The sequence below is a fragment of the Mesorhizobium sp. M0778 genome, from assembly GCF_040320105.1.
In the GTDB taxonomy this organism is placed as follows: Bacteria; Pseudomonadota; Alphaproteobacteria; order Rhizobiales; family Rhizobiaceae; genus Mesorhizobium.
In genome coordinates, this window is sequence record NZ_JAMYPA010000001.1 from 334,753 (window position 1) to 445,270 (window position 110,518).

At 63.0% G+C, this 110,518-nt stretch carries 112 protein-coding genes, 1 tRNA gene, 1 other RNA gene, 4 pseudogenes and 1 riboswitch (1 of these 119 cut by a window edge); of the genes and pseudogenes, 74 read left to right on the forward strand and 44 right to left on the reverse strand.

Translation table 11 applies throughout. The features are described 5' to 3' along the window. Nucleotides 1-198 precede the first annotated feature (198 nt). Entirely contained in the window at nt 199-2,034 is a 1,836-nt protein-coding gene (recQ, locus tag NKI22_RS01675; RefSeq protein WP_352787946.1) for a DNA helicase RecQ, read from the forward strand. Nucleotides 2,035-2,415: 381 nt separating this feature from the next. Here recQ and NKI22_RS01680 read toward each other — a convergent pair whose 3' ends face one another. Continuing rightward, nucleotides 2,416-3,309 carry an alpha/beta fold hydrolase gene (locus tag NKI22_RS01680; protein ID WP_352937327.1) on the reverse strand — a complete coding sequence of 298 codons (894 nt, stop codon included), beginning with the start codon at nt 3,307-3,309 and terminating at the stop codon, nt 2,416-2,418. 746 nt (nt 3,310-4,055) lie between these two features. Here NKI22_RS01680 and NKI22_RS01685 point away from each other — a divergent pair. Next, nucleotides 4,056-4,655 carry a TetR/AcrR family transcriptional regulator gene (locus NKI22_RS01685; RefSeq protein ID WP_352815004.1) on the forward strand — a complete coding sequence of 200 codons (600 nt, stop codon included), beginning with the start codon at nt 4,056-4,058 and terminating at the stop codon, nt 4,653-4,655. Between the two features lie 76 nt (nt 4,656-4,731). After that, nucleotides 4,732-5,307 carry a DUF308 domain-containing protein gene (locus NKI22_RS01690; protein ID WP_352815006.1) on the forward strand — a complete coding sequence of 192 codons (576 nt, stop codon included), beginning with the start codon at nt 4,732-4,734 and terminating at the stop codon, nt 5,305-5,307. A gap of 129 nt (nt 5,308-5,436) precedes the next feature. Here the strand turns inward: NKI22_RS01690 and NKI22_RS01695 are convergent, their stop codons facing one another. The 3 genes from NKI22_RS01695 to NKI22_RS01705 form a co-directional block, all read right to left on the reverse strand. Next, nucleotides 5,437-6,285, reverse strand: a complete 849-nt coding sequence (locus NKI22_RS01695; RefSeq protein ID WP_352547127.1) for a DUF2182 domain-containing protein — start codon at nt 6,283-6,285, stop codon at nt 5,437-5,439. A 9-nt stretch (nt 6,286-6,294) separates the two neighbouring features. Next, nucleotides 6,295-6,933 (reverse strand): DUF1326 domain-containing protein, encoded by a 639-nt coding sequence (locus tag NKI22_RS01700; protein ID WP_352588206.1) that lies wholly within the window; start codon nt 6,931-6,933, stop codon nt 6,295-6,297. A gap of 431 nt (nt 6,934-7,364) precedes the next feature. Continuing rightward, nucleotides 7,365-7,454: transfer RNA gene (locus NKI22_RS01705), tRNA-Ser, on the reverse strand. Between the two features lie 338 nt (nt 7,455-7,792). Here NKI22_RS01705 and NKI22_RS01710 point away from each other — a divergent pair. The 3 genes from NKI22_RS01710 (at nt 7,793) to NKI22_RS01720 (ending at nt 9,571) form a co-directional block, all read left to right on the forward strand. Next, entirely contained in the window at nt 7,793-8,500 is a 708-nt protein-coding gene (locus NKI22_RS01710) for a 50S ribosomal protein L21 (RefSeq protein ID WP_352588209.1), read from the forward strand. 98 nt (nt 8,501-8,598) lie between these two features. Continuing rightward, entirely contained in the window at nt 8,599-8,868 is a 270-nt protein-coding gene (gene rpmA / locus NKI22_RS01715; RefSeq protein ID WP_023678077.1) for a 50S ribosomal protein L27, read from the forward strand. 115 nt (nt 8,869-8,983) lie between these two features. Beyond that, nucleotides 8,984-9,571 (forward strand): GNAT family N-acetyltransferase, encoded by a 588-nt coding sequence (locus NKI22_RS01720; RefSeq protein ID WP_023719683.1) that lies wholly within the window; start codon nt 8,984-8,986, stop codon nt 9,569-9,571. 172 nt (nt 9,572-9,743) lie between these two features. Here the strand turns inward: NKI22_RS01720 and NKI22_RS01725 are convergent, their stop codons facing one another. After that, nucleotides 9,744-10,613, reverse strand: coding sequence for an endonuclease/exonuclease/phosphatase family protein (locus NKI22_RS01725; protein WP_352588214.1), 870 nt, complete (start codon nt 10,611-10,613; stop codon nt 9,744-9,746). Between the two features lie 170 nt (nt 10,614-10,783). On the opposite strand from NKI22_RS01725, the gene obgE reads away from it, so the two are divergent. The 5 genes from obgE (at nt 10,784) to NKI22_RS01750 (ending at nt 16,471) form a co-directional block, all read left to right on the forward strand. Beyond that, complete coding sequence (gene obgE, locus NKI22_RS01730) at nt 10,784-11,815, forward strand: GTPase ObgE (protein ID WP_023719681.1); 1,032 nt, start codon at nt 10,784-10,786, stop codon at nt 11,813-11,815. Between the two features lie 2 nt (nt 11,816-11,817). Then, nucleotides 11,818-12,972 (forward strand): glutamate 5-kinase, encoded by a 1,155-nt coding sequence (gene proB, locus NKI22_RS01735; protein ID WP_023719680.1) that lies wholly within the window; start codon nt 11,818-11,820, stop codon nt 12,970-12,972. A gap of 13 nt (nt 12,973-12,985) precedes the next feature. Continuing rightward, nucleotides 12,986-14,272 carry a glutamate-5-semialdehyde dehydrogenase gene (locus tag NKI22_RS01740; RefSeq protein ID WP_352815009.1) on the forward strand — a complete coding sequence of 429 codons (1,287 nt, stop codon included), beginning with the start codon at nt 12,986-12,988 and terminating at the stop codon, nt 14,270-14,272. A gap of 249 nt (nt 14,273-14,521) precedes the next feature. Next, nucleotides 14,522-15,109: a nicotinate-nucleotide adenylyltransferase gene (locus tag NKI22_RS01745; RefSeq protein ID WP_031194203.1), complete on the forward strand. Its 588-nt coding sequence runs from the start codon at nt 14,522-14,524 to the stop codon at nt 15,107-15,109. A 72-nt stretch (nt 15,110-15,181) separates the two neighbouring features. Beyond that, a complete protein-coding gene (locus NKI22_RS01750) occupies nt 15,182-16,471 on the forward strand; it encodes an MFS transporter (RefSeq protein ID WP_023719677.1) in 1,290 nt (429 codons plus the stop codon). Nucleotides 16,472-16,500: 29 nt separating this feature from the next. On the opposite strand, the gene NKI22_RS01755 is transcribed toward NKI22_RS01750, so the two are convergent. Then, nucleotides 16,501-17,358: a mechanosensitive ion channel family protein gene (locus NKI22_RS01755; protein WP_023719676.1), complete on the reverse strand. Its 858-nt coding sequence runs from the start codon at nt 17,356-17,358 to the stop codon at nt 16,501-16,503. 240 nt (nt 17,359-17,598) lie between these two features. Between NKI22_RS01755 and rsfS the strand changes: the two genes are divergently transcribed. The 8 genes from rsfS to NKI22_RS01795 all read left to right on the forward strand — a co-directional run bounded on the left by rsfS (nt 17,599) and on the right by NKI22_RS01795 (nt 25,868). Next, a complete protein-coding gene (rsfS, locus tag NKI22_RS01760) occupies nt 17,599-17,976 on the forward strand; it encodes a ribosome silencing factor (protein ID WP_023678068.1) in 378 nt (125 codons plus the stop codon). 61 nt (nt 17,977-18,037) lie between these two features. Continuing rightward, nucleotides 18,038-18,520 carry a 23S rRNA (pseudouridine(1915)-N(3))-methyltransferase RlmH gene (rlmH, locus tag NKI22_RS01765; protein ID WP_023719675.1) on the forward strand — a complete coding sequence of 161 codons (483 nt, stop codon included), beginning with the start codon at nt 18,038-18,040 and terminating at the stop codon, nt 18,518-18,520. A 151-nt stretch (nt 18,521-18,671) separates the two neighbouring features. Continuing rightward, nucleotides 18,672-20,015, forward strand: coding sequence for a murein hydrolase activator EnvC family protein (locus NKI22_RS01770; RefSeq protein ID WP_352494137.1), 1,344 nt, complete (start codon nt 18,672-18,674; stop codon nt 20,013-20,015). Continuing rightward, nucleotides 20,016-21,341 carry a S41 family peptidase gene (locus NKI22_RS01775; protein WP_023719673.1) on the forward strand — a complete coding sequence of 442 codons (1,326 nt, stop codon included), beginning with the start codon at nt 20,016-20,018 and terminating at the stop codon, nt 21,339-21,341. Between the two features lie 198 nt (nt 21,342-21,539). Further along, nucleotides 21,540-22,751, forward strand: a complete 1,212-nt coding sequence (locus NKI22_RS01780; RefSeq protein ID WP_352494139.1) for a divergent polysaccharide deacetylase family protein — start codon at nt 21,540-21,542, stop codon at nt 22,749-22,751. Between the two features lies 1 nt (nt 22,752). Beyond that, nucleotides 22,753-23,274, forward strand: a complete 522-nt coding sequence (locus NKI22_RS01785) for an RNA pyrophosphohydrolase (protein ID WP_352480951.1) — start codon at nt 22,753-22,755, stop codon at nt 23,272-23,274. A gap of 29 nt (nt 23,275-23,303) precedes the next feature. Further along, a complete protein-coding gene (gene alr / locus NKI22_RS01790; RefSeq protein WP_352937330.1) occupies nt 23,304-24,473 on the forward strand; it encodes an alanine racemase in 1,170 nt (389 codons plus the stop codon). A 138-nt stretch (nt 24,474-24,611) separates the two neighbouring features. Next, nucleotides 24,612-25,868, forward strand: coding sequence for a D-amino acid dehydrogenase (locus NKI22_RS01795; RefSeq protein WP_352494141.1), 1,257 nt, complete (start codon nt 24,612-24,614; stop codon nt 25,866-25,868). Between the two features lie 38 nt (nt 25,869-25,906). Here the strand turns inward: NKI22_RS01795 and NKI22_RS01800 are convergent, their stop codons facing one another. Beyond that, the gene (locus tag NKI22_RS01800; protein ID WP_352480948.1) at nt 25,907-26,788 is read right to left on the reverse strand and encodes a LysR family transcriptional regulator; all 882 of its coding nucleotides are present in this window, start codon (nt 26,786-26,788) and stop codon (nt 25,907-25,909) included. A gap of 375 nt (nt 26,789-27,163) precedes the next feature. Here NKI22_RS01800 and NKI22_RS01805 point away from each other — a divergent pair, with 375 nt between their 5' ends. The 3 genes from NKI22_RS01805 to NKI22_RS01815 all read left to right on the forward strand — a co-directional run bounded on the left by NKI22_RS01805 (nt 27,164) and on the right by NKI22_RS01815 (nt 29,886). After that, nucleotides 27,164-28,660 (forward strand): CoA-acylating methylmalonate-semialdehyde dehydrogenase, encoded by a 1,497-nt coding sequence (locus NKI22_RS01805; protein ID WP_023719667.1) that lies wholly within the window; start codon nt 27,164-27,166, stop codon nt 28,658-28,660. A gap of 307 nt (nt 28,661-28,967) precedes the next feature. Then, nucleotides 28,968-29,267 carry a hypothetical protein gene (locus NKI22_RS01810; protein ID WP_023719666.1) on the forward strand — a complete coding sequence of 100 codons (300 nt, stop codon included), beginning with the start codon at nt 28,968-28,970 and terminating at the stop codon, nt 29,265-29,267. Nucleotides 29,268-29,571: 304 nt separating this feature from the next. Continuing rightward, on the forward strand, nt 29,572-29,886 hold the full coding sequence (locus NKI22_RS01815) for a hypothetical protein (protein ID WP_023719665.1): 315 nt from the start codon (nt 29,572-29,574) through the stop codon (nt 29,884-29,886). 14 nt (nt 29,887-29,900) lie between these two features. Here NKI22_RS01815 and NKI22_RS01820 read toward each other — a convergent pair whose 3' ends face one another. Continuing rightward, nucleotides 29,901-30,554, reverse strand: coding sequence for a GntR family transcriptional regulator (locus NKI22_RS01820; RefSeq protein ID WP_023719664.1), 654 nt, complete (start codon nt 30,552-30,554; stop codon nt 29,901-29,903). A 103-nt stretch (nt 30,555-30,657) separates the two neighbouring features. On the opposite strand from NKI22_RS01820, the gene NKI22_RS01825 reads away from it, so the two are divergent. The 13 genes from NKI22_RS01825 to NKI22_RS01885 all read left to right on the forward strand — a co-directional run bounded on the left by NKI22_RS01825 (nt 30,658) and on the right by NKI22_RS01885 (nt 45,511). Continuing rightward, on the forward strand, nt 30,658-31,551 hold the full coding sequence (locus NKI22_RS01825; RefSeq protein WP_352958166.1) for a dihydrodipicolinate synthase family protein: 894 nt from the start codon (nt 30,658-30,660) through the stop codon (nt 31,549-31,551). Nucleotides 31,552-31,599: 48 nt separating this feature from the next. Continuing rightward, entirely contained in the window at nt 31,600-32,850 is a 1,251-nt protein-coding gene (locus NKI22_RS01830) for an NAD(P)/FAD-dependent oxidoreductase (protein WP_352815015.1), read from the forward strand. A gap of 28 nt (nt 32,851-32,878) precedes the next feature. Further along, nucleotides 32,879-33,880: a 4-hydroxyproline epimerase gene (locus NKI22_RS01835; RefSeq protein WP_023719661.1), complete on the forward strand. Its 1,002-nt coding sequence runs from the start codon at nt 32,879-32,881 to the stop codon at nt 33,878-33,880. A gap of 334 nt (nt 33,881-34,214) precedes the next feature. After that, nucleotides 34,215-35,117, forward strand: a complete 903-nt coding sequence (locus NKI22_RS01840; protein WP_023719660.1) for a branched-chain amino acid ABC transporter permease — start codon at nt 34,215-34,217, stop codon at nt 35,115-35,117. Between the two features lie 4 nt (nt 35,118-35,121). Continuing rightward, a complete protein-coding gene (gene livM, locus NKI22_RS01845) occupies nt 35,122-36,717 on the forward strand; it encodes a high-affinity branched-chain amino acid ABC transporter permease LivM (protein WP_352480943.1) in 1,596 nt (531 codons plus the stop codon). Beyond that, nucleotides 36,717-38,228, forward strand: a complete 1,512-nt coding sequence (locus tag NKI22_RS01850) for an ATP-binding cassette domain-containing protein (protein WP_023719658.1) — start codon at nt 36,717-36,719, stop codon at nt 38,226-38,228. Before livM ends, NKI22_RS01850 begins: the two co-directional genes overlap by 1 nt. Next, a complete protein-coding gene (locus tag NKI22_RS01855) occupies nt 38,228-38,956 on the forward strand; it encodes an ABC transporter ATP-binding protein (protein ID WP_023719657.1) in 729 nt (242 codons plus the stop codon). Before NKI22_RS01850 ends, NKI22_RS01855 begins: the two co-directional genes overlap by 1 nt. A 17-nt stretch (nt 38,957-38,973) precedes the next feature. Next, the gene (locus NKI22_RS01860) at nt 38,974-39,321 is read left to right on the forward strand and encodes a DUF6867 family protein (RefSeq protein ID WP_023719656.1); all 348 of its coding nucleotides are present in this window, start codon (nt 38,974-38,976) and stop codon (nt 39,319-39,321) included. A 140-nt stretch (nt 39,322-39,461) separates the two neighbouring features. After that, a complete protein-coding gene (locus NKI22_RS01865; RefSeq protein ID WP_023719655.1) occupies nt 39,462-40,580 on the forward strand; it encodes a branched-chain amino acid ABC transporter substrate-binding protein in 1,119 nt (372 codons plus the stop codon). A gap of 174 nt (nt 40,581-40,754) precedes the next feature. Then, nucleotides 40,755-44,213, forward strand: a complete 3,459-nt coding sequence (pyc, locus tag NKI22_RS01870; protein ID WP_352815016.1) for a pyruvate carboxylase — start codon at nt 40,755-40,757, stop codon at nt 44,211-44,213. 161 nt (nt 44,214-44,374) lie between these two features. After that, nucleotides 44,375-44,635: a DUF2312 domain-containing protein gene (locus NKI22_RS01875; RefSeq protein ID WP_023719653.1), complete on the forward strand. Its 261-nt coding sequence runs from the start codon at nt 44,375-44,377 to the stop codon at nt 44,633-44,635. 50 nt (nt 44,636-44,685) lie between these two features. Beyond that, entirely contained in the window at nt 44,686-45,126 is a 441-nt protein-coding gene (locus tag NKI22_RS01880; RefSeq protein ID WP_023719652.1) for a hypothetical protein, read from the forward strand. A 70-nt stretch (nt 45,127-45,196) separates the two neighbouring features. Then, nucleotides 45,197-45,511 carry a hypothetical protein gene (locus NKI22_RS01885; protein WP_352480941.1) on the forward strand — a complete coding sequence of 105 codons (315 nt, stop codon included), beginning with the start codon at nt 45,197-45,199 and terminating at the stop codon, nt 45,509-45,511. A gap of 3 nt (nt 45,512-45,514) precedes the next feature. Here NKI22_RS01885 and msrB read toward each other — a convergent pair whose 3' ends face one another. The 5 genes from msrB to NKI22_RS01910 form a co-directional block, all read right to left on the reverse strand. Next, on the reverse strand, nt 45,515-45,919 hold the full coding sequence (msrB, locus tag NKI22_RS01890) for a peptide-methionine (R)-S-oxide reductase MsrB (protein ID WP_023719650.1): 405 nt from the start codon (nt 45,917-45,919) through the stop codon (nt 45,515-45,517). A 108-nt stretch (nt 45,920-46,027) separates the two neighbouring features. Then, on the reverse strand, nt 46,028-46,849 hold the full coding sequence (locus NKI22_RS01895) for an MBL fold metallo-hydrolase (RefSeq protein WP_352480939.1): 822 nt from the start codon (nt 46,847-46,849) through the stop codon (nt 46,028-46,030). Continuing rightward, nucleotides 46,850-48,040: a vWA domain-containing protein gene (locus NKI22_RS01900; protein WP_352815017.1), complete on the reverse strand. Its 1,191-nt coding sequence runs from the start codon at nt 48,038-48,040 to the stop codon at nt 46,850-46,852. An 8-nt stretch (nt 48,041-48,048) separates the two neighbouring features. Further along, on the reverse strand, nt 48,049-48,495 hold the full coding sequence (locus tag NKI22_RS01905; protein WP_352815018.1) for a GNAT family N-acetyltransferase: 447 nt from the start codon (nt 48,493-48,495) through the stop codon (nt 48,049-48,051). A gap of 118 nt (nt 48,496-48,613) precedes the next feature. Continuing rightward, on the reverse strand, nt 48,614-49,453 hold the full coding sequence (locus tag NKI22_RS01910) for an AAA family ATPase (protein WP_352815020.1): 840 nt from the start codon (nt 49,451-49,453) through the stop codon (nt 48,614-48,616). Nucleotides 49,454-49,629: 176 nt separating this feature from the next. Between NKI22_RS01910 and ssrS the strand changes: the two genes are divergently transcribed. The 4 genes from ssrS (at nt 49,630) to NKI22_RS01930 (ending at nt 52,193) form a co-directional block, all read left to right on the forward strand. Continuing rightward, nucleotides 49,630-49,784, forward strand: a non-coding RNA gene (gene ssrS / locus NKI22_RS01915) — 6S RNA. An 80-nt stretch (nt 49,785-49,864) separates the two neighbouring features. Beyond that, a complete protein-coding gene (locus NKI22_RS01920) occupies nt 49,865-50,452 on the forward strand; it encodes a 5-formyltetrahydrofolate cyclo-ligase (protein WP_352815022.1) in 588 nt (195 codons plus the stop codon). Nucleotides 50,453-50,533: 81 nt separating this feature from the next. After that, on the forward strand, nt 50,534-51,358 hold the full coding sequence (locus tag NKI22_RS01925) for a TIGR00282 family metallophosphoesterase (protein ID WP_023678036.1): 825 nt from the start codon (nt 50,534-50,536) through the stop codon (nt 51,356-51,358). 70 nt (nt 51,359-51,428) lie between these two features. Beyond that, a complete protein-coding gene (locus NKI22_RS01930; protein ID WP_352494148.1) occupies nt 51,429-52,193 on the forward strand; it encodes a TerC family protein in 765 nt (254 codons plus the stop codon). A gap of 22 nt (nt 52,194-52,215) precedes the next feature. Here NKI22_RS01930 and NKI22_RS01935 read toward each other — a convergent pair whose 3' ends face one another. The 4 genes and pseudogenes from NKI22_RS01935 to NKI22_RS01955 form a co-directional block, all read right to left on the reverse strand. Next, nucleotides 52,216-52,683 carry an SRPBCC family protein gene (locus tag NKI22_RS01935; protein ID WP_352850067.1) on the reverse strand — a complete coding sequence of 156 codons (468 nt, stop codon included), beginning with the start codon at nt 52,681-52,683 and terminating at the stop codon, nt 52,216-52,218. A gap of 31 nt (nt 52,684-52,714) precedes the next feature. After that, a complete protein-coding gene (locus NKI22_RS01940; protein WP_352640128.1) occupies nt 52,715-53,077 on the reverse strand; it encodes a hypothetical protein in 363 nt (120 codons plus the stop codon). Continuing rightward, a complete protein-coding gene (locus NKI22_RS31405) occupies nt 53,074-53,526 on the reverse strand; it encodes a VOC family protein (RefSeq protein ID WP_502897678.1) in 453 nt (150 codons plus the stop codon). The genes NKI22_RS01940 and NKI22_RS31405 overlap by 4 nt, the downstream gene beginning before the upstream one ends. 28 nt (nt 53,527-53,554) lie before the next feature. Continuing rightward, nucleotides 53,555-54,037 (reverse strand): annotated as a pseudogene (locus NKI22_RS01955) (SRPBCC domain-containing protein). Between the two features lie 51 nt (nt 54,038-54,088). Between NKI22_RS01955 and NKI22_RS01960 the strand changes: the two are divergent. The 3 genes from NKI22_RS01960 to NKI22_RS01970 all read left to right on the forward strand — a co-directional run bounded on the left by NKI22_RS01960 (nt 54,089) and on the right by NKI22_RS01970 (nt 55,702). Beyond that, on the forward strand, nt 54,089-54,412 hold the full coding sequence (locus NKI22_RS01960; protein WP_352815026.1) for an ArsR/SmtB family transcription factor: 324 nt from the start codon (nt 54,089-54,091) through the stop codon (nt 54,410-54,412). 232 nt (nt 54,413-54,644) lie between these two features. Next, complete coding sequence (locus NKI22_RS01965; protein ID WP_352480936.1) at nt 54,645-55,394, forward strand: YebC/PmpR family DNA-binding transcriptional regulator; 750 nt, start codon at nt 54,645-54,647, stop codon at nt 55,392-55,394. Next, complete coding sequence (locus NKI22_RS01970; RefSeq protein ID WP_023719638.1) at nt 55,391-55,702, forward strand: Rdx family protein; 312 nt, start codon at nt 55,391-55,393, stop codon at nt 55,700-55,702. Before NKI22_RS01965 ends, NKI22_RS01970 begins: the two co-directional genes overlap by 4 nt. A 20-nt stretch (nt 55,703-55,722) precedes the next feature. Here NKI22_RS01970 and NKI22_RS01975 read toward each other — a convergent pair whose 3' ends face one another. Both NKI22_RS01975 and NKI22_RS01980 read right to left on the reverse strand, forming a co-directional pair. Next, on the reverse strand, nt 55,723-56,202 hold the full coding sequence (locus NKI22_RS01975) for an anthrone oxygenase family protein (protein WP_352480934.1): 480 nt from the start codon (nt 56,200-56,202) through the stop codon (nt 55,723-55,725). Between the two features lies 1 nt (nt 56,203). Next, nucleotides 56,204-57,037, reverse strand: a complete 834-nt coding sequence (locus NKI22_RS01980; RefSeq protein WP_352640132.1) for a Rossmann-fold NAD(P)-binding domain-containing protein — start codon at nt 57,035-57,037, stop codon at nt 56,204-56,206. A gap of 112 nt (nt 57,038-57,149) precedes the next feature. On the opposite strand from NKI22_RS01980, the gene NKI22_RS01985 reads away from it, so the two are divergent. After that, nucleotides 57,150-57,791 carry a TetR/AcrR family transcriptional regulator gene (locus NKI22_RS01985; RefSeq protein ID WP_352937335.1) on the forward strand — a complete coding sequence of 214 codons (642 nt, stop codon included), beginning with the start codon at nt 57,150-57,152 and terminating at the stop codon, nt 57,789-57,791. Nucleotides 57,792-57,807: 16 nt separating this feature from the next. On the opposite strand, the gene NKI22_RS01990 is transcribed toward NKI22_RS01985, so the two are convergent. Further along, nucleotides 57,808-58,881 carry an AraC family transcriptional regulator gene (locus tag NKI22_RS01990; protein ID WP_352937336.1) on the reverse strand — a complete coding sequence of 358 codons (1,074 nt, stop codon included), beginning with the start codon at nt 58,879-58,881 and terminating at the stop codon, nt 57,808-57,810. A 160-nt stretch (nt 58,882-59,041) separates the two neighbouring features. Between NKI22_RS01990 and NKI22_RS01995 the strand changes: the two genes are divergently transcribed. Then, entirely contained in the window at nt 59,042-59,749 is a 708-nt protein-coding gene (locus NKI22_RS01995) for a hypothetical protein (RefSeq protein ID WP_352958169.1), read from the forward strand. A gap of 70 nt (nt 59,750-59,819) precedes the next feature. Here NKI22_RS01995 and rpmE read toward each other — a convergent pair whose 3' ends face one another. Further along, a complete protein-coding gene (gene rpmE, locus NKI22_RS02000) occupies nt 59,820-60,041 on the reverse strand; it encodes a 50S ribosomal protein L31 (RefSeq protein WP_006327661.1) in 222 nt (73 codons plus the stop codon). Nucleotides 60,042-60,245: 204 nt separating this feature from the next. On the opposite strand from rpmE, the gene NKI22_RS02005 reads away from it, so the two are divergent. Then, nucleotides 60,246-62,048: an ABC transporter transmembrane domain-containing protein gene (locus NKI22_RS02005; protein ID WP_352480929.1), complete on the forward strand. Its 1,803-nt coding sequence runs from the start codon at nt 60,246-60,248 to the stop codon at nt 62,046-62,048. 25 nt (nt 62,049-62,073) lie between these two features. On the opposite strand, the gene NKI22_RS02010 is transcribed toward NKI22_RS02005, so the two are convergent. Both NKI22_RS02010 and NKI22_RS02015 read right to left on the reverse strand, forming a co-directional pair. Next, a complete protein-coding gene (locus NKI22_RS02010; RefSeq protein WP_352536420.1) occupies nt 62,074-64,056 on the reverse strand; it encodes a DUF3857 domain-containing protein in 1,983 nt (660 codons plus the stop codon). 251 nt (nt 64,057-64,307) lie between these two features. Next, a complete protein-coding gene (locus NKI22_RS02015; protein WP_352884009.1) occupies nt 64,308-65,792 on the reverse strand; it encodes a carboxypeptidase M32 in 1,485 nt (494 codons plus the stop codon). A 184-nt stretch (nt 65,793-65,976) separates the two neighbouring features. On the opposite strand from NKI22_RS02015, the gene NKI22_RS02020 reads away from it, so the two are divergent. Beyond that, complete coding sequence (locus NKI22_RS02020; RefSeq protein WP_352480926.1) at nt 65,977-66,327, forward strand: DUF1304 domain-containing protein; 351 nt, start codon at nt 65,977-65,979, stop codon at nt 66,325-66,327. Nucleotides 66,328-66,405: 78 nt separating this feature from the next. On the opposite strand, the gene NKI22_RS02025 is transcribed toward NKI22_RS02020, so the two are convergent. From NKI22_RS02025 to NKI22_RS02055, 7 genes are all read right to left on the reverse strand, one after another. Next, the gene (locus tag NKI22_RS02025) at nt 66,406-66,804 is read right to left on the reverse strand and encodes a hypothetical protein (RefSeq protein WP_352937340.1); all 399 of its coding nucleotides are present in this window, start codon (nt 66,802-66,804) and stop codon (nt 66,406-66,408) included. A gap of 263 nt (nt 66,805-67,067) precedes the next feature. After that, complete coding sequence (locus tag NKI22_RS02030; RefSeq protein WP_352480924.1) at nt 67,068-68,099, reverse strand: peptidoglycan -binding protein; 1,032 nt, start codon at nt 68,097-68,099, stop codon at nt 67,068-67,070. Between the two features lies 1 nt (nt 68,100). After that, nucleotides 68,101-69,126 (reverse strand): MotA/TolQ/ExbB proton channel family protein, encoded by a 1,026-nt coding sequence (locus tag NKI22_RS02035; protein WP_352849185.1) that lies wholly within the window; start codon nt 69,124-69,126, stop codon nt 68,101-68,103. Nucleotides 69,127-69,241: 115 nt separating this feature from the next. Next, nucleotides 69,242-69,949 (reverse strand): PAQR family membrane homeostasis protein TrhA, encoded by a 708-nt coding sequence (gene trhA, locus NKI22_RS02040; RefSeq protein ID WP_023719627.1) that lies wholly within the window; start codon nt 69,947-69,949, stop codon nt 69,242-69,244. A gap of 99 nt (nt 69,950-70,048) precedes the next feature. Then, nucleotides 70,049-70,849, reverse strand: coding sequence for an inositol monophosphatase family protein (locus tag NKI22_RS02045; RefSeq protein WP_023719626.1), 801 nt, complete (start codon nt 70,847-70,849; stop codon nt 70,049-70,051). Nucleotides 70,850-70,930: 81 nt separating this feature from the next. After that, on the reverse strand, nt 70,931-71,497 hold the full coding sequence (efp, locus tag NKI22_RS02050) for an elongation factor P (protein ID WP_023678016.1): 567 nt from the start codon (nt 71,495-71,497) through the stop codon (nt 70,931-70,933). Between the two features lie 138 nt (nt 71,498-71,635). Further along, nucleotides 71,636-72,508, reverse strand: a complete 873-nt coding sequence (locus tag NKI22_RS02055) for a LysR family transcriptional regulator (RefSeq protein ID WP_352480922.1) — start codon at nt 72,506-72,508, stop codon at nt 71,636-71,638. Nucleotides 72,509-72,603: 95 nt separating this feature from the next. Here NKI22_RS02055 and NKI22_RS02060 point away from each other — a divergent pair, with 95 nt between their 5' ends. Continuing rightward, a complete protein-coding gene (locus NKI22_RS02060; protein ID WP_352815036.1) occupies nt 72,604-73,620 on the forward strand; it encodes a zinc-dependent alcohol dehydrogenase family protein in 1,017 nt (338 codons plus the stop codon). A gap of 45 nt (nt 73,621-73,665) precedes the next feature. Here the strand turns inward: NKI22_RS02060 and NKI22_RS02065 are convergent, their stop codons facing one another. The 3 genes from NKI22_RS02065 to NKI22_RS02075 form a co-directional block, all read right to left on the reverse strand. Beyond that, nucleotides 73,666-74,697, reverse strand: a complete 1,032-nt coding sequence (locus NKI22_RS02065; protein WP_352850079.1) for a tetratricopeptide repeat protein — start codon at nt 74,695-74,697, stop codon at nt 73,666-73,668. A 1-nt stretch (nt 74,698) separates the two neighbouring features. Next, nucleotides 74,699-75,346 (reverse strand): thiamine phosphate synthase, encoded by a 648-nt coding sequence (locus NKI22_RS02070; protein ID WP_023719622.1) that lies wholly within the window; start codon nt 75,344-75,346, stop codon nt 74,699-74,701. 176 nt (nt 75,347-75,522) lie between these two features. Further along, nucleotides 75,523-76,407: a DMT family transporter gene (locus tag NKI22_RS02075; RefSeq protein WP_352850081.1), complete on the reverse strand. Its 885-nt coding sequence runs from the start codon at nt 76,405-76,407 to the stop codon at nt 75,523-75,525. Nucleotides 76,408-76,540: 133 nt separating this feature from the next. Here NKI22_RS02075 and NKI22_RS02080 point away from each other — a divergent pair, with 133 nt between their 5' ends. Together NKI22_RS02080 and NKI22_RS02085 are read left to right on the forward strand one after the other, a co-directional pair. Then, on the forward strand, nt 76,541-76,990 hold the full coding sequence (locus tag NKI22_RS02080) for an Lrp/AsnC family transcriptional regulator (RefSeq protein WP_023719620.1): 450 nt from the start codon (nt 76,541-76,543) through the stop codon (nt 76,988-76,990). Nucleotides 76,991-77,085: 95 nt separating this feature from the next. Continuing rightward, nucleotides 77,086-77,856 (forward strand): sulfite exporter TauE/SafE family protein, encoded by a 771-nt coding sequence (locus tag NKI22_RS02085; RefSeq protein ID WP_023719619.1) that lies wholly within the window; start codon nt 77,086-77,088, stop codon nt 77,854-77,856. Nucleotides 77,857-77,896: 40 nt separating this feature from the next. Here NKI22_RS02085 and NKI22_RS02090 read toward each other — a convergent pair whose 3' ends face one another. Next, on the reverse strand, nt 77,897-78,448 hold the full coding sequence (locus NKI22_RS02090) for a DUF2269 family protein (protein WP_352494153.1): 552 nt from the start codon (nt 78,446-78,448) through the stop codon (nt 77,897-77,899). Nucleotides 78,449-79,026: 578 nt separating this feature from the next. On the opposite strand from NKI22_RS02090, the gene rcdA reads away from it, so the two are divergent. The 6 genes and pseudogenes from rcdA to NKI22_RS31410 all read left to right on the forward strand — a co-directional run. Beyond that, a complete protein-coding gene (rcdA, locus tag NKI22_RS02095) occupies nt 79,027-79,554 on the forward strand; it encodes a protease adaptor protein RcdA (protein WP_023719617.1) in 528 nt (175 codons plus the stop codon). Between the two features lie 307 nt (nt 79,555-79,861). Continuing rightward, nucleotides 79,862-80,374 carry a crossover junction endodeoxyribonuclease RuvC gene (ruvC, locus tag NKI22_RS02100; protein ID WP_352480921.1) on the forward strand — a complete coding sequence of 171 codons (513 nt, stop codon included), beginning with the start codon at nt 79,862-79,864 and terminating at the stop codon, nt 80,372-80,374. Nucleotides 80,375-80,430: 56 nt separating this feature from the next. Next, nucleotides 80,431-80,700, forward strand: a complete 270-nt coding sequence (locus tag NKI22_RS02105) for an AbrB/MazE/SpoVT family DNA-binding domain-containing protein (protein WP_023719615.1) — start codon at nt 80,431-80,433, stop codon at nt 80,698-80,700. Continuing rightward, nucleotides 80,678-81,100: a type II toxin-antitoxin system VapC family toxin gene (locus NKI22_RS02110; RefSeq protein WP_023719614.1), complete on the forward strand. Its 423-nt coding sequence runs from the start codon at nt 80,678-80,680 to the stop codon at nt 81,098-81,100. Before NKI22_RS02105 ends, NKI22_RS02110 begins: the two co-directional genes overlap by 23 nt. 13 nt (nt 81,101-81,113) lie before the next feature. Beyond that, complete coding sequence (gene ruvA, locus NKI22_RS02115) at nt 81,114-81,734, forward strand: Holliday junction branch migration protein RuvA (RefSeq protein ID WP_023719613.1); 621 nt, start codon at nt 81,114-81,116, stop codon at nt 81,732-81,734. Nucleotides 81,735-81,774: 40 nt separating this feature from the next. Then, a pseudogene (locus NKI22_RS31410) lies at nt 81,775-81,849 on the forward strand (AbrB/MazE/SpoVT family DNA-binding domain-containing protein); the annotation flags it as partial. Nucleotides 81,850-81,852: 3 nt separating this feature from the next. On the opposite strand, the gene NKI22_RS31415 reads toward NKI22_RS31410, so the two are convergent. After that, the gene (locus NKI22_RS31415) at nt 81,853-82,107 is read right to left on the reverse strand and encodes a hypothetical protein (RefSeq protein ID WP_348633225.1); all 255 of its coding nucleotides are present in this window, start codon (nt 82,105-82,107) and stop codon (nt 81,853-81,855) included. On the opposite strand from NKI22_RS31415, the gene ruvB reads away from it, so the two are divergent. The 8 genes and pseudogenes from ruvB to NKI22_RS02160 all read left to right on the forward strand — a co-directional run. Further along, entirely contained in the window at nt 82,106-83,146 is a 1,041-nt protein-coding gene (gene ruvB, locus NKI22_RS02125; RefSeq protein ID WP_023719611.1) for a Holliday junction branch migration DNA helicase RuvB, read from the forward strand. The two genes, NKI22_RS31415 and ruvB, sit on opposite strands and share 2 nt — an antisense overlap. Before the next feature lie 125 nt (nt 83,147-83,271). Continuing rightward, nucleotides 83,272-83,742, forward strand: coding sequence for a tol-pal system-associated acyl-CoA thioesterase (gene ybgC / locus NKI22_RS02130; RefSeq protein WP_023719610.1), 471 nt, complete (start codon nt 83,272-83,274; stop codon nt 83,740-83,742). A 296-nt stretch (nt 83,743-84,038) separates the two neighbouring features. Beyond that, on the forward strand, nt 84,039-84,749 hold the full coding sequence (gene tolQ / locus NKI22_RS02135; RefSeq protein WP_023719609.1) for a protein TolQ: 711 nt from the start codon (nt 84,039-84,041) through the stop codon (nt 84,747-84,749). 9 nt (nt 84,750-84,758) lie between these two features. Then, nucleotides 84,759-85,217 (forward strand): ExbD/TolR family protein, encoded by a 459-nt coding sequence (locus NKI22_RS02140; protein ID WP_352494160.1) that lies wholly within the window; start codon nt 84,759-84,761, stop codon nt 85,215-85,217. A gap of 8 nt (nt 85,218-85,225) precedes the next feature. After that, nucleotides 85,226-86,383 (forward strand): cell envelope integrity protein TolA, encoded by a 1,158-nt coding sequence (gene tolA / locus NKI22_RS02145; RefSeq protein WP_352494161.1) that lies wholly within the window; start codon nt 85,226-85,228, stop codon nt 86,381-86,383. Between the two features lie 80 nt (nt 86,384-86,463). Beyond that, nucleotides 86,464-87,735 carry a Tol-Pal system beta propeller repeat protein TolB gene (gene tolB / locus NKI22_RS02150; RefSeq protein WP_502897679.1) on the forward strand — a complete coding sequence of 424 codons (1,272 nt, stop codon included), beginning with the start codon at nt 86,464-86,466 and terminating at the stop codon, nt 87,733-87,735. Nucleotides 87,736-87,779: 44 nt separating this feature from the next. Then, on the forward strand, nt 87,780-88,028 hold the full coding sequence (locus NKI22_RS02155) for a four helix bundle protein (RefSeq protein ID WP_352815040.1): 249 nt from the start codon (nt 87,780-87,782) through the stop codon (nt 88,026-88,028). Next, nucleotides 87,989-88,537 (forward strand): annotated as a pseudogene (locus NKI22_RS02160) (citrate synthase); the annotation flags it as partial. The gene NKI22_RS02155 and the pseudogene NKI22_RS02160, both read left to right, overlap by 40 nt. A gap of 41 nt (nt 88,538-88,578) precedes the next feature. Here the strand turns inward: NKI22_RS02160 and NKI22_RS02165 are convergent. Next, a complete protein-coding gene (locus NKI22_RS02165; RefSeq protein ID WP_352494173.1) occupies nt 88,579-89,232 on the reverse strand; it encodes a TetR/AcrR family transcriptional regulator in 654 nt (217 codons plus the stop codon). A gap of 101 nt (nt 89,233-89,333) precedes the next feature. Between NKI22_RS02165 and NKI22_RS02170 the strand changes: the two genes are divergently transcribed. Further along, a complete protein-coding gene (locus tag NKI22_RS02170) occupies nt 89,334-89,780 on the forward strand; it encodes a hypothetical protein (protein ID WP_023721012.1) in 447 nt (148 codons plus the stop codon). Nucleotides 89,781-89,907: 127 nt separating this feature from the next. Here NKI22_RS02170 and phaR read toward each other — a convergent pair whose 3' ends face one another. Continuing rightward, complete coding sequence (phaR, locus tag NKI22_RS02175; RefSeq protein WP_023721013.1) at nt 89,908-90,516, reverse strand: polyhydroxyalkanoate synthesis repressor PhaR; 609 nt, start codon at nt 90,514-90,516, stop codon at nt 89,908-89,910. 278 nt (nt 90,517-90,794) lie between these two features. On the opposite strand from phaR, the gene NKI22_RS02180 reads away from it, so the two are divergent. The 7 genes from NKI22_RS02180 to NKI22_RS02210 all read left to right on the forward strand — a co-directional run bounded on the left by NKI22_RS02180 (nt 90,795) and on the right by NKI22_RS02210 (nt 98,791). Continuing rightward, a complete protein-coding gene (locus NKI22_RS02180) occupies nt 90,795-91,979 on the forward strand; it encodes an acetyl-CoA C-acetyltransferase (protein ID WP_352480897.1) in 1,185 nt (394 codons plus the stop codon). Nucleotides 91,980-92,083: 104 nt separating this feature from the next. Further along, on the forward strand, nt 92,084-92,809 hold the full coding sequence (gene phbB / locus NKI22_RS02185) for an acetoacetyl-CoA reductase (RefSeq protein ID WP_023721015.1): 726 nt from the start codon (nt 92,084-92,086) through the stop codon (nt 92,807-92,809). A 32-nt stretch (nt 92,810-92,841) separates the two neighbouring features. After that, complete coding sequence (locus NKI22_RS02190) at nt 92,842-93,141, forward strand: hypothetical protein (protein WP_352815042.1); 300 nt, start codon at nt 92,842-92,844, stop codon at nt 93,139-93,141. Between the two features lie 398 nt (nt 93,142-93,539). Then, nucleotides 93,540-96,956: a helicase-related protein gene (locus NKI22_RS02195; protein ID WP_352815043.1), complete on the forward strand. Its 3,417-nt coding sequence runs from the start codon at nt 93,540-93,542 to the stop codon at nt 96,954-96,956. 12 nt (nt 96,957-96,968) lie between these two features. After that, nucleotides 96,969-97,355, forward strand: a complete 387-nt coding sequence (locus NKI22_RS02200; protein WP_023721017.1) for an RNA-binding S4 domain-containing protein — start codon at nt 96,969-96,971, stop codon at nt 97,353-97,355. Between the two features lie 148 nt (nt 97,356-97,503). Then, nucleotides 97,504-97,842: a ferredoxin FdxA gene (fdxA, locus tag NKI22_RS02205; protein ID WP_023721018.1), complete on the forward strand. Its 339-nt coding sequence runs from the start codon at nt 97,504-97,506 to the stop codon at nt 97,840-97,842. A gap of 367 nt (nt 97,843-98,209) precedes the next feature. Further along, the gene (locus NKI22_RS02210; RefSeq protein ID WP_006327799.1) at nt 98,210-98,791 is read left to right on the forward strand and encodes a CarD family transcriptional regulator; all 582 of its coding nucleotides are present in this window, start codon (nt 98,210-98,212) and stop codon (nt 98,789-98,791) included. Nucleotides 98,792-98,865: 74 nt separating this feature from the next. Here NKI22_RS02210 and NKI22_RS02215 read toward each other — a convergent pair whose 3' ends face one another. The 3 genes and pseudogenes from NKI22_RS02215 to NKI22_RS02225 form a co-directional block, all read right to left on the reverse strand. Continuing rightward, a complete protein-coding gene (locus NKI22_RS02215; protein WP_352588268.1) occupies nt 98,866-99,639 on the reverse strand; it encodes an amino acid ABC transporter ATP-binding protein in 774 nt (257 codons plus the stop codon). Continuing rightward, nucleotides 99,636-100,316 (reverse strand): ABC transporter permease subunit, encoded by a 681-nt coding sequence (locus NKI22_RS02220; protein ID WP_023721020.1) that lies wholly within the window; start codon nt 100,314-100,316, stop codon nt 99,636-99,638. Before NKI22_RS02220 ends, NKI22_RS02215 begins: the two co-directional genes overlap by 4 nt. Before the next feature lie 121 nt (nt 100,317-100,437). Next, nucleotides 100,438-101,210: pseudogene (locus NKI22_RS02225) on the reverse strand (amino acid ABC transporter substrate-binding protein). 328 nt (nt 101,211-101,538) lie between these two features. Between NKI22_RS02225 and NKI22_RS02230 the strand changes: the two are divergent. Next, entirely contained in the window at nt 101,539-102,396 is an 858-nt protein-coding gene (locus NKI22_RS02230; protein ID WP_352958173.1) for an RNA polymerase factor sigma-32, read from the forward strand. A 254-nt stretch (nt 102,397-102,650) separates the two neighbouring features. Here the strand turns inward: NKI22_RS02230 and NKI22_RS02235 are convergent, their stop codons facing one another. The 4 genes from NKI22_RS02235 to thiB all read right to left on the reverse strand — a co-directional run bounded on the left by NKI22_RS02235 (nt 102,651) and on the right by thiB (nt 108,029). After that, entirely contained in the window at nt 102,651-104,057 is a 1,407-nt protein-coding gene (locus NKI22_RS02235; RefSeq protein ID WP_502897680.1) for a M48 family metalloprotease, read from the reverse strand. Between the two features lie 317 nt (nt 104,058-104,374). Further along, on the reverse strand, nt 104,375-105,166 hold the full coding sequence (thiQ, locus tag NKI22_RS02240; RefSeq protein ID WP_023721024.1) for a thiamine ABC transporter ATP-binding protein: 792 nt from the start codon (nt 105,164-105,166) through the stop codon (nt 104,375-104,377). Further along, on the reverse strand, nt 105,163-106,782 hold the full coding sequence (gene thiP / locus NKI22_RS02245) for a thiamine/thiamine pyrophosphate ABC transporter permease (protein WP_352480902.1): 1,620 nt from the start codon (nt 106,780-106,782) through the stop codon (nt 105,163-105,165). The genes thiQ and thiP overlap by 4 nt, the downstream gene beginning before the upstream one ends. A gap of 233 nt (nt 106,783-107,015) precedes the next feature. Further along, nucleotides 107,016-108,029 (reverse strand): thiamine ABC transporter substrate binding subunit, encoded by a 1,014-nt coding sequence (thiB, locus tag NKI22_RS02250; protein ID WP_352815049.1) that lies wholly within the window; start codon nt 108,027-108,029, stop codon nt 107,016-107,018. Nucleotides 108,030-108,072: 43 nt separating this feature from the next. Next, nucleotides 108,073-108,187: riboswitch (TPP riboswitch) on the reverse strand. A gap of 127 nt (nt 108,188-108,314) precedes the next feature. Between thiB and NKI22_RS02255 the strand changes: the two genes are divergently transcribed. Together NKI22_RS02255 and NKI22_RS02260 are read left to right on the forward strand one after the other, a co-directional pair. Continuing rightward, nucleotides 108,315-108,959, forward strand: a complete 645-nt coding sequence (locus tag NKI22_RS02255; protein WP_352815051.1) for a thiamine diphosphokinase — start codon at nt 108,315-108,317, stop codon at nt 108,957-108,959. A gap of 1 nt (nt 108,960) precedes the next feature. After that, nucleotides 108,961-110,518 carry the 5' portion of an ABC-F family ATP-binding cassette domain-containing protein gene (locus tag NKI22_RS02260; protein WP_352815053.1) on the forward strand. It continues 263 nt past the right edge of the window, so 1,558 of the gene's 1,821 nt are visible here — the first part of the coding sequence; it begins with the start codon at nt 108,961-108,963; its stop codon lies beyond the right edge, outside the window.

Sequence of the window (110,518 nt, forward strand, 5' to 3'; positions counted from 1 at the left end):
AGGCGGCGCGATATTCACAGCCAAGGCGAATAGGGGCTGGAACGACGGTCTGATATCGGCCAATGAGAGAGAAGTTCGCTTCAGGCGGTGCCGAGGACAGGACCAGAGGGGTCGATAAATGTTCGAATCTGCTGTCCAGGCAATCACCCGGCGATTCGCCGGGGAATTTCGGCAGGTCGTATCCCCGAAAGTTCTGTAATGCAGATTGCGGCGAGCATCCCGGCAGAGGATTCCAAGCGGCGCGTCCTGAAGGATGTCTTCGGCTTCGATGATTTTCGTCTCGGCCAGGCGGCCGTGATGGAGGCGCTGCTGGCCGGGCATCATGTACTGGCCGTCATGCCGACGGGTGCGGGCAAATCGCTCTGCTACCAGGTCCCGGCGCTGGTGCTGGGCGGGCTCACCATTGTCGTTTCGCCGCTGGTAGCGCTGATGCAGGACCAGGTCGCCGCATTGCGCCTTGCCGGTGTGGCGGCCGATACGATCAATTCCTCGCTCGACCGCGATGCCAATGTCGCTGCATGGCGCCGCGTCGCGGCAGGGCAGACACGGCTGCTCTATCTTGCGCCGGAGCGGCTGATGACCCCGCGGATGCTCGAGGCGTTGACCAAGCTCGATGTCCGGCTGATCGCCATCGACGAGGCACATTGCATCTCGCAATGGGGACCGGCGTTCCGGCGCGAATACGAAGAATTGTCGCGGCTGCGCGGCATCTTCCCCGATGTGCCGATCATTGCGCTGACGGCGACTGCGGACGAGACGACGCGCACCGACATTGCCGCGCAACTGTTCGACGGGCGCATCGATACCGTGGTGCTCGGCTTCGACCGACCGAACATCAAGCTAAGCATCGAGCCCAAGCAGGACAGCAAGCGCCAATTGCTGAATTTCGTGCAGCGCCATGCCGGCCGAAGCGGGATCGTCTATTGCCTGTCGCGCAAAAAGACCGACGAGATGGCGGCGTTCCTCGAGCGGAACGGCGTACGCGCGCTCGCCTATCATGCCGGCATGAGCAAGGACGCGCGTGAAGCGAATCAAAACGCTTTCATGACCTTGTCCGGGGTGGTGATGGTGGCGACCATCGCCTTCGGCATGGGGATCGACAAGCCGGATGTCGCCTATGTCTTCCACACCGACCTGCCGGGCAGCTTGGAAGCCTACTATCAGGAAATCGGGCGGGCGGGCCGCGACGGGCGGGCGGCCGAGGCGCATATGCTCTTCGGTCTCGGCGACATCCGTATGCGCCGGCTTTTCATCGACGACGAGGGCGCACCGGCGGAGCACAAGAGGCGCGCGCATGGCCGGCTCGATACGTTGATCGGCTATTGCGAGACGGCGCAGTGCCGCCGCCAGATCCTGCTTGGCTATTTCGGCGAAAGTGCTTCGCCTTGCGGCAATTGCGACAACTGCCTCGACCAGGCGCCGCATGCGGATGGCGACGCCGAGGCGCGGATCATCCTGGCAGCGATCACACAGACCGGCGAGCGCTTTGGCGCTGCCCACGTTGTCGATGTCCTGCTCGGCCATGAGACCGAGAAGGTCCTGGCCAGGAACCACCACAGGCTTGCCAGCTTCGGCACCGGTGTGGCGCATAAGAAGAGTCTCTTGCTGTCGCTGCTTCGCCAACTCGTCGCGGGAGGGTTCCTGACATTGGACTCAGCCGGCCATGGCGGCCTCGCCGTCGCCGAGAAAGGCCGTGAACTCGCCCGGGGCGAGGCTTCATTCCGGTATCGCGTGGACGCGCGCCAGTCATCGCGAGGCAAGATACGTCCTGTGGATACCGCAGCAGGCACGGAAGGTCTGGATTCGGCGCTGCTGGCCGCGCTCAAGGCGGTACGGCTGCGTCTTGCCCGGGAACGCCAAGTGCCGGCCTTCGTGATCTTTTCGGATCGTACGCTGATCGATATGGCCGAACGCTGCCCGCGTGATCTGGACGCCTTCGCCGCGGTCAACGGCGTCGGCGCCGCCAAGCTCAAGGATTTCGGCGAGATATTCCTCGGCGCGATCGCTGCGCATCAGTCCGGTGTGGCGGGCTGAAGAGGGCAGCGACGGTCGAGGCGACACGCTGCCCTCCCCACAGCCAATCCGGAATGTTGGTGTGGACGACTTTGCCGCGAGCGATGGCTGTTGCCGACATCTCGTCAGCGACCGTGCCGATCGCCACGTTGAGCTCGACGCAACTCATCTTGTCGTATTTCGCAGCATCAAAGGATGCAGGCAAAGGCGATGCACAACTTCCGACAAACATCAGGCTGCATATCACAGGCGTGGCCGTGGAGATCGGCTTCATTCTCTTATCAAGCACGTTGATGCCGGACAGACGAATATCGGAGGATGCTCGACCTGGGGCCGCGAAGCACTCCCGAGGTTCCGCGTAACTGAAGCATGTGACCTCTACAACCCTCTGTCCTGACCGTCCTATTTGTCCTCGAAGAATTCCGAGAGAACCGCTGCTATCGTGTCGGGGTGCTCTTCTGGGAAAAAGTGCCCGCCTTGGACAGCGCGTCCTTCCACTCTGTCAGCCCATTTCCTCCAGATAGCCAGCGGCCCGCCTTCTTGCGCATACCAGTTCTCCAGGGCGCCTTCGCCACTCCATAGCGCCATTAGCGGGCACTCGATGCGACGACCGTTTGCCTGGTTCAGCGCGTCATGTTCACGATCGATCGTCGCAGCGGCGCGATACTCTTCGCAGATCGCATGAATATGCGCGGGATCGCGAAGCGCATCAACATAGGCGTCCCTGACCTCTTTGGAGACCATTTTCGTCGACGATCCCCATTGCGTTATTGCATCGTCGACGACTGCTTCGGGAGCCGCGCCGATCAGACGTTCCGGCAGGGGCTCCGGCTGGGCAAGCAGGCTCCAGGGCCAGAAGCCGAGCGCCAGTCTGGCATCCGCCCGATCCCATGTTGCGGCGGTGGGGACGATGTCGAGGACGGCGATTTTGAGCACTTTGTCGGGATGGTCGAGCGCCAGGCGATAGGCAACCCGCCCGCCGCGATCATGCCCGGCAACCATGAACCGCTCAAACCCCAGCTGCTTCATGGCTTGAACCATGTCGCCGGCCATGGCGCGCTTGGCGTATTGGCTATGATCGGCAGAGGAAACCGGGCATCCGCTTTGGCCATAGCCTCGAAGGTCGGCGGCGACCACCGTGAAGCGGGGCGCCAAGGCTGCGGCGATATCCCTCCACATCAGATGCGTCTCTGGAAAACCGTGAAGAAGCAGCAGCGGCGGACCGGTGCCACCGACCCTTGCGAAAATGGTCGTATAGTCCAGTCGCAAGCTGGTGGCTCTGAAACCTGCAAACACCGTCAGCCTCCTCCGGCGCGCCGTCAGACAAACTCTCTAAGGGCGCTAACGGTCGCCTGAGGCGAAAACCCCGGCCGCGATGGCCAGGGTTCAAGCCGGCCAGTTGCTAGAATCGAAACCAGACCCAGACGCGCCTGCGGAAGCACCGTCTGCGCCGATAGCCGTTTCGCCAGTAAACGCGACATACCCTTCTCCAAGCGCGCCGGCGGCGCCGACGCGGCCGGTGCCACCGGCGATGATAGACTGGTTGCAACTCTGCTTGAGTTTCGTCGTCGTCGAAGGTCTCGACATCCGGCGCCTCGAGTTCATCGAGAATGCCGCTTCTGGCAGTTGGAACGCCGGCCACTGCGTTGATTGGCCGAACTGTGCTTGCAAGGGCCGCGGCCCCGGCAATGCCAAACATTCCTGTCAAAAATAGTCGCCGATCCATGGAAACCTCCCGATCTCAACCAGCGATAGAGCAAGGGCTAACGATGGGGAGATAGCGCGGTCGGTGCAAACGCCCAGATCCGCGCGGCGATTAGCCGTGGTCCGGTCGGCCGGAGGGTGTTGCCTTCTCGTCGAAGTGGGACGGCTACTTCGATCGACAAACACCGGACGCTTTTTTGAATTGATCGCGGCCGAGACACAAGGAACATCGACTAACGTCTACGCCATAGCCACCCAATTCCACGCTACTGCTCTCTCTTTGGTCGTTGCGTTGCAAGAGGGCTTGACTGCCATCCTACCAGAAGGTAGGTAAGGGCATGGGCAACGCGTCTACTACCTCCGACGACATCCTGGCTTGTGCGCGTTCTCTGATCGTCGCTGGCGGCTACAACGGTTTCAGTTATGCCGACATCGCTGATGTGGTCGGGATTCGTAAGGCGAGCATCCATCACCATTTCCCAAGCAAGGTCGATCTGGTCCGAACGCTGGTTGCGCGGTATCGGGAAGAAGCTGAAGCGGGGATGGCGAATCTCGAACTTCAGGTCTCCGATCCGCTCGAACAGCTTCAGGACTACGCTGGCTATTGGGAAGTCTGCATCGCGGATGCCAGCGCTCCGTTTTGTATCTGCGCGCTGTTGGCAAGCGAACTCCCCGTGCTGCCCGAGGAAGTTGGCCTTGAGGTCCGGGCGCATTTCCGCTCCCTGTCGGCTTGGCTGACATCCGTGCTGGAGCGCGGTGCGCGGCTCGGCCGATTCCAACTGATGAGTACCCCTCGTGCCGAGGCTGAAGCGTTCATGGCGACTGTCCACGGCGCGATGCTTTCGGCACGGGCCTATGGCGATCCGAAGATATTCGCCGTCGTGACACGCCCGCTCCTGGAGCGGCTCGCTCCGCGTTCCCTCCAGATACAATCCTAAGACCTCAAATAACCATCGCCGTAACGGCTCTGCGACGTTCGTCGAGAGACCTACCTACTAGTCGAAAGGACATCCAATGACGGTTCACAGTAGCGATCTTTCCCGCGCCAGCCAGGAACAATGGCTCAAGCTCTATTACTTCGCACGGACGGCGGTCTCGGCTGTCTGGGTGGCGGCTGCCTTTACAGTGGGACAGAATTCCGGGGTGGTGGCGGCGGTTTTGCTCGTGGCTTATCCTGCATGGGATGCCCTCGCCAATTTTGTCGACGCATCGCGCAGCGGAGGATTGGGACAGAATCGCACCCAGACCATCAACGTCGTGGTCAGTGTGGCGACAACGCTCGCGGTCGTTGTTGCGCTGAAGATGAGCATGAATTGGGTGCTCGGGGTGTTCGGCCTATGGGCGATCCTGTCTGGCCTGCTTCAACTCGGCACCGCGGTCCGCCGTTGGAAGAGCTCTGGCGCGCAGTGGGCGATGATCCTGAGCGGAGGGCAATCAGCACTGGCAGGCACGTTTTTCATCGCGCAGGCGCGGATGCCGATGCCGCCATCCATCACCAACGTGGCCGGCTATGCCGCAGTAGGCGCCCTCTACTTCCTGGTTTCGGCGGTGTGGCTGAGTGTGAGCCAATTGCGGCGGAAGGCTGCATAGTCTGCCATCTTGAGCCATCACCGACCCGATCAGAGGGCTGCCAGCTGCTAGTATCGGTTCGCCAAACACAACGACCCGCCCTTATCCTTAAGGACCGATATGTTTGGAATTTCACCACCCGGCTGGGGGCTAGCCGCTCATCCAAGGCATCTCGATCGCGCCGAACGATACAGCGATCCCGAGGGCCATCAGCGCAATGCCCAAAGCAACTTCGAAGCGGCGGCCGCGCTGCAGCAGCTTCTCGACGAAGACGACCAGCGTCAACAGCAGCATCCAGGCGACGCTCATGATGCCCACCGCGACCAGCACGGCAAACAGCGCCCAGCAGCAACCAAAGCAATAGAGCCCGTGCCGCAGCCCCATCTCGAGTGCGCCAACCCGCCCGTCGCGCCAATGCTGCGCAACGAAAGCGAGCGGCGAACGGCAATGGCTGAGGCAAATGTGCTTGAGGGTCGTGAATTGGTAGAGTCCGGCGACGCCAAGCGTGATACCGAGCGCGAGCGGCGCCCATTTCGAACGCTGAGGCGGATCGAGGCTGGTCGCAAACTCGCTTCCGAACTGGACCAGGACATACACGAGAAGGCCCGCCGCCGCCCAGACGAGCATGTAACCCGCGACGAATATCCACGTCGGGATGGCAACGTGCTGTTCGCGCCTGGCCTGCGCCGCCGCGAACATAAAGATCATGGGCGCGGCCGCCGGCAGCATCATGGCAGCCATCATCACCGTCCATACAGCAAGAAAGGCGGCGGCGCCGGCAAGTGACCAGCCGTCGGCGGCAATTCCTGCCATCGCCATGCCGGCCATGCCTTCCATACCCTCCATCCCGCCGCGCACCGCAATGCCCATAGGCATATCCATGCTGAGGGTCAGCGCCCACGCCGCCGCTGTTAGCACGACGAGCGATGCGAGAACACCGAGCGGCATGCCACGCAAATTCCGGAGCCGCGACGATTTCCCGGGGAACGCGTCAGGCATCGGCACGTCCTAGTTCGGGCCGGTCCAGTCGAACGGAATGTGTTTGCTCGAGCGCGCCGTGCCCGTCCAGTCGAGCCCGAAGCCTTTGGTGCTCACCTCGACCGAACGCCCCCAGGTGGCAACCTGGCCCGGGCCGACCTCCGAGCCCGGCGGGTTGATCGTCTGCACCCGCTTGCCGGGTGGTGTTGTGGGACCTGAAAGCGCTTCCGCATGCCCGACGACGAGGCCAGGAATCTCGACCCGCCAGGTGGCAAGGTCGCCCGCCACCTCGAAAGTGATCGGCACGAACTCCATGCCACGCATCTCGCCGATGTTGGCGGCAAAACCCGCCGGCCAGCCGCCAGCCTGCCCGCCGAAGATCGCCTGCAGGGCTTCACGTTGCCGCTCGTTCGCCTTCTCGTCGAGGTACATGCCCATCACAGCCTTTGCCTCGCCGGCCCATAGATTGCCTTCGAACTCGCCGAGCGCCACCAGCGACAGGCCGTCGAGCTTCACGTCGCCATACTGACCCTCGCGTACATGCCAGGCGAGCACACCCTGGCAGTGATTGCCGGTCGGCCGCTGGGCGAACTCGCAAGGGCAAGGGATATCGCAGCTGCAGATGTCGAACCAGTCGCCTGCAAGCCACCATTGAGGCACTGCATTCATGGCTCTTCCTCCCGGAATGTAGCGCCATTTATACGTCGAAGGCGGGGCGCACTCCAGCAGTTAGTGCATCGCTCGGTGATTTTTGGTGAACTTGCCGACCCAGACACAAGTCACCGCGTTGATCAGCAACTGCTCGCGACGGAACCCAGCCACCATCCAATGCGACCACGAAAGTGGTTTCTTGCTCCGTTCCATGTGCTCGATGAGGTCGTGGGTAGGTTCGCGACGGGTCGATCACCAAATACACGATCCAGCTGACGCTCGCTTGACCCACATTGCGAACCGACAACCTTCCGCAACACCGCTCGGTTGCTTGGTCAACGACCTAGCGGGCCAAGGGTTAACGCCGGGCTGCAATTGAGCTCCGCGGCTTCACGAGCATTTATGGCTGAGTTCGGCAGGCAAAAATCAAAAAATGAAATTAGGATCACTGGCGGAGAGGGAGGGATTCGAACCCCCGATGGGCTTGCACCCATGCCGCATTTCGAGTGCGGTGCATTCGACCACTCTGCCACCTCTCCGCGGTCATGGTCCGCCGTTGCCGGCGCGGCGCACTAGATAACGGCTGGACAGGCAGGTTACAAGGGCCAATCTGCCCCGGCGCCGCAGGTTCCCGTCCGTGCTGCGTTCAAAGCTGCGGTGCCCGATGTTCCATGTTTGCCGGACTGGGCTCAGCCCATTCGCAGCTTGCCCGCGGCGCTTGCCTTGACTCAAGCCGAACCTTCGGTTAGGGACAGCGCGCAATCGGCGTGGAGGGATATTCCGCGCCGCTTGTTTTTTGAACCCGCAGACTGACAAAAAGACGGCCGAACCGCCTGAGGCGGTTCATCAAGGCCGACCGAACAGCGAAAGGCAAAAAATGTTCGCAGTCATCAAAACGGGCGGCAAGCAGTATCGCGTTGCCGCCAACGATCTCCTGAAGATCGAAAAACTCGAAGCCAATGTCGGCGATATCGTCGAAATCGGCAATGTGCTCGCGCATGGCGAAGGCGAGAACGTCACGTTCGGCGCGCCGTTCGTCGATGGTGCGATGGTCACCGCCGAAGTCGTCGAGCAAGGCAAGAACCGCACCGTCATCGCCTTCAAGAAGCGTCGTCGGCAGAATTCGCGCCGCAAGATCGGCCATCGCCAGCTTTTGACCACCGTCAGGATCGCCGAGATCCTGCTGGGTGGCGCCAAGCCGGCGAAGAAGGCCGCCGCCAAGACCGAAGCGAAGGCAGAGGTTGCCGCCAAGACCGAGGCGAAGGCTGAAGCTGAGCCGAAGGCCGCAGCCAAGGCAGAGGCTCCGCCGAAGAAGGAAGCCAAGGCCGAGACGACCGAGGACAAGGCTGCCGAAGCCGCCGCGCCGTTGTTCAAGGCGCCGAAGGGCGAGCCGGACGATCTGACGGTGATCAAGGGCATCGGCCCGGTTGCCGCCGGCCAGCTCAACGAACAGGGCATCACCACCTTCGCCCAGATCGCCAAGCTGTCCGACAAGGATGTCGCCAAGATCGACGAGCACATGCCGTTCAGCGCCGACCAGATCAAGGACTGGCGCGAGCAGGCAAAGGAATTGGCGAAGAAGTAGAACGAACCGGCGCAATCGTCGCCGGATCGGACTTGAAACGGAACGCGAACGCGTTCATAAGACCTTTTAGGCGCCTCGCGGCGCATCGGAGTAGTTAGATGGCACACAAGAAAGCTGGCGGATCATCGCGCAATGGTCGCGACTCCCATTCCAAGCGGCTCGGCGTGAAGAAGTTCGGCGGCGAAGCCGTGATTCCGGGCAACATCATCATTCGTCAGCGTGGCACGACGTGGCATCCCGGCACCAATGTCGGCATTGGCACGGACCACACGCTGTTTGCGCTCGAAGCTGGCGCAGTCACCTTCAACAAAAAAGCCAATGGCCGAACCTACGTATCGGTGAACCCGATGACGAAGGCAGCGGAGTAGCCGGTTCCGCAAGAGAACACCGGCACCCATCTCGGGACCGGTGTCTGGCCAAGCCAGGAAATGGATCAGGGGAGATGGGTTTCCATCTCCCCTTTTTCTTGCCTGGAGGACTGACATGGTTGCCGAAGCGGAAGAGTCAGACGACGAAAGTTACGCGATAGATTGCCCGGTGCTCGCGACCGAGCGGCTGATCATGCGTGCCCCGCGTGAAAGCGACATCGAGCAATTGGTGGCGCTCGCCGACAACCGCCATGTCGCGGAAATGCTGGCCCGCATGCCGCATCCCTATGGCGAGGCCGAGGCACGCGCTTTCCTGGCCATGACGGCATCGCGCCGGGCCGGAATCGCCTATGCGTTGACGCTGGCCGGCACCGAGACCTTCGTCGGCTGTGCCGGGCTCAACACCACGGATCGCGGGCTGGAGCTCGGCTACTGGATCGGCGAGCCGTACTGGAAACGCGGCTACGCGACGGAGGCAGCGCACGCACTGGTCGACCTTGCCTTCCAGAGAACCACGATCCAGGTGCTGCACGCCTCGACGCGGGTGATCAATCCGGCCTCGCGCCGGGTCATCCACAAATGCGGCTTCCAGTATGCCGGCCAGGGCATGCTGAATTCGATCGTTGCCGGCCAGGTGCCGGTCGAGCGCTACCGCCTCGATCGCAAGACCTGGACCAGCCTCAGGAACTGGGTGCATTTTTGAGGCATGTCGATATTCAGGTGATGCCGGCCTGCGAATGGCGGCTTCCTGCGCTTCCGGTGCTCGCGTACTTTAAGTACGCTCCGCTCCGGTTCTCGGAAGCCACCACTCTCGGCACGGCCTGACCTGAATCTCGACACACCTCGGCGCCAAAGATTGCGGGCCAACGTTGACGTCACGCCATCTCGACCCAGACCGGCAAGTGATCCGAACCGGCCGCTTGCCGGTCGACCCACAGGCGCCTCAGCGATTTGGTAAGCGAGGCGCTGGTGAAGATATAGTCGATGCGCTTGTGGCGGCTGGCATCGCCCGGCCGCTTGGGGTCGACCCAGGTGACGAGATCGGCGCCGGCCGCGCCGAGGCGCGCGGCGGCATCGACGGCGAGGTCGGCGGTCACCGGCATGCCGAATTCATGGTCAGGCTGGCCGGCGAGTTCGACGTGTTCCGGCGATCCGGCGAGCATGTTGAAGTCGCCCATGACGACGAAGGCTTCGGGACAAGGCAAGTCCGGTAAGCCGATCTCGGCGACGCCGGAGAGCCCACCGCCCTCGAGCGGGTAGTTCAACAGGCGTTCGCGCAGAAAGCGGATCTGGCTCAGGCGTTCGACCGGGCTGCGATGGTCGAGATGAGTGGAATAGAAGCGGACGAAGCCAAGCGGCGTTTCGATCAGCGCCTCCAGCGCGCCGCGCTGGAAGTTCATCGCCTCGAAACTGCGGCTGCGCGGCAAAAGGAGATTGCGCGACAGATGGATCGGCGTTCTCGACAGCACCATGTTGCCGAGCTGGAAGGTGGTCGTGATGGCGCGGCCGTTCTCCAGGCGCGATCCGGCGTCGGCTTCGAAATTGCTGCCGTAGACGGCAAAATAGTCGGGCAGCGCCTCGCCGAGCTCGGCCACCATGTCGCGGCCGCCATTCTTCGGGTTGGCGCGGGTGACCTCCTGCAGCGCGATCACGTCGGCGCCGCGCACCGCATCGGCGATGCGACCGACATCATAGCGGCCGTCGAGGCCGATGCCGTAGTGGATATTGTAAGTTACCAGCTTCATTCCGACATCTCGCGCTTGGAAAGCCGAAGATCGATTTTCGGCAAGGGTCAACCAAATGCTACGCGTCCAGAGATACGCGCGACGTTACAGTAGCAAAAACGGCCCTCGCCCTTCGACCCGCCTTGCTTTAGAGCAACCCGCAAAGCCAATAGCAGAAACCATACAATCCGATGAAATTTCTCGATCAAGCCAAGGTCTACATCCGCTCCGGCGACGGCGGCGCCGGTTCGGTGTCGTTCCGGCGCGAAAAGTTCATCGAGTTCGGCGGCCCGGACGGCGGCGACGGCGGCCGCGGCGGCGATGTCTGGGTGGAGGCGGTCGACGGACTAAACACGCTGATCGACTATCGCTACCAGCAGCATTTCAAGGCCAAGACCGGGACGCACGGCATGGGCCGCAACATGACCGGCGCCAAGGGTGCCGACGTGACGCTGAAAGTGCCGGCCGGAACACAGGTCTTTGCCGAGGACAATGAGACGCTGATCTGCGATCTGACGGTCGTCGGCCAGCGCTTCCTGTTGGCCAAGGGCGGCAATGGCGGCTTCGGCAACCAGCATTTCAAGACCTCGACCAACCAGGCGCCGCGCCGCGCCAACCCCGGACTGCCGGGCGAAGAGCTCAATATCTGGCTCAGGCTGAAGCTGATCGCCGATGCCGGCCTGGTCGGGCTGCCCAATGCCGGCAAGTCGACCTTCCTGGCGGCCGTCACCGCGGCCAAGCCGAAGATCGCCGACTATCCCTTCACCACGCTGCATCCAGGCCTTGGCGTGGCCCGCATCGACGGGCGCGAATTCGTCATTGCCGACATTCCCGGCCTGATCGAAGGCGCGCATGAAGGCGTCGGCATCGGTGACCGCTTTCTCGGCCATGTCGAACGCACGCGCGTCCTTCTGCACCTCGTCTCGGCGCAGGAAGAAAATCCGGGCAAGGCCTACAAGACCGTGCGCGCCGAACTCGACGCCTATGGCAACGGGCTGACCGACAAGGTCGAGATCGTCGCTCTCTCGCAGGTCGACATACTCGATGCCGACGCACGCAAAAAGAAGGCCGCCTCGCTGAAACGCGCCGCCGGCCGCGCGCCGATGCTGCTTTCGGCGGTCACCGGCGAGGGCGTCGAGGCGGTGTTGCGCGCGCTGATGGCTGTGGTGGCGGAGGCGCGCGAAGCTGTCGCTGCGCCGGTCGAGACGCGCTGGAACGCATAGCCATGGCCGCGCAATCGCTGAAAAATTATCGGCGCATTGCCGTCAAGATCGGCTCGGCGCTGCTTGTCGACCGCACGACGGGCCTGAAGCGCGACTGGCTGGCCTCGCTTGCCGACGACATCGCCGTGCTGGCCAATGGCGGCGCCGAAATTCTCGTTGTGTCTTCCGGTGCGATTGCACTTGGCCGCACCATCCTCGGTCTCGGCAAGCGGGCGCTGAAGCTCGAGGAGAGCCAGGCGGCGGCCGCCGTCGGGCAGATCGCCTTGGCCGGCGCCTGGTCGGATGCGCTCGGCAAGAATGGTTTGAAATCGGGACAGATCCTGTTGACGCTCGGCGACACGGAAGAGCGCCGCCGTTATCTCAACGCGCGGGCGACGATCTCGACGCTGCTCAAGATGAAGGCGGTGCCGGTCATCAACGAGAACGATACGGTGGCCACCTCCGAAATCCGTTATGGCGATAACGACCGGCTGGCGGCGCGCGTCGCCACCATGATGGGCGCCGACCTTTTGGTGCTGCTCTCCGACATTGACGGGCTCTACACGGCACCGCCTGCGCGTGACCCGCACGCTCGGTTCATTCCGATCGTCGACCGCATCACCCCCGACATCGAGGCGATGGCGGGTGCCGCCGCTTCGGAATTGTCGCGCGGCGGCATGCGCACCAAGCTCGATGCCGGCAAGATTGCAACCGCCGCCGGCACCGCCATGATCATCACATCAGGCACGCGGCTGTCGCCGCTGCTGGCAATCGAGCGCGGCGAGCGCGCCACCTTCTTCCGGCCGAGCAGCAGCCCGGTCAAAGGTTACAAGACCTGGATCGCCGGGCAGCTCGAACCGGCTGGCCGGCTGACCGTCGATGCCGGCGCCATCGGCGCGCTGCTCTCCGGCAAGTCGCTGCTGCCGGCCGGCGTCAAATTGGTCAGCGGCAATTTTGCGCGTGGCGACACGGTGGCGATCCTGTCGCCCGAGGGCCGCGAGATAGCGCGCGGGCTGGTTGCCTATGATGCCGCCGATGCCGTAAGGATCGCTGGGCTGAAGACGACCGAGATCGAAACCGTGCTCGGCTACGAGGCGCGTTCGGCGATGATCCACCGCGACGACCTTGTGGTGAGCCATGCCGGTGGTGAGCAAGTAGTCGGTGACCAGGTTACATAGCGGAGGATGAGCCATGCTGACGCTGCATGAAAAATCCCGGGATGACACCGTCGCGCTGATGGCCGATATCGGCCGCCGCGCGCATGCCGCGGCCCGACCGCTGGCCATCGCAGCGGCCGAGCGCAAGCACAAGGCGCTGGTCGGCATGGCTCAGGCGATCCTTCGGCATGAGCAGGATATCCTCGACGCCAACGCAATCGACATCAGAAATGGCGAGGAGGCTGGCCTATCGGCAGCGTCGATGGATCGGCTGAAGCTCGATCCCGTCCGCATCCGCGCCATGGCAGACGGCATCAGCGAGATCGCCGAGTTGCGCGACCCAATCGGCGAAATCATTGCTGGATGGGACCGGCCGAACGGGTTGCACATCGAACGGGTGCGCACGCCGCTAGGCGTCATCGGCGTCATCTATGAGAGCCGGCCGAACGTGACCGCCGATGCCGGTGCGCTCTGCCTCAAGGCGGGCAATCCGGTGATCCTGCGCGGCGGCTCGGATTCAGCGAATTCTTCCGCCGCGATCCATGCCTGCCTGGTCGAGGGGCTGAAGGCAGCCGGGCTGCCGGAGGATGCCATACAATTGGTGCCGACCACCGATCGCGCCGCCGTCGGCGAAATGCTGAAAGGGCTTTCCGGCAATCTCGAGGTCATCATTCCGCGCGGCGGCCGCAGCCTGGTCGAGCGTGTGCAGAAGGAGGCGCGGGTGCCGGTCTTCGCCCATCTCGAGGGCATCTGCCATCTCTATATCGACCGATCGGCTGATCTCGACATGGCGGTCAAGATCGCGGTCAATGCCAAGATGCGGCGCACCGGGGTGTGCGGCGCTGCCGAGACGCTGCTGGTCGACAGTGCCGTCGCCGTCACGCACCTGGTGCCGATCCTCGAGGCCCTACGGGCGGCAGGATGCGAAATCCATGCCGATGCCGAGGTGCTGAGGCTTTATGCCGATGCCCAGCCCGCGACCGATGCAGACTGGGTGACCGAATATCTCGACGCGATCATCGCTGTGAAGCTGGTCGACGGCATTGGCGGCGCGATCGAGCATATCGAGACGTTCTCCTCGCATCACACCGAGGCGATCGTCGCCGAGGACGCCACAGCGGTCGACCGGTTCTTCAACGAGGTCGATTCGGCGATCCTTCTGCACAACGCCTCGACCCAGTTTGCCGATGGCGGCGAATTCGGCATGGGCGCCGAAATCGGCATCGCCACCGGCAAGATGCATGCCCGCGGACCGGTCGGCGTCGAGCAACTGACGTCGTTCAAATATCGTGTACGCGGGTCGGGACAGGTGAGGCCTTGAAGCTTTGTGTTCAAAGAACCTGAAGCCTTGCGCCCAGCCACCCCCCTCTGTCCTGCCGGACATCTCCCCCTCAAGGGGGGAGATCAGCTCTCGTTCGCGATTTCGCCAATTGCCGGGCGGGCAGAATTCAAGCTGTCATTGAAGCTGACAATCTCCCCCCTTGAGGGGGAGATGCCCGGCAGGGCAGAGGGGGGTGCCTGACGCATGCTTGCCTTGTCCGAACATGCCATATCCTCCCGTTACCTCAAGATGCCGCATGCCGGGAAAGGCGTGGCGGTCGGGCTGTTTGGCGGTTCGTTCAATCCGCCGCACGCCGGGCATGCGCTGGTCGCCGAGATCGCGCTCAGACGCCTTGCTCTCGACCAGCTGTGGTGGATGGTGACGCCCGGCAATCCGCTCAAGAACGCTGGTGAACTTGCGCCGCTGGCCGAGCGGCTGCAGCTGTCTGAAAAGATCGCCAAGAACCCGAAGATCAAGGTCACCGCCTTCGAGGCGGCCCACCACGTCCGCTTCACCGCCGACACGCTGGCGTTGGTCAAGGCGCGTAACCCCGGCGTCGATTTCGTCTGGATCATGGGGGCCGATTCGCTTCGCGACTTCCACCGCTGGCAGCGCTGGCGCCGTATCGTGATGACGTTCCCGATCGCGGTGGTCGACCGGCCAGGTGCGACGCTGTCGTTCCTGTCGTCCGTGGTCGCCAAGACTTTCGACTATGCCCGCGTCGACGAAGGCGACGCACCGCGGCTCGCCCGCATGAACGCGCCGGCCTGGACCTTCATCCACGGCCCGCGTTCGTCGCTGTCGTCGAGCGCGATCCGCAATGTGGCAAAGGGCTGAGCGGGCGGAAGGCAAGTCCAGCCATGTCGCATTTGCCGCTGCCTTGACCTGCTTGATGGGCGATCCTCGGTCATGACGATTCTCGAGCGCGACCAGGACAAGAACGGTCTAGGGCAGCCGGCGCCCTCGATCGCTATTGCCAGCATCCTCTTGTCGATGGCGCTGATCGCCGTCGGCAATGGGCTCATGTTCGCCTATATCCCAGTCCGGCTCGGCGCCGAGGGCTTCGATCCGACTTGGGCGGGGCTGATCGTCACCGGCCTTTCGGCTGGCGGCCTCGCTGGCTGCATCCTGACCGGGCCGCTGGTGCGGCGTGTCGGCCATGCCCGCGTGTTCATGGTACTGTCGGCGCTGATCGTGCTGTCCAACGCCGCGGTCGGCGCCGGGCCGCACCCATTGCCATGGATCGCTGCACGGGCGCTCTACGGCTTTGCCATATGCGGCCTGTTCATTGTCGCGCAGAGCTGGCTGAACGATGTCGTCGCAAACGCCATCCGCGGCCGGGTCATGGCTATCTTCTACGTTGCCTATGTCGCCGGACTCGGCGTCGGCTATTCGACGCTGGCGTTGATCGATATCCGCGCGGCCGATGCGCCGCTGATCGGCATTGCCTTCACCGCGCTGTCGATCCTTCCCGTCGGGCTGACGCGGCTCGCGCAGCCACCGGCGCCGCAAGCGGCGTCGGTGGCGCTCGGCCGCGCCTGGCGAATCTCGCCGGTCGGCGTTGCCGGCATGCTTGCCGTCGGCGGCCTGTCGATGACGATTTCGGGTTTTGCGCCAATCCATGCCACCGCCAGAGGCTACAGCCAGGCCGACGTCGCCTTGCTGCTTTCGGCAATGCCGGTCGGCACGCTGATCCTGCAGATTCCCCTCGGCTGGATTTCCGACCGCACCGACCGGCGCTTTGTGCTGATCGCGGCGTCGGCGCTTGCCGCCGCGGCGGGCCTGTTTGCACTGGGTTTCGACGGTGGCGCTCTGGCGACGCTGCTCGTCATCTACGTGGTCTGGGACGGCGCCTCGGAATCGATCTATTCGCTGGCCAGCGCCCATGCTGGCGACCGCGCCGGCAAGGACGACATGGTGGCGCTGTCGAGCTCGCTCTTGTTTGCCTGGTCGCTGTCCGGCTTCGTCGTGCCCGGCATTGTGACCGGGCTTTCCGCCATCTATGGCACGCAGGCCTTCATCTATGTGGCAATCGTCATTGCCGCCGCCTACTGCTTGTTCGTTCTCTGGCGCGTCGGCATGGTGCGGCCCGTGCCCGCCACCGAGACTGGCAGTTTCGCGCCGATGACGGCGCAGGCGCCGTTGCCTGTCGATCTCGCCTTCGCGCCCGAAGATCAGCGCGGGCGCGGAGAGCTTTGAGGGCCATCTGCGGGCTGGCTTCAAATGCTCTATTGCTGCGTGGCTGAGGCCTCCGGCTGCGGCGCTTGCGGCGCCGGCGCCGGAATTGAAAGGCCTTCGGCATCGAACGCCTGCTTGACACTCTTGGTGAGGTCGATCTGGGCGGCGAAGAAATCGGCAGCCGCCGTCCAGTAGCGCAAGGTGATGGCGACGGTGCTGTCCCCGACAGTCGCGACAAAGGCGATCGGCGCCGGCTGCCGCCTGACGCGCCGGTCGGCGGCGGCGACACCGAGCATGGTCTTTTGCGCGAAATCGATGTCGTTCCACGAGCCGATGCTGAGCGTGATGTCGCCGCGGCGCACACCATTGCGGGTGAAATTGCGGACCGGCTGGTTCCACAGGGTCGAGTTAGGTGCAAGCACGTAGACACCTTCGACCGTCCTCAGCGTTGTTGCAAACAGCCCGATCTCCTCGACGGTACCGGATATGGCGCCGACCTCGACATATTCGCCGATGCGGAACGGCCGCAGCGCCAGCAGCATGATGCCAGCGGCAATGTTCTGCAGCGTGCCTTGCAGCGCCAGACCGATGGCCAGGCCGGCGGCACCGATGGCGGCAATGATCGAAGCCGTCTGCACGCCGAACTGGCCGAGAACCATGATCACGACAAGCCCGAGGATGGCGTAGCGGACGACCTGCGAGAAGAAATGGCGGAGCGTTTCGTCGAAGCCGTGAACGTGGCCGAGGCCGGCATAGATCGAACGCTCGGCGAGGCCGGCGACGATGTAGCCGATGACCAGCAGGATGACGGCGCCGACCGCCGAAAGCGAGTAGGAGACGATCAGCGTGCTGAGTTGCGCCAGGCCGGATTGCACGGTGAGGAGGGCGTTCTGAGGATCGATCGGCATGTCGGGATTCCGGTTCGTGGATGAGCCGATAACCGCTGCGGGGCGAGGCGGTTCCGAATTTCTGGCCCGGAAAAGCCGCATATTCGGCCGTTACCGGGCGTCTGCTTGCGAGCGGTGTCTTGAAACTGCAACCTAACTCTGCCTATCTAAGCAGTGTCACCTGATTTGAAAGGTGATTTGGTTGTTCTTGCTGCGAAAGGAAATACACTGAGAACAGCACTGCGGAAGAAGGCCGACATCGTGCCTTCGCCGGCCGGGATCAGCGTAAACGACGCCGTGTCCCGCGCCATCAAGACAGTCCTTGCCAGTCTGGAAGACTCCAAGGCCGAAAACATCGTCTCAATCGACATTCAGGGGAAATCGAGCCTCGGCGACTACATGGTCGTCGCGTCGGGCCGATCGCACCGTCATGTCTCGGCTGTCGCCGATCATCTCCTCAAGGCGCTCAAGGATGCCGGGCTCGGCACGGCGCGCGTCGAGGGGCTGGCTGGCGCCGACTGGGTCCTGATCGATTCGGGCGACATCATCGTCCATGTCTTCCGTCCCGAGGTCCGCGACTTCTACAATCTCGAAAAGATGTGGCAGGCGCCGGATCTTGAGGAAGAGACCCTCCACTGAGCCGTATTCGTCTTGATGCATGTCGTTGTGCGACACGCATCAGCGGCTCTCCGAGGCAGGGATGAAGATTACCGTTCATGCCGTGGGCCGAATGAAAGCCGGCCCCGAGAAGCAGTTGGCCGACCGCTATTTCGAGCGTTTCGCCAAGAGCGGCCCTGCCGTAGGCCTCGAATTCGCCGGGATCGCCGAGATTGCCGAAGGCCGCGCGCAGACGGCCAATGAGCGCCGGCGCGAGGAAGGCCAGAAGCTGCAGACCCACTTGCAACCGGGCACGGCGCTGATGCTGCTGGATGAGCGCGGCAAGAACCTTTCCTCCGAGGATTTCGCCGGCCGCATAAGCTTGCTGCGCGATGGCGGGCGCAAGGCGCTGGTGATCGCCATTGGCGGCGCCGACGGCCATGACCAGTCGCTGCGTGACTTGGCTGATCTGACGGTGTCGCTCGGCGCGCTGACCTGGCCGCATCAGCTGGTCCGCGTCATGCTGGGCGAGCAGCTTTACAGGGCGGCCACGATCCTTTCCGGCCACCCCTACCATCGTTCATGAAGCCGGTTCGATCAGCGAATTGACGCCAGTCGCCCGGATTTCTGCCCCAATGCTCATCGACAGTTTGGGCTCATAGGGGTTTGCGGATGGCGGCCGGGCTCGAACATGGTTGATGGTTCGTTAACGAAGCCGCGCATAGAGTTGGGCTTCAATGTCTGAAGACTGGAAATCACGAACGGGCTCCTGGCGCGTGCGCTACGGCATCGCAGCGGCGGTGATCGTGGTTTCGCTCGGGATCGCGCGGGCTGAGAACACGCTCGACCTGGCGCCGGACCCGGACCAGAGCCGCGCCGAATACGAAAAGGTATCGAAAGAGATCACGCTGTCGTCCGAGCGGCTGGCCAAGCTCGCCGCCGACATAGCGGCGGTCAAGAAGGACCATGCCTCGATCACCGCGGCACTGATCCAGTCGGCGATGACCGAGCAGAAGCTCGGCCAGGACATCGAGGACATTGGCGGCAAGCTGGAAGGGCTGAAGGCGCAGGAGCAGAAGATACGCGCCTCACTGGCCGCCAGACGTGACGTTCTGGCCGAAGTGCTCGGCGCGCTGCAGCGCATGGGGCTCAATCCGCCGCCGGCGATCCTGGTCAAGCCGGAGGACGCATTGTCGTCGGTGCGCAGCGCCATCCTGCTCGGTGCCGTGGTGCCGGAACTGCGCCAGCAGACCGACATGTTGCTGGCCGATCTCAAAGAGCAGTCGCGGGTGACGGCCTCGATCGAGGCCGAGCGGGCGCGGCTGACGGCAGCGGTCGGCGAGCAGGCGGCGGAAAAAAAGCGGCTCGGCATGCTGCTCGAAGCCAAGCAGAAGCTCGCCGCCGATACGCAAACCGCGCTGGCCGCCGAAAAGCAACGGTCCGCGACGCTGGCGGCCAAGGCCGGCAGCCTGAAAGAGCTGATCGCATCGCTCGAGGCCGACAGGGCCCGCAAGGCGGCGGATGCGGCCAAGGCAGCCGAGCAAAAGACGGTGGACGCCGACAAGGGCCCGGCATCGGCCCCGGCGCCAACGGAACTGGCCTCGCTGCCGGTGCCGGAGAGCAACAGGCTCACCGCTGCTGCGCCGTTTTCCGCGCTTCAAGGGCAGATCGCGCTGCCGGTCACCGGCAGGATCAAGCGGCGCTTCGGGGCCAACGACGGTAACGGCGCGGTGATGCTCGGTGACATGGTTGCGACACAATCGGGAGCCATCGTCACAGCGCCGGCGGATGGAAACGTGCTTTATGCGGGGCCTTTCCGCTCTTACGGTCAACTCTTGATCCTGAATGCGGGTGACGGCTATCATGTCGTCCTGGCGGGGATGAGCAGAATCAGCGTCGCGTCTGGCCAGTCGGTGCTCGCAGGTGAGCCGGTCGGCGCGATGGGAGAGGCCCGGGTGGCGAGCACCTCGGCATCGAAGAATGGAAATGCCACGCCGGAGCTCTATGTCGAGTTCCGCAAGGATGGAAAACCCGTCGATCCGGCCCCATGGTGGGCGGACCGTTTTTCTGGAAGGACGTGAATGATGCGGAAACTGTCGCTTCTGTTTGCCGGTGCGCTGATGGGTGCATCGGCGATGAGCCTGGTCTATGGCGCGCCCGGCTCGACGGCGAAGGCTGCGGGCTCCGAGACCTATAAGCAACTGGCGATCTTCGGCGATATCTTCGAGCGGGTGCGGGCGAATTATGTGACGCCGCCCGACGACAAATCGCTGGTCGAAAATGCCATTAACGGCATGCTGTCCTCGCTCGACCCGCACTCCTCCTACATGAATGCCGAAGAAGCGCAGGACATGCGCGTGCAGACCAAGGGCGAGTTCGGCGGCCTCGGCATCGAGGTCACCATGGAGAACGACCTGGTCAAGGTGATCACGCCGATCGACGATACGCCGGCCGCCAAGGCTGGTGTGCTCGCCGGCGACTATATCGCCAAGATCGACGGCGAGGAGGTCCGCGGCCTGACGCTCAACGACGCCGTCGAGAAGATGCGCGGGCTTGTCAACACGCCGATCAAGCTCACCATCCTGCGCCAGGGCGCCGACAAGCCGATCGAATTGACGGTCGTGCGCGACATCATCAAGGTCAAGGCGGTGAAGTTCCGGGTCGAAAACGACATCGGCTACATGAAGATCACCTCCTTTACCGAAAAGACCTATGACGACCTCGAGAATGCCATCGACACCATCAAGAAGCAGGTGCCGAACGACAAGCTCAAGGGTTACGTGCTCGACCTGCGCCTCAATCCGGGCGGTTTGCTCGACCAGGCGGTGAGTGTGTCGGATGCCTTCCTCGACCGTGGCGAGATCGTCTCGACGCGCGGCCGCGATCCGAAGGACGTCACCCGCTTCGACGCGCGGGCCGGCGACGACATCGGCGGCAAGCCGCTGATCGTGCTCGTCAATGGCGGCTCGGCCAGTGCCTCGGAAATCGTTGCCGGCGCGCTGCAGGATCTGCGCCGCGCCACGGTGGTCGGCACGCAGTCCTTCGGCAAGGGTTCGGTGCAGACCATCATTCCGCTTGGCGAGAACGGGGCGCTGCGGTTGACGACGGCGCTCTATTACACACCGTCCGGCAAGTCGATCCAGGGCAAGGGCATCACGCCCGATATCAAGGTTGACCAGCCGCTGCCGGCGGAACTGCAGGGCAGGGACCTGACGCGCGGCGAATCCGACCTCAAGGGCCATATCAAGGGCGCCGACGAAGGCACGACCGGTTCGGGCTCGGCAGCCTATGTGCCGCCGGAACCGAAGGACGATTTGCAGCTCATCTATGCCGAGCAGCTGCTGCGCGGCCAGAAGACCGATCCGGCGTTCCCACCGAATCCGCAGAAGGCCGTGTTGAACCAATAAGGGCAGGCAAGCCGGGCCAAACAGGTCTGGCTGCCTGAGCGAAGCGATGCGATGCTGCCGGGGCCGCGAGGCTCCGGCAGTTTGATTCGGGGCCGCGGCCGGCATGCTGCGCGTCCAGTGAAGCGAGGGGACGCGCCGACATTTTGGATTTGCGCCTCCGGAGGTTTCACTTCGGAGATGCGCGCCGGGGGTGCGGGCTTGGCTGATATCGGCAAGGACATAGAACGACCTCTCGGACAGGCGATCCGGGCGCCGCGCCCAGGCAGCAGGATCAGCGCCGGTGCAGTCGCGGCCGCGCTCGTCGTGCTGGCCGTGGTCGGCGTTTCCGGCGCGATCGCCTTGCGCGACAAGCCGTTCCGCAAGCCGCAAGAAGTCGCCGTTTCGACGCCGAAGATGCCGGCAGCGGCGGATCCCGCCGCGGCGCCGGCCAAGGCGACGCCCGCAACGGAAGCGCCAAGCAACGCAAGCGAACAGAAGACGGGCGAACAAACGACAAGCGGGAAGATGGGCGGTCCGCAGATCATCCATGTCCAGACCGAAGAGGGCGACGGTCCGCCCAAGGCGGCCATTGTCATCCGCGACCCTTCGACGATCGGCCAGAACCTCAGGATCGCGCACATTCCCGACAAGGCGCTGATCGAGGCCAGCGAGACCGGTCCGCTGCCGATCCGCGCCGCCGACGGCCGGCGCCCGTTCGATGTCTATGCGCGGCCGTGGTCCGGCGCACGCGGTGCACGCGTGGCGCTCGTCATCGGCGGGCTTGCCGTGTCGCAGACCGGCACGCAGGCAGCCATCGCCAAGCTGCCGGCGGAAGTGACGCTGGCCTTCGCGCCGCAAGGCAACAGCATCGGCCGCTGGATGCAGGTGGCGCGGCAAGGCGGCCATGAGGTCATCATGCAGGTGCCGCTCGAGCCGTTCGACTATCCGAACGTCAACCCCGGCCGTAACACGCTGACCGTGGCAGCGGCGCCGGACGAGAATTTGAAGAATTTACGCTGGGCGCTGTCGCGAACGACCAACTACACCGGCGTCATGAACTATATGGGCGCCCGCTTTTCGGCCGACGCGACGGCGATGGGGCCGTTGATGGCCGAGCTTGGCAAGCGTGGTCTGGCCTATGTCGACGACGGTTCGTCGGCGCGCAGCCTGGCATCCGAATTGGCGCTGAAGGACGGCGTGCCGTTCGTCGGCGGCGATACGGCGATCGACGCGGTGCAGGACCGCGGCGCCATATTGAAGAAACTGGATGGGCTGGAAGCGACGGCACGGGCGAAAGGCTTTGCCGTCGGCATCGGCTCGGCCTTCGACCTGACAGTCGATACCGTGTCGTCCTGGGTGACCGAGGCCAAGAAGCGCGGCATCGAGATCGTGCCGATTTCGGCGGTGGCCATAGATCCGGAAAAAGGCTGACATGGCAAAGAACAAGCTCGTTGACGCCGAGACACTGCCCTACCGGCCCTGCGTAGGGGTGATGGTCCTCAATGGCGATGGCATGGTCTGGGTCGGCCATCGCATTGCCGAGCCGGACAGCGAATTCGCTGGAACCACGCAGCTCTGGCAGATGCCACAGGGCGGCATAGACGATGGCGAGGAGCCGCTGCCCGCGGCGGAGCGCGAGCTTTACGAAGAGACCGGCATGCGCTCGGTGTCGCTGCTGGCCGAGGCGCCGCACTGGATCAAATACGACCTGCCGGCCCATCTGGTCGGCGTCGCCTTCAAGGGACGATATCGCGGCCAAACGCAGAAATGGTTTGCCTTCCGCTTCCACGGTGACGAAAGCGAGATCGAAATCAATCCGCCGCCGGGTGGCCACAAGGCCGAGTTCGACCGGTGGGCGTGGCGGCCGATGCTGGAACTGCCCGGTCTGATCGTGCCGTTCAAGCGCAAGGTCTACGAAGACGTGGTGGCAGCGTTCCGGCACCTGGTGGCGTAGCCGCCGGCCTTCCGCTAAAACAGGTCGGCATGACCGACATCTCCAGCAAATCCCTTCCGCAGACCGTCTCTCTACCGCAGGCCGGCGCCCCGAGTGAGCCGATCAGCGAAGCGGCGGCGGGGGCGATCCTGACCATCGACCTTGGCGCCGTCCGTGAGAATTACCGGCGGCTGAAGGCGCGTCTGGGCGGCGTCAGCTGTGCCGGAGTGGTCAAGGCCGACGGTTACGGGATTGGCGCGGCGCCGGTGGCGGCGGCGCTGATGGCTGAAGGCTGTGATATTTTCTTCGTCGCGCATTTGGCCGGCGGCGTCTTGCTGCGCAAGGCGCTCGGCTCAGACCCGGCCATCTACGTGCTGAACGGCATTCCGCCAGGTGCGGAACGGGAAGCGGTTGCGGCGGGGCTTTGCACTGTCGTCAACAGCGCCAGCCAACTTGCGGCATGGCGCGAGATGGCCGGGCGGGTGGGCCATAAATTGCCTGCCGCCGTCCAGGTCGACAGCGGCATGTCGCGGCTCGGCATGGCGCCCGAGGAGGTGAAAGCCATCGCGCAGGATCCGCAGGCTTTCGATGGTGTCGAACTGACCTTCGTGATGAGCCATCTCGCCTGCGCCGACGAACCCGAGCAACCGGCCAACGAGCAGCAACGGCTGGAATTCGAACGGCTGCGCCGGATGCTGCCGGGAGCGCCGGCGTCGCTTGCCAATTCATCAGGCATTTTTCTCGGGCAGCGCTATCACTACGACCTCGTTCGTCCGGGTGCCGCTCTCTATGGCATCAATCCGACGCCGGCGAAGGACAACCCGATGCTGCCGGTGGTGCGATTGCAAGCCAAGGTCATCCAGACGCGGATGCTGGAGGCCGGCGCCGGTGTCGGCTACGGCCACACTTTCCACACCAAGGCCCCGCTTGCCGCGGCGACGATTTCGCTCGGCTACGGCGATGGCTGGCATCGACGCGCCGCTTCCGCTGCCTGGTTCGAAAATGTGCGGCTGCCCTTCATCGGCCGGGTTTCGATGGATTCGATCATCCTTGACATTTCCGCATTGCCGCCCGGCAAGCTGAAGGCCGGCGACCTCGTCGAACTGATCGAGCCGTCGTCGCAGACCGTGGACCAGGTAGCCGGCCAGGCCGGCACCATCGGCTATGAGGTCTTGACCAGCCTCGGCCACCGCTTCCACCGGCGCTATGTGAATGGCTAGGACGCAAGCTTGTTGTCCTCACGCATGTCGTTTCCCTCAGCATCGGCACTTGGCGGACGCCGCAGAATCCGGCAGACAGAAGGCGGCGATGATCCCGGACCCGAACCCTGACGAGACGCCGTTGCGGAGAACTAAGCGATGAAGATCTTCGTGCTGGGCGGCGGTGTGATCGGGGTCACCACCGCCTATTTTCTTGCCGAGGCCGGCCATCAGGTGACGGTGATCGACCGCCAGAAAGGCCCGGCGCTGGAAACCAGCTTTGCCAATGCCGGCGAGATCTCGCCCGGCTATGCCTCGCCCTGGGCCGGGCCCGGCGTTCCGCTGAAGGCCGTCAAATGGCTGTTGATGAAGCATGGTCCGCTGGTGGTGCGGCCGGCGCTCGATCCGCATATGTGGATATGGCTGGTCAAGATGCTGCGCAATTGCACGGCTGAACGCTACGCGCTGAACAAGGCGCGCATGGTGCCGCTGGCCGAATACAGCCGCGACACGCTGAAGGCGCTGCGCGAGGCGACCGGCATCGCCTATGACGAGCGCGCCAAGGGTACGCTGCAGCTTTTCCGAACGCAAAAGCAGCTCGATGGCGTCGGCGGCGATGTCGAGGTGCTGAAGACCTATGGCGTCCCTTATGAGGTCCTCGACCCCGACGGCTGCATTGCTGCCGAGCCCGCGCTGGCTGGCGTGCGCGAGAAATTCGTCGGTGGCCTGCGGTTGCCCGGCGACGAAACCGGCGACTGCAAGATGTTCACCGACAGGCTTGCGGAGCTTTGCGCGGCACGCGGCGTCACCTTCGAATACGACACGGAGATACGGCGCGTCGTCAAGAAGCGCGATCGCATCACCAACATCAGCACCAGCAAGGGCTGGATGGTCGCTGACGCCTATGTGATGGCGATGGGCAGCTATTCGGCGCGGTTCATGCGCATGCTGAAGCGGCCCATCCCGGTCTACCCGGTCAAGGGCTATTCGATCACCCTGCCGATCAAGGACGCCGCCGCCGCGCCGGTGTCGACGGTGATGGACGAGAGCTACAAGGTGGCGATCACCCGCCTCGGCGACCGTATCCGGGTCGGCGGCACGGCGGAAATCTCCGGCTTCGACATGCGGCTGCACGAATCGCGGCGCCGCACGCTCGAACATTCGGTCGGCGACCTTTTCGCGGGCGGCGGCGACATGCGGTCGGCCACCTTCTGGTGCGGGCTGCGGCCGATGACGCCGGACGGGCCGCCGCTGATCGGGCGCACCGATTTCTCCAATCTCTATCTCAATACCGGCCACGGCACGCTCGGCTGGACCATGGCCTGCGGCTCGGCCAAGGTTCTGGCCGACATCATCTCCAGCCGGGTGCCAGACATCGACGTCGGCGATCTCGGGCCGGGACGATACGCCAAGTAAGACCCCCAGCAGCTAAGACAGCCAGCGGCCGATAGATCTCACGCGAACAATCCCCGATCCCGTTCGACGGCCTTGGTGATGAAGCTCGCGACGATCTGAACGCGGCGCAGCGGCCTGACCGATTCATGATAGACCAGCCAGTAGGCGCGGCGGATGGGTGCGACGATATCGAGAGGCACCAACTCCGGCATCGAGTGGGCAACGAAGGTGTGCAGTATGCCGATGCCGGCGCCGGAACGCACCGCTTCGGCCTGGCCGAGCGCTGAGGAAATGGCGAAGCTGGTGCGCCAGTCGGCGCTGAATTCGGCCGCGTAGTCGAGCGAGGGACTGACGATCAGGTCCGGCACGTAGCCGATCAGCGTGTGCTGGCCCAGCTCGGCGGCGCTTCCGGGCAGGCCATGCGTGTCGGCGTAGGCCCGCGACGCGAACAGGCCGAGCGTGTAGTCGACCAGCTTTCCCGCCACCAGCCGGCCTTCCGTCGGCCGTTCGACGGTGATGGCAATGTCGGCCTCGCGCCGGGATAACGAGAAGGAGCGCGGTACCGGCACCAGCTGGATGGTGAGTTCACGGTGCAGAGCGGTCAGCGCGCCGAGGCGCCTGGCCAGGAAGGCGACGCCAAAACCGTCCGGCGCGCCGATGCGCACGGTGCCCGAAACGTCGTCGCCTTCGCCTGAAACGGTCGAGCGCGCGGCGATCATGTCGCCCTCCATGCGTTCGGCGATTTCGAGGAAACGTTCGCCTGCCGGCGTCAGCTCGCTGCCGGTGGTAAGCCGGCGAAACAGTTTTGTCCTGAATGCATCCTCGAGGGCGGCAATGCGGCGCGAGACGGTCGCGTGATTGAGCTCCAACCGCCTGGCGGCGCCGAGGATCTGGCCGGCGCGCGCCACGGCAAGGAAGATGCGAACGTCATCCCAGTTCATGGGGATGGTCCGTTTCGATAAAGAGCGCCGTGTTCCCGCCCACCCCCCTCTGGCCTGCCGGCCATCTCCCCCGCAAGGGGGGAGATCGGATGTCCGGTCGGCTTTCGCCAATCTCCAACGTCGCAAAAAGGGCGGTAAGGCCGAAGTCGCCAATCTCCCCCCTTGCGGGGGAGATGTCCGGCAGGACACAGGGGGGTGTGAAGAAACTCAACTCAGCAATCCAAGCGATAGGAGTACACTCCCTACCATTTGCGCCATTTGATGCACAATCGCGCGCCGCTATCTATTTTCTGCACAACGGTTGCGTTTTCACTCGCGTTGCCATCGCTCCCGCAAAGGCGGACAATGCCTCATCACGAACCAGGGAGAGAGACCATGATCGAATACGGTCATTTCATCGGCGGCAAGCGTGTCGCCGGAACCAGCGGCCGCAAGCAGGACGTCATGCAGCCGATGGACGGCACGGTGCGTGGCACGGTGGCGTTGGCTTCGCAGGCGGAATTGCGCGCAGCGGTCGAAAACGCCAAGGCGGCACAGCCCGGCTGGGCGGCAACCAACCCGCAGCGGCGCGTGCGCGTCTTGATGCGGTTCCTCGAGCTGGTCGCCAAGGAGTATGATGCGCTGGCCGAGATATTGGCGCGCGAACACGGCAAGACCGTCGCCGACGCCAAGGGCGACATCCAGCGTGGCCTCGAAGTGGTCGAGGTCTGCATCGGTGCGCCGCATATGATGAAGGGCGAGTTCACCGATGGCGCCGGCCCCGGCATCGACGTCTATTCGATGCGCCAGCCGCTCGGCGTCGTCGCCGGCATCACGCCGTTCAATTTTCCAGCGATGATCCCGTTATGGAAGATCGCGCCGGCCATCGCCTGCGGCAATGCCTACATCCTCAAGCCGTCGGAGCGCGATCCGGGCGTGCCGATGCGGATTGCCGAACTGTTCATCGAGGCCGGCCTGCCGGCGGGCATCCTCAATGTCGTCAACGGCGACAAGGAAGTGGTCGACGCCATCCTCGACGATCCCGACATCAAGGCTATCGGTTTCGTCGGCTCGACACCGATCGCCCAGTACATCTATTCGCGCGGCTGCGCGGCCGGCAAGCGCGTGCAGTGCTTCGGCGGCGCCAAGAACCACATGATCATCATGCCCGATGCCGACATGGACCAGACCGTCGACGCGCTGATCGGCGCCGGCTACGGCTCGGCCGGCGAGCGCTGCATGGCGATCTCGGTGGCCGTCCCGGTCGGCAACGACACCGCCAACCGCCTAATGGAAAAACTGGTGCCGCGCGTCGAGAGCCTGAAGGTCGGTCCGTCGACGGATTCTTCCGCCGATTTCGGCCCTCTGGTCACGGCGCAGGCGCTGGAGCGGGTCAAATCCTATGTCGACACCGGCGTCAAGGAAGGCGCCAAGCTGGTGGTCGATGGCCGCGGCTTTTCCATGCAGGGCTACGAGAACGGCTACTATATGGGCGGCTGCCTGTTCGACAACGTGACTGCCGACATGCGCATTTACAAGGAAGAGATCTTTGGGCCGGTGCTGTCGGTGGTGCGCGCGCCGACTTACGAAAACGCCATCAAGCTCGCCAACGAGCACGAGATGGGCAATGGCGTCGCCATCTTCACCCGCGACGGCGATGCGGCGCGGGATTTCGCCTCGCGAGTCCAGGTCGGCATGGTCGGCATCAACGTGCCGATCCCGGTGCCGATCGCCTACTATACGTTTGGCGGCTGGAAGGCGTCCTCGTTCGGCGACCTCAACCAGCACGGGCCGGACGCGTTCCGCTTCTACACCAAGACCAAAACGGTGACGTCGCGCTGGCCGTCCGGCGTGAAGGACGGCGCCGAGTTCGTCATCCCGACGATGAATTAGCCGGACGGTTTCCTGTCTGCGCGTCCTCGCTTCGGCTGCGGGCGCGCGGGCCGGCGTGAAGGACGGCGCCGAGTTCGTCATCCCGACGATGAACTGATCCAAATCGCAGAAAGCAAGAAAAGGCCCGGGCTTGGAGCCCGGGCCTTTTTTGTCGCCGTCTTCATCGGCATGAACACGAATGTGATGGAACCAAGAAGGCAGCAATCCTCTTAGGTTGCAGTCCTGCCGCGAAGGAGGAGTTGGCAGATCAACCAACGGCGCTGGTGACGGCTCCGGGGGATATCGTCCGGCGCAAAGGAGATGTCAGATGACACGTCTCATGGCGATCATAGCTTGCGCGGCAACGGCGGCGCTTTCCGCCATCCCGGCAATGGCTGCCGAGCAATGCGCGGCACGCGCCGATATGGTCAAGGCGCTCGGCGAGAAGTTTCATGAAAACCCGAGCGCGGTTGGCGTCGTCAATCCGAATGTGGTGCTTGAAGTCTTCGTTTCCGACAAGGGCACCTGGACCATCCTCGCCAGCGATACAAAAGGTCAAAGCTGCGTGATTTCAGTCGGCGAAGGCTGGGAGAGCGCGATGACGATAGCGGCGCTGCCCGGTACCTGAAGTAGGCCTTCCTATTCACCTGGCCGCAGCCTCGGCACGACAGCCGGGCTGCGGCCCTGTTCTCGGCGACCTTGAAACGGATCTCCCCGCGCCCACTTGAGGCGCGCACGGCTTGCTATTTTTCGTTAGCGATACCATATATGGAACATAGCGAGAACATCCAGAATCGTTCCCGCTGGCGGCAGACCGGAACACGGAAAGGAGCGACGCGATGATGACGTCGGAACCGGCCTGGATCGCTCCGGCAAAATGAGGCCGTCAATCACCTCCCTTTGCCGGATCGTGATGGCAAAGGAGGTGCCCTATGGCACGCAAATCGCTGTTAGGATGGGTGAAGACCGTAGCTTTTGCTGGCTTATTCGCGGTGGGTACGAATGCCGCAAGCGCCCAATATCAATACTGCGTTGAACATGGCGACCTCGTCGCCCACCTGGCCGAGAATTTCCAGGAAAGACAGTTTGCTCTCGGACTGATCGGTCAGGAGGCGGTCATGGAAGTTTTTGTCGCCGATAGCGGAAGCTGGACGGTCATCGTGACCGACGTCGCCGGCAGAAGCTGCATTGTCGCAGCCGGCGAAAATTGGGAAAGCGTGGACGCCCTGCCCGGCCAAAACTCATGAGGGAGCGGGCGGCGTCAGCGCGTAGCAGCTGCCTCAGCGTGGCCGCGCAGCAACGCCATCAGCCGCTTGGCGTCCTTGGCCGCGGCCTCTTCGTCGCCGGCGAGGATCGAGCGGATCAATGCGACATGGTGCTCGGCGGATTCGGCCAAGCCGGTATCGGCCTTGTAGCGGAACCAGAAGCGGCGGCTGTGGGTTTGCAAGGGCGCCGCCAGGCGCGCCGCGAACGGGTTGTCTGCAGCCAGCGCCAGCGCCTCATCAAGCGCCTTGTCGGCTTGGATGAAGCAAAGAACATTTTCCGAAATCACGGCCTTTTGCATGGCCAGCGCTGCGTCATGAAACAGGTCGGCGGCCTCGCGGGTGACGAAGCGGGCGGCCGAGCGGGCAAGCACGACCTCGACGCCGCGGCGGGCGTCGAGGACGCGCAGCCAGTCGCCAGGGTGAAGCGGGGCAATGGCAATGCCGGCACGCGGCCGGACCTCGAGCAGCCCCTCCCAGGCCAGCCGCTGGATCGCTTCGCGCACCGGGGTGCGGCCAAGGCCGAGCCTGTCGATCAGCGCCCCCTCGGTGATGAAGCTCGCGGGCGCCAGTTCGAGCGTTACGATCATATGCTCGAGCCTGCGGTAGGCCTTCGCAGTCGCCGGCTCGGAGCCTGGGTTGTCATATACCAATGCGGCGTCTCCTGATATATTTTTGATATATCATATCAGATTCAACGTTGACAGGCGGCTTCTTAAGAAATATACGACTGATATATCAGATGGAGCAACCGACATGTGGGCCGGAGTTTTCCCCGCCGTTACGACCAAATTCACCGAGGATGATCGCCTCGACCATGCCGAGATGGAGCGCTGCTTTGCGCTGCAGATGGAGGCCGGCTGCGACGGCATCATCGTCTGTGGCTCGCTTGGCGAAGGACCGATGCTGGCGCATGACGAAAAGATCGAGGTGCTGAAGACCGCGCAGAAGATCGCCGGCAACAAACCGGTGCTGTTGACGGTCAACGAAGCCGGCACACGCGAGGCGGCGACGATCGCGCGCCGCGCCGCAAAAGAAGGCGCCAACGGTTTGATGGTGGTGCCGAGCCCGATCTACCATACCAATGCCGAGGAGACAGTCGCGGCACTCAGCGCAGTCGCCGCGGCCGGCGACCTGCCGGTGATGATCTACTCCAACCGGCTTGCCTACCGCGTCGACGTCACCGTCGACCAGATGGAGGAACTGGCGAAGGACCAGCGCTTCGTCGCCATCAAGGAGTCCTCCGACGATATCCGCCGCTCGACCGAGATCATCAACCGCCTCGGCGACCGCTACGATCTGTTCACCGGCGTCGACAATCTCGCCTTCGAGGCGCTGTCGGTCGGCGCTATCGGCTGGGTGGCGGGCCTGGTCACCGCGTTCCCGCGCGAGACGGTCGCTATCTACCAGCTGATGAGACAGGGCCGCCGTGAGGAGGCGCTGAAGATCTACCGCTGGTTCCGGCCGCTGCTCGACCTCGACGTCTCGACCTATCTGGTGCAGAACATCAAGCTCGCGGAGGTCTTCGCCATCGATACCAATGACCGGGTGCGCATGCCGCGCCAGCCATTGTCGGGCGAGCGCCGCAAGGCTGTCGAAAAGATCGTCAGGGATGCGCTGGCGGTGCGGCCAGAGCTGCCGACATTCTGATCCAGTCACTTTGAGGCTATTTGCAGATGTGCAGCGCGGCGCATGGCAATGAATGATGATGCTACGCTCGATGTTGCCATCATTGGTGGCGGCATCATCGGCATCTGCGCCGCCGCCTTTCTGGCCGAGGCGGGGCGAAACGTCACGATCTTCGATCGGACGGGGATCTGCGAGGAAACCAGCTCCGGCAATGCCGCTGCCTTTGCCTTCTCCGATGTGCTGCCGCTCGCCCACAAGGGCATGATCAGGCAGCTGCCGAAATGGCTCGCCGACCCGCTCGGCCCGCTCAGCATTCCGCCCGCCTATTTGCCGAAGCTGTTGCCTTGGCTGGTCCGCTTCTGGCGGGCCGGCCGAAGCGACCGCTATGAAGCCGGCCTTGCCGCGCAGGCCGGGATGATGAAGCTCGCCGAGGCGGAATGGATGGGCTTGCTCGACCGTTCCGGCACACGGCCGATGCTGCACGAGGACGGCTCGCTCGAACTCTACGAAAGCGAGGCCGAGTTCAAGGCGTCGCTGCCCGGCTGGGCGGCAAGGCAGCGCTTCGGCATCGGCTTCAACCATGTCGAAGGCAGCGCTCTCGCCGCCTTGCAGCCCGGCCTGTCGCCGCGCTTCGCCAGGGGCACGTTCGTGCCGGGGTGGAAGACCGTCGCCGACCCCAAGCTGCTTGGAAAGGCCTTATGGGCCTATGCCGAGAGGTTGGGCGCGGGGTTCGAAAAGGCCCGGATCGAGCGTATCGAGGCGGGACAGGGCGACGCGATCCTGACCATGGCCGACGGTACGACGCGTCGGGCAAAGCATGTCGTCATCGCTGCCGGGGCCTGGTCGCATCTGCTGGCGAGACATCTCGGCGACGGCATCCCGCTGGAGACCGAGCGTGGCTACAACACGACGCTGCCGAAGACTGCGTTCGACGTAAAGCGGCAATTGATCTTCTCCGGGCATGGCTTTGTCATCACGCCGCTCGAGACCGGCCTGCGCGTCGGTGGCGCGGTCGAGCTCGGCGGCCTCGAAAGGCCGCCCAATTATGCGCGCTCGAAAGCACTGCTCGAAAAGGCGCAAAAATTCCTGCCAGGGCTGGATCCGGCCAATGGCCGCGAATGGATGGGGTTCCGGCCGTCGCTGCCGGATTCGTTGTCGGTGATCGGGCGGTCGCAAAAAACGCCGTCGGTGGTGTATGGCTTCGGCCATGGTCATCTCGGCCTGACCCAGGCCGCGGCGACCGGACGCTTGATCCGTGAGCTCGTTCTCGGGCAGAGTCCATCGCTCGATCTCGGTCCGTTCAGTCCGCAACGGTTTTGAGATCGAAGACATTCAGTTGGGAGCCGGCATGGCCAAGAATTCCTTCTTCTGCATAGACGGCCACACCTGCGGCAATCCGGTGCGGCTGGTCGCCGGCGGCGGACCGCTGCTCAACGGCTCGACGATGATGGAGCGGCGAGCGCATTTCCTGGCCGAATATGACTGGATCCGCACCGGGCTGATGTTCGAGCCGCGCGGCCATGACGTGATGTCCGGCTCGATCCTCTATCCGCCGACGCGCGAGGATTGCGACATCGCCATCCTGTTCATCGAAACCTCCGGCTGTCTGCCGATGTGCGGCCACGGCACAATCGGCACTGTGACCTTTGCCGTCGAACATGGGCTGATCAAGCCGAAGACGCCGGGCGTGCTCAGGCTGGATACGCCGGCGGGCCTGGTCGTCGCCGAGTACAAGCAGGTCGGCGACTATGTCGAGGAGGTGCGCATCACCAATGTGCCGTCCTTCCTCTATGCCGAGGGACTGACGGTCGAATGCCCCGGGCTCGGCGAGATCAGCGTCGATGTCGCCTATGGCGGCAATTTCTACGCCATCGTCGAACCGCAAACGAACTATCGCGACATGGCCGACCATTCGGCGGGCGAGCTGATCGCCTGGAGCCCGGTGGTGCGGCAGCGGCTCAACGAGAAATATTCCTTCGTCCACCCGGAGAATCCCGGCATCGACAAGCTGTCGCACATATTGTGGACCGGTGCGCCGACCAACCCGCAAGCCGATGCCCGCAACGCCGTCTTCTACGGCGACAAGGCGATCGACCGCTCGCCCTGCGGCACCGGCACCTCGGCGCGGATGGCGCAGCTTCACGCCAAGGGCAAGCTTGGGGTTGGCGACGACTTCGTCCATGAATCGATCATCGGCTCGCTGTTCAAGGGCAGGGTGGAAAAAGAGGTCACCGTCGCCGGCAAGCCGGCGATCATTCCGTCGATCGGCGGCTGGGCACGGATGACCGGATTGAACACGATCTTCATCGACGACCGCGACCCGTTCGCGCACGGCTTCGTCGTCAAATAGAAAAAACGCTGACGCAGGGGAAGAAAGAGAGCGTAAACGGATTGCGATCAACGACGCAACGATCCCGCTCATCAACTTATTTTGACGGCGATTTCTTCGAAACGAGGCGCATGGTGCGGTTGAATCGTCAAAGACATTGCGTTAGGCCAATGGTAGGGTCCGCGATGGTCCAGGGGCCGGACGGGAATAAAACGGGCAATCGGACGGCGTGCGGCGAAAACACGCATAGCCATCGAAAAATCACGTTGCAATCCGGGCTCGAAACTTTACGACTAGGGGAAATACGAAAAGGAATGCGTCTGCATGGGCGACATTCCAGGGGAGCCACGACAGCATGCAGTATTTTGTCCAGCAGCTTATCAATGGGCTGACGCTGGGATCGATCTATGGGCTGATAGCGATCGGCTATACGATGGTCTACGGCATCATCGGCATGATCAATTTTGCCCATGGCGACATCTTCATGGTCGGGGCATTCACCGCCCTCATCGTTTTCCTCATTCTCGGCGCATTGTTCTATTCCTTGCCGGTGGTGATCGCGCTGCTGATCATGATGATCGTCGCGATGCTGCTGACCAGCCTGTATAATTGGACGATCGAGAAGGTGGCCTACCGGCCTTTGCGCGGTTCGTTCCGGCTGGCGCCGCTGATCACCGCGATCGGCATGTCGATCGCCCTGTCGAACTTCGTCCAGGTGACGCAAGGGCCGCGCAACAAGCCGATCCCGCCGATGGTGTCCACGGTCTACAACATCGAGGGCATCAGCGTATCGCTGAAGCAGATCATCATCGTCATCGTCACCGCGCTGCTGCTGGCGCTGTTCTGGTATTTGGTCAACAAGACCTCACTGGGCCGGGCGCAAAGGGCATGCGAGCAGGACCGCAAGATGGCGGCGTTGCTTGGCATCGACGTCGACCGCACCATCTCGATCACCTTCGTCATGGGTGCGGCCCTTGCTGCCGTCGCCGGCACGCTGTTCCTGATGTATTACGGCGTCATCGCCTTCTCCGACGGTTTCACGCCCGGCGTGAAGGCGTTCACCGCGGCGGTGCTCGGCGGCATCGGCTCGCTGCCCGGCGCCGTGCTCGGCGGGCTGATGATCGGCTTCATCGAAAGCATGTGGTCGGCTTATTTCTCGATCGACTACAAGGACGTCGCCGCCTTCTCCATCCTGGCGATCGTCCTGATCTTCCTGCCTTCCGGCATATTGGGCCGGCCAGAAGTCGAAAAGGTCTGAGGTCATGGCGGTCACTGTATCTCCGGAGCGCGGCGTCGTCGCCACCCCAGTGCAACGCGCCACGCGCGAGGCGCTTTATGCTGGTGCCATCGCGCTCGGCCTGTTCGTGCTGTTCATCGGCCTGCGGACCGATCAGAACATCTCCAACGAGCTGATCCTCGTACAGCGCTGGGGCCTGCTCGCCGCCGTGGTGATCGCCACCATGCTCGGCCGCTTTCTCTACGTTGCCTACGGCCAGCCCTTCCTGGCCAACCAGAAGATTGCCGACATCGCCACGGGGCTGTTGCCGGAAAGCGTGGCGACGCGGTTCTTCCGGTTGCCGTATTTCATTGCTGCCGTCGTCGTAGTGGCTGTGCTGGCGCTGCTGGCCGGCTCGCTCGATGGTTTGCTGGGGCCGGGTCTCGCCGGTTATGCGCGCTTCGCGCGGGCGCTGGCGATCATCTATGCGCTGGCCTCGGTGCTGTTCTATTTCCGCACCTTCATCCTCGCCCATTTCTCGGCGTTGGGCATAACCGCACTGGCGCTCTACCCGATCATCGTCGTGGCGGTGCTTGCCGTGTACGCAGGGTCGATGGCCGGCGGGTTCCAGGGTTCACTGAAATGGGTCGACAATTTCGGCATCCAGATCCTGATCTATGTGATGCTGGCCTGGGGGCTGAACATCGTCGTCGGCCTCGCCGGCCTGCTCGATCTCGGCTACGTCGCCTTCTACGCGGTCGGCGCCTATGCCTATGCGCTGCTCGGCACGCATTTTGGCCTGTCGTTCTGGATCCTGCTGCCCGCCGCCGGCGCCATGGCCGCCTTCTGGGGGGTATTGCTCGGGTTTCCGGTGCTGCGTCTGCGCGGCGATTATCTGGCGATCGTGACGCTTGCCTTCGGCGAGATCATTCGTCTCGTGCTGATCAATTGGCGCGAGGTTACGAACGGCTCGGCCGGCATCTCCGGCATCCCCAAGGTCACCTTTTTCGGCCTGATGACGTTCAACGTTTCGGATCCGAATTATATCGCCAAGGTGTTGGATATCGCCACATCGAGCGCCTACTACAAGATATTCCTCTACTATCTGATCCTGGGGCTCTGCCTGCTCACCGCCTTCGTCACGATAAGGCTAAGGCGCATGCCTGTCGGCCGCGCCTGGGAAGCGCTGCGCGAGGATGAGATCGCCTGCCGCTCGCTCGGCATCAACACCACCACCACCAAGCTCACTGCCTTTGCCACCGGCGCCATGTTCGGCGGCTTCGCCGGCTCGTTCTTCGCGGCACGGCAAGGTTTCGTCAGCCCCGAATCCTTCATCTTCCTGGAGTCGGCCATCATTCTGGCTATGGTCGTGCTTGGCGGCATGGGTTCGCTGGTTGGCATCGCCGTCGCCGCCATGGTGATGATCGGCGGCACGGAGGTGCTGCGCGAACTCGATTTCCTGAAGCAGGTCTTCGGCCCCGACTTCACCCCGGAACTCTACCGCATGCTTTTATTCGGCATGGCCATGGTCATCGTCATGCTGTGGAAGCCGCGCGGCTTCGTCGGCAGCCGTGAACCGACAGCCTTCCTCAAGAAGAGCAAGGCCGTATCCGGCTCCTTCACTAAGGAAGGCCACGGCTGATGAGTGATACGAACCCATCTCCCATGAACGATGCCATCCTGCAGGTCGACCATCTGTCGATGAAATTCGGCGGTCTGGTCGCCATCGGCGATCTCTCCTTCCAGGCCAAGCGCGGCGAGATCACCGCGCTGATCGGACCGAACGGCGCCGGCAAGACCACGGTGTTCAATTGCATCACCGGTTTCTACAAACCGTCGGAAGGCATGCTCACGCTCAATAGGCGCGACGGCTCGAGCTATCTGCTCGAACGCCTGCCGAACCATGAAATCCCGGCACGCGCCAAGGTGGCGCGCACCTTTCAGAACATCCGCCTGTTCTCGGGCATGACGCTGCTCGAGAACCTGCTGGTAGCCCAGCACAACAAGCTGATGAAGGCGTCCGGCTACACCGTGCTCGGCCTGTTCGGCTTCAGCGGCTACCGGAAGGCATCGGCCGAGTCGGTCGAACTGGCCAGGCACTGGCTGGAGAAGGCCGATCTCGTCGACCGTGCCGACGACCCGGCCGGCGACCTGCCCTATGGCGCGCAACGACGCCTCGAGATCGCGCGGGCGATGTGCACGGGTCCGGAGTTGCTCTGCCTCGACGAGCCGGCTGCCGGCCTCAATCCGAAAGAATCAATGGCGCTCAACGCGCTGCTGATGGACATCAAAGACAACACCGGCACCTCGATCCTGCTGATCGAGCACGACATGGCGGTGGTCATGCAGATTTCCGACCACGTCGTGGTGCTCGAATACGGGCGCAAGATATCGGACGGCAGCCCGCATTCGGTACGCACGGACCCGCGCGTCATCGCTGCCTATCTCGGCGTCGAAGACGAGGAAGTCGAGACGGTACTGACCGAAGTCGGCGACGAGGACGTCATCGAGCAATTGGACACCGGTCCCGATTCCGCGCACGGCCCAGGCACATCGTCTTCGTATCTCGCCGGACCGGTGACCGATACGATCGGCCACAGCGAGGGCGAGCGCGTGACCGTGTCGAAAGGCGCCTCGAAAGCCGGGCAGTTCGATGCAAAGTCGAGTGCCGCGGCAAGCAAGGCAGCAGCGCAAGCCGCCGCTCCCCCGGCCAAGGCGGAACCCGCTGCAGCTAAGCCGACCGCGAAACCCTCCACGGCTAAGGCGCCGGCCAAGTCGAAGGTCGCGGGCGTTTCGAACCGGCTCACAGCGCCACGTGGCGGCGAGGCCGACAATCTGACCCGCATCAAGGGCATCGGCACGGTCAACGAGAAGAAGCTTAACCAGCACGGCATCTTCCATTTCGACCAGATCGCGGCATGGAAGAAAGCCGACGTCGCGGCCGTCGAGGCCTATCTCGCCTTCGACGGACGCATCGCCCGTGAGGACTGGGTTGGTCAGGCCAAGCTTCTCGCCGCCGGCAAGGAGACGGAATTTTCGCGCCGCGTCGACGCCGGGAAAGTGGAAACGAGCCACGCTTCCGGGAAAACTGCGAAAACAGTTGCCGGCAAGACTGCTGCCGCACCTGCGGGCAAGCGCGGAGGGCGCAAGTGATGGCCGGCACAACGCTGCTCGATATCAAAGGCGTCCAGACCTACTACGGCAACATCAGGGCGCTGAACGGTGTCGACGTCACCGTCAGGCAGGGCGAGATCGTGGCGCTGATCGGCGCCAACGGCGCCGGCAAGTCGACGCTGATGATGACCATTTTTGGTGCTCCGCGGGCCCGGGCGGGCACGATCACCTTCGCCGGCACCGATATTACCCAGATGCCAACGCATGAGATCGCGCGGATGCGGATCGCCCAGTCGCCGGAGGGCCGGCGCATCTTCCCGCGCATGACGGTGATGGAAAACCTGCAGATGGGCGCCAGCCTCGACGGCCTCAAGCATTACGACGAGGACGTCGAGAAGGTGTTCACGCTGTTTCCGCGCCTGAAGGAACGCATCGCCCAGCGCGGCGGCACCCTGTCGGGCGGCGAACAGCAGATGCTGTCGATCGGGCGTGCGCTGATGGCACGGCCGAAGCTGCTCCTGCTCGACGAGCCGTCGCTCGGCCTGGCGCCGCTGATCGTGAAGCAGATCTTCGACGCCATCCGCGAGTTGAACCGGACCCAAGGGCTGACAGTGTTCCTGGTCGAGCAGAACGCCTTCGGCGCGCTGAAGCTCGCGACGCGCGGCTATGTCATGGTCAACGGCAATGTGACGATGAGCGGCACCGGCAAGGAGCTGCTCGCCAATCCGGAAGTGCGCGCCGCCTATCTCGAAGGCGGCCACCACTGAGTTCAGGAGACTTCATCATGCAGGGCATTCTCTACGAGGAACCCTCGATCTGGCAGTTCTTCTTCGTCACCTGCCTGCTCGGCGGCTGGGCGGCATGGATGACCGGCAAGGCCAGCGCCCAGACATGGCGCAGCTTCCTCCAATTGTTCGCCTACATGCTCGGCCTTGGCATTGGCGTAAGGTTCATTCATCACGCGCTGTTCGGCGGCACGATGTTCTCGCTGCATTACTATATCGTGGATACGATCGTACTGATGATATTGGGCTTCATCGGCTATCAATACACGCGCACAAACCAGATGGTGACACAGTATAATTGGCTCTATGAAAGAGCATCGGTTTTGAGCTGGAAGCCGAAAGGTTGACGTTCATGATTAACGCCGTTTCGGGGATGAATCGGCGTGACAAGTGCCTGAAAATCGGCAAAGTACGTTTTCTGCGAGTAAAAGTGGGCATCGCATGAAAGCATCATCCAACGCCCACTCCGTAAATGGGAGCGTTTTACATGAAAAAATCACTTTTGTCCGCCGTCGCCCTGACCGCGCTGATCGCGTTCAGCGGCAGCGCGTGGGCTGACGTCCTGGTTGGCGTCGCCGGTCCGATCACCGGTCCGAATGCCGCCTTCGGCGCGCAGCTGCAGAAGGGTGCCGAACAGGCCGTCGCCGACATCAATGCGGCCGGTGGCATCAATGGCGAGCAGATCAAGCTCTCGGTCGGCGACGACGTCTCCGATCCGAAGCAGGGCATCTCGGTCGCCAACAAGTTCGTCGGCGACGGCGTCAAGTTCGTGGTTGGCCACTTCAACTCGGGCGTCTCGATCCCGGCGTCGGAAGTCTACGCGGAAAACGGCATCCTCGAGATCACGCCGGCCGCGACCAATCCGAAGTTCACCGAACGCGGCATGTGGAACACGTTCCGCACCTGCGGACGTGACGACCAGCAGGGCAGCATCGCCGGCGCCTATCTCGCGGCGAACTTCAAGGATGCCAAGATCGCGGTCATCCACGACAAGACGACCTACGGCCAGGGCCTTGCCGATGAGACCAAGAAGGCGATGAACGCAGCCGGCCTGACGGAAGTCATGTACGAAGGCGTCAATGTCGGCGACAAGGACTTCTCGGCGCTGATCGCCAAGATGAAGGAAGCCGGCGTTTCCATCATCTATTGGGGTGGCCTGCACACCGAAGCCGGCCTGATCATCCGCCAGGCGGCTGACCAGGGCCTCAAGGCGACGCTGGTTTCCGGCGACGGCATCGTGTCGAACGAGCTGGCCTCGATCGCTGGCGACGCAGTTGCGGGCACGCTGAACACGTTCGGCCCGGATCCGCGTCTGATCCCGACGAACAAGGAACTCGTCGAGAAGTTCCGCGCGCAGGGCTTCGAACCGGAGGCCTACACGCTTTACTCCTACGCCGCCATGCAGGCGATCGCCGAAGCAGCCACCGTTGCCAAGTCGAACGACCCGCAGGAAGTTGCCAAGGCGCTGCATGAGAAGGGTCCGTTCAAGACCGTTCTGGGCGACCTCTCCTATGACGCGAAGGGCGATCCGACGTTGCCCGGCTACGTCATGTACGAGTGGAAGAAGGGCGACGACGGCAAGTACACCTACATCCAGAAGATGTAAGCCTGTCGACGACGATAATTTTGGAGATGCCCGGCGCTTGCGCCGGGCATTTCCGTTTTGACGGCATCGAGTTGATTTAAATCGGTTTAGCCGCTGCCCGATTTTGTTTGCACTGCAGCATTTTCGCGCTAATCATGTCCGGCAGTTCCCTTCCCCGTGTCCGGAGCCCTGTCCTTGGCAATCTCGAAGATCCTTGTCGCCAACCGCTCCGAAATTGCCATCCGCGTCTTCCGCGCGGCTAATGAACTCGGCCTCAAAACCGTGGCGATCTGGGCGGAGGAAGACAAATACTCCCTGCATCGCTTCAAGGCCGACGAAAGCTACCAGGTCGGGCGCGGGCCGCACCTGACCAGGGATATGGGGCCGATCGAAAGCTATCTGTCGATCGAGGAGGTTATCCGCGTCGCCAGGCTTTCGGGCGCCGATGCCATCCATCCAGGCTACGGCCTGCTGTCGGAGAGCCCGGAATTCGCCGAGGCCTGCGCCACGGCCGGCATCATCTTCATCGGGCCAAAGCCGGATACGATGCGCAGGCTGGGCAACAAGGTCGCCGCCCGCAATCTCGCAATCGAAGTCGGTGTGCCGGTAATTCCCGCCACCGATCCCTTGCCGGACGACATGGCGGCGGTCAAGGAACTCGCCAGGACGATCGGCTACCCGGTGATGCTCAAGGCGTCCTGGGGCGGCGGCGGCCGCGGCATGCGCGCCATCCGCTCCGAGGCCGATCTCGCCCGCGAGGTGATGGAAGGCAAGCGTGAGGCGAAGGCGGCTTTCGGCAAGGACGAGGTCTATCTCGAGAAGCTGATCGAGCGCGCCCGCCATGTCGAGGTGCAGGTGCTGGGCGACACGCATGGCAATGCGGTGCATCTGTTCGAGCGCGATTGTTCGATCCAGCGCCGCAACCAGAAAGTGGTCGAGCGGGCGCCGGCTCCCTATCTCGAAATGTCGCAGCGCGAGGAGCTTTGCGCCTATGCGCTGAGGATCGCGCGCGAAACCAGCTATATCGGCGCCGGCACGGTCGAGTTCCTGCAGGATGCCGATACCGGAAAATTCTATTTCATCGAGGTCAATCCGCGCATCCAGGTCGAGCACACCGTCACCGAACAAGTGACCGGCATCGACATCGTCAAAGCACAGATCCACATACTCGACGGCTTTGCCATCGGCACGGCGGAATCGGGCGTGCCGACGCAGAAGGACATCAGGCTCAACGGGCACGCGCTGCAGTGCCGCATCACCACTGAAGACCCCGAGCATAATTTCATCCCCGACTATGGCCGCATCACCGCCTATCGCGGCGCCACCGGCTTCGGCATCCGCCTTGATGGGGGCACCGCCTATTCGGGCGCGGTCATCACCCGCTTCTACGATCCATTGCTGGAAAAGGTGACGGCGTGGGCGCCGACGCCGGCCGAGACCATCGCCCGCATGAACCGGGCGTTGCGCGAATTCCGAATCCGGGGCGTGGCGACCAATCTCACCTTTCTCGAGGCGATCATCAATCACCGGAGCTTCGCCGACAATTCCTACACCACCAAGTTCATCGACACGACGCCGGAACTGTTCGCCAGCGTGAAGCGGCAGGACCGCGCGACCAAGCTGCTCAACTATCTTGCCGACGTTTCGGTCAATGGCCATCCCGAGACGCGCGGCCGGCCGCAGCCAAAAGCAGATGCGGCGCCACCGGTGGTGCCATATCTCAACGGCAATGTGCCTGACGGCAGCAAGCAGAAGCTCGACGTGCTCGGGCCGGAGAAATTCGCGGCGTGGATGCGCGAGCAAAAAGAGGTGCTGGTCACCGACACGACAATGCGCGACGGGCATCAATCCTTGCTCGCGACGCGTGTGCGCACCTATGACATCGCCGGCATCGCCGGCACCTATGCGCGCGCTCTGCCGCAGCTTTTGTCACTCGAATGCTGGGGCGGCGCAACATTCGACGTCGCCATGCGCTTCCTCACCGAAGATCCATGGGAGCGGCTGTCGCTGGTGCGCGAGGCAGCACCCAATCTTCTGCTGCAGATGCTTCTGCGTGGCGCCAACGGCGTTGGCTATACTAACTATCCCGACAATGTCGTCCAGCATTTCGTCCACCAGGCCGCTGCTGGCGGCATCGACCTGTTCCGCGTCTTCGACTGCCTGAACTGGGTCGAGAACATGCGTGTGGCCATGGATGCGGTCGGCGCCGAGGGCAAGCTGATCGAAGCGGCGATCTGCTATACCGGCGACATACTCGATCCGGCGCGGGCGAAATACGATCTGAAATACTATGTCGGCCTGGCCAGCGAATTGCAGGCGGCGGGCGTCCATATCATTGCCGTCAAGGACATGGCGGGGCTTCTAAAGCCGAGTGCTGCCCGCGTGCTGTTCAAGGCACTGCGCGAGGCGACAGACCTGCCGATCCACTTCCACACGCACGACACATCCGGCCTGTCGGCGGCCACCGTGCTGGCAGCGGTGGAGAGCGGTGTCGACGGCATCGACGCGGCGATGGATTCGCTATCTGGCAACACCTCGCAGCCATGCCTGGGTTCGATCGTCGAGGCGCTGAAGGGCACCGAGCGCGATCCGGGCCTCGACCCGCAATGGATCAGGAATATCTCGTTCTACTGGGAGGCGGTGCGCAACCAGTACGCCGCCTTCGAAAGCGACCTGAAGGGGCCAGCATCGGAGGTCTATCTGCACGAAATGCCTGGCGGGCAGTTCACCAACCTCAAGGAACAGGCGCGCTCGCTTGGGCTGGAGACGCGCTGGCACGAAGTGGCGCAGACCTATCACGACGTCAATCTGATGTTCGGCGATATCGTCAAGGTGACGCCGTCGTCCAAGGTCGTCGGCGACATGGCGCTGATGATGGTCAGCCAGGACCTGACCGTCGCCGACGTCGAGAATCCGGCGCGGGACATCGCCTTCCCGGATTCTGTGGTGTCGATGTTGCGCGGCGACCTCGGCCAGTCGCCGGGCGGCTGGCCAAAGCCATTGCAGAAGAAGGTGCTGAAGGGCGAAAAGCCGATCACGGTGCGGCCGGGTTCGCTGCTCAAGGCGGCGGACCTCACGGCCAGCCGCAGGGAGGTCGAGGAAAAGCTCGAGCGCAAGCTCAGTGAGTTCGAGTTCGCGTCGTGGCTGATGTATCCGAAGGTGTTTTCGGATTTCGCCGCCGCGCAGGAGACCTACGGCCCGGTCAGCGTGCTGCCGACACCGACCTATTTCTACGGCATGAAGCCGGAAGACGAGATTTTCGTCGACATCGAGAAAGGCAAGACGCTGGTGGTGCGCTGCCTTGCCATGGGCGATGTCGACGAAAAGGGCATGGTCACCGTGTTCTTCGAGCTCAACGGCCAGCCGCGCCGCGTGAAGGTACCGGACCGGGCGCATGGCGCGTCCGCTGCCAAGGCACGGCGCAAGGCGGAGCCGGGCAATGAGGCGCATGTCGGCGCGCCGATGCCCGGCGTCGTCTCGGCGCTTGCGGTCGCTGCCGGCCAGGCGGTGAAGGCCGGCGACGTGCTGCTGTCGATCGAAGCGATGAAGATGGAAACGGCGCTGCATGCCGAGCGCGACGGCACCATCGCCGAGGTGCTCGTCAAGGCCGGCGACCAGATTGATGCCAAGGATCTGCTGATCGCATTCGGGTGAAATAGGCCGGCATCAGACAGCCTTGTCGGCGCCTGGCAGCAGCCCTTCATGCCGCATCGATAGCACCTTGACCCGCCGCGCCCGGTCGGGCATCGAACCGCTGCAATTCGCCGCTCGGGTCACCCCGAGTCGCGGTGAGAAAACGACGCGGAGAGAAGAATATGGCCGACGACATCACCGAGACCAGCCAGACTGTTGCCGCCGGCCAGTTGCGCGCCTTCATCGAGCGTATCGAGCGGCTCGAGGAAGAGAAGAAGACGATTGCCGACGACATCAAGGAAGTGTTCGCCGAGGCCAAGGGCACCGGCTTCGACACTAAGGCGATGCGGTCGATCATCCGGCTGCGCAAGAAGGACCAGGCCGAGCGGCAGGAAGAGGAGTCCATCCTCGATCTGTACAAGGCCGCGCTTGGAATGGTGTAGGCCGGTAATAGCCTTGGGCGCCGGTTGCGGCGCCCCTCAACGGTTCGAACATGAGCGAATTCGATTTTGGCGCCCGCCGCGCCTCTGAATTCCGCCAACGCAGCTTCTGGACGCTGTTCGCGGAACGGCATCCGGATGAAAGGGCTCTGCTGGCGAGGCGTGGACCGTGGTTCTGGCAGCGTGGGCTGCCCGACTTCGCATTGGTCCTTTCCATGTACGTCGCGCCTGCGCAGAATCATGTCGGCGTCTTCTTCGGCCGCAACGAGAAGTTCGGTGCCACGCAAGCCTGGTCGCGGCTGAAGCCGTTCCAGCCGGCCATCGAAGACAGGCTGAAGCTCAGGCCAGAACAAAGTTGCGACGGCCTCGGCATCAATTCGATGTGGCGGGTGAATTGTTTTGCCGAAGACAATTGGCCGGCGATGACCGACTGGCTGGTGACGGAAGCCTCGCGTTTCGAGCGCGCGATTGCCGAAGTTCTGGGTCAGGAATAAAGCAGGGTTTCCAGACGCAATCCTTGTGGAAGGGTTGCGCTGGTGAGCAGAGCGAGGAGCCGGTCGATCGATGACGATCATGTCGCGCGTTGCCGCCTTCTTCCGCTCACGCTGGCTCGGCGGCGTGCCGCTCGATCGGCTGTTCTGGCGCGACCTGGTCGTTGTCGGCACAGCGATCAACGTCGCGTCATCGGTGGCGGCGCTCATTCTGCTCGGGCTGAAGTTGCCGCTTGCGCTGGTTCTGGCGGTGCATTTCGCGCCGGTGCCCTACAACATCTTCCTGACTTTTGCCGTTTGGCGAACTGCCGGAAAATCAAGTGGCGCCAAGGCCTCGCTGATGACGCTTGGCGCCACGTTGTGGCTGATCCTGGTGGTCGTGGCCTGACGATCAGGCGGCCGGCTCGAATTTGAGCGCCACGCCGTTGATGCAATAGCGCAGGCCGGTCGGCGGCGGGCCGTCCTCGAAGACGTGGCCGAGATGGCTGCCGCAGCGGGCGCAATGGCATTCGGTGCGGACCATGCCGTAGCTGCGGTCGACAGTAGTCTCGAGCGAACCCGGCACCGGGTCGTTGAAGCTCGGCCAGCCGGTGCCGCTCTCGAATTTCAGCTTGGATTCAAACAAGGGTTGGTCGCAGCCGACGCAGGAGAAGGTGCCGGCGCGCTTCTCGTGCAGCAGGGCGCAGCTTCCCGGCCGCTCGGTGCCGTGGTTGCGCATCACCGCATATTGCTCAGGCGTCAGCCGGGCGCGCCATTCGGCGTCGGTGCGGGTAACGGGGTAGGTGTGGCTGTCCATTTTTTCCTCTTAGCTTAGGTCGCTATTTGGGTTGCCTTCCCAACTTCGCCTGAAATAGGGATTTGTTACCGCGTTTGCCCGTATTTCTATCCTGTCGCGAAGAATTCCTCAGGCGATGGCGGCGAGATAGCGCGCAACCGATGCTGAAAATGCCGCCTTTGCATCTCCGATGACGTTCTGGTTCCACCACGCGCCATAGATATGGTCGAACGCGAAAGGCTCCAGCGCGGCCTTGATGCCGAGCACTTTCGAAGCGTTGAGCGGGATGTAGTTCGGGTAGCTGTACATGAAGCTGAGATGGCGGCGAGTCGGCGTCACCTGCACGATGTCGCCGGCCAGGATGGCATTGCCGCCGTCGCGCTTCCAGTGCAGCACCTGGCCACCGGCAAAGTGGCCGCCGCAGCGGATGAGCGTCAGCGACGGGTTTATGGCGCGCGTCTCGCCTTGCCAGCTGATGATCGCCGGATGCGGCCGCATGATCCACTGACAATCATCGGCGTGCAGATAAATCGGCACGCCGCCAAACGCCTCGCTCCACTCGACCATTGCCGAATAATAATGGCAGTGCGAAATGGCGATCGCGGCGAGGCCGCCCCGGCGGTTGATCTCGGCCACCGCCTCGTCGCTGACCATCGAAATGCAGTCCCACAGCACATTGCCGTGCGGCGTTTGCGCCAGCAATGCCCGCTGGCCGATGGCGAAGCGCGGCTCGATGCCGAAGGCGAGCACGCCGGCGTCGTCTCTCATCGCGAGCCGATGGCCGGCGGCGAGCTCTTCCGGCGTGGTCCAGGCCTGGCCCTCCCAGCGCACATATTGCCGCTCGTCCTCGCAGATCGGGCAATGTCGCGGCGGCGTCGCTGTCGCCGCGAACTGGACACCGCATTGCAGGCAAAGGAAACAGGTCGACCTTCCTGTTTTGCGTGGATCCATTCAGTGCTTCCTTGAAAGTTGCTTCGTCGCGGCTTCGAGGCCGGCGAGCGTCAGTGGAAACATGCGGCCGTCAAAAATATCGCGGATCATGGCAATCGAATGGGTAAAACCCCAGTTCTTCTCGGCTTCCGGGTTGAGCCATATGGCATTTGGCCATTGCTGCAGCAACCGGCCAAGCCAGACGGCGCCGGCCTCCTTGTTCCAGTGCTCGACCGAGCCGCCGGGATGGGCGACCTCGTAGGGGCTCATCGAGGCGTCGCCGACGACGATCACCTTGTAGTCGGGGCCATATTTATGCAGGAGATCGAAGGTCGGAATCACCTCGGCATGGCGGCGGCGATTGTCCTTCCACACGCCCTCGTAGAGGCAGTTGTGGAAATAGAAATATTCGAGCTGGCGGAATTCGGCGCGGGCAGCCGAAAATAGCTCCTCGACGCTCCTGATGTGGTCGTCCATCGAGCCGCCGACATCGAAGAACATCAGCAGCTTGACCGCATTGCGACGTTCGGGTTGTGTCTTAACGTCGAGATATCCGTGCTCGGCGGTGGCGTGGATGGTCCCTGGCAGGTCGAATTCCTCTTCGGCACCTTCGCGCACCCAGCGGCGCAGGCGTTTCAGCGCGACCTTGATATTGCGGGTGCCGAGCTCGACGGCATCATCGAAATTCCTGAACTCGCGTTTGTCCCAGACTTTTACCGCGCGGCGGTTGCGGCTTTCGTGCTGGCCGATGCGCACGCCTTCGGGGTTGTAGCCATAGGCGCCGAAGGGCGAGGTGCCGCCGGTGCCGATCCATTTCGAACCGCCCTGATGCCGGCCCTTTTGCTCCTCCAGCCGCTTCTTCAGCGTCGCCATCAGCTTTTCGAAGCCGCCCAGCGCCTCGACCAGCTTCTTCTCCTCATCGGTCAGGTGCTTTTCGGCGAGCCTCCGCAGCCATTCCTCCGGGATGTTTGCGACATCGACCGGGTTTTCGCCAGCCCGCGCCTCGACACCTTTGAAGATGTGCGAAAAGACCTGGTCGAAGCGGTCGATGTGGCGCTCGTCCTTCACCAGAGCGGCGCGGGCGAGATAGTAAAAGCCCTCGACATCATAGTCGACCAGCCCGGCCTCCAGCCCCTCCAGCAGCGACAGATATTCGCGGAGCGAGACCGGAACCCGCGCTGCCTTCAGTTCGAGGAAGAAGGGGATGAACATCTCACGGTCTACAGCAGATCATACTCGATGAAGCCGGTCCTGCGCGCCACATGGTCGTAGAGCTTGCGTGCGGTGGTGTTGGTCTCGTGCGTCATCCAGTAGACGTTCTTGACGCCGATCTTGCCGGCTTCCTGCCTGACCGCTTCGATCAGGGCGGCGCCGACGCCCTTGCCGCGCACATCGGGGTCGGCAAACAGGTCCTGCAGATAGCAGTTGTTTATCTCCGACCAGCAGGAGCGATGGTAGAGATAGTGCGTCAGGCCGACGGCCTTGCCGTCGAGGGTGGCGATAAAGCCTTTCGGCTCGAACTCGCCCGCCGTGAACAGCCGCTTCCAGGTGACGGCGTAAACCGCTTCCGGCAACGTGGTTTCGTAGAAGGTGAGGTAGGCGGTCCACAGACGCCGCCAATCGGCATGGTCGGATTGCGCCAATGGGCGGACGGTGATCTCGGTCATTTCATCTCCCTCTGAAGTCGGCAACCCGAAGCTGCCTCCGTGCCTGGCCAAGGGCAACGGTCCAGCGACGGGAAACCGCTGTCCGAGGGCTTTCGTCGGCTTCCGACTGACCGGCTCCTCACCCCTGCCGTCTCGCCATGAAGGCCAGGCGCTCGAACAGATGCACGTCCTGTTCGTTCTTCAGCAACGCGCCATGCAGTTTCGGCAAAGCATTCTTCGGGTCGGCGCGCAGGTCCTCGGGCGCGATGTCGTCGGCGACCAGCAGGCGGATCCAGTCGAGTGCCTCGGAGGTCGACGGCTTCTTCTTCAGGCCCGGCACGTCGCGGATCTCGTAGAACTGGGTCAGTGCTGCTCGCACGAGGTTCTGCTTGATGCCGGGATAATGCACGTCGACGATTTTGTGCAAAGTGTCGACGTCGGGGAAGCGGATGTAGTGGAAGAAGCAGCGGCGCAGGAAGGCGTCCGGCAATTCCTTCTCGTTGTTGGAGGTGATGATGACGATCGGCCGGACGGTGGCGCGGATGGTCTCGCCGGTCTCGTAGACGAAGAACTCCATCCTATCCAATTCCTGCAACAGATCGTTGGGGAACTCGATATCGGCCTTGTCGATCTCGTCGATCAGAAGCACGATTTTCTTGCCGGCCGCAAAGGCGTCCCATAATTTGCCGCGCTTGATGTAATTGCGGATGTCGTTGAAGCGCTCGTCGCCGAGCTGGCTGTCGCGCAGCCGCGAGACGGCATCATATTCATAAAGGCCCTGCTGGGCTCTCGTCGTCGATTTGACGTGCCATTCGATCAGGTCCAAGTCGAGCGCCGCCGCCACCTGGCGGGCAAGTTCGGTCTTGCCGGTGCCGGGCTCGCCCTTGACCAGCAACGGCCGCTCCAGCGCGATCGCCGCGTTGACCGCCACCATCAGATCCTTGTCGGCAACATAGGCTGCCGTGCCTTCGAAACGCATTTTTGCTCCCGGGTTCATCGCGCGACCCTAAGGACGCGGCCTTCGCTGTGCAAGGCGCTGCTGGCGAAGCGGGGATCTTGCCGCCGCTGACCTCGTTGAGGGATTTTGCGTCGATTTAAGACTCGAAGCATGTCGTCTCTCTGGCGCTTGGCCTGTCGTCTGCCTATATTGGCGGGGACGGTCTGCGCTTCCCGGCAGGAGAACATTTCCCCGGGGCCTTAATGATCCCTAGGGAGCTGTCCCTGGGAAGACCCGTGGGTTTTCTCATACGGCGCCCACCTACTTTGTAGGTTCCCGGGATCGCTCTCTCCACCGGTTGTGTGGATCGTCACTCACATTTCAGTGGGCCATGCGGTAGGAAACGTCGCTCCCAAAACCCTGTCCAGATCCGACTTTTTCTATCCTGGCTCCATGACATCCCCAAAAGATCTGAAAAAAAATCTCCGCAACCAAGCCCTCGGGCGCCGCGATGCGCTCGACCCTTTCTGGCGTGTGGAGGCAGCACTCGAAATGGCCGAGACGGCGCGCGACCGGATCACCGTCGAGCCGGGCCAGATCGTCTCAGGCTTCTGGCCGATGCGCTCGGAAGTCGACGTCCGGCCGCTGATGTTTGCCTTGCGCGAAAAGGGGGCGAGGCTCTGCCTGCCGGCCATTCTCGACAAGACCACCATCGTTTTTCGCGAACTGGTGCGCGGCGCGCCGATGATCGACATGGGCTTCGGCACCGTCGGGCCGCATGAGGAAGCCGAGGTGCTCGATCCCCAAATGATGCTGGTGCCGCTTGCCGCCTTCGATGCGCGCGGCCACCGCATCGGTTACGGCGCCGGCTATTACGACCGGGCGATCGCGCGGCTGGCCGACAACGGACAGCAGCCGCGGCTGATCGGCATTGCCTTCGACTGCCAGGAGGTGGCCCTGGTGCCGGACGAGCCGCATGACGTGATCATTCCGGAAATACTCACCGAGAGCGGGTTGCGCCTGTTCGCGCCGAAATTGTAGATAAGTTCCTGGACGCATGGTCTTTTCCGAAAGTCATGCAGCTTTTTGCTTCGCTGACCTTCAGTTCAGGATCACGCTTATATGAGACTTCTCTTTCTCGGCGACATGGTCGGCAAGACAGGACGTACGGCGGTGTGGGAACAACTGCCCGGCCTGATCTCGGATTTCAAACTCGACTTCGTCATCGTCAATGGCGAGAACGCCGCCGGCGGCTTCGGCATCACCGAGGAGATTTTTCGCGAGACGATCTCGGCCGGCGCCGATGTCGTCACCACCGGCAACCATGTCTGGGACCAACGCGATGCGCTGATTTTCGCGCCGCGCGAGGAACGCTTCCTGCGTCCGTCCAACTTCCCGAAAGGCACGCCGGGGCGCGGCTCAGGCGTCTACATCGCCAGGAACGGCGCGCGCGTGCTGGTCGCCAACATCATGGGCCGGGTGTTCATGCATCCCGAGCTCGACGATCCGTTCCAGGCCGGCGAGCGCGAACTTGCCGCTTGTCCGCTTGGCGAGCAGGCCGATGCGATCGTCATCGATTTCCATGCCGAGGCGACCTCGGAAAAAATGTGCTTCGCCCATTTCGTCGACGGCCGTGCCAGCCTTGTTGTCGGCACCCACACGCATCAGCCGACCGGCGATCACCAGATCCTCAATGGCGGCACCGGTTATATTTCCGATGCCGGCATGTGCGGCGATTACGATTCCTCGCTCGGCATGGACAAGGAGGAGCCGCTCAACCGGTTTTTGTCCAAGGTGCCGAAAGGCCGTTTCGAGGCGTCGACCGGACCGGCGACATTGTGCGGCGTCGGCGTCGACATTTCCGACCGTAGCGGCCTGACTGAACGGATCGCGCCGTTTCGCCGCGGCCCGCGGCTGGAGGAAACGGCTCCTTCCTTCTGGTCGTGACATTGATATGGACGCTTGCAATACCCAATTGCCGGCGAAACTGCTCTAGATCGTAGAGGGGACGACCTCCATGCAGCTAGTCGAATTCCTGGCGCCGCATTTCGCCTTTGTCTCCGACCCGACGGCATGGGTCGCGCTGCTGACGCTGATCGTGCTGGAGGTCGTGCTCGGCATCGACAATCTGATCTTCATCTCGATTTTGACCAACAAATTGCCGGTAGCGCAGCGAGCCCGCGCCCGGCGGCTCGGCATCTCCGCCGCGCTGGTGATGCGGCTGATCCTGCTGGCCACCATCTCGATCATCGTCCAGTTGACGATGCCGATATTCACCGCCTTCGGCCACGGCTTTTCATGGCGCGACCTGATCCTGATTGCCGGCGGCCTGTTCCTCGTCTGGAAGGCGACCAAGGAGATCCACCACACGGTCGATCTCGATGATCACCAGGACACGATGATGGGCGAAACACTGCAGCTGTCGCTGGCCGGCGCCATTTTCCAGATATTGCTGCTCGACCTCGTCTTCTCGATCGACTCGATCATCACCGCCGTCGGCATGACCGACGAAATCGCGATCATGTACATCGCGGTGATCGTGGCGGTGAGCGTGATGATGCTGGCGGCCGGGCCGCTGGCCGATTTCATCGCCAGGAACCCCAGCATCGTCATGCTGGCGCTAGGGTTCCTGCTGATGATCGGCATGACGCTGATCGCCGACGGCATGGGTTACCACGTGCCGAAAGGCTACATCTACGCTGCTATGGGGTTTTCGGCACTGGTCGAAGGGCTCAACATGCTGGCGCGGCGGCGGAAGAAGGCAAAGGGCGGCGGGCACTGAGGATGGCCCACCGCGGCTGACCTTATTGCGCCGGCAAACCCTTCGGATGGCGGTCGCCGGTCAGGCCAAGCGTCAGGCCTTGCTCGAGCCACGCCTTGGCGCCGGCGAGCACCAGCGCAAAGCCGCCCGTCGAGTCGATCGCCTGCTTGATCTGCTCGTCGCCGCTGCCGGCAAAGCCAAAATTGCGGACCTCGACAAAGGTCGTGCCGCCCGGCATCTCGGTGAAGGTCCACACCACCGTGGTCGGTGGATCGCTCCATTGCATGACGATCTTCTTGTTTTCGACGATCTCACTGACGCTGACCGTCGTTGAGACGCCATACATGTACCATTCCCAACGGATTTCCTTGCCGCTGTCCAACCTGTCGCTGCCATGGGTGAACCAGAATTTTGTCGTGATCGCCGGATCGACGAAGGCTTCGAATACGTCGGCGACCGGCCGCCTTATCAGCATGCCGGCTTCGGCGGTCGGTGTTTCACGGATTTCCATAGCGTCCTCCTTTCCACGGCGCCGCCCCGGTTCACCAAGCATCGGGTTCGCGCACGAGGTGAATGATGTTGGCCGGGTTGGTGATCCAGCCGCCGCGAAAGCCTTCACCCAGTGCCTCGATGGCGTCGCAGCGCACGACGCCGGCCTTGGCGAGATGGTCCGCCGCGCCTGGAAAATCATCGGTGAACAGTTCCAGCCAGACCTCGGCCTGACTAAGCATCGGCGCCTCGTCGATCCACAGGCGATTGGGACCGAGTTCAAAGCCGATAGCGGGCGCCTTGGCCGTGAATGGCTTCAGGCCGATGACGTCGCGATAGAAGGCGATCGTTGCCTGGTATTGATGTGGCGGCACTTTCATGGCGATGTTGATGCCGCCGCTGATCTTCGCGGTCATTTGCTGGCTCCATTCCCGTGTTCAGGTTCGATTGGCCGGTTCGGTCCAGAACCCGCTATGCCAAATTGATTTGCCAGGAGACTCCGAACCTGTCGTTGAGCCATGCAAACCGGCGGCTGAAACCATAATTGTCCAGCGGCATCAGAAATTTGCCGTCCTTGGCCAGGGCCTCGACAATGCCGTTCAGCTCTGCCTCCGTGGAGCAATCCACATACAGCGAGACCGACGGCGTTGAATGTGAAGGCATGGTGCACGGGGCTGTTGTAGACCATCACTTCCAGACCGCTTATGGACACGCGCGCCAGCTTGACCGTCCCTTCCGGGCCGTCTTCGCCGGAGCCGTAACGTGTGACGTCAAGGACGCTGCTGTCGGGGATCGTCTCGCAATAGAAGGTCATTGCCTCTTCGGCCTTGCCCTCGAACATCAGAAATGGCGTCACTTGCTTCATCGCAGGCCTCCGTCATCTTGGTGGTTTTTCAGATGTTGTTCTCGTTGGCCGGCTCGCCCTTCATCTCGCTGCGGTAATAGCCGTCGCGCAGATTGATGCCGTATTCGACATAGGCCTTCATGCAGGCCAGCATCTGCGACCAGCCCTCGCAATTGAGATAGGACTTCTTCAGGCCGACCGCGTCCTCGCGCCAGCCGGTCTCGGCGATGGTGACAAAGGTGCCGCCATCATCGAGCGGTTCGAAATTCATCTCGATGCGGGTCTTGTAGGCTGGCTTGCCGTCGGCATCGGAGGCGTCCTAGTGCAGCACGATGCGGCTGTCCTTGATCACTTCGTCGACCTCGACGGGGACGTTGCCCCACCAGACAACACCGGCACCAGCCACCAGCGGCGCGCTGGCGCCGCCGATCGTAGTGAAATAGCCGCTAAGCTTCTTCGGATTGACGACCGCGTCGAAGACTTCGGCGACAGGTTTGCCGATGCGGCCCGAAACCCTGAATCCAAGAGACATATCCACAGCTCCTTCCTTGAATGGCTCAACGATATGTTATAGAAACCTAACATGTCAAGCCATTCGCAGGACGACAATGTTTTCAAGGCGCTGGCGCATCCGCGCCGGCGTGAGTTGCTGGACCGGCTGAAGGATGCGCCGCAGACCACCGGCATGTTGTGCGATGCCTTCCCCGACATGGACCGCTGCACGATCATGCTGCATCTGAAAGTGCTGGAGGAGGCCGACATGGTCGTGGCGCGGCGCGAGGGCCGCGAGCGTTGGAACCATCTCAACGCGCTGCCGATCAAGCACATCCACGACCGCTGGATCAGCCAATATGCCACGCACGCGATCAGCATTCTCGACCGGCTGAAGTCCGATCTGGAGGGGTGAACGGCCGCCGAAGCCTGCCTTTTCGGGTCTCAAGCCCTTGCGTGTCGTCTGCCACGGCGCGGCTGGACGAATTGAGCCGATTTATCTATAAGCCGGCCATTCCGACATAGAGCGCCGTACGTCCGTCCGGACGCAGCAGGACGTTCTGAGATTTTGAATTCGAGCACTTTGCAAGGCGCCGGGTGGTTCACCAGGCCGCGGATGCTCTAGCCGAGAAGACGACAGGGGTGCCATGGCTGGCCATTCACAGTTCAAGAACATCATGCACCGCAAGGGCCGTCAGGATGCGGTGCGATCGAAGATGTTTTCCAAGCTGGCGCGCGAAATCACCGTCGCCGCCAAGAGCGGCACGCCCGATCCATCGATGAACCCTCGCCTGCGCCTTGCGGTGCAGAACGCCAAGGCGGTGTCGATGCCGAAGGACAACATCCAGCGCGCCATCAACAAGGCGTCGATGGGCGATGCCGAGACCTACGAGGCCGTGCGCTACGAGGGTTATGGGCCGGGCGGCGTCGCGCTGATCGTCGAGGCGCTGACCGATAACCGCAACCGCTCGGCGTCGAATGTGCGCGCTGCCTTCACCAAGGCCGGCGGGGCGATGGGCGAGACCGGCTCGGTGTCGTTCATGTGGGACCGCATCGGTGAGATCTACTATCCGGCATCGGCCGGCAGCGCCGAAAAGGTGATGGACGCGGCGATCGAGGCCGGCGCCGACGACGTCCAGTCGGACGAGGAAGGCCACACGATCTACTGCGCCTTCGAGAATCTCGGCGAGGTGTCGAAGGCGCTGGAAGGCGCGCTCGGCGAGGCTGAATCGGTGAAGCCGATCTGGAAGCCGCAGACCAATATCGCGGTCGACGAGGAGCGGGCACAATCGCTGATGAAGCTGGTCGCGACGCTTGAAGATGACGACGACGTGCAGAGCGTCTACGCCAATTTCGAGGTCGACGAGGAGACCTTGGCGAAGCTCAGCGCGGCATGACCCAACACGCGCTGCCTACAGTCCGCATCACCTATTGCACGCAGTGCCTGTGGCTGCTCAGGGCCGGCTGGATGGCGCAGGAGCTGCTGTCCACCTTCGGCACCGATCTCGGCGAAGTGACGCTGGTACCCGGTACCGGCGGCATCTTCACCATTTCCTGCAATGACACGCTGGTCTGGGACCGCAAACGTGACGGCGGTTTTCCCGACGCCGCAAAGCTCAAGCAACTGGTTCGCGACGTCATCGATCCGGATCGCGATCTCGGCCATGCCGATCGCAAGGGTCATAAGTCGAAGGACCCTGCCTGAGGGTCTTCTTGCCCCGGCATTCACCGCCACGCGAAGATAAAGCAGCCCAGCGCCACGATGGCGGTGATGGTGCGGACATGGTTCCACATCACCCAGTCCTTGAGATAAGTGGCCCATACCGCGGCGCCGTTGGCGCTTGCCGGATCGACGGCGGCCAGGGCGTTGTTGAGCGGCACGTTGAACATCATCGTCACGATCGGGTTGCCGACGAGATAGATCAGGGCGCCGGCGAGAAGCCAGAACGCGCCCGGCTGGCTCCAGCCGATAAGAGCGCCGGCGGCAAGCACAAGACAGACCAGCCCGGTGCCGAATAGCGCGGTCATGAATGCCGGCGTAATCACGGTGATGTTGATCGAATTCATGGCGGCGATGCCGCCTCCGGCAGGCAAGCGGGCGAGCGCCGGCATGATAAAGTTGGAGAAGGCGAAGAAAACGCCGCCGACAACGCCTGAGCCAATGGCAGCGACGAAGGTGAGGGTGGGAAGCAGTTTCATGATCATGTCAGTTCCTCCAGATGCCCGTGGCGGCGGTTTCGGTTGCGTAGGTGGAAAAGTCTTTTGGGGCGCGGCCGAGCACGCGCTGGACGCCGTCGGTCAGCGTTTCGTTGCGGCCGTCGAGCACTTCGGTGAACAGCTCGTTGAGCAGCCAGGCGAACTCGGCCGGCAACTCGTGCTCGGCGATGGCGGCGGTGAACTCGGCATGGGAAACCCGCTTGAAACGGATGTCGCGGCCTGCGGCCCTGCCGATCTCGGCGACCGCGTCGGCAAAGCTCAGCAGCCGCGGCCCGGTCAGCTCATAGAGCTCTCCGACATGTCCTTGCCGGGTTAGCACGGTAAAGGCGGCCTCCGCGATATCGTCGGCATCCACAAATGGTTCGCCCACACTGCCGACCGGCAACGCCACCTCGCCCTCCTGCAAAGATTCGACGAGGAAGCCTTCGCTGAAGTTCTGGGAAAACCAGGCGCAGCGCAGGATCGTCCAATCGGCGCCTGAAGCTTTGAGCATCTCTTCGGCGCGCTGTGCTTCCGTTTCGCCGCGCCCCGACAGCAGTACCAGCCGGCGCACACCACACTCCACGGCAAGACGAGAGAAGGCGCCGACGGTGTCGGCCGCGCCGGGCACCGCAAGATCAGGATAGTAGCTGATGTAGACGGCGCCGACACCATCAAGCGCGGGCTCCCAGGTCGTGCTATTTTCCCAGTCGAAGGGCGGCGTACCCGAGCGCGAGCCGATCTGCACCGGCAGACCCCGCGCCGTCAGCCGCTCAGCGAGGCGGCGGCCGGTCTTGCCGGTGCCGCCGAGGATCAAAGTTGGTTTCGTTACAGTAGGGTTCATGTCGATTTTCCTCAGTTTGCAAATGTGAGTAATCCTCACATTTGCCAAACGTGATAAACCCTCGTATTTTGCGAGTCAAGCCAATTTGTTGATTGTTCGCCTGGAGACAGTGATGGAAGGCTCTGCCGTATCGGATTCACAGGATGGCCAGATCGCATCGCCGCGCCGGGCGCCGAGCCAGCAGCGTAGCCGCGAGCGGGTCGAGCGCATGCTGGCCGCAGCGTCGGCGCTGATCGCCGAGCAAGGCAGCGATGCGATGCGCATGGGCGAGGTGGCCGAGAGGGCCGGCGTGTCGATCGGCTCGCTCTACCAGTTCTTCCCGGACAAGCGGGCAATCATTTGGGCGCTGGCCGAACGCTACACCGCCGAAAGCCAGGCCTGCATTGCGGCAGCACTGGCCGAGGTCAATGACGCCGACGGCCTGCGCCAGGCGTTTTCGGAGCTGGTGGATATCTACTACCGGTTATTCCTGGCCGAGCCGGTGATGCGCGACATCTGGTCGGGGACACAGGCCGACAAAGCATTGCGCGAGCTTGAGCTTGCCGACAGCCGGGCCAACGCCGAATTCCTCACGGCGGTGCTGAAGCGGTTGCGGCCGTCCGCCGATCCGGAAGCGCTGGAAACGACGGCATTTCTCATCTGGCAGATGGGCGAGGCAGCAATGCGGCTGGCGATTTCGGTCGACCGGCAAGAGGGTGACAGGCTGGTTGCGGCCTACAAGCGGATGGCTCTGCGGGAGTTGCTCGGCGCTTGACCGGCGCCGCGCGCATTCATTTTCCCTTGCCTGGCAAGGAGATGGCCGGCATCGTGCCCTTCGGCGGCCGATACTTCCGCCGCCATGCCTTCGGGCTCAGGCCGGTGATGCGCCGGAACTCACGGTTGAAGTTCGATTTGCTGAGGAAACCGGCGTCGAGCATGATGCGGGTGATCGGTTCGTCGGTCGCCGCGAGCAAGCGGCGGGCCTCATCGATCCTCCTGCCGTTGACGTATTGGGATACGCTCGATCCGTGGACGCGATTGACCGCCGATGACACTTGCCGCGCGGGGAGGCCGAGCCGCCTGGCGATGCGCCCGAGGTTGAGATCGACATCCTTGTAGAGATCTTTCGATGTCATCAGCGCGTCGACCGCCGCCGCGATCGCGGAATCTTCGCTGGTTGCCCGTGGCGTGGTTTGGGCGTGCGACACATCCTCTTCCTCTTCGTCGGAAGCAGCGGTTTCGCTGGCAACAGCGGCCGCGCTGCCGAGCAGCATCAGCGCTAGGACGTTGGCGGCGGCAATCACCGCGCCGGAATGAGTGCCACCTGTCCATTCGAGGTCGAAGCTGATGATGATGTCGGTGACCGGCGATGCAAGGATCGCCAGCGCCGTCACCAACAGCGATCGGTAGGACCGCAAGACGCCGTCGAGACGCGATTCGACAAGAACATCCGGACCGGCCAGCGCTAGCCAAAGAAGGGCGGCGCCATAGGACAGGAAAACGAGGATGATCACCGGCCCGACCGGCTCGCGCCAGAAGATCAGGAGCAGGACAACCAGGCAGGCCGGCAGCAAATGCGGCCAGAGTGATGCCAGGCGATGCGCGGACGGTTCCTTTGTCAAACCGCTGAAGGCTATCCAGGCAAGGGGTGCGATCAGTGTCGCCAGGACCGACTGGAACGGCATGATTGCCCTGACATCATAACCCCAGCGAATGCCGATCAGCACCGACTGCAAGGCATAGGCGGCGATCAGCAGCATGAAGGCGATGTTTTCACGCAGATCGGCCTCGTTTCGGCGGACCATCTGCACGAGCAGGATGACCAGCAACAGGGCAACGACGAATGGCAGGGGAATGAAGATCATGATCGCAAGCGTGGTTCCAAAGCGGGCAGCGGCCGACAATGACCCGGATTGCGTTCGCGGTCGTCCCGGATCGCGATCAAGGTCGCGGAAATCGACGTTTCAGATCATCTCGACAACGCCACGGTCCAGTCGCGACCGCCCAACATGATCGGAGACAATGATGAAATCCGCAATTCTCGTCTTGCTGCCTTTTGCCGGCGTTGCCCTGGCATCGCCGGCGACCGGTGAGGCCTCCAAGACGCTCGATCTCGTCGGGGTGAGCGCCGTCGTCATCACCGGCGAAGCCAGTTCCGTCAAGCTCACCACTTCGTCCGCGGCACCCTACCACGCGACGATCAGCGGCCGCCGTGAAGGCTGGTTTGCGAGCTGGTATTCGAGTTGGTTCGCCAGTGACTGCCGTTCCGCCAGCGACATGAAGCTGGTGGCCTCGACGCTACGCATCGATGTTGCTCCCTCCTCGTGGCTGGATCCTTCGGACTGCGTGGTCGAGATCAACGCCAACATCCAACCCGAGAGTTCCGTGTCGATCGACCAAGCGGCGCTGCAAGCCAACATAGCGGGGAATTTCTCTACTATCGCCATCGCCGGCAAGGCCGCCGATGTTTCACTCGACGGGCATGCTTCGAGCATCGATCTCAAGGGCGAGGCGCTGAAGGTCAATCTCTTCTATGGCAGCATCCGGCAGGACGAAAACATCGCGATTGCCGGCAAGGCGCTGGATGCCACGCTGTCCTTCGGCCAGCAGGTTCCGATCAGCTATTCGGTGACAGCATTGGCGTCCTTCGTCGACAGTTCGCTTCCCAACACCGCCGGCGCCAAACCCTCGATCGTCATCAAGGGCGATTTCGTTCGCGCGACGATCCGCTGAATAAAAAACCCGCCACAAGGGCGGGTTTTTTATCTGCAGGCAGCCAATGCGGCTTGAGCGTTCTTCGACCTTACAGGCCAAAACCTTCGAAGCGCTTCTTGAACTTCGACAGGCGGCCGCCGCGGTCGAGCAGGGTCTGCTGGCCGCCGGTCCAGGCCGGATGGGTCGTCGGGTCGATATCGAGGTTCATCGTATCGCCTTCCTTGCCCCAGGTCGAACGGGTCATGTATTCGGTGCCGTCGGTCATGACGACCTTGATGGTGTGGTAGTCGGGATGGATGTCGGTCTTCATGGTTCTGTTCCTGGCTTGCCGGGTGCTGCCGACGGGCTGAAGCCTGCGTCGATGCGCCCCTTTTTAAAACTCGAAGCCGCAGCTATTGAGGAGCCACGGCTTCTAAAACGGTCGGCGAGCCTATACATCAGCCGGAATTGAATCACAAGGCCGCGGCAAGCGCATATTGATGGCGCAAACCTCAAAAGGCCAAAGGACACGGTCATGGCGAACATCAGCGGCGATGCAGACGAGCGCAGGCGCTCGCTGAGGCCGCTGCAGCGCCTGTTTCCCTACATCACCCATTACCGCAAAATGGTCATCGGCGCGATCATCTCGCTGGCCGTCGCGGCGGCGACGACGCTGGCGCTGCCACTGGCCGTGCGGCGGATGATCGATCACGGCTTTTCCGCTTCCGATTCCAGCTTCATTGCCGAATATTTCGCCATGCTGGTGGTGATGGCCGCCGTGCTGGCGGCGGCGTCTGCCAGCCGCTACTATTTCGTCATCACGCTGGGCGAGCGCGTCGTTGCCGATATCCGCCGCGATGTCTTTGCCCACGTCACGACGCTGTCGCCCTCCTTCTTCGACACGGCCCAGTCGGGCGAGATCGTCTCGCGGCTCGCCGCCGACACGACACAGGTCAAATCGGCCGTGGGTGCTACCGCCTCGGTGGCTTTGCGCAACGTCATCCTCGGCCTTGGCGCCGTGGCGATGATGGTCTTCACCAGCCCAAAACTGTCCGGCCTGGTCATCGCGGCCATTCCGTTAATCGTGCTGCCGCTGGTCGCCTTCGGCCGCTCGGTGCGGCGCAAGTCACGGCTGGCGCAGGATACTCTGGCCAATGCCACCGCCTATGCCAGCGAGCAGATCGGCGCGGTCCGCACCCTGCAGGCCTTCACCAACGAGAAGCTTGTCACCGGGTATTTTTCATCCGCCGTGGAAGCAGCGTTCGAAGCGGCGCGGGCCTCGATCTTTGCCCGCTCCTTTCTCACCTTCTTCGCCATCTTCATGATCTTTTCCTCGGTGGTGGCGGTGCTGTGGTTCGGTTCGCGCGACGTGCTCGACGGCACGCTGTCGCCAGGTACGCTTGGCCAATTCCTGCTCTATTCGGTGTTCGCTGCTGGCGCGCTCGGCGCCTTGTCGGAGGTCTGGGGCGAACTGTCCCAGGCAGCAGGCGCTGCCGAACGGCTGACCGAGATCCTGGCCGAGAAACCCGCGATCCAGGCGCCCGCCGATCCGAAGCCGCTGCCGGCAAAGGCGAGAGGCGCGATCAGCTTCGACGATGTCTCCTTCTCCTATCCGGCCCGGCCCGACCGCGCTGCCGTCCATGGCCTCAGCTTTCAGGTCAAACCCGGCGAGACGGTGGCGATCGTCGGACCATCCGGCGCCGGCAAGAGCACCGTGTTTTCGCTGCTTCTGCGCTTCTACGATCCGGAAGCCGGCAGGATCGTCATCGACGGAGTCGATCTGCGCGAGGCCGATCCGGCCGCGATCCGCGCGCGCATAGCCATCGTGCCGCAGGATGTCACCATCTTTGCCGCAAGCGCGCGCGACAATATCGGCTTTGGCCGGCCGGGCGCCAGCCAGGCCGAGATCGAGGCGGCGGCGAAAGACGCGCTTGCCGACGAGTTCATCCTGAAACTCGAAAAGGGCTATGACAGCCAGGTCGGCGAGCGCGGGGTGACGCTGTCGGGCGGCCAGCGCCAGCGCGTGGCGATCGCCCGCGCCATTTTGCGCGATGCGCCGATCCTTCTGCTCGACGAGGCGACCTCGGCACTCGATGCCGAAAGCGAGACGCTGGTGCAGACGGCGCTCGACCGGCTGATGCAGGGGCGTACCACGATCGTCATCGCCCATCGGCTGGCAACCGTGCTGAAGGCCGATCGCATCCTGGTCATGGATGGCGGCCGCATCGTCGAGGAAGGCACGCATCAGAGCCTGGTCGCCAAGGGCGGCATCTATGCGCGGCTGGCCAAGCTGCAGTTCGAAACCGGGGCGAATGCCTTCAGGGGCGCGGCCGAGTAGGTCCCCCAGCGACCGCTGGGATTCTTCAGCTACCGAAAGCTCGGCGTTTGCCGCGTCGATAGGCGATGAACAGGGGAACGCCGACAAGCAACGACAACAAAAGCATGCTGGCGACGGTCTGTCGCTGCTCCTTTGCCGGATCGCTGAGCTGCACATCGGCAGGCGGCTCTTCATAGGTAAAATCGTACTGCCACCGGATTTCGTCCGCGACGTCATCGACGGTTTTCAGATAGTCGGCAATCGCCTTGGCCGGCACTTCAGTTGCCAGGCTCTGAAAGTTCCATTCGACTTGAAATTCGGTGGGCGTGTTGGACCAGGACGCCTTGAGAGATAGATAGGGCGTCACGACGTTTTTCATCGACTCGCCGGAAAACCTCGCCTTGAGGTTGCGCACCGTTATCTTGTGACGCCGGTAGAACTGGGGGCCGATGGAGACTGGCCCGGTTCGGTCGACGATTGTCGGGGTTGGAAGAGAGTTGTTGCCGAGATCGGCCGCGCGGATCGGGAAATTCTTTGCCAGATCGTTGGCCGCCAGCGCCTCTGCCGGCAAGCGATAACTTTCCTTCACGCTCACTATGTTGTCGTCGCGGCGATCCACGATTTCCGGCTTGGCGACGGTTTGGATGCCCGGATATTGCTTGTTGTAGTATTTCAGGTAGGCGTCCGACACCTCGCTCAGCGACCGGCTGGCCAAATTGCCGCGCATCCAATCGGCATCGGCGTCCTGATATGTCGAGAAGACCGTCAGCACGAGGGGATCGCCCGGTTTCCGCGGAAAATCGAAGTCCTCGGCGATCTGGATCGATGGGCTGGTAAGCACAGGACTCGGCATCTTCTCCAATCCGCCGGTGCTGGAAAGCGGCAGCGCGAAGCCGTAGTCCGACTGTGCGAGATTGGGCGCCTTGCCGCCCTGAAGATAGTCGGTAGCATCCAGCCAATATGTCTTTGTTCCGATCCTCGCCTTGACGATGGCATGGTCGAAATCGCGAAGCGCCGGCAGATGCTGGTCCAGGGCCCGCCCTTCGTCGAGATCGGCCAGGGCAACCTCGGCAGCAATGCCAAGCCGCACAAGCGAAGAAACCAGCAGCAGTGCCTTGTCCTTGCAGTCACCAAACCCGCTCAGGATGACGGTCGCGGGATCACGCGGAATGTAGGAACCGGCACCCATCGACAGGCTTACATAGCGGATCTGGTCCTGCACCAACCGCATTGCCTCGACCATCCGGTCTTCGGGCACTGGATGCCGCAGTGCGATGTCGTCGAGCTTTGCGGCAAAGGCCGAGGGAAAAACGGTCGCTGGCTTGTAATAGGGCGCAACAGCATCGACCACACTTTGCCAATTCGCGGTCGATGCGACATCGATAGAGCCCCAGCCTGGATATGTCACGGGCAGGTTGTCCTCGACATTGACCGGTTTCGGGTTTGGAATTTCCCACAGATAGGTCGTGTCCGGCCCTGTCGACGAGATCGAAGGCTTGAGTTGGGTCCCCCTTGTCTTGGTCTCGAGCGGCTGGCCCGAAGGCCAAATGATGCTCGTGCGGATAAGCGCTACCGGCTCTTCCCATTCGGTGGAGAAATTCTTGAAGAAGAGATCCTTGCCAACGAGCGGCGTTATCTCATAGGTCGATCCGTAATCAACGATGTCGCCGGCGCGCACGTCATCGATGTTGACATGTGCTGTCAGCCAGCCGTCGAAGACGCCTTTCTCGGCATCTCTTTCCCTGCGGAAGATGTCGAATTCGACGTCTTCCAGCCGGTCCAAAACGGCGCCGTCGCGGATGATGTGAAGATGGTTGAGCGTGACCTTGTGCCGGGACGGATCGAATTGCAGATCGATACTCGCGCCCCGATCCAGCCCGGGACGGTCAACGATTTTATAGACTGTGCGCGAGTACTCGACATAGCCGCCGGCGCGATGCTTGATCTGGTCGTCCGAGAGCAGCCATGAAACGCCATTCTTGATTTGATCCGATCGGGTGGGATCGGCAGCCGGAATATCAACCTGCATTACCCAGCTTTCCGCGGGGCCCTTGAGAACCATGTCGTCGGACATGGCCGGAGAACTCAGGCCGATCAACAAGATGAAAAATACCAAGCGGGGCCAGAAAGACTTCATCCTACGAAAACTGTAACAGGCAGACATCTACGCTCGCCCAACTTGGAAGAACTCCTTTTTCAGAGGCTTTCCTTCCAAAGTAAAGGCCAGTTTCGCGGATTTCTGCAGTCACCGCAGCAAGAACCAGGAACAGACGAAGCGACTCAGTTACCGTACCGCTTCTTCAGGTGATCGGTGAAATGCACGGCATTGAGCTTTTCGCCCGTGGCGCGTTCGAGCAGTTCCGGCGTCGACCAGCGCGAGCCTTGCGACCAGATCCTTTTGCGGCGCCAGTCGTTGATCGCGGCGAAATCTCCCTTGGCGAGGTCTTCGTCGGCTGAAGGATGATCTCTGGTCAGCGCCGCCCATTGCTGCGCCGCCATCATGGCGCCCAGCGTGTAGGAGGGGAAATAGCCGAAGGCGGCACCCGGCCAGTGGACGTCCTGCATCGGACCATCAGCCGGATTGTCTGATGTCGACAGGCCGAGATAATCGCGCATCTTGGCATCCCAGGCCTCGGGCAGGTCGGCTGCTTCCAGCCGCCCCGAGACAAGCTCCTGCTCCAGCTCGTAGCGCAGGATGACATGCAGCGGGTAGGTGACCTCGTCGGCATCGACGCGAATCAGACCGCGCTCGACCCGGTGCACATGCGGCAGGATGTCGTCGATCGTCCAGCTCTCACCAAGGTGTCTTTCGACCACCGGCAGTGCCCAGCGCCAGAATTCTGGATTGCGGCCGATCTGCTTTTCGACGAACAGGCTCTGGCTTTCATGCACCGCCATGCCGCGCGCTCTGCCGAGTGGCCAGTGCGCCCACGCCTTCGGCAGGTTCTGCTCGTACAGCGCATGGCCGGTCTCGTGCAGCACGCCCATCAGCGCCGACAGGAAATCCGAGGTCTTGTAGCGGGTGGTTATGCGCACGTCGCTCGGCACACCGCCGCAGAAGGGATGGTGCGAAACCGACAGCGAGCCGTGGGTGAGGTCGAAGCCGACTGCGGCCATCATGGCGAGGCCGAGCTCGCGCTGCTTGTCCAAGGGGTAGCTGCCGGAAAGCGGCTTCAGCGGATGTTTCGCCAGCCGCTCCTCCTGCACGGCAAGTGCCTCCGGTACGAAGCCTTTCAAGAAAGTCTTCAACTCAGCAAATAAAGGCGTGATGTCGGCGGTGCGATTGCCCGGGTCATATTGCTCCATCAGCGCGTCATAAGGCTCGAGCCCGAGCACCTCGGCGCGAAATGTCGCCTCCTCGCGCACCAGCGCCACGACGCCTTCGAGCGCCGGCAGGAAGCCGGCCCAGTCGTTCTTGGCGCGCAGGTCGCGCCAGAGTTGCTCGGAGCGCATGCGCACAGTCGTCTGGCGCTCGACGAACTCGACCGGCAGGCAGGTCAGGTTGGTGTATTGCCGGCGGAACTCCCTGACCGCGGCCTGCTGCTCTTCGTTCAACGCCTCCTGCTCGGCCGCCGCGATCCAATCGGCAATCTCCGGCGCAGTCGCCTGGGCGTGGTGCATGCCGGCAAGCGCCGACATTGCCTCTGCGCGCTTCTCGCCGCCGCCGACCGCCATATGGGTCGCCTCGTCGGCGCCGAGAATGGCGAGGGCATGTTCCAGCGCTTCGAGCTTGTGGCCGAGGTCGTCGAGATTTTGAAAGGACATGGTGGGTTCCGCTGATTTGACGGCGGGAAAAGATACCAATGGAAAAGTGTTGGCAACCCCTGAAAACCGTCTGCGACCGATGCATCGACTGCCGGCCGCAACGGCCGAAAGGCATCTTGCGGAAGCGGTGGCGTGCGTGATCAATGTCGTCGGCGGCGGCAGACCGCAATGGGGGAGACGAGATATGATCGCCAATGTGCTGGTCGGGCTGGTGGCCGTGATCCACCTCTGCATCGTCTATCTGGAGACGGTGCTGTGGGACACGCCGCGCGGCCACATGGTATTCAAGCTGACGCCGGAATTCGCCAGTGCCTCGAAAGTGCTTGCGGCCAATCAGGGACTTTACAACGGTTTTCTCGCAGCTGGGCTGATCTGGGGGCTTTACCTCGGCGAAGCCGGTTTCCAGTTCAAAGTCTTCTTCCTGCTCTGCGTCGCCGTCGCCGGTCTCTACGGCGCGGCGACGGTGGGCCGTAAAATCCTGTTCATCCAGACAGTGCCGGCAATGCTGGCGCTGATTGCGCTGGCGTTGGGCTAGCGCATGATCCCTGAACCGAAACTGGAAAAGGATCATACGCAAAATCAATTGCCACAGCGCCGGGCGCTGCGGCCGATCTCAGCCGCCTGGATAGTTTGGGCCGTAGCCGTTAGGATAGTATCCGCCATCGCCGCCGTTACCGATGAGGAAGGCACTGCCGGTATCAGCGCGTAGCTTTTGGCTGACATCGTCGAGCTGCGCCAGCAACTGCTGATATTGCGTGCTCGGCATCGTTCCATCGCGCGCGGCCCTCTGGGCGGCCCGATCGAGTTGAGCGACCTGCGTGCGCAAGTCACGCGCCTCGCCCGGCTCGAGCTTGTTCGCCCGGATGGCGCCCTGGATACCCGTCTCCACGCTCTGGATCTGATTGATCAAGGCCGTCTCACGCGGGCCGGCGTAAGCGCCAGCAAACGGAACGGCGAGGAGAAGTGTGGCGAGCGTAGCAGTCCTGAGGTTCCTGGGAGCGAAGAAGCGCATGGTTGCGTCTCCTTAACTGGGGAAGGCGATGGTTGGGTTTTCCTGCCTTCCGGCCGCGGGCCGTCAGGTTCCGTCGCGTCGCGATGAGCGGTTCCACCGCCGGCGGTTCTCGGCCCATGACCAAGGCTAAAAGGCGGTGGCGGCAAAGTGTAATTAAAAAAGGGTAATTTCTTCAGCTCTTGCCGCTGCCGCATCAGTGCCCTAGATGCCGCCGACTTGAGCCGGCTCGATCCGGTGCATGTAACGAACCGAAGGTTTGCAGATCACCGCTCGGTCAGCTTCAGCTCGATGCGGCGGTTCTTGTTGCGCGCCTCTTCGGTATCGGCGGGGTCGAGCGGCTGGAATTCGCCGAAGCCGGCCGCGACCAGCCGGTTGGCCGGCACGCCGTTCTCGATCAGGAACTTGACCACCGATGTCGAGCGCGCCGTCGACAATTCCCAATTGTCGCGGTAGCGGCCGGTGCCGGAGAGCGGCTTGTTGTCGGTGTGGCCGTCGACGCGCAGCACCCAGTTGATCTCCGGCGGGATCTCCTTCTGCAATTCGATGATGGCATCGGCGAGCTTCTTCATTTCGACCTTGCCGGCATCGTTGATCACTTCGGAGCCGGTCGGGAAAAGCACTTCCGACTGGAAGACGAAGCGGTCGCCGACGATGCGGATGTTCTCGCGGTCGGCGAGAATTTCACGTAAGCGGCCGAAGAAATCGGAGCGGTAGCGGTTCAGTTCCTGCACGCGTTGCGCCAGCGCGACGTTGAGGCGGCGGCCGAGATCGGCAATCTTGGTGTTGGACTCGCGATCGCGCGTTTCGGACACGTTGAGCGCTTCTTCGAGCGCTCCGATTTGCCTGCGTAGCGCCGCGATCTGCTGGTTGAGGATTTCAACCTGGCTCAGTGCCTGTTGACTGATCTGGCGCTGGCTGTCGAGCTCGCCGGAAAGTGCCGTTGCGCGCTGGTTGGCGGCGTCGCCGGCGCCAGCGCCTTGCGCCAGCAATTGTTCGAGCCGGCTCTTTTCCGCCTCCGATGCAGACAGCGAGGCCTGCAAATTGGCAAGGGTGTCCTCCTTGTCCTGCGTCGTCGAGCGCTCCAGCGCCAGGAGCTGGGTCAACTCATTGATCTGGGAGTTGAGGCGGTTGAGCACCGTGTCCTTGCCGGAGATCTCGCGGCCGAGCAGGAACTGCGCCAGCACGAAAACCGTGAGCAGGAACATGATCGCCAACAGCAGCGTCGACAGCGCATCGACGAAGCCCGGCCAGTAATCGATGCGGCGGTCGGAGCGCCGGCCTCGTGCCAACGCCACGTCAATGCACTCCAGGTTTCTTCAAGGCGTCGGCGATCTTCTCCAGGGTGTTGCGCATCGCCTTCTGCTCGTCGGACTGGGCCTCGACCCAGTCGCGCATGATCTGCTGTTCCGAGCGCATGTTCTTGACCAGGCCAGAAATGCCGTCGGCGAGATTGGCCATGGCGGTGGCGACGCGCGGATTGGCGCCGCCGCCATTCTCCTGCAGGGTGCGCAGCTTTTCCGACAACAGACGGATTTCATCGGAGGGTTCGCTCTTGGCCGCGTCGGCAACGACGATGTCGGAGGACAGGTCGGTGACCGAGGACAGCCAGTTCTCGAGCTCGGTATAGAAGCGCGTCTGGGCGCGGCCGGCCTGCAGGTCGAGGAAGCCGAGCACCAGCGAGCCGGACAGGCCGAACAGAGACGACGAGAAAGCGGTGCCCATGCCGGCCAAAGGGGCGGAAAGCCCCTGCTTCAGGGATTCGAGCACGGCCGCTGCGTCGCCGGTGCCGGGATCGAGCGACTCGATGGTTTCGCGGATCGAGCCGATCGTGTTGAGCAGGCCCCAGAAGGTGCCGAGCAGGCCGAGGAACACCAGCAGCCCGACAAGGTAGCGCGAGGTGTCGCGGCTTTCGTCGAGGCGGGTGGCGATCGAATCCAGCATGGTGCGCATCGAACTGGTCGAGAAGGCAATCGTCGAGGAGCGGCCGATCATCGCCTTCATCGGCGCCAGCAGCACGGGTTCGGTGGTTTCGGAACCGGCGCGGAACGAATTGACCCAGCGCACCTCGCGGAACAACCGGCCGACCTGGACGAAGGCCAGCAGGATGCCGACCGCCAGCACGCCGATGATCAGGCCGTTGAGGCCGGGATTGGTGACGAAGGCGGTCGAGATCTGGCGGGTCAGGATGGCGGCGATAAAGGCCACGATGAACAGAAAGATCACCATGGTCAGCAGAAAGACCTGCGGGCTCGACAATTTGTGCGGGTCGTAGATCAGAACGTCGGAGCGCCTGCCCATGCCGAAGGATCTGAGTAAAGTCATCCGTGCCCCGTTTCCGATGCCATCGCCGCCGATCACATTGTGTTTGCGACTCTAAACGGAATTGTGACGAAATTGAATGGCGCTTGGCAATATTGCCACTGTCCGCGACCGGAGGTCAAAGCCGGTTGATGACCAGGCAGTCGACCATGGCGGCCAGATGCAGGCCGGCGCCGGTGACGACAAAGCCGTGCCACAGCGCATTGTGGAAGCGCAGGCCTTTCCAGGCGAAGAAGATCACGCCACAGGAATAGACGATGCCGCCGGCAACGATGAGGGCGATCGATGTCGCCGGCAGCGTCCGTAGGAGCGGCTCCACCAGAACGATGCCGCTCCAGCCGATGGCGAGATAGAACACGATTGCCAGCCGGTCGAAACGGCCGGGGAGAAAGACCTTGATGGCGATGCCGACCGTCGCGGCGATCCAGACCAGGACGATCATCGAAACAGCCAGCGGCGAGCCGCCGAGCTGGGCAAGGAACGGCGTGTAGGTCGCAGCGATCAGCAGGTAGATCGCCGCATGGTCGAAGCGCCGCAATATCCATTTCGCCGGCGACGATACCGGCCACAGATTATAGGCCAGCGAAACCGACAGCACGGTGAGCAGCGAGACCACATAGAAGGCGGCGGCGACATATTCGCCGGGGCCGGTTCGATAGGCGGCCAGTGCCAGCAACGTCGAGCCGGCAGCGATCGCCAGCACGATGCCCACGGCGTGGACGATACCGTCGGCGATGATCTCGGCGCGCGAGTAATGCCAGCGCCCCATGAAGGGGATGTCGAGCTGGGATAATTCGCTCTGGGATGTGGGCCGGCTGTTCGTCATCGATGATCCTGCGTCGCCTTATCTGGGCGGCCGCGGGACAGTATTTCAAGCTTTGGTTGCGGTTTTGCGACTGCGGCGCTTCAGCGCGGCGCGACTACATCAGCGCGCTGGGAGCGGCTTCTTCACCGTCTTCAACAGCGCGCGTTGCATGAGTTCGTTGCCGGCAACGACCGAACCGGCGGTCAGCATGTCCTGGCCGCCGGCAAAATCGGAGACGAAGCCGCCCGCCTCGCGGATCAGCAACATGCCGGCGGCAATATCCCAGGCCGACAGGCCGATTTCCCAAAAACCGTCCATGCGGCCGGCGGCGACGTAGGCGAGATCGAGCGAGGCGGAGCCGAGGCTGCGCACGCCCGAGACCTCGGCCATGACATTGCGCAACTCGACAAGGAAATTGCCGTGCTGGCCACGCCCGAGATGCGGCACGCCGCAGCCGATCACCGCATCGACCAGCTTGGTGCGGCCGGCGACGCGCAACCGTCGATCGTTCATGAAGGCGCCGCCGCCACGCTCGGCGGTGTAGAGCTCGTCCATCGCCGGATTGTAGATGACGCCGGCGACGATCTGGCCTTGGCGCTCCAGCGCGATCGAGATCGCGAACAGCGGGATGCCGTGCAGGAAATTGGTGGTGCCGTCGAGCGGATCGACGATCCAGCGGTGCTGGCCGTCGTCGCCCTCGATCACGCCGCGTTCCTCCATCAGGAAGGCGTAGCCGGGCCGCGCCTTGGACAGTTCGGCAAAGACGATGTCTTCGGCCTTGCGGTCGGCCTGGCTGACATAGTCGCCCGGCCCCTTCATCGAGACCTGCAGGTTCTGCACTTCGCCGAAGTCGCGCGACAGCGAGCGGCCGGCCTTCATTGCGGCCTGGACCATGACATTGAGGATCGCGGAACGCGCCATTGCTCTTCTTCCTGTCGCTGCGCCTATCTGCTTTGACGCGTGATCCTATCCAAAAAGTCTGCCACTTTTCGGGATCACGCCTTAGTCGGCGCGGCGTACGTAAGTGATTTCGTTGGTATCGACGATGATACGCTCGCCCGAGCCGATGAACGGCGGCACCAGCACACGGATGCCGTTTTCGAGTATCGCCGGCTTGTAGGACGAGGCTGCCGTCTGGCCCCTCACCACCGGGTCGGCCTCGGTGATGGTCAGCGTCACCTGGTCGGGCAGCGAAATGCCGATCGGCCTTTCGTCATAGAGCTGGACCGTCACCATCATGCCGTCCTGCAGGAAGGCGGCGCGATCGCCGACGAACTCCTTTTGCAATTCGAGCTGCTCGTAGCTTTCGGTGTCCATGAACACCAGCGCGTCGCCCTGCTCGTAGAGGAAGGAAAAATCCTTCAGATCGAGCCGGATCTGCTCGACCGTCTCGGCCGAACGGAAGCGCTCGTTGAGCTTGGTGCCGTTGATCAGGTTCTTGAGTTCGACCTGGTTGTAGGCGCCGCCCTTGCCGGGCTTGACGGTGTTGGTCCTGACCGCCACCCAAAGGCCGCCATCATGCTCGATGACGTTGCCGGGACGGATTTCGTTGCCATTGATCTTGGCCATGGTGAGGTGATCCGGAAATGAGATGATCGCCGCAAAGGGCAATTTGGCGCCTCCAAGACCACAAATCGCTAGCAGAGGCAAGGAGCGCCTTCCGATGAAGCGGGAACGAAGCTCGCCCGGCAGCGCGGCGCGGCAGCCTCAGTCCGTCCTGACGATGGCGGTTACGGCCGCGCTCATGGCGTCGGCTACCTCTGTTAAAAGATGCAGGTGCGGCGAACGCAAGACGACAATTCGCAGCGACAGCTCGAGGCCGGGAGCGTCGACCAGGGCAATGCCCTCCGGCAGCTTTTCCTGCAGCAGCCGCTTGGGCAGCAGGCCAAGGCCTTGGCCTCGACGAACCCAGTCGATCTGCAGCGCGCTGTCCTGAATCTCGGCGCCGACCATCAACCTGTGGCCGCCCTCGGCAAGGGCAGCCGCCAGCCGCCGGCGCGCGTCGCAAGGTTCAGGACTGAGAACCCAGGGCATGGTCTTGACGTCGGCTTGCCGGCCGGTGTTTTCGGCGGCGATGATGGCGAGGGGCTCGGTTCCGACAACGCCGTCGCCAGTTTTGGAATTGCCGCCGTCCAGGATGAAGGCGAGGTCGAGCTGTCCGCGCTTGTGCTGGTCGGCCAGCTCAAGGCTCCAACCGCTCTTCAGACGCAGCGAAACCTTCGGAAACCGCGCCACGGCATCAGCAATGGCGGCGGCCACGGCTTTGTCGCAAAGTCCATGGGCGAGGCCGAGCCGCAGCAGACCCTCCGGCTCGTTGCCCCTGGCGAATGATCGCAGCGCGTCGACGGCGGCGAGAATGTCCTTGCCGCGTGCCAGCACCTCTACGCCGGCCGGGGTCAGTCGCGACGGCTTTAGCCGGCGGTCGAGCAATTCCGTGCCGAGCATCTCCTCCAGCCGCTGGATCTGGCGGGTGACGGCCGGCTGCGTCAACGGCAGGCGTCGAGCCACCTTCTGAATCGAACCCTCCTCGGCAAAGAGGGCCAGTGTTTTCAGTTCTTCGAGCACAAGACACCTGAACATGTCAGAGAGGCATAATTATGCTGAACATTATGAATTTGAAATCCGATGGATGGCAAGCGATTTTCCTCCGGCAGGACCAGCAGAGAAGGAACACGATGAAAGCGATCGAATTGCAGAGCCCGGGCGGCCTCGAGAATCTCAGAATGGTCGAGCGGCCGATGCCTGAACCAGGGCGCCAAGAGATGATTGTGAAGGTGAAGGCGACGGCGCTGAACTACCGCGATGCCGAGATCGTCCGCGGCAGCTATCACACGAAGTTTGCATTGCCGCTGGTGCCGCTGTCGGACGGCGTCGGCGAAGTCGTAGCCGTCGGCGCCGAGGTCAGCAGGTTCCAGATCGGCGACCGGGTCTGCGGCACGTTCTGGCAGCGCTGGGTCGGCGGCAGTTTCGCGATGGCCGAGCCCTCCTATCAACGTGGCGGCCCGATCGACGGGCTGCTCAGCGAATTTGCTCGGCTCGATGAACAGGCGGCGGTGCTGGCGCCGGCCAATCTGAGCGACTTCGAGGCGGCGACGCTGCCCTGCGCCGGCGTGACGGCATGGCACGCGCTGTTTACAGAGGGCAGCGTCAAGCCCGGCGACACCGTACTTTGTCTCGGCACCGGCGGCGTTTCCTTGTTTGCGATGCAATTCGCCGCCGCTGCCGGGGCGCGCGTCATCGTGACGTCGAGCAGCGACGAGAAACTTGCACGGGCAAAGCAACTGGGCGCGCATGATGCCGTGAACTATCGCAGCGTCCCCGACTGGGCATCGGCCGTGTTGGGATTGACGGATGGGCGCGGCGCCGACCATATCATCGAGGTTGGCGGACCGCAGAGTTTTACACAATCGCTGAGGGCAGCGGCGCGCGGCGCCCAGATCAACGTCATCGGCTATCTCGGCGGCAGTGACGGCGCCATCAACCCGCTCGACATCTTCCGCCGGCAGGTCAGGGCGCGAGGCATACCGGTGGGCTCACGCGAATCCTTCGAGGCGATGAACCGCGCCATTGTCGTCAACCGATTGAGACCGGTGATCGACCGGGTCGTACCGTGGACCCAGGCCGCCGAAGCCTTTCGGTACCTTGAACACGGCTCGCCCTTCGGCAAGGTCGTGCTCGATCATACGCAATGAGCCTCGCGCTTGCGAGTCCGGGTGCAATGAGTCGCGAGATCACAGTCAGGGCAGGCGATTGGCCCGTTGCAGCGCCTGCTGCGTCTGCTCGTCGGTCAGGCCCTGCAGGAAATCGTCCATCTCTTGGTCGATGAGCCCAGCGCGGCGGGCGACAACATACCAGGCGCCGGCGAGGATCAGATCCGGATCGGTGCCGATGCCGTTCATGTAGAGCTTGGCGAGACGGTTCTGGGCGGCGACGTTGCCGCCTTCTGCGGCCTGCTTCATCCAGTTAAAGCCCGATTTCAGGTCGCGGGCGCCGCCGCGCCCCTCGATCATCCAGGTGGCGAGATCGATCTGCGCCGTGTCGTAGTTCTGCCGCGCAGCCTGTGCCAGCAGGCCGCGGGCGCGGACATCGTCGCGCGGCTTGCCGCCGGCGCCATTGGCGTAGACCTGTGCCATCGCATATTGTGCGTCGGCAAGCCCGGTCGCGGCGGCGCGCTCGTAATAGGATACGGCTTTGGCAATACCGGCATCGCCGGGCTCCTGTTCGACCATCATCTGGGCAAAATTAAACTGCGCCAGGCGGTTGCCGGCTTCGGCGGCGGCCTGCATCAGCGCATAGGCCTCCTTCTCGTCCTTTTTGACGTAGCGGCCATCGAGCAGCATCAGCGCATACTGGAATTGCGATTCCGGGATGCCCTGCTCGGCGGCAAGCGCATACCACTTCGCCGCCCCTGCCGCGTCGACCGGCACGCCGAGGCCGCGCGACAATATCTCGGCCACCAGCGTCTGTGCCGCCGGATCGCCGTTTTGAGCACGGGAAATCGCAAGGTTGTAGGCCGTCTTGTAGAGGCCGCGCTGAAAGGCGCCGTAGGCGGCGTCGGACGGTTTTGCGCCGAAGCGGTCGGGGTTGATGGTATCGGCCGACGGCAAAGGGGCCGTGGTGGCGGGCTGCGGCAATGGTGGGAGAAACGGCTTGTCGGCAGGCTCGCCGGAATCCGGCCTCGGCTGCGGCAGCGGAACGGGTTCCGCCGCTATCGCCTGGGTTACGGCCGTTGCGAGAAAAGCGCTGAAAAGGATCGTCCGAGAGAGCACGTCAGTCCTCGAAGCGCGGTGCGGTTTCGTCGAGCAGCGCGTTGGCGGTGGCAACCGCCGTCTTCGGATCGACGTCGCCGGCGAAAACCGCGCTGGAAAGCGCCACGAATTCGGCACCGGTGGCGGCGACAGCTTCCACCGAGGCAAGATCGGATCCGGCCATGACGATACAAGGGATCTGGATCACGTCCGCCCACCATTGCCCGAGCGACAGGTTGCGGGGATGCGGCTCCGGCTTGTTGTCGTAGCCGAAGCGACCGAAGAAAATATAATCGGGCCTGACCTCGCCAAGTTCCAGCGCGTCGTCGCGGGTCTTGGCGCCGCCGGTGCCGACCATCATCCTGGCCTGGAAGTGTTCGATCGTTTCGGCGAGCTCGTCCTTGCCGACCTCGACATGGATGCCGTCGGCCTGGACGCGGCCGGCGATGCGGGTGTCGCCAGCAATGATGACGGCAATGCCGGCCGCTTGCGCCACCGGCACGATCTGCTCGGCAAAGGCCTGGAAGGCGGCCTCGTCCATGCCGTTTTCCGGCAGGATCAGCGAGGCGACGTCACCGCCGTCGAAGGCTGCGGCGATGCGCTCGGCCGGCACGTTCGGCGGCGCGATCAACACGATACGGCAGCGGTTGGGGGGCGTTGCGTCATTCATTGGTGTTCGGTCCCGGTTATCGCCTATGCCGGGCGAAGATGGTTGCATTGCGGCATAGAGCAAAGTGCGGGGATTGAACAGGCGGCAGGGGGATCACGATTGCCGGCTAGATCTATCGGGGCTCGGCGCATGACTACCGTTGGCCGAAATTCTCCTCGCCTGGTCGCTTGCGGGCTCTACGCAGGCACTTTCGATTTCCAAAGCGACCAGCCGAGGTTCATGCCGGCGGCGGCGACCAGGATGGCGGCGGCGCCGGCGATCTGCGCCGGATGCAGCCGGTGGCCGAAGGCGACGACGTCGACGAGGATGGCGACGACTGGATAGATGAAGGACAGCGACCCCTGCAGATGCGTCGGCAGTTTCTGGATGGCGCCGTACATGAGGATGTACATCAGGCCGGTATGGACGATGCCGAGCGTCGCCAGCATGACCCAGCTCCGCGCATCGGCGGGAAGGTGGGTGAGATTGGCGAAAGGTGCCAGCATGAGAACGCCGACGCAGACCTGGATCAGGGCGATCAGGTGCGGCGGCGTGCCTTTGAGCTTCTTGGTGACGATAGCCGCAACGGCCCAGAAGAAAGCCGCGGCCAGCGCCATCGCAATGCCGGTAAAGTAATCCGTACCATGATCGCCTGCATCGGGCGCGGCCTGCACGATCAGCAGCATGCCGGCGAAGGCGATGCCGAGCCAGGTCAGCTTGGTCACCGTCAGCCGTTCGGAGAAGAAGAGCGCGCCAAAACCGACCAGCATGAAGGGTTGCGTATTGTAGACAGCCGTGGCGATCGAGATCGACGCGCGGGAAAACGCGCTGAACAGCAGCAGCCAGTTGATAACGATGGCAGCACCGCCGAGAGCCGCGATCGCGACAATGCGAAGCGACAGCCTGCCGCGCAGCAGTCCCAGCGCCGTGCAGATAACCAGCAGCGTTACCGCACCGAAGGCGCAGCGCCAGAACACCACGTCCATGATGGGTTGGCCGGACAGGACGACGAACCAGCCGATCGAGCCGAGGATCGCCATCGCCGCAGTCATTTCGATCGTGCCGCGTACCGTGTTGTCCATGGATGCTCCCGAAACCCGTTGAGATTCTATAATCCCACGGCAGATATGGGCCTTTCCATGACTTGTAGCTGGTGATATGCAGAACGAACCTAATTTAATTAGGTAAACATCGGCTTTTTCTTGGAATTGTAAAATGCTGGACGAGCTCGATAGAAAGCTCCTCGATATCCTGGTCAGGGATTCACGGACCTCGCTGAAGGAACTGGCGCTGCAGGTCGGGTTGTCGTCGCCAAGCGTTTCGGAGCGGCTTCGGCGGCTTGAGGATCGCGGCGTCATTCGCGCATTCACCATCGACATCGATCCGCAGGCGCTCGGCTACGCCTTGCAGGCCATCGTTCGCATCCGGCCGTTGCCCGGTAAGCTGCACATCGTCCAGAAGCTGATCGAGGAAATCCCGGAATTCGGCGAATGCGACAAGGTGACGGGCGATGACTGCTTCGTCGCCCGGCTGTTCGTCCGCTCGATCGGCGAGCTCGACGGCATTCTCGACCGCATCGCCGACAAGGCCGAAACCAGCACCGCCATCATCAAGGCGCAGCCGATCCGGAGACGCCCGCCGCCGCTCGACATGCCAAATATGTGACGGGCTCCGGTGGCGTGGCCCACGTATTTGCGGTCGCGGTCTGGCCATTTCTGGTCTATTCCAGAGTTCAACTTTCCCTCCAGCCTCCTTTCCCCATGTCAGGCCTGCTCATCGATCCCTGGTTCTATGCCGCGGCCATGCCGGCCGTCATCCTCGTCGGCCTGTCGAAAGGCGGCTTCGGCGGCGCCGTCGGCTTTGTCGGCGTGCCATTGATGGCGCTGACCATGCCGCCGGTTCAGGCTGCCGCAATTCTTCTGCCAATTCTGTGCCTGATGGACATTGTCTCGGTGTGGACATGGTGGGGTATCTTCGACCGCAAGATGCTGGCCGACATGATGCCGGGTGCCGTGATCGGCATTGCCCTTGGCTGGCTGACGGCGGCACTTGTAACCGAAGAGATGGTCCGGCTGATCGTCGGCGCGGTCGCCCTGATCTTCGTGCTGCGCTGGCTCTATTTGCAACTCCGCCACGGTGCCGGCCACGCGGCGGAGCCCAACCGCGTTGCCGCCGGCTTCTGGGGTACCGTTGCCGGGTTCACCAGCTTCGTCGCCCATGTCGGCGGCCCGCCTTTTCAGGTCTATGCGTTGCCGATCAGGCTGGATCCGAAGGTGCTGTCCGGCACCGCGGCGATCTTCTTCGCCGTCACCAATGCACTGAAGCTCATCCCCTATTTCGCGCTCGGCCAGTTCGACACCACCAATTTGACCGCGTCGGCGGTGCTGATGCCGCTGGCGCCGCTGTCGACAATCGCCGGCGCCTGGCTGGTGCGGCGGATGCGGCCGGAGCTGTTCTATCCCTTCACCTATGCGACCGTGGCGGTCGTCGCGGTCAAGCTTCTGTGGGACGGCATCGCCGGCCTTCTGTAAGACGGCGGCCCCAGGCGGCCGCCGCCGGATTCCTTAAACCTCAGGCGGCACTCGGCAGCAGCGGCCGCGTCCTGCCAAGCGCGAGAGCAGCGCCGGTTGCCAGCACGAACGCCATGCAGCCAAGAATGGTGATGTCGTGCAGTGTCGGCTTCAGCACCATGTCCGCGATGATCATCAGCATCACCGAATAGTCGAAGCGCGCGGCATTGAGGACGCGCTGGCCCTGGGCAAGCACCGCCGGCGTCACGCCATCCTTGGCGATCATGCCTGCCATGCGGTCGGCAGTCGGCTTGAAGACGAACATGCCGATGCAGAAGGTCGTCGCATAACCGGCAAGGCCGATCAGCACCCACAAATCGGAAAAGCCGACCCAGAAGCCGCACATGATGAGGCCGAAGAGCAATGTCAGCATCGATATCGGCGCGAAGAACCGGTTACCGAGCTCGCCAGTGGCGCGCATCGCCTGCAACATGCCTTCGACGTTTCCAGCGCGGTCGGCGCGTACCGCAAGCAGCATCAGGGTGAAGCCGCCGCCGACCCAGAGGATCGCCGAGACGATGTGCAGAAATTTAACGGCCGAGTACCAGTCCATTGTTCGCTCCTTGAGAAATTTTCATGATTGCCGGAGCGCAATTTTGCTCCGCCTCGTTGCGAGGAGCGGGCGTTTAGCGCGGCGCCTGTTTCGGAACGATGTCGCGCGGCGAGCGGATCTGTTTCGGTATGTCGGTCACGATCTGGAGGAACCGTGGCGCAAGCGCGTCGCCCCCACTTTCCAGCCGGTGGTGAGAGCGGCGGCTTAGCCGGCCATCTGTGCTGTTACGGCACAGATGCTGGGCGCTTGATCGAAAAATATGCCCTGCGTTAAGGCTTTGTTAAGCTTTACAGGCGTTTACTATGTCCATCCAGTGATCTGGATTCTTACCGAGTGGTTGGAGCCACTTTGTTTGACGCCTCCCTGTTAAACTCCTGAGAGCCGCCTTATCCGCGGCTCTTTTTTTGTTCGCCGGCATGGAGCCCCTTGGGCCAAATGCGGCCGTTAACCGTTTGTTAAACATGTGCTTGCCTTCGCCGGCAGCGAAGCGCATTTTCAAGCTTCAGTCGTTTAGGCTGCCGGATATGGCGGCCAAGAGCCGAATCGGCCGGCTGTCAGGCAAGTGCAGGGGCGCAGCGATGAACGAGCCTTCGAAGGCGAGCGCGAACACCATCAAGCTGGCGGAGCGCCGGGTTTTCTCCCAATCCTTCAAGCCGCTCTATCAGGAAGGCATGGGCTTGGTCGAGCAGGCGGCCGAATATCTCGACGGCAAGGGCCGCGCCGAGGCCAAGAAGCTGTCGAGGCTGGCGGCGACGCTTTATGCGGCCGAGTCGATGCGGCTGACCACCAGGCTGATGCAGGTCGCCTCGTGGCTGCTTTTGCAGCGGGCGGCGAATTCCGGCGAGATGACCCGCGATCAGGTGGCTTCCGAAAAATCCAAGGTGCGTCTCGACACCGCCTCCGCGCATGACGAGGCGCCCGGCTGGGCCGAGCTGCCGACGGATTTCGTCGACCTCGTCAACCGCTCGCTGCGCCTGCAGGCGCTGGTGCGCCGCATGGACGAGGAGATCTATGGCGGCCTCGCCGAGGTGCCTCAGTCGAGCCGTCGCCTCAATCCGGTCTCCGACCAGATCACGTTGCTCAACACGGCTTTCGCCCGCGGCTGAGAGACCGTTTGGAAACTCTACTCCAGCGGCCATCTGGCGGCGTTTTCTCCGCTTACCTGCAGCGCCGCGTCCTTTTGGACGCGCAAAGGACGCTGCAGCACTTTGATTGCGCATGATCCCCTCGGGATCACGCGTGGGCTCACGGACCCAAGTGTCCGCTGCGCTCCGGTTCTCGAAACCACCACCATATGACTCGCCGGAGCGACCTTTCGAAACGGTCTCAGAGGCTTTGTGGACATCACGAGCCCCGTTTCTGGTTTGTTCACATTTCGCTGGCATCGCTGCCCGCCGAAGGTAGAATTGGCGGATGGGGGAAGCGATTCGCATCATCGGCATCGATCCGGGGCTTAGGCGCACCGGCTGGGGCATCGTCGAAAGCCTTGGCAATTCGCTGCGCTTCGTCGCTTCCGGCACAGTACGGTCCGACGACAAGGCGGCGCTGGCGGTGCGTCTTTGCCAATTGCATGACGGGCTTGCCGAGATCCTGCATGCCACGATGCCGCACGAGGCGGCGGTGGAGCAGACCTTCGTCAACAAGGATGCCGCGGCGACGCTGAAACTCGGCCAGGCACGCGGCATCGCCATGCTGGTGCCGGCGCGCGCCGGCCTTGCCGTTGCCGAATATGCGCCCAACGCCGTCAAGAAGGCGGTGATCGGTGTCGGCCATGGCGACAAGAAGCAGATCCATATGATGGTCAAGGTGCTGATGCCGAAGGCGACTTTCGACACCGACGACGCCGCCGATGCGCTGGCCATCGCCATCTGTCACGCGCATCACAGGCAGAGCATCGCCTACAGGATGGCGATGCTGGCCGAATAAGTTTGTTCTTGACTTGTTCTCCAGTGAACAATAAGTAATACCAACGAGGTATTACCATGCGCGTTACCACCAAGGGCCAAGTGACCATCCCGAAGGAAATACGGGATCATCTGGGTATCGGCCCGGGCTCGGAGGTGGAGTTCGTCCCCACCGAGGACGGTGCTCGTGTCATTGCGGTCGACGAAAACATGTCGAAGGAGGAAGCCTCGCGCAGATTCAGCCAGATGCTCGGCCGTATGGCTGGTACGCTGGATCTGGGGGGCATGACGGCGGACGAATATGTGGAATGGCTGAGGGGCCCGCGTGAAGACCTCGACATTGATTGACACAAACGTCCTGATCGACGTTTGGGGTCCTGCCGGACGGGAGACGAAATGGTCGGCATCAGCAATTACCGCATGCCGGCGCGACGGCGCACTCGTAATCAATGCAATCGTCTGGTCCGAACTCGCGCCGTTGATCGCGACCGAACAGGCCCTTCGCCAAGCAGTCGACATGCTCAAGATGGATCGCGAATTCCTGCCGTGGGAAGCGGCCTTCCTTGCTGGTGTCACGCACTCCCGCTATCGCCGCGCCGGCGGCCTCCGCGAACGAACGCTGCCGGATTTCTTTATTGGAGCCCATGCGGTTGTCGCTGGGCATCGCCTGCTGACGCGCGATGCCGCGCGCTATCGCAGCTATTTCCCGGACCTCGATATCATCTCTCCGGAAACCCACCCGGCATGATCGGCAAGCTCAAATGATCGGCAAGCTAAAAGGCACGCTGGACGAGATCGACGAGGATTTCTGCATCGTCGATGTGCATGGCGTCGGCTATGTCGCCTATTGCTCGGCGCGCACGCTTGCCGCATTGCCGCCGCCCGGCGAGGCGGTGATATTGTTCATCGAGACCTATGTGCGCGAGGATATGCTGCGGCTCTATGGGTTCCAGTCGGTGCTGGAGCGCGAATGGTTCCGGTTGTTGATGAACAATGTGCAGGGCGTCGGCGCCAAGGTGGCGCTGGCAATCCTGTCGACGCTGGCGCCGGCCGACCTCGCCAATGCGATTGCGTTGCGCGATATCGCCATGGTCAGCCGCGCGCCGGGCGTCGGCAAGAAGGTGGCGGAGCGCATCGTCACCGAGTTGAAGAACAAGGCGCCGGCCTATGCAGGTGCTGCCTCCGGCACCATCGGCCTGAAGCAGGAGCTCGGCGAAGGCGTTGCTTCGGCGCCGATCACCGACGCAGTCTCGGCGCTGGTCAATCTCGGCTATTCTCGCGACACTGCCGCCAACGCAGTGGCGGCGGCGTTGAAGACGGCCGGCGAGGAAGCGGACGCGTCGAAGCTGATCCGCTTCGGGCTGAAGGAGCTGGCACGGTGAGATGTTGCCCGACAAATAAATTCCGACTAGGAACAAGAGCATGGTCGGATATGCGGGCTTGACCTCCAGGGGGCAGCTTACGATTCCAAAGAAAGTCCGGAACGAGTTGTCGCTCAAGTCAGGCGATACTGTTGCCTGGACGGTCGTGGATGGTCTCCTGATAGGAACGCCGCGCAATCTCGAATTTGCCGACCTCGCTGGATTTCTGGGTGATCCACCTAACGGGCCCGCTACGCTGGAACAGATCGACGCGGTGGTAAGGGATGCAGTGGGCCGCCAGGTTGTTGGCGAGCAGCAAGACGCCGAACGAGAGGGTGCCGGGTGACGTTAATCCGTGTCGATACGAACTTTTTCCTTCGAGCGGTATGCGCATGAGCCTTTCGCCACGCCTCATTGCTCCCGACAAACGCGGCGAGGACGCCGAGCAGACCTTGCGGCCCCAGACGCTCGGCGACTTCGTCGGCCAGGCGGCGGTGCGGGCCAATCTCAAAGTGTTCATCGAGGCCGCCAAGGGCCGCAGCGAAGCGCTCGATCATGTGCTGTTCGTCGGCCCGCCCGGCCTCGGCAAGACGACGCTGGCGCAGATCATGGCGCGCGAGCTCGGCGTCAATTTCCGCTCGACCTCGGGTCCGGTCATCGCCAAGGCCGGGGATCTCGCGGCGCTGCTCACCAACCTCGAAGACCGCGACGTGCTGTTCATCGACGAGATCCACCGGCTCAACCCGGCGGTCGAGGAAATCCTCTATCCGGCGATGGAGGATTTCCAGCTCGACCTGATCATCGGCGAGGGGCCTGCGGCGCGCTCGGTCAAGATCGACCTGGCCCGCTTCACGCTAGTCGCCGCCACCACCCGGCTCGGCCTGTTGACCAACCCGCTGCGCGACCGCTTCGGCATTCCGGTGCGGCTCAATTTCTATTCCGTCGAGGAACTCGAGCAGATCGTGCGGCGCGGCGCCCGCATCCTTGCCATGCCGCTCGGTGACGACGGTGCTTTGGAGATCGCCCGGCGGGCGCGCGGCACGCCGCGCATCGCGGGCCGGCTGTTGCGCCGGGTGCGCGACTTCGCCAGCGTTGCGGGCGACGGCCATGTCGACCGCAAGATCGCCGACGAGGCGCTGACGCGGCTGGAGGTCGACGGGCTCGGCCTCGACGCGCTCGACCGCCGCTATTTGTCGATGATCGCCCGGAATTTCGGCGGCGGGCCGGTCGGCATCGAAACCATCGCCGCTGGGCTTTCCGAGCCGCGCGATGCCATCGAGGACATCATCGAACCCTTTCTGATCCAGCAAGGCTTTATCATGCGCACTCCGCGCGGCCGCGTGCTGGCGGCCAATGCCTGGCGGCATCTCGGCCTCGACGCGCCGAAGGACCTGGCGCAGCAGCAGATCAGCCTATTCCAGGAAGAGCCGTAAGTTCCGCTGCTTATGGCTTCGGTGCTGGCAGTTCCCGGCCCCGCCCTCCAGGTCTTGATCATCGCCGGTCTATGCGCAAAACAGGTGTTGCTTAAAACAGGGCCCGTCGGGCCAAAAGGACAGCAATGGACGATCACCGTGAATCGGCATTGTCCGCCGGGCTTTCCGGCGCGCTGACGGAATTCGGCCATCGATTGATGGCGCGGGTCTATTATGCAGACACCGATTTTTCCGGCGTCGTCTACCACGCGCGCTATCTCGAGTTCTTCGAGCGCGGCCGTTCCGATTATCTGCGCTTGGCCGGCGTCCACCACACCGAGCTTGCCGAGGGCAAACATGGCGAGAAAATAGTCTGGGTGGTGCGGCGCATGGAAATCGATTTCCGCGGTTCGGCCCGCATGGACGACATCCTGACCATCGATACGCGCACCGACGAGATTTCCGGTGCGCGGATCGTCATGGCGCAGCAATTGAAGCGCGGCAGCGAAGTGCTGGTCGAGGCGCGGGTCGAAGCGGCGATCGTCGGCGACAACGGACGGCCGCGGCGCTTTCCCAAGGACTGGATCGCAGCTTTCATGCCAAGAACGCGCAAATAAAGATTCAGAGGCGGACGATCCCGGAACTTCCGGTCCACGCCAGAATCGCCGGGCGACCTATCAGGGCGCCGCAATGCGCCGCGCTGTACGTCCTAACCCATCCTTAACCATAACGGTCCATGAAGGGATTGGTTAAGATTGGAAGAATCCAAGCGCCTTCCTTTCACCAATATTTGCCCCGAAAAGGCCGCCAATGGTGCATTTGGGGTTATTCCGCCAGCTTAACGCGAACGGACCACAAGGGATGCCCATGGGCCAGCCGCCAGCCACGCCCGGAAAATCTTTAAGGACGTAACATGGAAAACATCGCTCTCGCCGAACCGGGCGCGCATTTATCGATTTGGGCCTTGTTCATGCAGGCCGGTTGGGTGGTCAAGCTGGTCATGATCGGGCTGCTCTGCGCCTCGATCTGGACCTGGGCGATCATCGTCGACAAGCTCGTCGCCTATGCCCGCATGCGGCTGGCGCTCAATCGCTTCGAACAGGTGTTCTGGTCGGGACAGTCGCTGGAAGAACTTTACCGCACGCTCGCCGACCGCAAGACGACCGGCATGAGCGCGATCTTCGTCGCCGCCATGCGCGAATGGAAGAAGAGCTTCGAGAAGGGCGCGAAATCGCCGCTCGGCCTGCAGACCCGCATCGACAAGGCCATGGATCTGGCGCTGACCCGCGAGATGGAAAAGCTGGAAGGGCGGCTCGGCTTTCTCGCCACCACCGGCTCGGCGGCGCCCTTTATCGGCCTGTTCGGCACGGTTATCGGCATCATGACCTCGTTCCAGGCGATCGCCGCGTCGAAGAACACCAGCCTGTCGGTGGTCGCGCCCGGCATCGCCGAGGCGCTGCTGGCGACGGCCATCGGCCTGCTCGCCGCCATCCCTGCCGTCATCGCCTACAACAAGCTGTCGTCCGACGCGAGCAAGATCGCGGTGCGCATGGAAGGGTTCGCGGATGAGTTCTCCGCCATACTCTCGCGCCAAATCGATGAAAAAGTCGTGCAGAAGGCCTGAGGAACGATCATGGGAATGTCCGTAAGCGCAGGTGGCGGAGGACGCGGCGGGCGCGGCCACAGGCGGCGCGGCCGCCATCACGCCCTGATATCGGAGATCAACGTCACGCCGATGGTCGACGTGATGCTGGTGCTGCTGATCATCTTCATGGTCGCGGCGCCGTTGCTGACGGTCGGCGTTCCGGTCGATCTGCCGGAAACTCAGGCCAAGCCGATTGCGGCCGACACGCAACCGATTACCCTATCAATCAATGCCGCCGGCCAGATTTTCATTCAGGAAACCGAGATCCCGATCGAGGAACTGGTGGCAAAGCTGCAGGCGATTTCGAAGACCGGCTATGACGAGCGCATTTTCGTTCGCGCCGACAAGGCAACCAATTATGGAGCGGCTCTGAAGGTCATGGGCTATGTCCAAGCCGCTGGCTACAAGAACATGAGTCTCCTGTCACTGCAGGAACAGGATCAGTAGACAAGAACATGCGGACCGGCCTCACCACATCGGTGATCTTGCATACGGTGGCGCTGGCCTTCGGCCTGTTCACGTTGTCCTCGCCGCCCGCGATGCCCGCGTCTGATGCGGAATCGGTGTCGGTCGAGATCGTGCCGATGGAAGCGACGGCACAGATCCTGCAAGGCGACAAGAAGGCTGTGATGCACGACAAGCCGGCGCCGGTGCCGACGCAGCGTCCCGACATCGTTCCCGACGCCCAGAAAGTCGGCGATAACAGCGTCGACACCGACAAGCCGCCGACACCTGAGCCCAAGCCCCAGCCAGTCGACATGACGGCGGCCCCGCCACCCGCGCCGACGCCGGTCGAAAAGCCCAAGCCCGAGGACGTGCCGAAGCCGAAGGAAGAGCCGAAGCCAATTCCCGCTACGGAGGTAGCGCCGGTGCCGCAGCCGAAGGAAGAGGTCAAGCCAGAACCGGTCAAGCAGACCGAGCCCAAGCCGACGCCGGCCAAGGAGCCGACGCCCACGCCGCCGCAGGACAAGACCGCCGCGATCGATCCACAGCCCGAGGTCAAGCCGGACGCCGTCGCCGAGGCGATTGCCAAGGAACCGCCAACCGAGGAGGCGCAGCTTCCCGACTCGGCCCCCGCGCCTGAGGCTCGGCCGAAGCCGCAGCCGGTCCAGGCCGAAAGCGCCAAGGCGCCGGAGCGCAAGGATGCCGACAAGCCGGTCAAGGAAGCCTCATCCAAGCCGAAATCGGACGACAAGCAATTCAACGCCGATGAGATTTCGGCTCTGCTCGACAAGCGGAAGCCGGCCGGTGGCGGCGCCAAGCGCTCGACCCAACAGTCTTCGCTCGGCGGCGACAAGGATCAGGGCCAGAAGCTCTCCAAATCGGAGATGGGAACCCTGGAAAATCAGCTTCAAGGATGCTGGACCCTGCCAGTCGGAGTGGAAGGCGCGGAGGATCTCGTCGCCGTGGTCCGCTTCAATCTTGACGCGTCGGGCAAGCTGGATGGCCGGCCTACTGTCGAAAAGTCGAGCGGAAACCGCCCGTTTGACGAAAGTGCCGTTCGCGCGGTTCAGAAATGCGACATGGCTGGCTTGCAGGTTCCCGCAGGCAAGCAGGACATCTGGTCCGACATCCAGGTCACTTTCGATCCGAGGGAGATGCTGGGCCTCTAGGCCGGCGCCCCCATAGAATCCTTGAAGAGAAGCGAGAAGACATGAAATCCATTCTCAAGCCGCTCCTGGCGATCGCAGCGATGGCGCTGGGCATGACCGTTGCTGCCACCCTGCCGGCGCGGGCGCTCGTTGAGCTCAACGTCAACAAGGGCAATGTCGAGCCGTTGCCGATCGCCATCACCGATTTCCAGGGCGGCGATGCGCTCGGCGCCGAGATTTCCGACATCGTCAGTGCCGACCTGAAACGCTCCGGCCTGTTCGCGCCGATCGACAAAAGCGCCTTCATCGAAAAGATCTCGAACCCGGATGCCACGCCGCGCTTCGAGGACTGGAAGGTGATCAATGCGCAGGCGCTGGTCACCGGCAGTGTCGGCAAGGAGGCTGACGGCCGTGTCCGCGCCCAGTACCGGCTGTGGGACACCTTTGCCGGCCAGCAGATGTCGGGCGAACAGTTCTTCGCCAACGACGCCAATACCAGGCGCGTCGCCCACATCATCGCCGACGCCATCTACGAACGGCTGACCGGCGAGAAGGGCTATTTCGACACGCGCGTCGTCTTCATCGACGAGTCCGGTGCCAAGAATGCGCGCAAGAAGCGGCTTGCCATCATGGACCAGGACGGCGCCAACGTCCGCTATCTCTCGAACGGCAAGTCGATCGTGCTGACGCCGCGCTTCTCGCCGAACCGGCAGGAAATCACCTATATGTCCTACGAGAGCGGTCAGCCGCGGGTGTACCTGCTGCAGATCGAGACGGGGCAGCGCGAGCTGGTCGGCAATTTCCCCGGCATGACGTTTGCGCCGCGCTTTTCGCCGGACGGCCAGAAAGTAATCATGAGCCTTCTGCGCGACGACGGAAATTCCAACATCTTCGCCATGGACCTGAGAAGCCGCTCGACGACCAGGCTTACCAACTCGACCGCCATCGATACGTCGCCATCCTACTCGCCCGACGGCAGCAAGGTGGTGTTCACCTCGGACCGCGGCGGCCGGGCGCAGATCTATGTGATGGGCGCCGACGGCTCGGGCCAGACCCGCATCTCGTTCGGCGACGGCGTCTATTCGACGCCGGTGTGGTCGCCGCGCGGCGATCTCATCGCCTTCACCAAGCAGACCGGCGGCGAATTCCAGATCGGCGTCATGCGCACCGACGGTTCGGGTGAGCGCATCCTGTCCACCGGCTTTCAGCAGGAAGGGCCGACCTGGGCACCCAACGGCCGGGTGCTGATGTTCTTCCGCGATTCCAATGGCGGACCAAAACTTGTGTCGGTCGACCTCACCGGCCGCAACGAACAGTCGATCCCGACAGCGAACTTCGCCTCGGATCCGGCCTGGTCGCCGCTGCTCGAATAGAGGAACTGAGGAATTGACGAACTGACGAGTTGAAGAACTGAAGAATGGAGAAGCCAGGGGCCTACATCGAGCACGCGAGGGATTTGGAAGTCTATAAGCGCGCCTATGCGGTTTCCCTTGGGGTACACAGAGCCACGCTTGCTTTTCCGAAAATGGAGCAATACGCGCTCGCCGATCAACTACGTCGTTCCAGCAAGGCGATCTGCGCCAATTTGGCTGAGGGTTTTGCCAAACAGACCCGCTCCAAGCCCGGATCCGCCGCTCGCTGGTGCTGTTGGCCGATCACGAACTGAACGCATCGACCTTCGCCGCGCGGGTCGCCGCGTCCACCGGTGCACCTGTTTCGGCCTGCTTGCTTGCTGGCCTCGCCACGCTCTCCGGTCCGCGCCATGGCGGCGCCGCGGAGGCGGTCATGATGCTGGCGGAGGATGCGCAGAGATTGGGGCCGGATGCGGCTGTCGGACGCTGGCTCGGTCACGACAGGCCACTGCCCGGATTTGGCCATCCGCTTTATCCCGACGGCGATCCGCGTGCGGAACCGTTGCTGGCCGCGATCGATGTCGATGATGGGCTGTTACGGCTTTGCGATGCGGCCTTTGCGGCAACGGGCATGCGCCCGAACGTCGATTTCGCCTTGGCCGCGCTGACGCGCAGCCTCCGTTTGCCGTCCGATGCGCCGTTTCGCTTGTTTGCGCTCGGCCGCAGCATCGGCTGGGCCGCGCATGCCGTGGAGCAGGTGACAAGCAGCGGCCTGATCAGACCACGCGCCCGCTACCAGGGACCGCTGCCGGAGTTCCATTAGCTGGCGACGCAATCGCGGGCCCTTTTTTGGGTGCTGGCGGATTAAGCTTTAGATGGAATGGTCATCCGGCTCATGAAAAGTCGGAGAGCCCGCTGCGCGGCCAGGGCTGGCGGCTCGGACGGATGCCATTCCCGGAAATGACCATCGATCGCCATGCGTGCCAACCCATAAACGAGTGCACGCGCGGCAAGCACAAGATGATCAAAGTCGGTGCCGGGAGCAAGCCGACCCTGTTGTTGCGCTTGCGTCAGCAAGTCGATCATCGTCCGCCGAATAGCCTCATTCTGATCACGAAGGCTGTCCGACCCTTCAAAATCAATCAGGGTTCGGGAACTGATGATCTGGAAATGCGTGGGGTTGCTAATTGCCCATTCCAGATAGCCTTGTCCGATTGCTTCGAAGGCCTCAATGGGATCTGCGCTGTCGATTTTCGACCGCGCCTTGGCAACGGCCTTTGTCAGCCGATCCATGGCCTGTTCGGCGACCGCGGTGAGCAGCGCTGTTTTCGATCGAAAATGCCGGAATGGCGCGCCGGGCGAAACGCCGGCACGTTTTGCGGCCTCGCGTACGGACACATGCTCGGCTCCCCGCTCCTCGATGATCTCCACGGTTGCCGTGATCAAGGCCTCGACGAGATTGCCGTGATGGTATCGCTTGGCATCTCCGGCTTCGTCGGAATCAGTTGTCTTGGTCATCTCAGTCAAATAGCACGAGAGCGGAATGTAATCACTGATTATTTCCCTTGTGTTCGAGCGCTGCGTATGTAATCAATGTTTACATCGCAACGGAGGTTACCATGTTTCGCATCACCGCAACGACTGCCCTCGCTTTCTCCTTATTGTCGCTCGTATCTGCCGAGGCCGAGGATCGGCCCACCCTGGAAGTCGTCTGGCCGACGGCAGGTTCAGTTGTCGAACTGGGCAATTCTCCTGAGAAGGCGATAGGCGTTGTCGTCAGGAGCAACTTCAGGCTGCTCACTGCGGGTGAGTGCGGGGAAATCAAGCAATGCGGCCACGTGCATATGAAGATCGATCCCAACGGAGACACCTGCAACATCCCCGGCAAGCCGTACAACAGCATGAACAGCGACTTTGGCGGTGATCTTATCAAGGCCCGTTTCGGCCATTGCCCGGATGCCGCCGGCAGACACGTGATCGGCGTGCTTCTTGCCGATGATCATCACCGGCCCATTCTAGTAGACGGCAAACCTGTTACCGCTCTGGTGACGGTGACCACGAAATAGGGCATGCCACGAAATAGAGCGTGCCACAAAATAGAGCGTGGATGACATCTTCACCTTCGAGGCGAAGATGTTTTCTGACACGGGCCTGCTGAGGGAAATTTTGGGCCGGCGCTTCGCCGGCCGGCAGTCACGACATCGTGTCGAGCTTGCGCTGCATCGCGGCGATCTGCTCCTTCAGCTCCTGAAGGTCGTCCGGTTTTTCCGGTGTTTCTTTCCTGGCCTGTTCGGCCGGTGCTGCTGCCGGCGCAGACCCCGCAGGCGGGAACGGCGTGAACAGCCGCATGGCGTTCTGGAACATTTCCATGTTACGCCGAGTCTGCTCCTCCAGCACCTTGATCGGCGTCGCGATCTTCATCATGTCCATCGGCGACTTGCCGAGGGCATCTTTCATCTGCTCGCGAAAGCGTTCCTGCTCCTTCGAGAAGGCCAGCATCGACTGTTCGAGAAAGCTTGGCACGATCATCTGCATCTGGTCGCCGTAGTAGGCGATGAGCTGACGCAGGAACGGGATCGGCAGCATGTTCTGCCCGTCCTTGTTCTCCAGCTCGAAGATGATCTGGGTCAGCACCGGATGCGTGATGTCGTCGCCGGTCTTGGCGTCCTGGACAGTAAAGTCCTCGCCTTTTTTGACCATTTCTGCGAGATCCTCGAGCGTCACATAGGTGCTGGTGCCCGTATTGTAGAGACGGCGATTGGCATATTTCTTGATAACAATAGGTTCGTCTTTCGCGGCCATCTGCATCCTCCCCGGACACCGGCCAGCTTAAGTAAGCCGCCGGTAACGATTGCGCCTTGTTAAAGGATATGCGCAAAAGCATCATGAATCCAAGCTGTTTGTGCAGTGCGGGAACATTTTATGCTGCGCAGCACGGATGGGCCGTCATCGCAGCGACGCGCGGCCTGCTTGCCGCGGAGGAACGCCATGCCCATTTCGGGTTTGACTCGGGTTGTGGAAAGGGCAAGAAAAGTCCCCGACGGCACCCGAAATCGCTCCCCGAAAGTTTGGAGAAGAACATGTCCGCTTCCAACGCCATCGTTGTCGCCAGTGCGGCGCGCACGCCTGTCGGCTCCTTCAACGGCGCCTTCGCCAACACGCCAGCTCATGAACTGGGTGCCGTCGCCGTCAGGGAAGCGCTTGCCCGCGCCGGCGTCGACGGCAAGGAGGTGGACGAGGTCATTCTCGGCCAGATCCTGACCGCGGCTCAAGGGCAGAACCCGGCGCGGCAGGCGGCCATGGCCGCCGGCGTGCCGCAGGAGGCGACCTCCTGGGGCCTGAACCAGCTCTGCGGCTCCGGCCTGCGCGCCATCGCGCTCGGCATGCAGCAGATCGCCCAGGGCGATGCAAAAATCATCGTTGCCGGCGGCCAGGAATCGATGTCGATGGCTCCGCATGCGCAGCATCTGCGCGGTGGCGTCAAGATGGGCGATTTCAAGCTGATCGACACCATGATCAAGGACGGCCTGACCGATGCCTTCTATGGTTACCATATGGGCAACACGGCGGAGAACGTCGCCCGCCAGTTCCAAATCACCCGCGACGACCAGGACCAGTTCGCACTGGCTTCCCAGAACAAGGCCGAGGCTGCGCAGAAAGGCGGAAAATTCAACGACGAGATCGTTGCCTTCACAGTCAAGGGCAGGAAGGGCGACACGATAGTCGACCAGGACGAGTACATCCGCCATGGCGCGACGATCGACGCCATGACCAAGCTCAAGCCCGCCTTCGACAAAGACGGCACGGTGACAGCAGCCAATGCTTCCGGCATCAATGACGGCGCCGCCGCCGTGGTGCTGATGACCGAAGCGGAAGCCGCAAGGCGCGGCATCACGCCGCTGGTGCGTATCGTTTCCTGGGCGACCGCCGGCGTTGACCCGCAGATCATGGGGACGGGACCGATCCCCTCCTCGCGCAAGGCGCTGGCCAAGGCCGGCTGGTCGGTCGGCGACCTCGATCTGGTCGAAGCCAACGAGGCCTTCGCCGCGCAGGCCTGCGCCGTCAACAAGGACATGGGCTGGGACCCGTCCATCGTCAACGTCAATGGCGGCGCCATCGCCATCGGCCATCCGGTCGGCGCCTCGGGCGCCCGCATCTTCAACACGCTGGTCTACGAAATGCGTCGCAGAAGTGCCAAGAAGGGTCTTGCCACGCTGTGCATCGGCGGCGGCATGGGCGTTGCCATGTGCGTGGAAGCATTGTGATGAGATAAGCGATACGAATAGGATACTGGCGCAAAGCGAGTAGGGAATAGAGGGCAAACCCTACCGCTTCAACGCTCAGTCATCTGCATTGCTCGGGAGGACACATGACAAAGGTTGCAATCGTCACAGGCGGGTCGCGCGGCATCGGCGCGGCGATATCGGTCGCCTTGAAAAGCGCCGGCTATTCGGTTGCCGCAAACTACGCCGGCAATGAGGAAGCGGCAGCAAAGTTCAAGGCAGCGACCGGCATCCCGGTCTACAAATGGTCGGTTGCCGACTACGAGGCCTGCGCTGCCGGCATCAAACAAGTAGAGGCCGATCTCGGTCCCGTATCGGTGCTGGTCAACAATGCAGGCATCACGCGCGACGCGATGTTCCACAAGATGACGCGCGAGCAATGGAAAGAGGTCCTCGACACCAACCTTTCCGGCGTCTTCAACATGACGCATCCGTTGTGGGGCGGCATGCGCGACCGCAAATTCGGCCGCGTCATCACCATCTCCTCGATCAATGGCCAGAAAGGGCAGGTCGGCCAGGTCAATTATTCGGCCTCGAAGGCCGGCGATATCGGCTTCACCAAGGCGTTGGCCCAGGAAGGCGCGCGCGCCGGCATCACCGTCAACGTCATCTGCCCCGGCTACATCGCCACCGAGATGGTCAAAGCGATGGACGAGAAGGTGCTCAACGAGCGTGTCCTTCCGCAGATCCCGGTCGGCCGTCTCGGCGAGCCGGAGGAGATCGCGCGCTGCGTCGTCTTCCTCGCTTCCGACGATGCCGGGTTCATCACCGGCTCGACAATATCAGCCAATGGCGGGCAGTACATCGCCTGACCGTTTATCTTTACGTTGAGATAGATACGCGCTTGGACGAACGGGCCTGCAAAACGGCCCGTTTCTATAGCGGTCTTCCCGTTGCAAGATCTCGATTCAGCACGCTGCCCCAATCCGGCACGCAAAGGTTAACGGCCGCTGCCCAGCCTGTGCAAAAACTGCCCGGCAGCCTGTGGATTCTCGGTGGAAAAGCTGTTCACAACACAACATGCTGCGGTGAACAAACCAAGAAACTTTGCCTATCGCTGATTCGTCGCCGATTCGTTCCGGCTTTGAGCGGAACGTTAACGGCGAGAGCCGAAAACGCCCTCGAAATGATTAAAGCGGATTAGGAAACATCAATAATTTCATAATGTTGGGCGAAGCAGATTGGCCGGCCACGATCATTCACCGGCAAAGGTTAACGGTGGTGCTCGTTTGAATGCCGCCTGCATGAATCGGGCCAGTTTCTGTGATTCAGCATGTGGTGAGACTCGCCGGCAGAAATCCCAGATGTAGCCGTGAACAAAACCTGAATCAGCGCGAGTCAGTGATTCGTCGCTGATTCGTTCCAGACTCGTTCCAACTGTTAATCGGGAACAGATTTCTGGCTTCGAACCGACCAATCAGCCTGCCCTCGGCACATTCCGCTTTCGCTTCGCGCCCGAAATCCCTATGTGTCGCCTGTCATACGCGGCCAATATGGGCGCGCTCCCGACAATGCGAGGCAGAGAGCCTTATTTCCAGGCCGATGAACATCCATCCGAAACACACTGAACCGCTGATCCTGTCGGGTCGAGACGTGACGGCCGTGCTCGGCCCGACCAATACCGGCAAGACCCATCTCGCCATCGAACGCATGGTGGCGCATGAGAGCGGCGTCATCGGCCTACCGCTCAGGCTGCTTGCCCGCGAGGTCTATACGCGCGTCTGCGAGAAGGTCGGCGCCCATAAGGTTGCGCTCATCACCGGCGAGGAAAAGATCCAGCCGGCGGGCGCGAAATACTCGGTCTGCACGGTGGAAGCGATGCCGCGCGAGACCGACGCCGCCTTCGTTGCCATCGACGAGGTCCAGCTCGCTGGCGATCTCGAACGCGGCCACATCTTCACCGATCGCATCCTGCATCTGCGCGGCCGCCAGGAGACGCTGCTGCTGGGTGCGGCCACCATGCACGGCATTCTGCAGCGCCTGCTGCGGGGCGTGTCGGTGGTGACCCGGCCACGGCTGTCGCATCTTGCCTATGCCGGCTCGAAGAAGCTGACCCGCCTGCCGCGGCGCACCGCGATCGTCGCCTTCTCGGCCGACGAGGTCTATGCCATCGCCGAGCTGATCCGCCGCCAGCAGGGCGGTGCCGCCGTCGTGCTCGGCGCGCTCAGCCCGCGCACCCGCAACGCCCAGGTGGCGCTGTTCCAGTCGGGCGATGTCGACTACCTCGTCGCCACCGACGCCATCGGCATGGGCCTCAACCTCGACCTCGACCACGTCGCCTTCGCCCAGAATCGCAAATTCGACGGCTACCAGTACCGCAACCTGACCGCGGCCGAGCTCGGCCAGATTGCCGGCCGTGCCGGCCGGCATCTGCGCGACGGCACCTTCGGCGTCACCGGCCAGGTCGATCCGCTGGATGAGGAATTGGTCAAGAAGATCGAGGCGCATGATTTCGATCCGGTGAAAGTGCTGCAGTGGCGTACCGCGCATTTCGATTTCGCCAACCTCGATGCGCTGAAGCGCTCGATCGAGACCAACGCCCCGGTCGAAGGCCTGACGCGCGCACTGCCGGCCGTGGACGCGCAGGCGCTCGAGCATCTGTCGCGCGACGAGGACATCCGGGCACTCACCACCGACGCCAAGCGGGTGGCGCTGCTGTGGGAAGCCTGCGCGCTGCCCGACTACAGGAAGATCGCGCCGGCCCAGCACGCCGACTTGATCGCCTCCATCTACATGGACCTTGCCAGGCACGGCCATGTCGACGAGAACTACATGGCCGAGCAGGTGCGCCGGGCCGACACCACTGAAGGCGATATCGACACGCTATCGCACAGGATTGCCCAGATCCGCACATGGACCTTCGTTTCCAACCGGCCCGGCTGGCTGGCCGATCGGGCACACTGGCAGGAAAAGACGCGCGAAATCGAAGACAGATTGTCGGATGCGCTGCATGAGCGGTTGACGAAACGTTTTGTAGACCGCAGGACTTCCGTCCTCATGCGGCGCCTTAGAGAAAACACGATGCCTGAAGCCGAAATCAGCCCAACCGGAACCGTCCTCGTCGAAGGCCATCACGTCGGCGAGTTGCAGGGTTTCCGCTTCACCGCCGACCAGAGCGCCGGCGGCGAGGACGCCAAGGCGGTGCGGGCGGCGGCGCAGAAGGCGCTTGCCGCCGAGTTCGAGGCGCGTGCCGAACGCTTCGGCGCCTCGGCCAATGGCGACATCGCGCTGGGTTCGGATGGCACGCTGCGCTGGATCGGCGCGCCGATCGGCACGCTGGTCGCTGGCGAAGACGCTTTGAAGCCGCGTCTCGTTCTGCTCGCCGACGAGCAACTCACCGGCCCGGCCCGCGACAAGGTTGCGGCGCGCGCCGAGCGCTTCGTCAATTTCCAGATCGAATCCCTGCTGAAGCCGCTGGTCGATCTCAAGAATGCCGAGCAGATCACCGGCATCGGCCGCGGCATCGCTTTCCAGCTCGTCGAGCATTTCGGCCTCATCAACCGTCGCGACATCGCCGACGAGATGAAGTCGCTCGACCAGGAGGGCCGCGCGGCGCTTCGCCGTCTCGGCGTGCGCTTCGGCGCCTACCATGTCTTCGTGCCGGCGCTGATCAAGCCGGCGCCGGCCGGGTTGATAACGCTGCTGTGGGCGCTGAGAAACGACGGCAAGGACAAGCCCGGCTTCGGCGATGTCGTTCACGCACTGGCCTCCGGCCGCACCTCGGTGGTCATCGATCCAACCTTCGACAAGACCTTCTACAAGCTGGCGGGCTACCGCAATCTTGGCCGGCGTGCTGTACGCGTCGATATTCTCGAACGGCTGGCCGACCTGATCCGGCCGGCGACCAACTGGAAGCCGGGCCTCGGACCTCGCCCCGACGGCGCCTATGACGGTCAGTCCTTCATGGTGACGCCGCCGATGATGTCGATCCTCGGCGCCACCGCGGACGACATGGAAGAAATCCTGAAGGGGCTCGGCTATCGCGCCGATGCCAAGCCGGCGGCCGAGGTCAAGGCGCGGCTCGAAGCACAGGACAATGCCGCGCGTGAAGCGGCCGCTGCAAAGCAGGCGGCGGAAGAGGCAACGCGAGCCGAGCAGGCGAGGATGGCGGAAGCAGCTGCCGCGGCAGAGCCGCCGGCGGAGGTTTCGGCGGAGGCTTCGGAGCCTGTGTCGGATGCGGCTCCTGTTGCGGAGGCGGCCGAAGCCGTGACCGAAGCGGCGGCAGAGCCTGTCGCGGAAGACCAGCCGGAAGCTCCAGCCCCTGAAGCTGCGGCAGAAGTCACGCAAGAGACCCAGCCCGCCGCCGAAGCGGCTGCAGAACCAGCGGCTGAGCCAAGGACGGAACTTGGGGCGGAAACTGAGGCTACGGCACCGGCAGAGCCGCCGGTTTCCGACACTATGGAAGCATCGCCGGCCGAACCTGCAGCAACGGCGGAAGCCGTCGCCGGCGAAGCTGCCCCAGAAGCCGAGGAGCCAAAACCTGTGCTGTTGTGGCGGCAGGGTCGTTTCGACCAGCGCCCGCGTCATCGCCAGCATGACAACCGCCCCCGGGACAATCATCGGGACAGTCGCCCGCGCAATGGTCAAGCTGCGCCGGACGGCCGCAGCGATGCGCCGGTAGATGCCGGCGGGCAACCGACGCCGGGCGACCGGCCCGCCCGTCAAGGGCGCCACGATCAGCGCGACGGCGCCGGCAAGCCACGCTTCGACCGCAGCAAGTTCAAGCCCAAGCCGCAAGGCGAGGCGGCAGAGCAGCGCGCCGGCAAGCCGCAAGGCGAACGCCTCGACCGGCGCGAAAACCGGCCCGACTGGAAGGCTGGACGGCAGGACGGCAAAGGCGGCGCCCAAGGCGCAAAGCCCGCCTTCCAGCCAAAGCCGCGTGAGGAACGCCCGGTCCGCTTCGATCCGGACTCGCCCTTCGCCAAGCTCGCCGCGTTGCGCGACCAGCTGAAGAAGTAAGCTGTTCGTCCGATGGTCACTGATGCCCGCCAGCGCATCGACAAGTGGCTGTTCTTCTCGCGCGCGGTAAAATCACGCACGCTGGCAGCCAAGCTGGTCGTCACCGGACGCGTCCGCATCAATCGCGACAAAGCAGCGCAGGCATCCGATACGGTCCGGCCGGGTGACGTTTTGACCATCACGCTCGAGCGGCGGATCTTCGTCTGGAAAGTCCTTGGCACCGGCGCACGGCGCGGCCCGGCCGAAGAAGCCCGCCTGCTTTACGAGGACATGTCGCCGCCCCCCGCGCCCAAGGGCGAGGCGCTTCCGGATGCGGTGCCGCCGTTGCGCGAGGCCGGCAGCGGTCGCCCGACGAAGAAGGAACGCCGCCAGACCGACCACCTGCTCGGCGACGATTGAGCAAGGTCGAACTTCCGCTTTGCCGGGCCTCTGGAATTCCATTCCGGAAACCCCGGCACCGCTGGCAAGGGCTGCCCTTGCCAGCGGCGGACAAAGGCGTTACCTCACCAAAAAAGCCCAACAAAATGGGACGTCCCGGAGCCGACCAATGACCTATGTCGTGACCGACAATTGCATAAAATGCAAATACATGGACTGCATCGAGGTCTGTCCGGTCGACTGTTTCTACGAAGGTGAGAACATGCTCGTCATCCACCCGGACGAGTGCATCGACTGCGGCGTCTGCGAACCGGAATGCCCGGCCGACGCGATCAAGCCCGACACCGAGTCGGGCCTCGACAAATGGCTGCAGATCAACACCGAATATGCCGATAAATGGCCCAACATCACCGCCAAGAAGGAGCCCCCGGCCGACGCCAAATCCTTCGACGGGGAAGCTGGCAAATTCGAGAAATATTTCTCCCCGGAGCCCGGCGAAGGCGATTAACGAGAGCGCTGATTGCGGCAGCCTGACGCGGCGTAACAGACGTGATACATTAACTGCCTTGACAGGCGGCGATGGCGCATGGCCTTCGCGCGTGCAGCAAAACCTTGATTCTTCCGACTTTTTGTGTTATATCAGCCCAACATGCCGGTGACACAACGTCGATTTATGGCGCAAACGCCCCAAATCACTGAAAGGTGAATTTCTCAATCCGGACCAGAGCGATCTGGGGCAGGCGGTCGCAATGTTGCGATTTGCCGGTCCTGGCCTTCCGGTGAGTTCATCGTTGTGTGGCTAAGGACCGGTCACCCCGGTCGCACGAGTTCGGGCCGGCACGATGCCGGTACCACAACAAGGAGTTCAGGGCGTAATGGCAACGATCACCCCGCAGAAGAAGTCCACCGCAGCGCGCCACGGTTTCAAGACCGGCGAGTACATCGTCTATCCGGCGCATGGTGTCGGCCAGATCGTCTCGATCGATGAGCAGGAAGTCGCGGGCCACAAGCTGGAACTGTTCGTCATCGACTTCCAGAAGGACAAGATGCGCCTGAAGGTGCCAGTCGCCAAGGCGACCTCGATCGGCATGCGCAAGCTGTCGGAAGAGGATTATGTCGAGCGCGCGCTGAAGGTCGTGCAGGGCCGGGCCCGCGTCAAGCGCACCATGTGGTCGCGCCGCGCCCAGGAATATGATGCCAAGATCAACTCCGGCGATCTGATCTCGATCTCGGAAGTGGTGCGCGACCTCTATCGCGCTGACAACCAGCCGGAGCAGTCCTATTCCGAGCGCCAGCTCTACGAGGCGGCCCTCGACCGCATGGCCCGCGAGATCGCGGCCGTCAACCGCATGTCGGAGACCGAAGCGGTGCGCCTTATCGAGGTGAACCTCAACAAGGGCCCCAAGCGCGGGGCCAAGGCCGACAACGAGGAAGCCGAGCAGGAAGAGGCCGCCTGAGCCTTTTCGCCTTCGAATTCAGAAAAGCCCGGCCTCGCGCCGGGTTTTTATTTTTGGGATCGGCGAATGCATATCTAACCTTCGACACCGCCCTCCCTTTCCGCCTCCTGCTTCAGCGTGGCGATGAACCGCTTGGTCCGCTGGCGCTCCGGGTTGCTGAACAGCACCGCGGCCGGCCCTTGTTCGACGATGTTGCCGGCATCGAGGAACACCACTTCCCGCGCGATCTTGGAGGCGAGCCTCAGATCATGCGTCGCCATCACCATGGTCGTGCCCTCGCTGGCGAGCTTGCCGAGCACGTCGACCACCTCTTGCGCCAGTTCCGGATCGAGTGCCGAGGTCGGCTCGTCGCAGAGCAGCACTTTCGGCGACGGCGCCAGCGCCCGGGCAATCGCCACGCGCTGCTGCTGGCCGCCTGACAGCGTCGCCGGCCAGGCGTCGGCCTTGTGCGCCATGCCGACCTTTTCGAGCAGGGCGAGCGCCCGTTCGCGCGCCCTTTCCTTGGGCCATTTCAGCACCGTCACCAGCCCCTCCATGATGTTCTCAATCGCGGTGCGATGCGGAAACAGCTGGAAATTCTGGAACACCATGCCGGTCTGCAGCCGCAGCCGCTGGATATCCCTGGTCGAGACCCTGCCGCCGGGGTGGAATTCGAGTGCATCGTCGCCGATTCGCACCGTGCCTGAAGTCGGCAGCTCGAGCAGGTTGATGCAGCGCAAAAGCGTACTTTTCCCGCCGCCCGATGGCCCGACAAGCGCGGTGACGCTACCTTCCTCGATGGTGACGGTCACACCCTTCAGCACCAAATTGTCGCCGAAACGCTTTTCGATGTTGGTGAGGCCGATCATGCGCGCGCCTCCAGGAAGCCACCATAGCGGTTAAGCCGCGTTTCCAATCGGGCCTGCAAGGCCGACAGCACGGAGCTCATGACCAGGTAGAGAGCCGCTGCCTCGACATAGAGGATCAGCGGCTCATAAGTGGTGGCGACAATGCGCTGCGCCGCCTGGAACATCTCGGGCACGGTAATGGCGGCGGCGAGCGATGTATCCTTGACCAGTGAGATGAAGGTGTTGGACAGCGGCGGCACGGCGACGCGCCCCGCCTGTGGAAGAATGGTGCGCCGCATTGCCTGGGCCCAGGTCATGCCGATCGAATAGGCCGCTTCCCACTGGCCCTTCGGCACCGAACCAATGACGGCGCGGATGATTTCCGACGAATATGCGCCGATGTTCAAGGTAAAGCCGATCAGTGCTGCCGGAAAAGCGTCGAGCAGGATGCCGACCGATGGCAGGCCGTAGAAGATAAGGAACAGTTGCACGAGAAGCGGCGTGCCGCGGAAGATCCAGACATAGAAGCGGACCACGGCGACCAGCGGTTTGGGACCGAACAGCCGGACAAGCGCCACGACCAGGCCGAGGACAAGACCGAATGCAAACGACAGCAGCGTCAACGGCACGGTGAAGATCAGTGCAGCCCACAGCAGCGTAGGCAGGGATTCCAGCATCAATTGCAGCCAGTGCGGCACGAAGCCTCCTCCTTGCCAGATTGCCGTCGCTCATATCACGCGAAAGCGGCGGGCCGTCAAAGACAGCTCGCCGCGACATGAACGACGCGGGCCGGCATTCGGCCCACGCGAGAAAAGCCGTTTACTTCGAAACGTCCTGGCCGAAATAGGTATCGGCGATTTTCTGGTAGGTACCGTCGGCCTTGATGTCGGCCAGCGCCTTATTGATGGCGGCCACCAGTTCCGGATCGCCCTTGCGCACGATGACGCCGGAATAGTCGGCGTTTTCTTCCTGCGCGGCAATCTTCACATTGGCGTCGGGCTTGTGCTTCTTGAAGTCGAGGAAGGACAGGCTGTCGTTGATGGTGGCGTCGGCGCGGCCGGTGAGAAGAAGCTGGATCGACTGGTCGAAGCCGTCGGTGCCGACGAGCTCGGCGCCATTGGTTTCAGCCAGCTTGCCGAAATTCGAGGTCAGCGACTGCGCCGCCTTCTTGCCCTTGAGATCGGCGAAACCCTTGATGTCGGTGTTGTCGCCGCGCACGATCAGCACCGCCTTGGAGGCGATGTAAGGATCGGAGAAATCATATTTGGCCTTGCGCGCCTCGGTGATGCCGACCTCGTTGATGACGGCATCGTAGCGGTTGGCGTCGAGACCGGCGATCAGCCCGTCCCATTTGCCTTCGAGGAACTGGGCTTTGACGCCGAGGCGCTCGGCGATGGCCCGGGCGATCTCGACGTCGAAGCCGACCAGCGCGCCGGAAGCATCATGATAGGTGAAGGGCGCATAGGTTCCTCCGTGCCGACCTTGAAGACGCCGGACTGCTTGATCTGGTCGAGATTGGCGCCGGCATGACCGGCGGCGATTGCCAGAACCTGCAGCGTTCCGGCGATAATGAGCGATTTGAGCCATTTCATTTTTCTGTGATCCCGTCCTTGGCCGATGTCCGGCGTCGTTGCGAGTGCCGGAAAATGACAGATGCGCGATGCCAAAATAAGAAACTAAATTTCAAAAATCTCGCGCCCTTGAAATCCCATTCTCAACCAACACCTCCCGGCGGCACCCGGCTGAGTCAAGGCCGATGGCGAATCGCCTGGAACAGCGCAATCGGCATGACAGTCCGGGGGAACATTCCCCCGCATCGCACGTTCTTGGCTGTTGTAGGGCGCGGCGCCGCCATTTCAACCATCGGCGCCAACTCACGATTCAGCGATCGCACCGCAACGCCTGAAGCAGGAGCGCGGCATGATGCAAGACAGTGCAGGACGGACCATGGTTCGCGCGGCGATGAAAGCCCCTTACCTGGAGCGCGACGAAGAGCATCTCTTGGCGCTGCGCTGGAAGGAGAACAATGACCAGCACGCGCTGCACCGCATCACCGTCGCCCATATGCGGCTGGTTATTTCCATGGCGTCGCGGTTCCGCCACTACGGCCTTCCCCTGGGCGACCTGATCCAGGAAGGCCATGTCGGGCTGCTGGAGGCCGCGGCCCGTTTCGAGCCCGAGCGCGACGTGCGGTTCTCGACCTATGCGACATGGTGGATCCGCGCCTCGATGCAGGATTATATCCTGCGCAACTGGTCGATCGTGCGCGGCGGCACCAGCTCCGCGCAAAAGGCGCTGTTCTTCAACCTGCGGCGCCTGCGCGCCCGCCTGGCAAACGGCGCCGAGCAGACGTCGAATGCCACGCTTTACCGCGAAGTGTCGGCGGCTCTCGGCGTTTCCGAGGCCGATGTGGCGATGATGGATTCCCGCCTTTCGGCACCCGACAGCTCGCTCAACACGCCGCTTGCCGACGATGCGGGCGCAACCGAGCGGATGGAGTTCCTGGTTTCGGATGACCCGCTGCCCGACGAGGTCGTCGGCGACACGATCGATGTCGAACGCCGCTCTGTCTGGCTGAAGACGGCGCTCGGCGCGCTCAATGCGCGAGAACTCAGGATTATCGAGGAGCGCCGGCTGAGCGACGAGGGCGCGACGCTCGAAGCGCTCGGCGAGACGCTCGGCATCTCCAAGGAACGTGTCCGGCAGATCGAGGCGCGCGCCATGGAAAAGCTCAAGGCAGCTCTGGTGAAGCAGAACCCGGAATTTCTCGCAGCCTAACGTGCCACGTCCTGGCTGATTATTTCTTGCCCGCTGCCCGGTTGATGCTGTTTGACATATGTCAGGCCTACCGCCAGTGAAATCGAAAGCAGGCAGCAGACCACCACAAAGAACCTTGGAAACCTGCTGCGCTCCGCTTTAGCGACCAGCGTTTTCATCATGAAATTGAAGAAAGTGTACAAAACCGCCTCGTTGCATGGCGCGCAGCTTGCCACGGTATTCAGGCTCTGGCCCTTACACAAGCAGCGTCGCGATTACTTGTCGGTGACGATCTTGACCTTGTCGCCGGCCGAAACGGCAGCGCCCGGCGACAGCGCGTTGAGCACCCTGAACAAATCCAGCTTGCGGTCGACGCCGACCATCTGTGCGGCCAGGGAGCCCATTGTCTGGCCGGGCTGCACCGTGACGATGCGGATACGCAGCGGCTTCAACGCCGCCTTCTCGGCAGCACTCAGGATGCGGAACGAGCCGCTGACCGAGCGCGCCACCGTGCTCAGCGAGGTGCTGGCCGAAGGCGCCGCGGTCAGCAAGCGGTAGACCTGACCGCCGGCGCGGATCACCGCAATATCGAATTGCCAGCCATCGGCGCCAGCATGCGCGGTTGCCGCTTCGTTGCCGTTGATCGTCTCCTGGCGCACGCTGCTGGCGTCGAGGCCGGCAACCCAGCCGCTGCGGATGTAGTCGGTCAGCGAGCGGCCGTTGTCGATCGAAACGCCGTCGAAGCGGATCGCGATGTCGCCCGGGCCTGTCGCCGTCACCGCCGCTGCCGAATTGTCGATGATGAAGCCATTGGGCACCGAGAACGACACGCCGAGGCCAGGATGCAGGAAAGTTTCGCCGCGCACATAGCCTTCCTCCGGTGTGTCGCCGTAAAGCAGCCCGTCTACGCCGGAAAGGAATGAATCGCGGTCGCGCGACCCGACACCGGGCGCGCCGAACTGGCGGGCGTGGCGTTGCGCGAGGTCGATACGCTGCGGCGTGTTGGGGTGCGTCGCCAGGAAGTCGAGGCTGGCGTCGGTGGCGCCGCTGATCGAGCGGAAATCGGTATAGGCCGACATCGACTGCAGGAAGCGGCCGGCGGCGTAGGGATCGAAACCGGCTTCGCCGATCGATTTGATGCCGATGGCGTCGGCCTCCAGCTCCTGATTGCGCGAGAACTGGGCCAGCCTCAGCTTGCCGCGGATCAGCGCCGCCTTGGCCGTCGGGTTGTCGCCGAGCACATCCGAAACGACCTTGGTCGCCAACCCCTCTTCGGCTTCCAGCTGCTGGCGCTGCAGGCCGTGATTGGCCGTAACGTGGCCCATCTCATGCGCAATGACGGCGGCAAGCTCGGCTGAATCGTTGGCCAAGGCCAGCAGGCCCCGGGTGATGTAGAGATAGCCGCCCGGCAGCGCGAAGGCATTGACGTTGGGCGAGTTGAGGATGGTGATGCGGTAGGTCTGGGTCGGGTTGGCCGACACTACGGTCAGTCTGCCGACGATCTTGGCCACCATGCGCTCGAGCTTGGGGTCGGAATATTCTCCGCCATAGGTGGCGAGGATGCGCGGGTGCTGCGCCTTCGCCAGTTGGGCGAGCTTGCCGTTGGCGGCGACATTGTCGACCGTGATCGGCTTGTCTGAGGGCTGAAAGCCTGATTCCTGCACGTCGGGAGGCGTGAACATCTGGCAGCTTGCCAGCGCCACGGCAAGACCGGCCAGCGCCAGAAAGCGCGCCAGCGGTTTCACCCTCCGATTGTCGATGCCGGTCGGCAGATCGGCTTCCTTTCAAGTCCTGGCACGTGACCGCGAAAATCGGGCGCGATTTCCGGAAAGCATCACGCGCAAAATCAAGTGCTACGGCGTCCTTCGTGCGTCCGACAGATACGAGGCAGCAAGGGCAAATCACGGTCTAAGCCGGACCAGCTCCTGGCGGACCTAGCCACACTACCTCGACCATGGCAAGCAAGCGCCGCTTCGCCTTCCGCCGGTTTGACCATAAATTATGTCCGCTTCCGGGCAACATCTCGTGATCCAGCCGCAAACGGACCCGAGCCGATATAGCGTCGGAATGCCTCCGGTCCAGCCCCGACGAAAAAATCGGCCGCAGTGCCCGTCGCGGCAACCGTGCCACCATCCAGGAAAACCATGTTTTGCCCGATACGGCGCGCATCGTCCGGCTGGTGCGTGACGAATAGCACCGTCATGCGCTGCTCCGAATGGACGTCGGCGACCAGGTCGAGCATGTCGTCGCGCAGTGCCGGTCCGAGCGAAGCGAACGGCTCGTCGAGCAACAACACCGGCCGGTCGCGCACCAGGACCCGAGCGAGCGCGACGCGCTGCCGCTCACCGCCGGAGAGTTCGCGCGGCAGCCGGCTTTCCTTGCCGGCAAGGCCGACGCGCTTCAGCGCTGCGGCGATTGCGGCGCGGTCAGCCTCGCTCAGCATGAGCGAAGGCGAGCGGCCGAGCCCGACATTCTGCTCGAGGGACAGATGGGCAAACAGGTTGTTTTCCTGGAACACCATCGATACCGGCCGCGCTGATGGCGGCGCAGTGCTGACGTCGGCGCCGCCGATGAGCACGCGGCCTGACCGCGGCGCTTCGAAACCGGCCACCAGATTGAGCAGCGTCGACTTTCCCGAACCGCTCGGCCCCATGATGGCGGTGATTTCCGACGCCGGGAAATCGACATCGAATATAAGCGGCGTTTCACCATAGCTGAACGAGACATTATCGAGCCGCACGGCCGCGCCTTTTTCGACCGAAATCGACCGTTCCGGGCTGATCGGCATCATGATTTCTCCCTCCTTCCCAGCCAGTCCGCGGTCAGCACAAGCGCCAGGCAGACAAGGCCGAGCAGCAGCGCCAGGCCGGCCGCATCCTCGGTGCGGTAGCTGCCCATGCGCGCCAGCAACAGATAGGGCAATGTCTGCACGGAATCGCTGCCGAACAGCGCAATGACGCCGAGATCACCGAGCGACAGCGCCATGGCGAAGGCGAAGCCGGTGGCGAGCGGCCGCCGCAGCGACGGCCAGTCGACCAGACGCAACCGGTTCCAGCCCGAGATGCCAAGCTGTGCACAGAGCCGTTCGTGGCGTTCGCTCGCCGCGTCATAGGCGGGGCGGATGGCGCGGATGGCGAACGGCATCGCCATCACCGCATTGACCACAACCACCATGACAGGGGCGATCGCAAAGACATCGCTGACGCTGCGCAGGAGCAGGAACCAGCCGGCACCGATGACGATGGGCGGCACCACCAGGACGAACCCCGCACCGGTGTCGGCCAGGTGTTCGAGCAGCGTCCGCCTGCCGGTCCGCCGGGTGAGCGCCAGCGCCCGGCGCGCCATAACCAGCGACAGCGACAACGCCAAGGAGAGCAGCGCCGATAGGAGGGAGAGCACGGCACTGGTCGCCGTCGCTTGCCGCACCGCGCTCTCGCCGGCCAGGCGGCCGAGATCGGCGCCAAGCCCGGCCGACAGCGTAGCCGCCATCGGTCCGGCGACAAACAGCAGTGCCAGCCCGATCACCAGTGCGTTCAGCACGGTCTCGGCCGCACCGGCTGAAAAATACCGGCGCGGGGCTACCGGCAGATTGGCGTCGCCGGTCATATTGGCGCCAAGCCGCGTTAGTGCCAGCACGACGACGAAGGTCAGGGCAATCTGCAACAAGGTCAGCGTCACCGCCCGCGCCGGGTCGAAGTCGAAACGCAGGGCCTGGTATATGGCAACCTCCAGCGTCGTCGCGCGCGGCCCGCCGCCGAGCGTAAGCACGATGGTGAAGGAGGTGATGCACAGCATGAAAACGAGCCCGGCAACGCCCGGCAGGGCCGCACGCAACGCCGGCCATTCGATCAGCCGGAAGGCCGGCGCAGCACCCATGCCAAGCTGGCTCGCCAGCCGCCATTGGTTAGCCGGCACCGTCTGCAACGCTTCCAGGAACAGTCGCGTTGCCAGCGGCAGGTTGAAAAAGACGTGGGCGACGAGAATACCCGATAGGCCATAGATGCCGGGCCAGTTCTGGCCGCCAATCGCACCGAGCAAGCCGGCGAAATACCCGGCGCGGCCATAGAGTGCCAAGACACCGAGTGCGGCAACAATGGCCGGCAGCGCCAGCGGCACGGCGAAAAGCTGCAGGACAAAGCCTCGCCCGAAAAACTGTGGATGCCGCGACAGCGCGCGCGCGACGAACAGCGCCGGTGCGACGGAGAGCAGGGTCGACAACAGAGCCTGCCAGAGCGTGAAGCGGGCAACACGGAGGAGATAGGAATCAAAGGCGGAGGCGGCGCCCGACAGGTCGCGCATGGCTTCGACGACGAGCCCGGCGAATGCCCCGCCGATCAGCAGCGCGATGGCGGCGAGCGCGACGATACCGGCAGCGACGCGGGTATCCGATGATGGCGCGCGTTGCACGCTAGACCACCAGATTCGAGATTCTTAGCGAGGATTGCGTTCCTTCGCGCCCCCCTCTGTCCTGCCGGACATCTCCCCCACATGGGGGGAGGTTGGCAGGTTCAGCGCTCCGCTCATTCCGGCAATGTCGGAGATTGGCGAAAGCCGGCATGACGGCCAATCTCCCTCCTTGTGGGGGAGATGTCCGGCAGGACAGAGGGGGGCGCCGTAGGGCGATCATCTTTCAATCCGAGCTACTTGCTCATCACCGCCAGCCACTCGTCGACCCAGGCCTTGCGATTTGCGGCGACCTCTTCCGAGCTGAACAGCAAGGTTTTGGTCGGTTTGACGAGCTTGTCGAACGCCGGATTGAGCGGCTTGTCGGTCTTGCCGGCCGGGAACATCCAGTTGGTTTCGGGAATGAGATCCTGGAATTTCGGCCCGGTCATGAAGGCGATGAACTTTTCCGCCAGCGGGTTCTTCGCGCCCTTGGTGGTGATCCCAGCGACTTCGATCTGCAGATATTCGCCTTCCTCGAAGGACGCCGCCTGGTAGCGCGAGGTGTTTTCGGCAACCATGTGGTAGGCTGGCGAAGTGGTATAGGACAGCACCATCGGCGCCTCACCCTTGGTGAACAGGCCGTAGGCCTCGCTCCAGCCCGGCGTCACCGTCAGCACCTTTGCCTTGAGTTTGGCCCAGGCTTCCGGAGCCTTGTCGCCATAGACCGACTTGACCCACAACAGCAGGCCAAGGCCCGGCGTCGAGGTGCGCGGATCCTGGATGACGATCTTGTCGCCGGCATCGCCCTCGACCAATTCCCTGAGGCTCTTCGGCGGGCTCTTCAGTTTTTCGGTATCGTAGACAACGGCGAAATAGCCATAGTCGAACGGCACGAAGATATCGTCGCTCCAGCCGCCCGGCACACTGACGTCCGACACGGCGCCATGCGGCGAAAACAGGCCGGTTGCCTTGGCATCGGCGGTCAAATTGGTATCGAGGCCAAGCACGATATCGGCCTTGGTCGCGGCCCCTTCCAGCTTCACACGGTTGAGCAGTGCCACGCCGTCGGCGACCGAGACGAATTCGACGACACAGCTGCACTCGGCCTCGAAGGCCTTCTTCACCGCCGGTCCCGGACCCCAATCGGCGGTGAAGCTTTCATAGGTATAGACGGTCAGCTTATCCTGTGCCGATGCCTGCCCTGGCAGGGCGAGCGCGGATGCTGCAAGCAGGATAATCGAGACAAGAGCGTGGAAAAAACTGCGCATCGGCGCCTCCTTCGTTCGCGTTGAAAGGAATTGAGGCGTCGGGCTGTCCGAAACGTCTAATCCCTCCGCCGGTACAAACCGGATCAGGTTCAGCGGGTTGGCAGTCTTGCCTCTCAGCCGGTCCGCGAAGATCGCGTCCGGCACCCCGTTAGAGCGTTTCGACACATAGGCCCGGCCGAAGTGCTGCGCAAGCGGAAGTTTGCCGGGCATCCAAAGCCCAGCCTTCCGTTTCGTCTGCCGTTTCATCTTCCGTTTCCGGGGCAGGGCTGGTAAGGGCCACGAGATATGAGCACATTCACCATCCTGCTTGGCGGCGATCTCATCCGCACGCCGCTGCTCGACCGCCAGGTCGAAGGCTCCCGCGTCATCGCTGCCGATGCCGGTATCGGCCATGCCCTTATGCTGGGCCTGATGCCGGAACTCTGGGTCGGCGATTTCGATTCCATACCTGCCGATTTGCCGGAGGATCTGGCCGCCGTGCCACGGCAGGTGTTTCCCGCCGAAAAGGACAAGACCGACGGTGAACTCGCTATCGCCGCCGCGCTCGAACGCGGTGCGACCAGACTTGTGCTGGCAGGCGCCTTCGGCGGCAAACGCACCGACCACATCTTCCTGCATCTGGCGCTGAGCGTCCGGCTGGCGGAAGGCGGGACGGAAGTGCTTTTGACCAGCGGCGCACAGGAAGGCATTCCTTTGCTGCCTGGAAAGACTGGCTTCGATTATGTCGACGGTACGCTGTTTTCGGTGCTCGGCTTTTCGGATCTCGCCGGCCTGACAGTCACCGGCGCCAAATGGCCGCTCGCCCATGTCGAGGTTGCCTTCGGCTCGTCGCTGACCATTTCCAACGAGGTCAAGGGCCGGCTGGAAATCGCGCTGGCCAGCGGCCGCGCACTGCTGCTCGCGCATCCTTTTCCCCTACCTGAAAGCTGACATGGCGCCGCCGCTTCTCAATCTCGACGGGATAAAGCTGACCTTTGGCGGCGCGCCGCTGCTCGACGGTGCCGCCCTGACGGCTTCGGCTGGCGACAAGATCGCCCTGGTCGGCCGCAACGGCTCTGGCAAGTCGACGCTCCTCAAGATCGCTGCCGGGCTGATCGAACCGCAGGACGGCGAAGTCTTCCGCCAGCCCTCGGCGACTGTGCGCTACTTGCCGCAAATGCCCGACATGGACGGCTTTGCGACTGTCCGCGCCTATGTCGAGGCAGGCCTCGGGCCCGCCGACGATCCCTATCGCGCCACCTATCTGATGGAGCATCTCGGCCTGACCGGCGAGGAACGGCCGAACGACCTCTCCGGCGGCGAGGCGAGGCGCGCGGCACTCGCCCGCGTCATGGCGCCGGAGCCCGACATTCTCCTCCTCGATGAGCCGACCAATCACCTTGATCTTTCGGTTATCGAATGGCTGGAGGAGGAGCTTGCCCGCACCTCCTCGGCACTGGTCGTCATCTCGCATGACCGCCGTTTTCTGGAACGCGTGTCGCGCGCCACAATTTGGCTCGACCGCGGCCAGACCCGTCGTCTCGATAAGGGCTTTGCCTATTTCGAGGAATGGCGCGACACGGTGTTGGAGGAGGAAGAGCGCGAGCAGCACAAGCTCGGCCGCCAGATCGTGCGCGAGGAGCACTGGCTGCGCTATGGCGTGACGGCAAGGCGCAAGCGCAACATGCGCCGACTCGGTGAGTTGCAGACCATGCGCCAGCGCTTTCGCGGTCATCGCGGCGCCGAGGGTGCGGCGACGATGACAGCCAGCGACGCAGCCGAATCCGGCAAGCTGGTGATTGAGGCCAAGAACATCGAGAAGAGCTTTGGCGATCTGACCGTGGTCAAGGGATTCTCGACACGCATCCAGCGCGGCGATCGCGTCGGTCTGGTCGGACCGAACGGCGCCGGCAAGACGACGCTGTTGAAGATGCTGACCGGCGAATTGAAGCCGGACGCGGGCACGCTTCGGCTCGGCACCAATCTGGAGATCGCCACGCTCGACCAGAAGCGCGAGGCCGTCGATCCGCAGGAGACACTGGCGCAGTATCTCACCGACGGACGCGGCGAGAACCTTGTCATCAATGGCGAGCAGCGCCACGTCGTGTCCTACATGAAGGACTTCCTGTTCAAGCCGGAACAGGCGCGCACGCCGGTGCGCGAGCTTTCGGGCGGCGAGCGGGCACGGCTGATCCTCGCCCGCGTTTTGGCGCGGCCGGCAAACCTGGTTGTGCTCGACGAGCCGACCAACGATCTCGACATGGAGACGCTGGAGCTGCTGCAGGAACTGGTCGCCGGCTTTGCCGGCACGGTGATCCTGGTCAGCCACGATCGCGATTTCCTCGACCGCACGGTGACCAGCATCATCGCGCCGGATGGCGACGGCCGCTGGATCGAATATGCCGGCGGCTATTCCGATATGCTGGCGCAGCGCGGCGGCACCAGGCTGGACGACCGCAAGGCGCGGCCGAAGGCAGAGACCGGCGAGGCGACGGCGGCAAGCAGGAGCG

What these genes read in the sequence shown, in the direction of transcription:
- recQ (WP_352787946.1), top strand. Translation starts at nt 199, where the DNA reads ATGCAGATTGCGGCGAGCATCCCGGCAGAGGATTCCAAGCGGCGCGTC.
- NKI22_RS01685 (WP_352815004.1), top strand. Translation starts at nt 4,056, where the DNA reads ATGGGCAACGCGTCTACTACCTCCGACGACATCCTGGCTTGTGCGCGT.
- NKI22_RS01690 (WP_352815006.1), top strand. Translation starts at nt 4,732, where the DNA reads ATGACGGTTCACAGTAGCGATCTTTCCCGCGCCAGCCAGGAACAATGG.
- NKI22_RS01695 (WP_352547127.1), bottom strand. Translation starts at nt 6,285, where the DNA reads ATGCCTGACGCGTTCCCCGGGAAATCGTCGCGGCTCCGGAATTTGCGT.
- NKI22_RS01700 (WP_352588206.1), bottom strand. Translation starts at nt 6,933, where the DNA reads ATGAATGCAGTGCCTCAATGGTGGCTTGCAGGCGACTGGTTCGACATC.
- NKI22_RS01710 (WP_352588209.1), top strand. Translation starts at nt 7,793, where the DNA reads ATGTTCGCAGTCATCAAAACGGGCGGCAAGCAGTATCGCGTTGCCGCC.
- rpmA (WP_023678077.1), top strand. Translation starts at nt 8,599, where the DNA reads ATGGCACACAAGAAAGCTGGCGGATCATCGCGCAATGGTCGCGACTCC.
- NKI22_RS01720 (WP_023719683.1), top strand. Translation starts at nt 8,984, where the DNA reads ATGGTTGCCGAAGCGGAAGAGTCAGACGACGAAAGTTACGCGATAGAT.
- NKI22_RS01725 (WP_352588214.1), bottom strand. Translation starts at nt 10,613, where the DNA reads ATGAAGCTGGTAACTTACAATATCCACTACGGCATCGGCCTCGACGGC.
- obgE (WP_023719681.1), top strand. Translation starts at nt 10,784, where the DNA reads ATGAAATTTCTCGATCAAGCCAAGGTCTACATCCGCTCCGGCGACGGC.
- proB (WP_023719680.1), top strand. Translation starts at nt 11,818, where the DNA reads ATGGCCGCGCAATCGCTGAAAAATTATCGGCGCATTGCCGTCAAGATC.
- NKI22_RS01740 (WP_352815009.1), top strand. Translation starts at nt 12,986, where the DNA reads ATGCTGACGCTGCATGAAAAATCCCGGGATGACACCGTCGCGCTGATG.
- NKI22_RS01745 (WP_031194203.1), top strand. Translation starts at nt 14,522, where the DNA reads ATGCCGCATGCCGGGAAAGGCGTGGCGGTCGGGCTGTTTGGCGGTTCG.
- NKI22_RS01750 (WP_023719677.1), top strand. Translation starts at nt 15,182, where the DNA reads ATGACGATTCTCGAGCGCGACCAGGACAAGAACGGTCTAGGGCAGCCG.
- NKI22_RS01755 (WP_023719676.1), bottom strand. Translation starts at nt 17,358, where the DNA reads ATGCCGATCGATCCTCAGAACGCCCTCCTCACCGTGCAATCCGGCCTG.
- rlmH (WP_023719675.1), top strand. Translation starts at nt 18,038, where the DNA reads ATGAAGATTACCGTTCATGCCGTGGGCCGAATGAAAGCCGGCCCCGAG.
- NKI22_RS01770 (WP_352494137.1), top strand. Translation starts at nt 18,672, where the DNA reads ATGTCTGAAGACTGGAAATCACGAACGGGCTCCTGGCGCGTGCGCTAC.
- NKI22_RS01775 (WP_023719673.1), top strand. Translation starts at nt 20,016, where the DNA reads ATGATGCGGAAACTGTCGCTTCTGTTTGCCGGTGCGCTGATGGGTGCA.
- NKI22_RS01785 (WP_352480951.1), top strand. Translation starts at nt 22,753, where the DNA reads ATGGCAAAGAACAAGCTCGTTGACGCCGAGACACTGCCCTACCGGCCC.
- alr (WP_352937330.1), top strand. Translation starts at nt 23,304, where the DNA reads ATGACCGACATCTCCAGCAAATCCCTTCCGCAGACCGTCTCTCTACCG.
- NKI22_RS01795 (WP_352494141.1), top strand. Translation starts at nt 24,612, where the DNA reads ATGAAGATCTTCGTGCTGGGCGGCGGTGTGATCGGGGTCACCACCGCC.
- NKI22_RS01800 (WP_352480948.1), bottom strand. Translation starts at nt 26,788, where the DNA reads ATGAACTGGGATGACGTTCGCATCTTCCTTGCCGTGGCGCGCGCCGGC.
- NKI22_RS01805 (WP_023719667.1), top strand. Translation starts at nt 27,164, where the DNA reads ATGATCGAATACGGTCATTTCATCGGCGGCAAGCGTGTCGCCGGAACC.
- NKI22_RS01810 (WP_023719666.1), top strand. Translation starts at nt 28,968, where the DNA reads ATGACACGTCTCATGGCGATCATAGCTTGCGCGGCAACGGCGGCGCTT.
- NKI22_RS01815 (WP_023719665.1), top strand. Translation starts at nt 29,572, where the DNA reads ATGGCACGCAAATCGCTGTTAGGATGGGTGAAGACCGTAGCTTTTGCT.
- NKI22_RS01825 (WP_352958166.1), top strand. Translation starts at nt 30,658, where the DNA reads ATGTGGGCCGGAGTTTTCCCCGCCGTTACGACCAAATTCACCGAGGAT.
- NKI22_RS01830 (WP_352815015.1), top strand. Translation starts at nt 31,600, where the DNA reads ATGAATGATGATGCTACGCTCGATGTTGCCATCATTGGTGGCGGCATC.
- NKI22_RS01835 (WP_023719661.1), top strand. Translation starts at nt 32,879, where the DNA reads ATGGCCAAGAATTCCTTCTTCTGCATAGACGGCCACACCTGCGGCAAT.
- NKI22_RS01840 (WP_023719660.1), top strand. Translation starts at nt 34,215, where the DNA reads ATGCAGTATTTTGTCCAGCAGCTTATCAATGGGCTGACGCTGGGATCG.
- livM (WP_352480943.1), top strand. Translation starts at nt 35,122, where the DNA reads ATGGCGGTCACTGTATCTCCGGAGCGCGGCGTCGTCGCCACCCCAGTG.
- NKI22_RS01850 (WP_023719658.1), top strand. Translation starts at nt 36,717, where the DNA reads ATGAGTGATACGAACCCATCTCCCATGAACGATGCCATCCTGCAGGTC.
- NKI22_RS01855 (WP_023719657.1), top strand. Translation starts at nt 38,228, where the DNA reads ATGGCCGGCACAACGCTGCTCGATATCAAAGGCGTCCAGACCTACTAC.
- NKI22_RS01860 (WP_023719656.1), top strand. Translation starts at nt 38,974, where the DNA reads ATGCAGGGCATTCTCTACGAGGAACCCTCGATCTGGCAGTTCTTCTTC.
- NKI22_RS01865 (WP_023719655.1), top strand. Translation starts at nt 39,462, where the DNA reads ATGAAAAAATCACTTTTGTCCGCCGTCGCCCTGACCGCGCTGATCGCG.
- NKI22_RS01875 (WP_023719653.1), top strand. Translation starts at nt 44,375, where the DNA reads ATGGCCGACGACATCACCGAGACCAGCCAGACTGTTGCCGCCGGCCAG.
- NKI22_RS01880 (WP_023719652.1), top strand. Translation starts at nt 44,686, where the DNA reads ATGAGCGAATTCGATTTTGGCGCCCGCCGCGCCTCTGAATTCCGCCAA.
- NKI22_RS01885 (WP_352480941.1), top strand. Translation starts at nt 45,197, where the DNA reads ATGACGATCATGTCGCGCGTTGCCGCCTTCTTCCGCTCACGCTGGCTC.
- msrB (WP_023719650.1), bottom strand. Translation starts at nt 45,919, where the DNA reads ATGGACAGCCACACCTACCCCGTTACCCGCACCGACGCCGAATGGCGC.
- NKI22_RS01895 (WP_352480939.1), bottom strand. Translation starts at nt 46,849, where the DNA reads ATGGATCCACGCAAAACAGGAAGGTCGACCTGTTTCCTTTGCCTGCAA.
- NKI22_RS01900 (WP_352815017.1), bottom strand. Translation starts at nt 48,040, where the DNA reads ATGTTCATCCCCTTCTTCCTCGAACTGAAGGCAGCGCGGGTTCCGGTC.
- NKI22_RS01905 (WP_352815018.1), bottom strand. Translation starts at nt 48,495, where the DNA reads ATGACCGAGATCACCGTCCGCCCATTGGCGCAATCCGACCATGCCGAT.
- NKI22_RS01910 (WP_352815020.1), bottom strand. Translation starts at nt 49,453, where the DNA reads ATGCGTTTCGAAGGCACGGCAGCCTATGTTGCCGACAAGGATCTGATG.
- NKI22_RS01920 (WP_352815022.1), top strand. Translation starts at nt 49,865, where the DNA reads ATGACATCCCCAAAAGATCTGAAAAAAAATCTCCGCAACCAAGCCCTC.
- NKI22_RS01925 (WP_023678036.1), top strand. Translation starts at nt 50,534, where the DNA reads ATGAGACTTCTCTTTCTCGGCGACATGGTCGGCAAGACAGGACGTACG.
- NKI22_RS01930 (WP_352494148.1), top strand. Translation starts at nt 51,429, where the DNA reads ATGCAGCTAGTCGAATTCCTGGCGCCGCATTTCGCCTTTGTCTCCGAC.
- NKI22_RS01935 (WP_352850067.1), bottom strand. Translation starts at nt 52,683, where the DNA reads ATGGAAATCCGTGAAACACCGACCGCCGAAGCCGGCATGCTGATAAGG.
- NKI22_RS01940 (WP_352640128.1), bottom strand. Translation starts at nt 53,077, where the DNA reads ATGACCGCGAAGATCAGCGGCGGCATCAACATCGCCATGAAAGTGCCG.
- NKI22_RS31405 (WP_502897678.1), bottom strand. Translation starts at nt 53,526, where the DNA reads ATGAAGCAAGTGACGCCATTTCTGATGTTCGAGGGCAAGGCCGAAGAG.
- NKI22_RS01960 (WP_352815026.1), top strand. Translation starts at nt 54,089, where the DNA reads ATGTCAAGCCATTCGCAGGACGACAATGTTTTCAAGGCGCTGGCGCAT.
- NKI22_RS01965 (WP_352480936.1), top strand. Translation starts at nt 54,645, where the DNA reads ATGGCTGGCCATTCACAGTTCAAGAACATCATGCACCGCAAGGGCCGT.
- NKI22_RS01970 (WP_023719638.1), top strand. Translation starts at nt 55,391, where the DNA reads ATGACCCAACACGCGCTGCCTACAGTCCGCATCACCTATTGCACGCAG.
- NKI22_RS01975 (WP_352480934.1), bottom strand. Translation starts at nt 56,202, where the DNA reads ATGATCATGAAACTGCTTCCCACCCTCACCTTCGTCGCTGCCATTGGC.
- NKI22_RS01980 (WP_352640132.1), bottom strand. Translation starts at nt 57,037, where the DNA reads ATGAACCCTACTGTAACGAAACCAACTTTGATCCTCGGCGGCACCGGC.
- NKI22_RS01985 (WP_352937335.1), top strand. Translation starts at nt 57,150, where the DNA reads ATGGAAGGCTCTGCCGTATCGGATTCACAGGATGGCCAGATCGCATCG.
- NKI22_RS01990 (WP_352937336.1), bottom strand. Translation starts at nt 58,881, where the DNA reads ATGATCTTCATTCCCCTGCCATTCGTCGTTGCCCTGTTGCTGGTCATC.
- NKI22_RS01995 (WP_352958169.1), top strand. Translation starts at nt 59,042, where the DNA reads ATGAAATCCGCAATTCTCGTCTTGCTGCCTTTTGCCGGCGTTGCCCTG.
- rpmE (WP_006327661.1), bottom strand. Translation starts at nt 60,041, where the DNA reads ATGAAGACCGACATCCATCCCGACTACCACACCATCAAGGTCGTCATG.
- NKI22_RS02005 (WP_352480929.1), top strand. Translation starts at nt 60,246, where the DNA reads ATGGCGAACATCAGCGGCGATGCAGACGAGCGCAGGCGCTCGCTGAGG.
- NKI22_RS02010 (WP_352536420.1), bottom strand. Translation starts at nt 64,056, where the DNA reads ATGCAGGTTGATATTCCGGCTGCCGATCCCACCCGATCGGATCAAATC.
- NKI22_RS02015 (WP_352884009.1), bottom strand. Translation starts at nt 65,792, where the DNA reads ATGTCCTTTCAAAATCTCGACGACCTCGGCCACAAGCTCGAAGCGCTG.
- NKI22_RS02020 (WP_352480926.1), top strand. Translation starts at nt 65,977, where the DNA reads ATGATCGCCAATGTGCTGGTCGGGCTGGTGGCCGTGATCCACCTCTGC.
- NKI22_RS02025 (WP_352937340.1), bottom strand. Translation starts at nt 66,804, where the DNA reads ATGCGCTTCTTCGCTCCCAGGAACCTCAGGACTGCTACGCTCGCCACA.
- NKI22_RS02035 (WP_352849185.1), bottom strand. Translation starts at nt 69,126, where the DNA reads ATGACTTTACTCAGATCCTTCGGCATGGGCAGGCGCTCCGACGTTCTG.
- trhA (WP_023719627.1), bottom strand. Translation starts at nt 69,949, where the DNA reads ATGACGAACAGCCGGCCCACATCCCAGAGCGAATTATCCCAGCTCGAC.
- NKI22_RS02045 (WP_023719626.1), bottom strand. Translation starts at nt 70,849, where the DNA reads ATGGCGCGTTCCGCGATCCTCAATGTCATGGTCCAGGCCGCAATGAAG.
- efp (WP_023678016.1), bottom strand. Translation starts at nt 71,497, where the DNA reads ATGGCCAAGATCAATGGCAACGAAATCCGTCCCGGCAACGTCATCGAG.
- NKI22_RS02055 (WP_352480922.1), bottom strand. Translation starts at nt 72,508, where the DNA reads ATGTTCAGGTGTCTTGTGCTCGAAGAACTGAAAACACTGGCCCTCTTT.
- NKI22_RS02060 (WP_352815036.1), top strand. Translation starts at nt 72,604, where the DNA reads ATGAAAGCGATCGAATTGCAGAGCCCGGGCGGCCTCGAGAATCTCAGA.
- NKI22_RS02070 (WP_023719622.1), bottom strand. Translation starts at nt 75,346, where the DNA reads ATGAATGACGCAACGCCCCCCAACCGCTGCCGTATCGTGTTGATCGCG.
- NKI22_RS02075 (WP_352850081.1), bottom strand. Translation starts at nt 76,407, where the DNA reads ATGGACAACACGGTACGCGGCACGATCGAAATGACTGCGGCGATGGCG.
- NKI22_RS02080 (WP_023719620.1), top strand. Translation starts at nt 76,541, where the DNA reads ATGCTGGACGAGCTCGATAGAAAGCTCCTCGATATCCTGGTCAGGGAT.
- NKI22_RS02085 (WP_023719619.1), top strand. Translation starts at nt 77,086, where the DNA reads ATGTCAGGCCTGCTCATCGATCCCTGGTTCTATGCCGCGGCCATGCCG.
- NKI22_RS02090 (WP_352494153.1), bottom strand. Translation starts at nt 78,448, where the DNA reads ATGGACTGGTACTCGGCCGTTAAATTTCTGCACATCGTCTCGGCGATC.
- rcdA (WP_023719617.1), top strand. Translation starts at nt 79,027, where the DNA reads ATGAACGAGCCTTCGAAGGCGAGCGCGAACACCATCAAGCTGGCGGAG.
- ruvC (WP_352480921.1), top strand. Translation starts at nt 79,862, where the DNA reads ATGGGGGAAGCGATTCGCATCATCGGCATCGATCCGGGGCTTAGGCGC.
- NKI22_RS02105 (WP_023719615.1), top strand. Translation starts at nt 80,431, where the DNA reads ATGCGCGTTACCACCAAGGGCCAAGTGACCATCCCGAAGGAAATACGG.
- ruvA (WP_023719613.1), top strand. Translation starts at nt 81,114, where the DNA reads ATGATCGGCAAGCTAAAAGGCACGCTGGACGAGATCGACGAGGATTTC.
- ruvB (WP_023719611.1), top strand. Translation starts at nt 82,106, where the DNA reads ATGAGCCTTTCGCCACGCCTCATTGCTCCCGACAAACGCGGCGAGGAC.
- NKI22_RS31415 (WP_348633225.1), bottom strand. Translation starts at nt 82,107, where the DNA reads ATGCGCATACCGCTCGAAGGAAAAAGTTCGTATCGACACGGATTAACG.
- ybgC (WP_023719610.1), top strand. Translation starts at nt 83,272, where the DNA reads ATGGACGATCACCGTGAATCGGCATTGTCCGCCGGGCTTTCCGGCGCG.
- tolQ (WP_023719609.1), top strand. Translation starts at nt 84,039, where the DNA reads ATGGAAAACATCGCTCTCGCCGAACCGGGCGCGCATTTATCGATTTGG.
- NKI22_RS02140 (WP_352494160.1), top strand. Translation starts at nt 84,759, where the DNA reads ATGGGAATGTCCGTAAGCGCAGGTGGCGGAGGACGCGGCGGGCGCGGC.
- tolA (WP_352494161.1), top strand. Translation starts at nt 85,226, where the DNA reads ATGCGGACCGGCCTCACCACATCGGTGATCTTGCATACGGTGGCGCTG.
- tolB (WP_502897679.1), top strand. Translation starts at nt 86,464, where the DNA reads ATGGCGCTGGGCATGACCGTTGCTGCCACCCTGCCGGCGCGGGCGCTC.
- NKI22_RS02155 (WP_352815040.1), top strand. Translation starts at nt 87,780, where the DNA reads ATGGAGAAGCCAGGGGCCTACATCGAGCACGCGAGGGATTTGGAAGTC.
- NKI22_RS02165 (WP_352494173.1), bottom strand. Translation starts at nt 89,232, where the DNA reads ATGACCAAGACAACTGATTCCGACGAAGCCGGAGATGCCAAGCGATAC.
- NKI22_RS02170 (WP_023721012.1), top strand. Translation starts at nt 89,334, where the DNA reads ATGTTTCGCATCACCGCAACGACTGCCCTCGCTTTCTCCTTATTGTCG.
- phaR (WP_023721013.1), bottom strand. Translation starts at nt 90,516, where the DNA reads ATGGCCGCGAAAGACGAACCTATTGTTATCAAGAAATATGCCAATCGC.
- NKI22_RS02180 (WP_352480897.1), top strand. Translation starts at nt 90,795, where the DNA reads ATGTCCGCTTCCAACGCCATCGTTGTCGCCAGTGCGGCGCGCACGCCT.
- phbB (WP_023721015.1), top strand. Translation starts at nt 92,084, where the DNA reads ATGACAAAGGTTGCAATCGTCACAGGCGGGTCGCGCGGCATCGGCGCG.
- NKI22_RS02195 (WP_352815043.1), top strand. Translation starts at nt 93,540, where the DNA reads ATGAACATCCATCCGAAACACACTGAACCGCTGATCCTGTCGGGTCGA.
- NKI22_RS02200 (WP_023721017.1), top strand. Translation starts at nt 96,969, where the DNA reads ATGGTCACTGATGCCCGCCAGCGCATCGACAAGTGGCTGTTCTTCTCG.
- fdxA (WP_023721018.1), top strand. Translation starts at nt 97,504, where the DNA reads ATGACCTATGTCGTGACCGACAATTGCATAAAATGCAAATACATGGAC.
- NKI22_RS02210 (WP_006327799.1), top strand. Translation starts at nt 98,210, where the DNA reads ATGGCAACGATCACCCCGCAGAAGAAGTCCACCGCAGCGCGCCACGGT.
- NKI22_RS02215 (WP_352588268.1), bottom strand. Translation starts at nt 99,639, where the DNA reads ATGATCGGCCTCACCAACATCGAAAAGCGTTTCGGCGACAATTTGGTG.
- NKI22_RS02230 (WP_352958173.1), top strand. Translation starts at nt 101,539, where the DNA reads ATGATGCAAGACAGTGCAGGACGGACCATGGTTCGCGCGGCGATGAAA.
- NKI22_RS02235 (WP_502897680.1), bottom strand. Translation starts at nt 104,057, where the DNA reads ATGTTCACGCCTCCCGACGTGCAGGAATCAGGCTTTCAGCCCTCAGAC.
- thiQ (WP_023721024.1), bottom strand. Translation starts at nt 105,166, where the DNA reads ATGATGCCGATCAGCCCGGAACGGTCGATTTCGGTCGAAAAAGGCGCG.
- thiB (WP_352815049.1), bottom strand. Translation starts at nt 108,029, where the DNA reads ATGCGCAGTTTTTTCCACGCTCTTGTCTCGATTATCCTGCTTGCAGCA.
- NKI22_RS02255 (WP_352815051.1), top strand. Translation starts at nt 108,315, where the DNA reads ATGAGCACATTCACCATCCTGCTTGGCGGCGATCTCATCCGCACGCCG.